This is a genomic window from Flavobacterium rhamnosiphilum (genome assembly GCF_004349195.1).
GTDB lineage: Bacteria > Bacteroidota > Bacteroidia > Flavobacteriales > Flavobacteriaceae > Flavobacterium > Flavobacterium rhamnosiphilum.
In genome coordinates, this window is record NZ_SMLG01000003.1 from 115,343 (window position 1) to 230,685 (window position 115,343).

The window sequence follows — 115,343 nt, forward strand, 5'->3', positions numbered from 1 at the left end:
ATTGACATCGAAAATTCCGGAACCTGACTTTCGTCAAAACGTATGTAGGCTACTTTTTTGCTGTCAGCGCTCCAATCAAAAGCTTTCACAAAAGCAAATTCTTCTTCGTAAACCCAATCCGTAATACCGTTAATAATACTGTTTTTTTGTCCGTCTGTAGTTATTGGAGTCGATTTATTAGAAGCTAAATCATATACATACAGATTATTTTCTTTGGCGTACGCTATCTTTTTTCCATCAGGTGAAAAAGTGGGTTCCTGAACCTGAAAATCAAATAACTTTTTTAATTTTTTACTGGCTATATCGTACAAATAATAATCAGCAGTAAACGAGTGACGGAAGATTTGGTTGGTGTTACAAGCCAATAAAATCATTTTTTCTGAAGCATCAAACGTATAACTGTCAATCCCGTTTGATAAATCCTTGTGGGATTTTGTATCTATAAGTGTAGCTGTTTTTTTCAAAGTTGCAAAATCATACAAATCGATTTGCACACTTCTGGACTGGCTGTCTAAATTCAATACCGTGTATTGGTTTGTATTTTTCATGGACTGTAATTCATCCATTCCTTGAGCACCAAATGTGCCGTTATAAATTTCATCAATTGTGATTTTTTGCTGGCCGACAACAGTAAAACATAGGAATAAAAATAATGCAATAATTTTTTTCGAATACATGATGTTTATTTAAATGTAAAAACTGTCAATTTTAGTGAAAAATTTACAATAATTTTACATTTGATGTGTTAAATGTTAAAAACAATATTTTTAATGCCCATTTATTGAGGATAATATGATTGTTAACAAAACGGCTAAAAGCGTATATTTGCACGCATACATACTATAATCAATTGAGAATGAATAAGGCCATTAGCGGATTTTCTAAATTATCCAAAGAAGAAAAAATTAAATGGATTGCCAATCAATATTTTTCAACACCTACAGAAGCCATCGCCTTGCTGAAAAACTACTGGAATTCTGATGAAAAAATACAGAAATTACATGATGAATTCATCGAAAACACGATAACTAATTTCTACATTCCGCTGGGAGTTGCTCCTAATTTTCTAATTAATGGAAAATACAGCACCATTCCCATGGCCATTGAAGAAAGTTCTGTTGTTGCCGCTGCCGCAAAAGCTGCTAAATTTTGGTCCACGCGTGGCGGGTTTAAAACAACCGTAATCAACACCGAAAAAATTGGTCAGGTTCATTTTATCTACAAAGGAGATGTTTCAAAACTGAATTTGTTTTTTGCCCAAAACAAAAGCAAATTTTTCTCAGAAACAGAATCGATTACAACAAATATGCAAAAACGCGGTGGCGGAATTTTAGACATTACTCTAAAGGACAAAACCGATTTATTGCCCAATTATTTTCAGCTGCATGCCACTTTTGAAACCAAAGACAGCATGGGAGCTAATTTCATTAATTCTTGTCTGGAACAGTTTGCCAAAACGTTGAAAGAAGAAGTGCTCGTTTATGATTTATTCACCGAATCAGAAAAAGACATTGAAGTGGTGATGAGTATTCTCTCTAATTATGTCCCAAATTGCATCGTAAGAGCCGAAGTTTCTTGTCCGATTACTGACTTGGAAGAAAAACACATTCCGAATCCTCAAGAATTTGCCGAGAAATTCGTGCAAGCCGTTCAAATCGCCGAAGTCGAGCCGTATCGAGCCGTAACGCACAACAAAGGAATCATGAACGGAGTGGATGCCGTAGTTTTGGCAACCGGAAATGATTTTCGTGCCGTCGAAGCCGGAATTCACGCGTATGCCTCCCGAAACGGAAAATATTCCAGTCTTTCCCATGCCAAAATCGAAAATGGTATTTTTAGTTTTTGGTTGGAAATCCCTTTAGCATTAGGAACTGTTGGTGGTTTAACTTCCCTGCATCCGTTGGTGAAATTATCATTGGAAATGCTGGAAAAACCATCTGCCAAGGAATTAATGCAATTTGTAGCCGTAGCCGGTTTGTCCCAAAACTTTGCCGCTTTGCGTTCTTTAACTACAACAGGAATTCAGGAAGGACACATGAAAATGCATTTGAACAACATCATCAACCAGTTTGAAGCCAATGATGAAGAACGCATTTTAATCCAGAAACATTTCAAAAAAAATACCGTTTCGCATAGCGCTGTGGTTACCTATATTGAAAGTTTAAGAAAATAACATTGATTTTCGACATCCCTATCAGATTTTAGAACCCTGACAGGATTAAAATAAGAATAATGAAGAAAACATTCTACAGTAACGGAAAACTTTTAATCACAGGAGAATATCTGGTTCTTGATGGCGCAAAAGCCTTTGCATTACCCACAAAAAAAGGACAAAACCTCATTATAGAAGAAGGAAACAACAAGGAAATCATCTGGAAGAGTTATGATGCGGACGGGAGCATTTGGTTTGAAGACACCATTTTATTTTCTGATATCACAAAGGAAGCCACTACTGAAAACGAATCGATTAAAGCTACACTTACGACCATTTTACACGAAGCTTTTCTGTTAAATCCTGATTTTATTTCAAATTCAGACGGATACCGCATTACGACAGAACTTGGATTCCCTAAAAGCTGGGGTTTGGGAACATCATCGACTCTGATAAACAATATTGCCCAATGGTTGCAAATCGATGCCTTTATACTGCTTAAAAACAGTTTTGGAGGCAGTGGCTACGATATCGCCTGTGCACAAAATGACACTCCTATTGTATATCATCTGAAACAAGGCAATCCTATCGTTGAAAAAGTACTCTTTAATCCTGAATTCACACAACACTTATACTTTGTATATCTAAATAAAAAGCAAAGCAGCAAAACTGCAATAGCAGCGTACAACATAAATAAAAAAAACAATCTGGCGAAGAACATTGCATTAAATGATCAGATAACTTCTGAAGTTTTGAATGCCACTACGCTTCAATCTTTTGCTACAGCAATACAAAAACACGAAGTACAAATGAGTATTATTCTGGAAACACAAACTATAAAAGAATCCTTATTTCCTGATTTTAATGGCGTGATAAAAAGTCTTGGTGCTTGGGGAGGCGATTTTGTAATGGTAATTGCAAAAGACAATCCTACTGATTACTTTAATAAAAAAGGATATGATGTTGTTATTGGATATAAAGATATGATACTGGAGGGGTGACAAAACACCTGCAAGATTATAATTATTTTTTATCTTCCCGTGCCTTTTTCTTTAATTCCTTTTCTAATTTTTTCTTATTCGTTTCTATAGCAATATCTGCAATTTTTGTTTTTAATTTAATAATATCATTTTCGATTTCGTCAATTTTGGTATTTGTATTTTCAATTTGTTGATTTGCAGAAACAACTTTTTTTTCTGCACTTTCGATTTCTTTTGGATTTCCTTGATTTGTTTTTAATAAATCTAATTCTTGCTCTCTTTTGCTAAGATTATTTTTCCCTTTTTCTAATTTACTATTGTGTTTTTCTAATTTTTGCGTTGCAGCATTCAATTTACTTTCATATGTGATTGTTCTTCTCATTCCCATTTCCATCATACGTTGCGTTTGATGTCGTTGCGCATCCCATCTTGCAACAGTATTCATGTGATTTTGCATTGCGGATTGCGCATACGAAGAAGAACTTAAAACAAACATCATCACGATAATAATTCTTTTAAACACCATTTTTATTATAGTTATATTCAACACGTTAACATTCGAACTCAAGCGTAAAAATAAAATAAAAAACCCGATACATTCTGAATGTATCGGGTTTTTTTATTTTGATTAATTACTTCTTAGAGAATTAGTAATTAAAATCTTTTCTGTTATCTTCAATTTTAGCGTTCGCTTTCAATGCAGGAACAACTCTATTTGCATCTGAAGCGGTTTGTGCTTTTAATTTAGTTACATAAGCAGCGTGGCTTTTTAAAACTGGTGCTTTTACTGTGCTCATGTTTTTCACCACATAAACTCCTGTATTTCCTTCAATTGGAGCAGACAATTTGTTCGCCGCTAATGCAAATGCATTTCCAACTACTTTTGGCTCTTGACCAACACCCGGCAACATGGTGTTTTCCATAGTAAGACCAGTTGCTTGTTGTACTGTTGCTCCTACTGCTTTTCCAATTGCTTCAAGAGAAGAACCTGACATTTTTGCTTTGATAAGTTCTGCTTTTTTCTTGTTTTTAAGAATTGGCTCCACATAAGGTCTAACTACTGAAACGGCTACTAAACCAGAATCGTCAATACTTTTCAATTTTGCAATTACGTGACCTACATTAGCTACTTCAAATCTTTTTACAGCTCCTACTTTAACTCCATCTTCAAAAGCCCATCTTACGATTGTTCTTTGATTTCCTAATGTTCCAAAGTTCTCGTCCATTCCTTTTACAGAAACAGCCGGAGCAACTTTAAGTCCCATATCTTTTGCCACTTTATTAAAATCTTTATCTGCAGCATCCATTTCTAATTTAGTTGCCTGAGTAAATATTTTATCAGAAGTTGCTTCTGAAGCTTCAATTTTTTGAGCTACAGTAGCCAAACGAATTCCGTCTTGCTTGTCCGTAATTTTAATGATATGAAAACCAAAATCAGTTTCTACTAAACCAACTTTACCGATACCATTATTAAAAACAAAATCATTAAAAGGTTTTACCATTTGGTTTGGACCAAAATAACCTAAATCACCACCTTGTTGTGCTGATGAATCATCAGAACTTGTGAAAGCCAACATCATGAAACTATCCGGATTAGCATTTACTTGTGCCAAAATACTTTCTGCTTTTGCTTTTGCTTGTTCTTTTGTTCTTTTTTCTTTTTGGTTAGGAACTTGTGTCCCTTCGTAACCAATTAAAATATGACTTGCTTTAGCATTAACTCCTGATTTCATTCCCATAGATTTTGAAATACAGTAGTATTTTCCAAACATATATGGTCCATAAACTGCACCTGGAGCAAGGTTAAACAATTTATCAGCATCTACAGCCGGTAAATCTTTTTTAGCAATGTAGGTTGAGTCATAAGGAACATCTGAATTTGAATTCACAAATTCAACTGTGTTTGTAGTTGTTCTAAATCCTGGCAATGTATCGTTTTTACCTGTAGCTTGGTTGTAAACCACACTTCCGGTTAACAATGCATTTATTTTTGATTTTACTTCCGTTTCATCCGCAGCAGAAGCTTTGTCTTCAATCAAAACATATTCTACTTCACGAGACTCGTCAGCTTTGTATTTTTTTTCATTTTTCTTCATGAAATCAACAATTTCAGCATCAGTAACTTTTACTTCACTGTCTTTAATTGTAGAATATAAACCCGCAACGTAAGCAAAATTAACTTTGTTCGCTTCCATTTCATATTTCAACTTTCCTTCGCTTTCAGTTGTATAAACTGCTGCTTTAATCAAAGTAGTATACATTTGATATTTAGCGTTCAAATCAGCATCTTTCTCTCTATCTTTCAAGAATTGAGCTTGTGCAGGATTTGCTTTGAAGTATTCTTTGAATTTTACAACATCAAAAACTCCGGCAGAATTTAAAAACAATGGGTTTCCACCAATATTTTGATCCGCTTTCAAAACTTCCAATAAGTGTTTTTCACCTACTCTAAGTCCTAATTTATCAAATTCAGAAGTTAGTAAAGCTATAGAAACTTCTTGTTCCCAAACTCTGTTAGCTGCTGCTGTTGCAGTAATCCCTTGACCACTTTTTTCAACATTACTTACTTTAACTCTAAAATCTTCAAATGAAATATCTTTTCCATCGATGCTTCCTACATCTTTTGATGTACTACTAAAACCACCGCTATTGAATATATCACCTATGATAAATGCTAATAAACAAAACCCGATAACAAGTATCAGAAGAAGTGAACGTTGTCTAATTTTTTGTAAAACTGCCATTTTATTGTTGTTAATTTTTATATTCAGTTTGCGAAAATACAATTATCTAATTAATAATTATACTAGTAGCGTTTTATTTTGCAAGAAATTTTATTTTCCTAAAAAAAATCACTCTTGTACGGTCATTTTTACTAATTCTATTTTCTTATTTGTAGCTTCTTCAATTATAAAATGATAGCTGCCTATGGTAATTGTCTCGCCTTTTTGAGGAATTTCTTTTGTAAAATCTACTATAAAACCACCAAGTGTTCCATAAGAATCACTTTCAGGAATAGCCAATTTATAGGTATCATTCAAATATTCAACATCAAAACGAGTTGAAAAAACAAAAACTCCTTCTCCCAATTCTTTTTCTATCAATTCTTCGTCTGAATCGTGCTCGTCTTCAATTTCACCAAAAAGCTCTTCTACAATATCTTCTATGGTAATAATTCCAGACGTTCCTCCGTATTCATCTAATACTACCGCAACACTTTTTCGCTTTTTAGTAAGCAAATTCATGGCGTCTTTTATGAATATTGTTTCCGGAACAAACTCAACCGAAATTACAATTTCCTTGATGTTATTTGGTTTTTTAAACAAATCAAATGAATGAACATAACCGATAATGTCATCCAGAGAATTTTGATATACCACAATTTTAGAGTAACCTGTTTCTATGAATAATTCTTTTAGATTCTCTATTGAATCGAATACATCAACCGCAATAATTTCCGTTCGGGGACTCATCACATCTCTGGCTTTCACACCCGAAAACTCTAATGCATTTTGAAACATCTGTATTTCAGAATCTACCGTTTCATTATCCTCAACACTGCTCATTTGTTCCGTAATATAATTTCCCAGTTCTATTTTACTGAAATAAAAAGCAACATTATCCCTTTGTGTTTTAAAAACCTTCCTTAAAATAAAATCGGAAATCCCAATAAAAAAAGCAGAAATGAAATAGAAAAATTTATAAAAAACATACGCCGGAACTGCAAAAATCTTAATTAATGAGTTCGCATAAATTTGAAAAAAAACTTTAGGAAGAAACTCGGCAGTAATCAAGATCACTAGTGTCGAAACCAGGATTTGAAGCATCAAACTTAACCAATCCGACAAATGATATCCTAAAGCAGCAAACCACCGCATCAACAATTCGCCCATAAAAAAACCATAGACCACCATCGCTATAGTATTCCCAATAAGCATGGTTACTATAAAATTAGTCGGTTTTTCCGTAAGTTTAGTAAGTATTTTTGAAACGAAATTATCTTGTTTTTTTTCAATTTCAAGATAAATTTTATTTGAAGAGACAAAGGCTATCTCCATTCCTGAAAAAAAAGCACTTAGTATTAGACACAATATGATAATACTAATTTCCATTAATTAGGATTTTTTGTTTCGATCATCAAATTTTTTGGCAAATTTTCTTCTGAAGAAAAACATGAAAATAGCCAATCCTGCAATCATGAAACTCAACCAAGGCGTTCCTGCAGGATCATTTAATTTAGTGACACCATCATAAATGAAATAGGCTCCAAAAACAAGGTAAACGTATTGTGTATATTTTAGGTAATTCATAATTATTGTATTAATCGGCGGATTCTATTTCGCCTGTTATTTTTTGAGAATTAATCACTTTGAAATCTTTGCTAAAATCGATTCCTTGTCCATTTGAAGTTCCTTTTGGATCCGTAAATTTAAACTTTCTTTCCGTAAAGAACCATTCATTTTTTTGATCAAAATACAACTGCTCTGTTTCCAGCGTCTGACCGTCTTCCGTGAATATTTTTACTTTTCCTTGTAAATCAATAATACTTGTGCCTTTATAAGAAATAGCATAATTGGATTTAATAAATGTTTTCTTCGCTTTTTTATCGAATAAAGTAACGTCAATTCCTTTTGGAAATTCCGTGAAAGGGAAATCAACACTGGAATAATCCAACATTTTAGGACTTACCAAAATTGCAGTAATTCGCCCTGAATCAGTATATTTCACATTTACTAAATCAGTGTCACTACTAGGAATAAATTCCGAAAAATTAATCTTCTGAATTTCCTTAAAATTACTTTCGCAACCAAAAAACAGTGTCACAGCAAAAACTGTGACAACTGATTTAATATACTTTTTTTTGACTAAAGTCATACGCTGAACTTGGCGAATAAATTTGGCAATAGTACCAATTCTTGTTTTTAGTTGAATTTTCGTTTTACAAACCATTGATCATTAAGTGAAAAGCTCACACTTAAGTTTGCATAGTTCTCCTGAACAAGATTTGCTTTTGTAGTTCCTTTTTTTCCTAATTCAAAACCAAAATTTACATTTGAGAAACTACCCGTTATCGGAAATCCTAAACCTAAAGTCAATCCCATATCGTTTATAGATTCAGAATTGATAACCAATCCTGTTTTTTCATATTTAAGACCGGCTCTGTAAACAATTCTTTTCGCATAACTTGTAAACGAATTGTAATTAGGAATATAATACCCTCCTAAACTAACGCTTCCATATTTTCCATAACCTATATTGGCTTCGTCATTATAATCATTTGACTGACCTGAAGTTTTACCATACGAAATCTTACCACCGACAATCCATTTTCTAGCCTCTCCAATTCCTGCGCTTAATGCTATTTTACTTGGCATTGTCATTTTTACCTCAGTTTTAATATCATCCAGTGGATCAACAACAACTAAATCAAAATCTGAATCAAAAATTACCGTGGAAATATTTCTAGTGTTTTTAGACATCAAAGTACTTTCTAAGGAATACGTTAAACTACTGAAAACAGATATTTTTTTGTTAATCTTGGTTTGATACATCATTCCAAGATTAAAATTCACTCCTGATAAATCTGCTGAATTCAATTCTCGTGTCCCAATAGGAACTCCTGTAATAAACTCAAGATTATTCGTTTCAATTTTTCCAAAATTATAATTCACATCGGCACCAACGCTAAAATTTGGCGCAATTTTATATCCTACACCAAAAAAAGCTTTATTCAAACCACCTGTACCGTTAAAACGTTTGTTATTTTCTGTTGCGTTTTCTGAAATAGATTCAATTTTATACCCAACAGAAGAATACGGAATCAATCCAAAACCCAATCCAAACTTACCCAAAGGCAAACCAACTGCGAGATAATCCAAAGTAGTTCTTCTGGCATTCGCTGATTCAGTATTGTTTTTCAAAGTGGTAGTACCATAAGTCCCGCCTAAAGTAAAAGTAGTCCATTTAAGACTCGCGTAACTGGCTGGATTTTGTAAGTTCATGTGTATACTATCCTGTTCAACAGCTACTCCTGCCATAGAGCGGTTTTCAAGCGTTCCTTTGAATCTTACATCCCCTATTCCGTAAAAAGAATATGGAGAAGATGTTCCCTCTTGAGCAAAAGACACTAATGATAAAAGCAAGCATGCGCTTATTATAATTTTTTTAATCATTTTTGATTTTATATTGAAATGTTTGATTCAAACTTTCCAGAAGAAAATTTGAATTGGCAAATATGGTATTTTTTAATCGTTTAGCCAAAAAATCTGTGTCCCCACCCGTTAAAATTATTATAAAATTTGAATACCTTGCTTTATACTCATCGATAAAACCGTCAATCTCATAGACAAAACCGTTAACCACACCAGAATGAATCGATTCTGAAGTGGATGTTCCGATGAAATCTTTCGGACTTTCTAATGATAATAAAGGAAGTTTGGCCGTAAAATTATGCAACGCTTCGTACCGCAATCGCAGTCCTGGCGCAATAGCACCTCCCAGATAATTATTTTCCTGATCTATAAAATCATACGTAACACAAGTTCCGGCATCAATAACCAATCGATTCTGATTTGGAAACTCCAGCGTTGCTCCTGCAGCAAGAACCATCCTGTCAATTCCCAAAGTTTTTGGAGTGGCATAACAATTATAGAACGGAAATGGATCTTCATGAGACAGAAAATGCACATTTAGCACTTTATTATACGCTGAAAAAGACTGTTTTTCGACATCCCCAACAGACGAAACGACCAAATCAGTTATTTTTTCAAATTTTTTTAAAATATTTTCAATATTTTTTTGAAGTTCCATTTTAGAAAAAACAAAGATTTCAAAAAGTATAGCATCCTCAAATACAGCGCCTTTAATTCTGGTATTTCCAACATCGACAACTAAAATCATAATTTGGTTTTTGATGTTGCGAAGGTACGAATTGATTTTTTTTAAAAAATGTTTTGGATAAACTAAAAATCATTCTATATTTGCACCCGCAATAGCGAGGTACCTTAGCTCAGATGGTAGAGCAATGGACTGAAAATCCATGTGTCCCTGGTTCGATCCCTGGAGGTACCACAAAACCCGAATAGAAATATTCGGGTTTTTTGTTTTTTATACTTTGGTCAGAACATCTAAAACAAAGCGGAAACAATTCAGTGTTTTTCTGAGTAAGCAAATCTAATCATGTGACATTATTTTTTTTTCATAAAAAAAGCAAGTAAATACTCCCGATCCTAAAGCACACGCAAAACCACTCCCCCAAAACATAAATCAACTCCAAAACGGATTACCGACACAATCCCTTCTTCCATTTAAACATAAAGGAAATAGGCATTCTCTACCGTTGCATCAACTATTTTAAAATAAATCAATTTCACAAAACACAAAAACACTGTGAAAAGCACATGATTTTTTCAAAAAAAATACACCTTTCGTAAATTTAAAACGATTTTATTAGATAATTCTCTTTTGCATAATTGCTAAATTACTATATTTATGCAAAATTTATATATATGGAGATTTTATCCTGCCCAAAATGCCAGAATACCCACATCATAAAAAGCGGGATAATTAACAGTAAACAAAGGTACTTATGCAAAAAATGTAACTATTTTTTTACGGTAAATAAAATTGGCAAAAAGATCGATGATTACTATGTTACCAAAGCATTGCAACTCTATCTCGAAGGATTGAGTTTTCGTGAAATAGAGCGAATTATAGGGGTTTCCCATGTCACGGTAAGCAACTGGGTAAAGACCTTCAACATAAAAAAACCTTCTCATGCCAACTACCACCCTACTTATAAGATTTTTAACCACTTAGAACTGGTAGAATATCTAAAAAACAAACAATTACTCTCTGGCGCAGGTATGATAATAACCGAACTTGGAGACAAGTTTATGCTCATAAAATGGGAACGATTCAAAGATTAACTATATATGTTTACACATAAATATACCTAACTTTTTTTTCAGAATAAAATAATAGAATTTGGCACTTTATTAACCAACCATTTAACAACCAAATCTTATTTATGAAAAAAATATTTTTTATAGCGGCAGTACTCTTATTGTCTCTAAAAGGTTTTTCACAAGGCTCCGTTGATTACGGCAGCGGAATGAAATTCAACCTGAACGAAGATGGTTCAAAATACATGCGGTTTATAGCATGGAATCAAATATGGTTTCGTTCCAGCCAAATGAACCCCGGAACAATGATTGGAGGAGAAGCAGCCACAACCGGAACCGATATTGGAAACAGACGTTTGCGTTTCCTTGCCTACTCTCAATTATCCAAAAGATACATGATTGTAACACATTTTGGTATCAACAATCAAACCTTTACTAACGGTGGCGCAGCAGGTACTTCTGGAACTGGCGGATACGGTGCCGGAAAAAAACCAGGCTTGTTTTTTCACGATGCATGGAATGAATACGCATTAGTTTTACCTGAAAAAGACAAAAAATTCAGCTTATCTCTTGGTGGAGGATTGCATTATTACATGGGATTATCCAGAGCAACAATGGCCTCTACATTGAATTTCCTGACAATTGACGCGCCAATCTTCAACTGGCCGTTAATTGAAAACTCAGATCAGTTTGCCAGACAAATGGGGTTATTCGCCAAAGGAAAATATGGTAAATTAGAATACCGTTTGAGTTATAACAAACCATACGCAACTAATTTAGTTCCTACTAATGTAACTTCAGCCGATAACGCCGTAGCCGTTGACAACAGCGGAAATACAAAATGGTCAAAAGCAGGTTATTTTGAATATCAATTTTTAGATCAGGAAGCTAATTTATTGCCTTATAAAGTAGGAAGCTATTTAGGGACAAAAAAAGTATTCAATATTGGCGCTGGTTTTTACACGGCACCAGATGCCACTAAATCTTCTGTGAACAACACTATTGAGAAACACAACATCAATCTATTTGCAGCGGATGTTTTCCTTGATTTACCTGTTGGAAAAAAAGAAAATAAAATGGCCGTAACTGCATACAGTGTTTATTACGACTATGATTTTGGTCCAAATTATTTACGTAACGTATCTATTATGAATATTGGTTCAGTTGACCCAAATTTTACAGGAAACAGAGCATTGGCCGGAGCCGGAAACTTACAAGCTTCAATTGGATCAGGGAATATCTGGTACACACAAGCCGGAATTTTATTGCCAAGCAAAGCAGACAAACCTAAAGTACGCATCCAACCATTTGGGGCTTTTACCTATAAAAACTTTGACGCTTTAGACAAGTCCAGTACGCAATTTGATCTTGGAACCAACTTTTTCTTGGATGGACAACACGCCAAAATCACCGCACAATATTCAACAAGACCCGTTTACACTACTCCATCCAATATCTCTGGATCAAAAGGGGAATTCATAGTGCAACTACAAATCTATCTATAAACTAATTTAAAAGTATAATTTATGAGTACTAAATCAACAAAAGGAATTTGGAAAGTCATTTCCGCATCCTCAATGGGTACAATGATCGAATGGTATGATTTCTACATCTTTGGAAGTTTAGCCGTTGTAATTTCAACTAAATTTTTCCCTTCAGACAATCCTACAGCAGCCTTCCTGTCTACATTGGCAACATTTGCAGCAGGATTCGTAGTTCGTCCTTTTGGAGCCCTTTTCTTCGGAAGACTAGGCGATTTAATTGGAAGAAAATACACTTTCATGGTTACTTTACTTTTAATGGGTGGCGCCACGTTCTTAATAGGTTGTATCCCGAGTTATGAGACTATTGGCTTTATGGCTCCTTTATTAGTATTAATTCTTCGTTTGCTTCAAGGTCTTGCTTTAGGTGGTGAATATGGCGGAGCCGCAACGTATGTGGCCGAACATGCTCCCGTCGGACAAAGAGGATATTGGACTTCTTGGATTCAAACTACTGCAACGGTTGGATTATTCATCTCTTTGATGGTAATTTTAGCCACCCGAAATATCCTTACACCAGAACAATTTGACGCATGGGGATGGAGAGTTCCGTTTTGGGTTTCTATTATCATGGTATTTGTTTCTTATTTGATTCGAAAAAACATGGACGAGTCTCCAGTTTTTGCTAAAGCAAAAGCGGAAGGAAAAACAAGTACAAATCCATTGAAAGAAAGTTTTGGAAACCGTTACAATTTGAAATTTGTCTTGTTAGCTTTATTCGGAGCAACGATGGGACAAGGGGTTGTTTGGTACACTGGTCAATTTTACGCCATGAATTTCATGAAAACCGTAATGTCTATTGATTCTTCTCAAGTAGATACATTACTTGGAATTGCATTAATTCTTGGCACGCCATTTTTCATCTTTTTTGGTTGGTTAAGTGATAAAGTAGGTCGAAAATACATTATGATGGGTGGGATGTTACTAGCTATCCTATTATACAGACCTATTTACAAAAGCATGTACGAAACTACATCGGTAGCAAATAAAACTGAAATGGTAGAAAAAACAACGCTAATTGCTGAGTTGAAAGAAAACAAAAAGCAAACGATGGACTCTATCTATACTACCAATAAAGAGTATGTGGATGGAACTACTTTTCAAGAAATAAAAACCGTACATTTAGAAAACGGAATGGCTATGGTTGTAGATGGTAAAGCAAAAGTAGACACCAAAACAACCATTAAGATCAACACTGCCGATGAATGGGCTTTAATATTTTTAGTATTTGTGCAAGTCATATTTGTTACTATGGTTTATGGTCCAATTGCGGCTTTCCTTGTAGAAATGTTCCCAGTTAAAATTAGATATACTTCCATGTCATTACCCTATCACGTAGGAAATGGAATTTTTGGAGGTTTACTTCCTGCAATTTCCACCTATTTTGTTATAAATGCAAAAGAAGCAGGAAATCCGGAATTTTATCTCGAAGGACTTTGGTATCCAATTGTTATTGCTGCTGTCAGCTTTGTAGTTGGAATGGTTTATATTAAAAATAAAGACAAAAACGCTCACATTTAAAAAACACAGCTATGAATCAAATAAAAAGAATTTTAGGATTAGTTTGGATCGCATTAGCAGCTGCTGCAGCCTATTTTTGCATCTTTACTTTTGGATTGCCAAAATTTATGTCAGGCAAACAAGAAGATTTAGTATTTGGAATTATCATCCTTTTTATACTTACACCCTTAATCGTTTTAGGGTTAGGCACCTTTGGGTATTATGCCTTAATGGGCGATTACGATGAAAAAAATAATTAATTAAATCCATTTACAATAGACGGTCTCTGCATTCATTTGCAGAGATTGTCTATTTTTACCCTATAAATCGGAATGATTCAAGAATAGAAATACACCGTAAAATAGCGATTCTATATTCCGCTGAAAAGCAAATTTTATCTTCACATGAAAAAAAGACATGAACAAAAGTTGGTTGTGCTTTCAATGCTAGTATTATTGGCTTTGAACGTGCCACTTTTGCTTTTATTTGACAGTTCAAAACCTCTTTTTGGGTTCCCAATTATATACATTTATATCTTTTCGGCATGGTTATTCTCAATTGCTACCTCTTACTTAATCATAAAAAGATATTATGAATAGCATTGGACTTTTGATAATACTGGTACTTTATTTATCTCTTCTTTTTTACATTGCCTATTGGTCAGAAAAAAGAAGTCATTCAAAATGGACCAATAATCCCTACATCTATTCCTTTTCATTAGCCGTATACTGCACCGCTTGGACGTATTATGGAAGTATTGGTGTCGCGGCAGAATCAGGATTAGGCTACTTACCCATTTATTTAGGGCCAATATTAATTATCCCTACATGGATGATTATCTTAAAGAGAATTATCCGAATTTCGAGAGTAAATAAAATTTCCAGCATTGCAGATTTTATTTCTTTACGATACGGGAACAGTAGATTTCTTGGCGCATTGGTCACTATGATTTGTGTTTTTGGGATTGTACCCTACATTTCTTTACAGCTAAAATCAATTTCAGATACATTCCATATTGTGACAAAAACCCAGTCGAGTGACAATATTTTTACGGACACCACGACTTATGTTTGTCTTGCTTTGGCTTTATTTGCCTCTTATTATGGTACAAAATACGTAGATGCCTCCGAAAAAAGACGCGGTATTGTAACCGCTGTGGCAATGGAATCCATCTTGAAATTAATTTTCTTTTTAATTGTTGGTATTTATGTTACCTACTTTGTTTTTGATGGATTTGATGACATTTACCAAAAAGCGTCAGTTCTTAAAGATTTCGACAAAAAAAATACAATCGGTGGTATTACAAACGGAATCAATTGGTTTTTCCTTTGTGTTTTATCTATGTTTGCCATTTTTCTTTTGCCAAGACAATTTCATACGGCAATTGTAGAAAACAATAAGGAAACCCATATTCGAACGGCGATTTGGCTTTTTCCATTGTATCTGTTACTTTTTAATATTTTCGTATTTCCAATAGCTTGGGGCGGAAACATCCTTTTTGAAGGCAAAGGACTCAATTCAGATACCTATTCCTTATTGATTCCACAGTTTTTTGACAATAATTTATTGACCATTTTAGTATTTCTTGGAGGATTCTCAGCAGCCATATCCATGATTATTGTCTCTTCAATTGCATTGGCAACCATGCTGAGCAACAACTTATTGATTCCATATGGATTCATTGGTTCGTTGCTGAATACATCTCAAGAGAAAAACAGCAAACGAATTGTAAACAGCCGAAAAATAGGAATTTTTTCACTTATTATTTTGGCGTATGCCATCTATAGAATTTTCATTCTCGACTATTCTTTGGTTTCCATCGGATTAGTAGCTTTTGTAGTTATAGCGCAATTGGCTCCTTCTTTTTTTGGTGCCATATTCTGGAAAAGAGGGTCTAAAAATGGCGCTGTAACCGGAATTATTCTTGGTTTTTTAACTTGTTTTTATACGCTTTTAATTCCTTACGCCATTGGAATTACAGAATCAACAAGCCTATTTATTCAAGAGGGACCAGGGGGAATTGAATTATTAAAACCATTTCAACTTTTTGGATTGGATTATTTAGAACCCATACCACATGCTGTTTTTTGGAGTTTATTAATCAATTTGATGAGTTATTTGGCCGTTTCCGTAAGTTTCAAAGGAAATTATAGAGAACGCAATTATGCCGAAATGTTTGTGGATATTGACAAATACATTACCAATCACGAAAATGCTTTTGTATGGAAAGGAACCGCTTACATCTCTGATATTCAAAAAGTGCTGCAGCGATTTCTGGGCGAAGAAAGAACAAAACGAGCGCTTACTATTTTCAATTTAAAATACAATATTGATAAAAATATCACAACAGCAGATGCCCGATTTATAAAATTTGCCGAGAATTTATTGACGGGGCATATTGGTACAGCTTCCGCCAAAATATTAATATCAAGCGTAGTCAAAGAAGATAAAATCAGCTTGCCCGAAGTGTTGCGAATTTTGGAGGAATCCAAAGAAAACATCATTATCAACAAGAAGTTGACGGACACTTCGAATGAATTAAAAAAAATATCCGAACAGTTAAAAAATGCCAATCAGGAACTGGTCAACAAAGACATTCAAAAAGATGAATTTCTGGATACGGTTACCCATGAATTGAGAACACCAATAACGGCTATTCGTGCCGCAAGCGAAATTCTTCACGACGATGATGACATTCCGGAAGAGTTGAGAAAACAGTTTTTACAAAACATCATATCCGAGTCGGATCGTTTGAACCGTTTGATTGATAAAATTCTGGATTTAGAAAAATTCGAAACCGGAAAACAAAAGATTTATTTGTCCAGAAACAACATTACAAAGACCATTAAAAACACGTTAGATTCCCTGAATCAATTAATTAAAAACAAAAATATAAGTATTGAATTCGATGGTTCAAACAAAGAAATAAGAGCTTTTTATGATGAAGAACGAATTATACAAGTGATTCATAATTTATTGTCGAATGCGATAAAATTTTGTTCGGAAACAAATGGAAAAATAGTCCTTTCGATCCTTGAAAACGAAACCAATATAGAAGTCAAAATTCACAACAACGGTAAAATAATTAAAAAAGAAGATGCCGAAGCCATTTTTGATAAATTCTATCAATCCAGAAACCAAAACATTAAAAAACCAATGGGAAGCGGCTTAGGTTTAGCCATTTGTAAACAAATTATAGAACACCATAAAGGAAGTATTTGGAGTGAAAATAATGTAACTGACGGAGCCACTTTCATCTTTACATTACCCAATTACAATACAACAGAAAATAGTTGAAAAATGAAGAAGATTTTAATTGTAGATGACGAGCCAAACATTGTTATGGCACTGGAATATACCTTCAAAAAGAACAATTTTGAAGTTTTTATAGCACGCGATGGCCAAGAGGCTTTAGACATTTTAGAAGTACAACTCCCGGATGTGATTATTCTGGATGTGATGATGCCCATGGTTGATGGTTTTGCCACATTGGAACAAATAAAAAAAGACGAGCGATTGCGGCATTGCAAAGTCATTTTCCTTTCGGCAAAAAACAAAGAAAAAGATATTGAAAAAGGACTTTCATTAGGTGCCAATTTATATGTGGTCAAACCCTTTTCAATCAAAAAATTAGTAGAACAAGTACAGGATTTAATTCAATAAGGAACAAATTCAACACCATGAAATACGAAGAAATTTATGCCCGAAGCATCGACCAACCGGAAGCATTTTGGGCAGCGCAGGCAGATGAAATTGAGTGGTATAGTAAACCGGAAACGATTTTGTCGAAAGACGAGAATGGATATCCGCTTTGGTACAAAGATGGCGAATTAAATATTTGTTATCTCGCATTAGACAAGCATATTCAGGATGGTTATGGCGATCAAACCGCTTTTATTTATGATTCCCCAGTAACACAAACTGTAAAAAAATATACGTATTCAGAAGTAAAAACGGAAGTGGCAAAATTAGCCGGAGGCATGCAATCACTAGGATTAAAAAAAGGAGATACTGCCATAATTTATATGCCCATGATTCCTCAAACTGCATTTGCCATGTTGGCCTGTGCGAGAATTGGGGTGATTCATTCGGTTGTTTTTGGAGGTTTTGCGCCGCATGAATTGGCCATCAGAATTGATGATTGCAAACCCAGAGCAATCATAACGGCATCCTCCGGAATAGAGATTGACCGATTAATTGCCTACAAACCTTTAGTCGACGAAGCCATTGCACTCGCTTCACACCGACCAAAAAAAGTAATTGTTTTCAATAGAAAATTAGGTGCCCGAATTCCGTTTAAGAAGTATGATGTGGATTACGATGCATTGGTTTATGGGTCTGAAGAAACGCCTTGTGTTCCTTTGCATTCGAATCATCCGCTGTATATTTTATACACTTCCGGCACTACGGGTAAACCAAAAGGGATTGTAAGAGATACTGGTGGTTATGCCGTGGCATTGAAATTTTCCATGAAATACATCTATAATGTAAAGGAAGACGAGACTTTTTGGGCGGCTTCAGATATGGGCTGGGCAGTGGGTCACAGCTATATTCTTTACGGACCGTTATTGAATCGAAATACCACTATAATTTTTGAAGGGAAACCCATAAAAACTCCTGATGCGAGTACGTTTTGGAGAATAATTTCAGAGCATAAAGTAGGCACCATGTTTACGGCCCCAACTGCCATCAGAGCCATCAAGAAAGAAGATCCAGACGGAGAATTCATCAAACAATATGATTTAAGCGCTCTAAAAAATCAATTTTTGGCGGGAGAACGTTGTGACAATGCCACATTAGAATGGTACCAACAGCACATTCCTATTCCTGTAATTGACCATTGGTGGCAAACAGAATCGGGCTGGCCAATGATTGCCAATTCTCTTGGTATTGAAAAAATGCCGGTAAAATCCGGTTCAGCAACTAAAGCAGTTTGTGGGTATGATATTCGGATTTTTAATGAAAACGGCGAAGAATTAAGCGCCAATGAAGAAGGTTTGGTAGTCATAAAACTACCTTTGCCTCCTGGAAATATGTTGGGAATTTGGGAGAACGAAGCACGTTTTAAAGCCAGTTATTTCAGTAAATTTGATGGTTATTATCTCTCCGGAGACGGTGGTTACAAGGATGAAGACGGTTATATTTTCATCACCGGAAGAACGGATGATGTCATTAATGTAGCTGGACATCGTTTATCGACCGCGGAAATGGAGGAAGTTGTTGCTTCCCACCAATCGGTTGCTGAATGTGCCGTTATCGGAATTCATGACGAATTAAAAGGGCAAATTCCTTTGGCTTTGGTGGTAACCAAATTAGGAGCCGAAATTGAGCATTATCAATTGGAACAAGAAACCATTAAACTGGTTCGGCAGCAAATTGGAGCAGTAGCTTCTTTACGAAATGTTGTCATTGTACAACGATTACCAAAAACGCGCTCGGGGAAAATCCTCCGAAAACTAATGCGCAGTATTACAGATGGCGATGAATTCCAGATTCCGTCAACTATCGATGACGAATCCATTGTGGAAGAAATCATTGCAACATTAAAAAAATATAAAATAGGGGTTTATAATTTATAAAATTTATCAATAATCATGAGTTACTATAAAATTAACAACTTAGAAGAATACTTCAAACACTACAAAAAATCAATTCGAGAGCCTAGAAAATTTTGGGATAAAATTGCTTCCGAAAACTTTACTTGGTACCAACAATGGGACAAAGTAGTTGATTTTAATATGGCTGAAGCCGAAATAAAATGGTTTACTGAAGCCAAAGTAAACATTACAAAAAACTGTATCGACAGACATCTTGCCAAAAAAGGGGATAAAACGGCTATCATTTTTGAGCCGAATGATCCAAATGAAGAAGCATTGCACATTTCATACAATGAATTATACGAGCGCGTTTGTAAAATGGCAAACGTATTGAAAGAACAAGGCATCCAAAAAGGAGATCGTGTTTGTATTTATTTACCAATGATTCCTGAATTAGCCATTACCACTTTGGCTTGCGCCAGAATTGGAGCCATTCACTCGGTTGTTTTTGCAGGATTTTCCGCTTCGGCAGTGACTGCGAGAATAAATGACAGCGAATGTAAAATGGTCATCACCTCAGATGGTGGATATCGCGGGAACAAAACGATCGATTTAAAAAGTATTGTTGATGAAGCGTTGGTAAATTGTCCTTGTGTGGAGAACGTTTTGGTTGCCAAAAGAATCAACTCAGAGATCAATATGAAAGAAGGTCGTGACCAATGGCTACAACCTCTTTTAGACAAAGCTTCTGATAATAATGTAGCTGAAATCATGGATGCGGAAGATCCATTATTCATCCTTTACACTTCTGGTTCAACCGGAAAACCAAAAGGAATGGTGCATACTACAGCGGGTTATATGGTGTATACCGCTTATACGTTTAAGAACGTTTTTAATTATGAGGACAATGATATTTTCTGGTGTACCGCAGATATCGGTTGGATTACCGGACATTCCTACATTCTTTACGGACCTTTATTGAATGGAGCCACGACTGTAATTTTCGAAGGCGTTCCGTCTTATCCTGATTTCAGTCGTTTTTGGCAAACGATCGAAAAGCATAAAGTTACACAATTTTACACCGCACCAACAGCTATTAGAGCCTTGGCAAAAGAAAGCATCGAATACGTACAACGCTACCAATTAACTTCTTTGAAAGTGATTGGATCCGTGGGAGAGCCTATCAATGAAGAAGCTTGGCATTGGTATAACAACCACGTAGGAGATAAAAAATGTCCTGTGGTAGATACGTGGTGGCAAACAGAAACAGGAGGAATTATGATTTCGCCAATTGCTTTTGTAACCCCAACAAAACCAACATACGCTTCTTTACCGTTACCGGGAATCCAACCCGTTTTGATGGACGAAAAGCGCAACGAAATTGAAGGCAATCAAGTTACCGGAAGTTTGTGTATTAAATTTCCTTGGCCGGGAATTGCCAGAACCATTTGGGGCGATCACCAGCGTTATAAAGACACGTATTTTTCTACCTTTCCAGGTAAATATTTTACTGGCGACGGCGCTTTGCGTGACGAAGTTGGGTATTACAGAATTACAGGCCGTGTAGATGATGTGGTTATTGTTTCAGGACACAATCTGGGCACTGCACCGATAGAAGATGCCATCAATGAGCATCCCGCAGTTGCCGAAAGTGCCATTGTAGGTTTCCCACATGACATTAAAGGGAATGCTTTGTATGGTTTTGTAATTCTAAAAGAAACAGGAGAATATCGCGACAGAGAAAATCTAAGTAAAGAGATCAATCAACACGTATCCGATCACATAGGACCGATTGCCAAGCTAGATAAAATTCAGTTTGTTTCCGGTTTACCCAAAACCCGTTCCGGAAAAATCATGCGTAGGATTTTGCGTAAGATTGCCGAAGGGGATTACTCTAGTTTTGGCGATACCTCAACCTTGTTGAATCCTGAAATTGTGGAAGAAATTAAAGACGGTAAAATTTAGATTTTAGTTTTAATTGTTATTGGAAACTGCTTCATTTATGGAGCAGTTTTTTTATGTAAAAAAGGCTGCCTTTTTACAGACAGCCTTTCAAACATTAAAACAAACAAACCGTATTATTTCTTAATGAACTTCATCACCTGAATTCCGTTATTCTCATCATACGCTTTTACTATATAAAGACCTTGATTCAAATCACTAATCATAAATTGATGCCCTTCGGATTGATTTGCATCAAACGTTTTTACCAATTGTCCCGTTATAGAAAAAATTTGAACTTTAGAAGTCGCAGCATTTAAAGTAAAATAACTGGAAGCCGGATTTGGATACAATAAAACAGTTGGTGTTTTTTCATAATCAACTATTGCCAAAGAGGCCGTTTTGTTTCCATAGATTCGGTATTCACCAGCCGGAATTGTTATTGGATCATTTACATTCATCACCGTAATTGTCGTATTATCCATCAAATTGTACCACTCTCCAGTGTAAGGAAATCCAGTTGCTACATTTTGTGCGGTTACATTAAAATTAGCCAAGATCAAAACATCTTTAAGTTGGCTTGACGCCAAAGCGCTATTGGTAATTTTGATGTTTGGATACAACGAACTGGTATTCGACATGGTTGCAGTTCCAGAAAAAACAGGCTCTACAGTTTTCATCGTAATCATTTTGGCCCAATCGTTGTAAATTTTATTTCTGTTGGTATTTTCAAGCCAATTATTCACCCATTGCGGTTGCTGTTTGGTATCTAATTTACAATCCCCAGATGTTGCATCTGACGAAGTGTTTACCGTTCCATTATTACAAGCAAAAATAGAATTTTCCCAACCTAGCTCACCAAAATGCCAAATCATCTTTGGTCCCGGGACCAATAAAGAAACGGCTCCAATTGCTGACATTCTAGACAAAGCTACATTTAGTATTTTTACATTATGGGCCATATTTGAACTATTCCCGAATTGTAAATTTTTATACATCAAGCGTTCTTCATCATGACTTTCGGCATAACCCATCAATCTATTTGCGGTGAAGCCTCTGCTCGTACTATTCATACGAGAAATATTTCCGGAATACCCCATAGACAATTCATTGTATTGACCGGTCATTATTCCCCACATCATAATTCCTTTACTTGGCGTTTCATTAATTCTGTAATTCGCCCAAAGTTGCTCTTCATCATCATTCCCTAAGTGTTCAAAAATAGTATAATGAGTCGGGTCTAAATACCAAGAATAATCGGCATATTTTTTCAAAACATCAACACGATCTTGTTGTTTAACCCCGGTACAGGCATCCTGACCACCAGCAACATTAGACGGACAATTTTGGGTAAATCCTTTGGTTAAATCCCAACGCAACCCGTCAATTTTATATTCTTCTACCCATTGTTTAATCACACGTTGCACATAGTTCTGCGTTCTTGCCTGTTGATGATTAAAATCCTCCCCTACACTATAACTATGCATTGCCGTTGCATTGAAATACGGATTCTCCGTTGAAGGAGAACCCCAACCGTCACCATCAGCATCGTTCATCCACATACGAACCATTGGATTTCTTCCAAAAGCATGGTTCAACGCCACATCAAGAATAACGGCAATTCCGTTTTGATGGCATAAATCCACAAACTCTTTTAATTTATCTGAAGTACCATAAAATTTATCCAAAGCCATGTGAAAAGAGGTATTATATCCCCAACTCTCATTGCCTTCAAATTCCATCACGGGCATTAATTCAATCGCATTTATTTTCAAATTTTTGAAATAATCGATTTTATTAATCAAGTCCTGATAGCTTCTGTTGGCATCAAAGTCGCGAACCAACAATTCATAAACTACTAGTTTTTCTTTAGCGGGTTTAACAAAATTTGTAGTGGCACTACTCCAAACATAAGGCGTTTGCCCCGTTTGTAATACCGTCACTTCACGTTCCTGACCTGGAGGATACACTGGAGGATTTGGATAGGTCGAAGCCGGAATAAAAGGATCATCATAAGGAGACAAAACAAGTGTCGAATACGGATCGGCAGTTTTCACTAAAGAAGGCGTTCCTGCAAGAGGTGTTGCATCAACTACCCAATACTGATACGTATAATTTGTACCTGAAACCAATCCGGTTAATTCTAACCAAAACTTGCCAGAGACAGGATCTTTTTTCATTGCATAAGAAGCCGTAGGTTGCCAGTTATTGAAACTTCCCGCTACATAAATAAAATCTTTGAATGGCGCATCCAAAACTAAAGTTGCTTTTGTGGCATCGGCAGTGTTGTAATTGATTCCATCCAACAAACCTGCCGGCATAGACTCACTAACTACATTCGGATTAACTATAGCACTGAACTTTTTAGTGATTACAGTTGTTCCTTGAGTAACCTGCAATTCATAATTTTGATTACCTGTAATGTTTGTATGATTATATGAATAAGTTGAAGTGGCGGCATTGGTATTTAAATTTGTGCCATTTGCTTTCAATACATAACTGGCATTTCCACCGGTATTAGTGGCTGCAATAGTCAAACTTCCGCCTGAAGCAATAATGGTAGAACTATTCTCAGCTGGAGTAGTTAGTGTAACCTGATAAATTCCAACTTCGACAAAATTATCTTGCGATTTTTTATCTCCAGTTCCATCCTTTGCTTTAACCAAAAAACCTATTTTCCCAATTCCTGTTCTGTTATAAAAGGTATTTGGCGTGAAGGTTTTAGTATACGTATCGGTAATTGAATTATAGGCAAACCTGTTCGCCTCGTTAGATGCTGTCCACGAACCATTAGTAGGACAATCAACACTGTTCGCATCATTGCTGTCAAAAGACCAGGTCCACATGTATAATGCATTTCCGGTAACTCCCCAAGTCGCTTCATTTATACTACTTCCATTGATGGTAATGGTAATAGCAGTTGTCTCCTCAAAAGTGGCTGGATTTATAGAATAAGGTACCGTTTGTTTCTGGGCAGAAGCGACAATTGAAAGGAAAAATAATAATAAAAGTATCGTTTTTTTCATAGTATGGTTTATTGGTTCGTTTTATAAAAAAAGGGCTATCCGTAGATAGCCCTTTTATAAATTATATTATATACTAGTTCAATGTAATCGTTTTAGCAATGGTATTGATTTTAAAAATCCTAAGACCTGTTGCTCCAGTATATTTAAAATTACTGTCTCCATCCAAAGCATTTTCTAACTCTGAAGAAATGGCGTATCCTTCTCCTGAATAATAGAGGTAGTTTTTACCCGTACCCCAATTTCCATTTTCGGTTCCATCATTACCAAAAAATACTCTAAAAGATTCTCCCGATTTTAACACCAATGGTACTTCAAAAATACCATCTGATATTAATGACAATTCTGTTTCCTTATCATCAGTCCAAGACCAACCACCAGGAGTAGCAGCTCCTACTAACCAAATTGAATTTGCAGCAGTTTCCCCTTGTGCAACAGTTATTGTTTTTGCAACTTGATCAACTTTAACACGATATTTTCCTGGTGTTCCAGTAAATTTGAAATTTGAATCCCCATCATTAGCATTCACTAAAGAGGAACTGATTTTATATCCTTCTGTTATATACCAAAGGTAATTTCTGCCAGAACCCCAATCTCCATTAGTGGTAAAAAATCTAAAGCTATCATTAATTAAATCAGCTGTAGAAACTAAAATATTATCATTACAAACCAACGTTAAGGGGCTATTCCAACCCCAACCTGCAGTTGAAATTCCCGCACCTACAGCATATTGATTTGGGCAGTTATTCGCTACGGCATCATTATAAGGAGTAACAGCAATTGTAATACTCTTCTCGGAAAGCATAACAACAGCCCCTGAAACACTTGACATTACTTTAAGATCATAAAAACCTTCCGTTCCAGCTACGCCTTCTAATTGTTTAACTGTGTAATTTAAATCTTTTACCAAAATGCTAAGTTGATTTAGATTCTTGATTGTACCAAGAATTTTCGCTGTACTAAAATCACCTCCTTTTTTATCAATTAATAAAGTATAAGAAACGACTACAGTTGTAGAATATTTGGCAACTGACCATTCAAATTTACTTGCCTCTACTGAAGCATTATCTTCATTTAAAACAAACTGTTTCCCTGTTATAGGCGCAGTTAGTTCAGGAGTCGAAAGCGCTTCAATTATTGGCCTATTATCAACATCATCCGCATTACATGAAACCGCTAATACACCAATAAATGCGATTAAAATTATATATATATTTTTCATTTTACTGTTTTATAAGACGTTAGTTGTATCCGGGATTTTGTTTAAACGTAGGATTCGCTTGAATAACCCTTGCTGGAATAGGCATCAAATCTCTATAAGCCTCAGTTGCATTACCGTTTATAGAACCACCTTTCCATTGCCAAATTTTATCTCCGCCTGTAAATTTTCCAAAACGAATTAAATCCGTTCTTCTATGGCATTCCCAAAACAATTCTCTTCCTCTTTCATCTAAAATAAAGTTAAGATTCATATTTGCCGCTGTAATTGTGGCAGCATTTGCTCTTGTTCTTAATTTATTGATATATCCAACTGCTTTTGCCATGTCAGTATCAGCAGCACCTCTTACAGCACATTCTGCATACATCAAATACACATCTGATAACCTGAACATAGGAAAGTCAATATCTGGAATGTCATTTCTTTGCGCAGCAGTACCGTCAGAATTTTTATTAATGTATTTTGTAACAGCATAACCATTTGTAAAAGTTCCAACATTGACAATATCTAACGTTTGACCATCAGTATAAAATGTTCCTCTTTTATCTGCTGTAGCGGTTTCGTCTGGGAAAAGTGCTACAAACTCTCTACGAGTTCTAATTCCCTGCCATCCACCATCCATACCTCTAGAAGCGGCATCCATACTACCTCCGATAGAAGCGTGCATAATAAAACTCATCCCTCCACCTGTAGCTCTAATAGCATTACCATCACCTATAATTGGAAAAATGACTTCGTTTTGAGCTCCGTTTCTGTTATTATCTGCAGAAAATAAATAGCTGTAAGGAACATTAGCAAAAGTATACCCTGATGCTGTTATGATTTCATTACATAATGTCGCCGCTTCCTTAAATTTATCGGTACCTGTATATATTTTAGCATTCAAATACACTTGTGCTAATAAAAATTTAGCCGCAGTTTTATCAATTCTACCATATTCATTTGTTTTTGAAGCAGCCAAACTATTGTCTAAATCTTTTAATTCAGATTCAACAAAAGCAAAAACTTCTGCTCTTGATTTTTGTACTGGATAAAATAACCCTACAGGATCATTTTCTGTAGTAATAGGCACATTCCCAAACAAATCCATTAAGTTGTAATAGGAAAATGCTCTTAAGAAACGAGCCTCAGCTCTAAAAGTAGCAATCTCTGCTTTTAAAGTAGCATCAACACCTCTAGCATCTAATTTTGCCTCTGTAGTTTGTCTTAAAAATTCATTGGCGACACTAATTTCATAAAATGCTCTTGAAAATGTCCCGGCCAAAAACTCATTAGCAGGCGACCAGGTTTGAGCATTTAATGTTGGCAAAGTACCATCAGCCCAAGCAATAATTGCTTCATCTGTTGTAAATTCTTGCGTTACGAAAAGCAATCTCAAATAACTGCTAAAATCGCCTCCTATTCCTGCAATATCTGCTGCCCCATCTCCATCATTACCTCCTACATACAAACCGGCATATAATTTTGCCAATACTTGTTTATACGATGCCGGATCTTGAAAAAAGGTTTCAGAAAGAAACTCATCATCATCTTTTGGAGTCACATCCAAGTCGCTCGTACATGAAATAAGCGTTAAATTCAATCCTAAAATGAATAGGAGAAAATAAGATATATATTTAAATGATATTTTCATTTTGTTTATTTTTAAAAATTTTATTTTTTAATGTCCTATTAGAAATTTGCATTTACTCCGAACAAGAAAGTTCTGGCTCTTGGATATACATTCCCATCGATTCCGTTGAATTTCTCTGGATCTAAACCGTCATATTTTGTTAATATCAAAACGTTTTGAACACCAACTGTAAATCGTAACGAAGCTGCTTTTAATAATGCTTTATCTAAAGTATAGCCAACAGTTACATTATCAAGTTTAATAAAAGAAGCATCTTTTACAAAATAATTAGACAAATAGCGCTGTGTTCCGTTATCTTCAAAAGTAAAACCTGTATTATTGTAATCAGAGCTAACATTAGACAAATCCGTTTGTCTTCTTAAACCAGCATCTGAGTATCCTTTATCAGAACTTACGTTGTCAAAAATATAATTTCCTAGACTGGCTCTCCAGTTCATCGTGAAATCGAATTTTTTATAATTTAATGTAGAAAACAATCCAAAAGTACAATCTGGTGCCGCTTTATGGTATCTGTAACGATCGCCGTCATCAATCTTGCCATCTGCATTTCTATCTACATAAGCTCCTTGAATAGGTCTCTTATTCGCATCATACAATTGCTCATATACAAAAAATGAGTTTGGAGCATATCCTACTGAATTAATCTGAATATTATTATTTGCTCCTCCCGATATAGCTCCTGTCGTATAACCCTGGAATCCTGGAACGGTAACTCCTAACTCCGAAATTTTTTGATCAATATAAGTCGCATTAAAAGCTACATTCCAAGTCAAATTATCATTTTTAATAATATCTGATTGAATACTAAATTCAACTCCTTTTGTTCTCACACTACCAATATTAAAGAAACCTTGATTTCTAATATTTGCACCATCTGGAACCGCTATATCTGCTAATAAATCACTTGATTCTTTATCAAAATAGTTAATAGATCCTGTAATTCTATCATTAAGGAATCCGTAATCTATACCTAAGTTCATCTCTGCTAATTCTTCCCATTTGATATTCTCGTTATATCCTTCAGGTCTAGCTGTTGTATAAACTGTATTCCCAAAAATATACTGTGAATTAATAGTCCCTAAAGTTACTCTTCTTAAATAATCATACTGAGCAGAAATATCTTGCTGACCTGTCGTCCCGTATCCGAATCTTAATTTTAAACCGGAAAGAGTAGCATTATCTTTTAAAAAGGCCTCTTCAGCCACATTCCATGCTAAAGCTGCTCCTGCAAAATTACCCCATCTGTTTTCTTTAGAAAAACGTGAAGTTCCATCTCTTCTGTAATTTAAAGTCACTAAATACCTGCTATCGTACCCTAAATTCAAACGTCCAAAATACGATTGTAAGTTGATCATTGGATCTGTTATAACATCTTCTTTAGGAGTTGGCTGTCTAAGCTCACCAGACTCATATTTTTCTTTTTGAAATAACTGATAGTTGTAACCCGCCGTAGCATCAATTTTAAATTTCCCTAAATCTTTAGTATAATTAAAATACGTATTTAAGTTTTTGTTTTGAAGCGCATCTGTATACGTAGAATAATTTCCTAAATTTACCCAATTACCAGAACTAAACGCATTTGGCTGATACCCTAAAGCACTTTGCGTGCTTACTTCTGTATATCCACTGCTATCAAATCTATCAATACCTGCCTCTGTAACTATTCTTAAATCTTCAAAGAAATGAAATTTATAATCTAATCGAATATTTCCCCATTTTCTGGTAGAAGTAGCTCTTCTTTCATCTTGATTTAATCGAGCCACTGGGTTTCTTGCTGGTAATAATGGTAAATTACCGTTAGCCTCTAACCATTCGAAATAGCCTCCATAACGAGAACTTGAATCAAAAACAGGTTGTGTAGGATCAAATCCAATTGCACTTCCTATAATAGCGCCTTCATCTTGAAATCTATTTTTACCAAAGGATAGATTTCCGTTGATATCAATTTTTAAATGATTATCAAATAAAACAGGATTTAATGATACTGATGTCGTAGTTCTTTCAAAAGAAGTGTTTTTTAAGATTCCAGGATTATTCACATTCCCAACAGATAATCTTACAGGTAATTTATCAAACAAAGCTCCGCTAACCGAAATATTGTTGTTTGTTGTTAACGCTGTTTGAAAAATTTCATCCTGCCAGTTTGTATTGGCAGTACCCAATAGCGCTTTTTGTGCGTTAGATCCTTTTTCATTTACCAATGCACGAAATTGGTCAGTACTTAATACATCTACCGTATTAGCGACAGTATTTACACCAACTTGAGAACTAAAATTAACTTTCACTCCACCTTTTGTTCCCTTTTTAGTTGTAATAACAATAACTCCATTTGCCGCTCTAGATCCGTAGATTGCAGCTGCAGAAGCATCTTTTAAAACGGTAAAAGACTCGATATCATTAGGGTCAATTGTAGATAAAATACTTGTAGCACCACTCGGTGTTGTATTGCTTAAAGGAAGTCCATCTAAAACGATTAACGGCTCATTAGAAGCATTTAAAGAAGATCCTCCACGGATTCTAATATCCGCTTTAGCCCCTGGTGCTCCGCCACCTGTAACATTAACACCTGAAATACGGCCACTAATCAAACTTTCAGGAGTTACATTAATCCCTTTATTAAACTCTTTAGCAGAAATTTGAGAAACTGATCCCGTAGCATCTTTCTTCTTAACGGTGCCGTAACCCACTTGGATTACAACTTCTTTTAATTGATTTGAATCTTCTTCTAAAGATACATTTAGTGATTTTTGAGAATCGTAGTTAACAACCGTATTTTTGTATCCAATATAAGAAAACACGATATTATCGCCTTTCTTAACATTAGATAACTGATATTTACCGTCAAAATCAGTAGAAACTCCATTAGCGGTACCTTGTACTTTTATATTTACTCCCGGAATAGGCTGTCCTGATACTTTATCGAGAACAGTTCCGCCAATAGTATTCTGAGCCAGAATATTAAGAGGGAGTAGCAGTACTAAAATTAACAACTTTTTATAAATTGTTTTCATACTTTTTGTTTAAATTAATTTAATTTTTTTCTTGAATTTTTATGCTTAACTATTACTTCGAATGTTAAATTTATGTAAAATTTGTCACCTCCGACATGACCTCTTTTTATTTGAGTTACGAAAACGTAATAGTGTTGAAAACTTTCTGATTTACATAAAATTTTATCAGTTTAATTACCATTTATAAAATTTAATTTTATCTTTATTAAGAAATAAATTATTACCACATCTTCATCATGAAAAGGAAAATAACGCTCAAACAAATTGCAAAAGAATTAGATGTATCAATCTCTACTGTTTCAAAGTCCCTGAGAAACAGTCTTGAAATAGGCGAAGAAACCAGACTAAAAGTACAGGCCTTTGCTAAATTCTATAATTACAAGCCCAATAATATAGCCCTTAGCCTAAAAAACAGAAAAACTAAAACTATTGGGATCATTATTCCTGAAATTGTTCACCATTTCTTCTCCACGGTTATTAACGGAATAGAACAGGTAGCCAATGAAAACGGCTATAGTGTAATCATTTGCCTATCGGACGACTCCTTTGACAAAGAGGTCTTAAACATGGAAATGCTTGCTAATGGCAGCATTGACGGTTTCATTATGTCACTTTCAAAAGAAACCCAATTCAGAGGCGACTTTCATCACATTACAGAAGTAATCAATCAAGGAATGCCTGTTGTGATGTTTGACAGAGTTACAAATGATATCCTTTGCGACAAAGTAATCATAGACGATCAATCTGCGGCTTATGAAGCGGTTCAAAGCTTGATTGACAAAGGAAGAAAAAAAATTGCCTTGGTAACTACCGTTGACTATGTTAGCGTAGGCAAACTAAGGACTGACGGTTATATTAAAGCACTTCTGGATAACGGAATACCTTTTGATGAGAACCTAATTATCAAAATTGAAGATATTGACACCTGCGAAATCACCATTGGAAAACTGCTGGAAGACAAAGCCATTGATGCTGTTTTTGCAGTAAATGAGCTTTTTGCAGTAACCATAATTAAAACCGCAAGCAAAATAGGATTAAACGTCCCTAAAGATTTAGCGGTTATTGCCTTTACCGATGGCATAATCTCAAAATATTCTACACCTACTATTACAACCGTAAGCCAGAGTGGAATAAAAATGGGAAATAAAGCGGCAAAAATGCTAATAGAAAGACTCGAATCTGAGGAAAATGAAGAAGATGAAAACTATAAAACCGAAGTAATTGAAACTCATTTGATAGAAAGAGAATCAACTAATTAGTCTTTATTTGTTAATTTATTCATTACTACAACCTTGTAGTTGAAATTCTTTACTTTTATTCGTTTCTAAAAAATAAAAGTCTGAAATATATTTTTATATTTACCCCATCAAAGCTTCAACTTTTACTTCGAAAATAAGATAAGTTTTGATAAGCATAGCGCTTATCGTATTAATTTTTTAAATTACGATAATGGAAAAGCGTAGATTAAGTTTCTGGGAAATTTGGAACATGAGTTTCGGTTTCTTAGGAATACAGATGGGTTTTGCCCTTCAAAATGCTAATGCCAGCAGAATTCTTCAAATTTTTGGTGCTGATGTCCACGAACTTTCCTGGTTTTGGATCATTGCCCCTTTAATGGGACTTATTGTTCAACCTATAATTGGACACTACAGTGACAAAACTTGGGGGAAATTTGGAAGAAGAAAACCTTTCTTTTTAGTCGGTGCTTTATTAGCCTCAATTGGTTTAATATTAATGCCACAAGCCGAAATTTTTATTGCGTTTCTACCTGCCTTATGGGTTGGTGCAGGAATGCTGATGATTATGGATGCTTCCTTCAATATTGCTATGGAGCCTTTCAGAGCATTAGTAGGAGACAATTTAAGAACGGATCAGAGAACTTTAGGATTTAGTGTGCAAACGGCCTTAATTGGTTTTGGTGCCGTTATTGGCTCTTTGTTACCCTATGTTTTGACGAATTGGTTTGGCGTTTCAAATAAAAATGAAGATAGTGGCGTTCCTATGCACTTAATTTTATCTTTTGTCATTGGAGCAGTCATTCTTGTCGCTTCAATTCTTGTTTCCATTTTTACTACCAAAGAATATTCTCCGGAAGAATTAGCTCAATTTGAAGACGAAATGGCGCATCAGGAAACCAGAGTTTCTGATACCAATCAAAAAGAATCGAGTTTATTAGACATTTTTGACGATTTTAGAAAAATGCCCACTACAATGAGACAATTGAGTTGGGTACAATTTTTCTCTTGGTTTGGCCTTTTCGGAATGTGGGTTTTTACTACTCCTGCCATTGCCCATCATATTTACGACTTACCTATTACGGATAGCAAAAGTACCGCCTATCAAAATGCAGGCGACTGGGTTGGCGTACTGTTTGGCATTTACAATTTGGTTTCCGCGTTCTATGCTTTTGCTTTACCCTATATCGCAAAAAAATTCGGTAGAAAATTGACGCATTCTATTTCGCTAATTGTTGGTGGTCTTGGATTGATTTCCATTTATTTTGTACCCAATGAAGACTGGCTAGTCCTGTCTATGATAGGTGTTGGTATCGCTTGGGCCAGTATTTTATCCATGCCTTATGCCATATTAGCCGGATCAATATCTCCAATGAAAATGGGAGTTTACATGGGAATTTTCAACTTCTTTATCGTTATCCCTCAAATTATCAACGCCTTAATTGGCGGACCATTAGTAAAATATTTATACAATGACAATGCCATATTTGCATTAGTCACTAGTGGAGTCAGCTTCTTGATTGCTGCTGTTTTAGTAGTTAAAGTACAGGATGTTGATGACGTAATAAAACAATAATCGATGAATAAAAAAGCATTTATATTCGACTTGGACGGAGTGATTGTTGACACGGCTAAATACCATTATTTAGCGTGGCAAAAAATCGCAAATGAATTAAATATTGAATTTACACTGGAGCATAATGAATTATTAAAAGGAGTGAGCCGCGTGCGCTCTTTGGATATTATATTAGAACTAGGAAAAGTAGAAGCTGCACAAGAAGATAAAGACCGATGGTTGGTTCAAAAAAATGAGGACTATTTATCCTATTTAGTTGATATGGACGAAAGTGAAATTCTTCCGGGAGTTTTCACCATTTTAAAATTTCTGAAAGAAAACAAACAACCAATCGCTTTAGGTTCAGCCAGCAAAAATGCCAGACCCATTCTGGAAAAAACAGGATTACTACCCTATTTTGACGCTATTGTCGATGGAAATGATGTGTCAAATGCAAAACCGGATCCTGAAGTTTTCCTGATTGCGGCTAAATTATTAAACACAAAACCAGAAGACGCCATTGTTTTTGAAGATTCAGTTGCAGGAGTTCAAGCTGCCAATATTGGAAACATGACCAGTGTAGGAATTGGTGAAGCAGCGATTTTGCATGAAGCAAAATACATATTTGAAGATTTCACTGAAATTGACACCAACTTTATTAAGGAATTAATAAACAACTGAAAATTAAAAGATTAAAAAACTAGAATCAAAAATTATTTGAGATTAAGAATAGCATTACAATCTTTAAATTTTAAAATTTTTGAATCTTTAAATTAGAAAAAATGAATCAAGATTATATAAAACCAGATAATTGGTCTATCATAGAAGAAGGATTTGATGCAGAGAGCGTGAAATCATCTGAGAGTTTGTTCAGCATTGGAAACGGGGCAATGGGGCAACGTGCTAATTTTGAAGAAAATTATACTGGAGAAACATTCCAAGGAAGTTATATTGCCGGAATATATTATCCCGACAAAACCAAAGTGGGCTGGTGGAAAAACGGTTATCCGGAATATTTTGCCAAAGTTTTAAATGCACCCAATTGGATTGGAATCGACATCGAAATCAACGGAGAAAAACTGGATTTGAATACCTGTTCAGAAGTCAAAAACTTTCGTCGTGAGCTGAATATGAAAGAAGGTTGGTACAATCGTTCTTTTGAAGCGACTTTAAAAAACGGAACTGAAATCGCAGTTACTATTCGTCGTTTTCTTTCTATCGTTTTAGATGAAGTTGGGGTAATTAATTACGAAATCATCCCTTTAAACAAAGATTCAAAAATAATTTACAAACCGTATATCGACGCTGGTGTAACCAATGAAGATGCCAACTGGGAAGAAAAATTCTGGGAGCCGCTTGACGTAAAAAAATCTGGAAATGAAGCTTTTGTAACGGCTCAAACGTTCAAAACACATTTCAAAGTAACTACTTTCATGCAGAATAGCATTTTGACTAATGGTGAAAAAACAGCTATTTCTCCTTCCAATATTGATGCAACATCCGATAAAATTCAATTTAGTTACGATGTAATTGTTGCTCAAGGCCAAAAGTCATCCATCCAAAAAATTGGTGGTTACACGGTTTCTTTAAACCATGAAAATACAAATACTGCTGCGGAAAAAGTAATTCAGTCTGCATTAACATTAGGATACGACCAAATGTTGCAAGACCAGATTGATGCTTGGGCAAAAATTTGGGAAATGTCAGACATTACCATTGATGGCGATGTAAAAGCACAGCAAGGGATTCGTTTCAATATTTTTCAGTTAAACCAAACCTATTTAGGAAAAGATTCCCGTTTGAATATTGGACCAAAAGGATTCACGGGCGAAAAATACGGAGGTTCTACCTATTGGGACACTGAAGCGTATTGCATTCCGTTTTACATGGCGACCAAAGATCAAGAAGTGGCTCGAAATTTATTGACCTACCGTTACAATCAATTGGACAAAGCCATTGAAAATGCTGCCAAATTAGGATTTACTAACGGCGCCGCTTTGTATCCAATGGTAACGATGAACGGTGAAGAATGTCATAATGAATGGGAAATTACTTTTGAAGAAATTCATAGAAATGGAGCCATCGCATTTGCCATTTACAATTTTTACAGATACACAGGCGATTACAGTTATATTCCTGAAAAAGGATTGGAAGTATTAATAGGAATTGCTCGTTTTTGGCACCAAAGAGCCAACTTTTCGACTAATTTAAACCAATACGTAATTCTTGGAGTTACCGGTCCAAACGAATACGAGAACAATGTAAACAATAATTTCTACACCAATTATATTGCCAAATGGTGTCTGGAATATACGTACGAACAGATTCAAAAAGTATCATTGGAATATCCTTCGGATCACAAAAGAATTACCGAAAAAGTAAAAATCACGGATGCTGAATTACAATCTTGGAAAAAAGTTTCGGATAATATGTACTTCCCTTTTTCCGAAGAACATAACGTGTATTTGCAACAAGACGGTTTCTTGGACAAAGAATTAGTTCGCGTAGCCGATTTAGACAAAAGCCAAAGACCAATCAACCAAAAATGGTCTTGGGACAGAATTTTACGTTCGCCATACATTAAACAAGCCGATGTTTTACAGTGTTTCTATTTCTTCGAAGATCATTTTTCGAAAGAAGAACTAAAAAACAATTTTGAATTTTACGAATCCTTTACGGTTCATGAAAGTTCACTTTCTCCTTGTGTACATTCGATTCAGGCTGCTTTATTAGACAAAATGGATATGGCGTATACCTTCTATTTGAGAACTTCTCGTCTGGATTTAGATGATTATAACAAAGAAGTGGAAGAAGGTTGTCATATCACTTCTATGGCCGGAACCTGGATGAGTATTGTGGAAGGTTTTGGCGGAATGAGAATTAAAGAAGACCAACTTCATTTTTCTCCAAAAATTCCAAAAGAATGGAATGGCTATTCGTTTAAAATCAATTTCAGAAATCAGATTCTGAAAGTAGCTATTAATCATAAGGAAACCACTTTTTCTGTGGATGGAGATACCGATTTAGCCATTGTGGTAAATGGACAAACTGTAATCGCTACAAAATTTGAAATGGTCTAAAATAATAGTTTCAATAATTTATTGACTATTAAAAAGTTAAGGAGTCCTGCAAGGTTTCAAAAACCTTGTAGGTATGTTGAGATTAATTTGTCATACCTACAAGGTCAAAAAAGACCTTGCAGGATAGAGACGTAAATTATATCTAGCACATTAACGGCAGTTTAAAAACAGAATAATAATCGAACTCAGGTTTATAACTTTTTTAATTTAAAAACATGAAGAATTTCATTTTCTCCGCTTTCATCTTGCTTACATTTTGTAACATAACCAGAGCACAACAATTAAAATCCCCCGAAGGAAAATTTGTGATGGAATTTTCGCTGCAAAGCGATGGCACTCCAACTTACAACCTTAAATACAAAAACAAAGAGGTTGTTAAATCCAGTAAATTGGGTCTTGAACTAAAAAATGACACGAAATCATTACTGAATGATTTTACTGTTATGGATACTAAAACAACCACTTTTGATGAAACCTGGAAACCGGTTTGGGGAGAAGTGGCAAAAATCCGTAATCATTATAACGAACTTGCGGTAACCTTAAACCAAAAAGGAACCGACAGACAGTTAATAATTCGTTTCCGTTTGTTTGACGATGGTCTTGGGTTTCGCTATGAATTCCCTTCTCAAAAAAACCTTACGTATTTTGTAATCAAAGAAGAAAGAACCCAATTTGCCATGACGGGTGACCACACCGCTTTTTGGATTCCGGGAGATTATGACACACAGGAATACGATTATACAAAATCGAAATTATCTGAAATCCGTAGATTATCTGAAGCTGCCTACACTGCAAACGTTTCACAAAAGAATTTTTCTCCAACCGGAGTTCAGACATCGCTTATGCTAAAAACTAAAGACGGATTGTATATTAATCTGCATGAAGCGGCGTTAATCAATTATTCTTGCATGCATTTGAATCTGGATGATAAAAACATGGTTTTTGAATCATGGCTTACACCAGATGCCAAAGGCGACAAAGGATACATTCAAGCACCGAGTGTTTCACCTTGGAGAACGATAATTGTTAGCGATGATGCCAAAGACATTTTGGGTTCAAAAATGACATTGAATCTGAATGATCCATGTAAAATTGAGGATACCTCTTGGATAAAACCAGTTAAGTATATTGGTGTTTGGTGGGAAATGATTACAGGAAAAAGCTCTTGGGCATATACTGATGAATATCCTTCGGTACAACTTGGTGTTACTGATTTTTCAAAAGCAAAACCCAATGGCAAACATGGTGCAAATAATACCAATGTAAAGAAATATATCGATTTTGCAGCCCAAAATGGTTTTGATGGTGTTCTGGTTGAAGGTTGGAACGAAGGTTGGGAAGACTGGTTTGGGCACTCCAAAGATTACGTTTTTGATTTTGTGACGCCTTACCCGGATTTTGATGTGAAAGGTTTACACGAGTATGCAAAATCAAAAGGAGTTAAAATGATTATGCATCACGAAACGTCTAGTTCGGTACGTAATTACGAGCGTCATATGGATAAAGCGTATCAGTTCATGAAAGACAACGGATATGATGCGGTGAAGAGTGGCTATGTAGGTGATATTTTGCCTCGTGGAGAAAATCATTACAACCAATGGATTGTAAATCATTACCAATATGCCCTTGAAAAAGCAGCCGATTATAAAATTATGGTCAATGCGCATGAAGCCGTTCGTCCAACAGGAATTTGCAGAACCTATCCAAATTTAATTGGTAACGAAGCAGCCAGAGGAACGGAATATCAGTCTTTTGGAGGTTCTAAACCGAATCACGTAACGGTATTACCTTTTACCCGTTTAATCGGCGGACCAATGGATTATACGCCTGGTATTTTCGAAATGGATTTAAGCAAATTGAATCCTGATAACAAATCGCATGTAAACAGCACTTTGGCAAATCAATTGGCTTTGTATGTAACCATGTACAGCCCGTTACAAATGGCGGCGGATCTTCCTGAGCATTACACTAAATTTGCTGATGCATTTCAGTTCATTAAAGATGTAGCAATCGATTGGGATGAAAGCAACTATTTAGAAGCAGAACCTGGCGATTATGTAACTGTAGCCCGTAAAGCAAAAGGAACCAATAACTGGTTCGTTGGAAATGTAAACGGGGATACAAGCCGTACATCAAACATCAATTTCAGCTTCCTTGAAAAAGGCAAAAAATACACGGCAACCATTTATGCAGATGCCAAGGATGCTCATTACAAAACAAATCCGCAAGCGTACACTATCAAAAAAGTGGCTGTAACAAATAAATCAAAATTATCGCAGCTTTCTGTGCAAGGTGGCGGTTACGCGATTAGTATAATTGAAAATAAATAAATATTTTAGTTAACCATATAAGAAATATAAGTTCCTTTAAGTTGATACTTCGATAGATTTCTCTTAGATGTCCTTATATTTCTTATATGGTTTAAATTTTATTTTGATGTTTCACAATATTTCCAGTAGAACCTTAATTCAACAAAATAATTATGAGTACTCAAAAAATACAGTTCAACATAAATACCTTTTTATTCAATAAAATAATGGCTATCGTTTTATTGATATCCGTTTCAGTAAATGCTCAAATTCAGAAAACCGAGCCTCCGTTTTGGTACGCTGGCATGCAAAATCCGGAGCTTCAGATTATGTTTTACGGAAAAAATATTGCTCAAAATGAAGTTTCTGTTTCCAATAATATTGTTATAAAAGACATTAAAAAAACTGAAAATCCGAACTACGTTTTTGTAACCATCGACACCAAAAATAGTCCTGCATCGGAATTGGTTTTCTCCTTTTCTAAAAACAAAAAAGTTGCTTTCACAAAAAAATATGCTTTAAAACAAAGGAGACCGAATTCCGCTCAACGCAAAAGTTTCGATTCTTCGGATATGATGTATCTGCTTATGCCGGATCGTTTCGCTAACGGAAATCCAAACAACGACAATGACAAATCGGTTACTGAAAAAGCTAACAGAAGCTTACCCGGAGGACGCCACGGTGGCGATATTAAAGGAATGATACAACATCTGGATTATCTGCAAGAATTGGGAGTTACTGCACTTTGGAGCACGCCACTCTGCGAAGACAACGACAAAGCGTATTCCTACCATACATACGGACAATCGGATGTGTACAAAATAGATCCGCGCTATGGAACCAATGAAGAGTATGTTCGCCTTTCGGCAGCATTGAAAAAGCGAAATATGAAATTGGTCAAAGATTATGTGACGAATCACTGGGGTGCCGAACATTGGATGTACAAAGATTTGCCAACCTATGACTGGGTGCATCAATTCCCAGGATTTTCGCAATCGAACTACAGAATGACAACTCAATTTGATACCAATACTTCGGCAATTGATGCCAAAAACTGTATGGATGGATGGTTCGTTCCTTCAATGCCTGACTTGAATCAATCCAATCCTTTGGTTCTAAATTATCTTACCCAAAATGCCATTTGGTGGATTGAATACGCCGATTTAGACGGATTCAGAGTCGATACATACTCTTATAATGACAAAGTTGGAATTGCAAAATGGACCAAAGCAATTACAGACGAATACCCGAATTTCAACATCGTCGGAGAAGTTTGGATGCACGACCAAGCACAAATGTCCTACTGGCAAAAAGACAGTCCGATTAGCGCTATTCAAAGCTACAATTCCTATTTGCCAAGCGTAATGGATTTCACGTTGCACGATGCTTTCGGTAATGTTTTCAACGAAGACAAGGCTTCTTGGAGCGACGGAATGATTAAGGTTTACGACAATTTCACGAATGATTTTTTATATGCAAATACGAATAACCTGTTGACTTTCGTCGAAAATCACGACACTGGAAGATTCAACCATATTTATAAAAATGATTTCAAAAAATACCAAATGGCAATGACTCTGATTGCTACAGTTCGTGGAATTCCGCAGACGTATTACGGTTCAGAAATCGGGATGGCCGGTGACAAAGGCAAAGGCGATGCAGACATCCGTCAAGATTTTCCGGGAGGTTGGGCTGGCGATACAAACAATGCATTCACAAAAGCAGGGAGAACCGAAGAACAGAATAAATTCTTTGATTTTACATCGAAATTGTTTCAATGGAGAAAAGGAAAATCGGTAATCCATTTCGGAAAAATGACGCATTACATTCCTGAAAATAATGTCTATGTTTATTTTAGATATAACGAGAAGGAAACCGTTATGGTGGTCATCAACAATACTGCGGAAGCAAAAACATTCAAAACAAATCGTTTTCAGGAAAACATCAAAAATTTCAAATCCGGAAAAGATGTTTTGACAGGAAAAGCATTCGATTTGAAAGACGAGATTTCATTGGATGGAAAATCGGTTCTGATTTTAGAATTGAATTAAAACCTAAATTCCAGAACAGAACTGAAAAGAGATTAAATTTAATTTTCATCAAAACGCCTTTAGAAATGAAGGCGTTTTTTTTATGTTTACCTTTACCAGAAAATAGACAACAATGCTCAAAATTGGACATCGTGGCGCAAAAGGATATGAACCGGAGAACACCTTTATTTCGTTCCAAAAAGCATTAGACATGCAAGTGGACGGGATTGAACTCGATGTACATTTGAGCGCCGATGGCGAAATAATTGTTATTCACGACGAAACCATTGACAGAACAACCAATGGAAAAGGCTTTATAAATACATTATCTTTGCGAGAATTGAACGTTTTTCGAATAAATGGAGTACATAAAATTCCAACGCTGAAGGAAGTTTTTGATTTGGTAAACCAAGATTGTTTTATCAATATTGAACTTAAAAGTTATGAAGCGGCAGATAAAGTGGTTTCTCTCATTGAGAAATATGTTGCTAAAAAAGGGTGGAAATACGATTCTTTTTTAATTTCCAGTTTCGATTGGAATGCGCTGCAACAAGTGGCGTTTTTGAATGATAAAATTCCAATTGGCGTTTTAACAGAAACCGATTTAGACTTGGCGTTGGCTTTCGCCAAATTCATTCAGGCAAAGTCCATTCATCCGCATTTTCATTTATTAACAAAAGAAAATACGGCTCAAATGCAACAAAAAGGATTGCAGGTTTTCCCTTGGACCATAAATGAATTAGAAGATATTCAAAAAATAAAAACATTCAACATAAACGGAATCATCACTGATTTCCCAAATAGAATATGAATCAAAATTTTGACATTATAATAGTAGGTGGCGGCGCTGCAGGATTTTTTACAGCAATCAACATTGTGGAAAAAAATCCAAAACTAAAAGTAGCCATTCTGGAACGCGGTACAGAAGTACTGAATAAAGTTCGCATTTCCGGTGGTGGAAGATGCAACGTGACACACGCTTGTTTCGAACCGAACGAATTGGTGAAGTTTTATCCGCGTGGCGAAAAAGAATTACGAGGACCTTTTCATCAGTTTTGTTCTGGCGACACCATTGAATGGTTCGAGAAACATGACGTAGAACTCAAAATTGAAGCTGACGGACGCATGTTTCCGGTTTCGAATTCGTCTCAAACGATTATTGATTGTTTCCTGAAAGCTACACAAAAACTGGGAATTGCAGTACTTACAGGAGAAAGTGTGCAATCTATTTTCAAAAAAGATAATCTATGGAAAATAGAAACCCAAAATGAAAATTATCTTGTCGAAAAACTAATTTTAGCTACAGGCAGTAATCCTAAAGTATGGGAAATGCTACAAACTTTTGGTCATGCGGTGGTCAGTCCGGTTCCTTCCCTATTTACTTTCAACATCAAAGATGCCAGAATAAAAGAATTACCCGGCGTAGCAGCACAAGTTACCGTAAAGGTAAAAGACACCAAACTCACCTCTACAGGACCTTTGTTAATTACCCATTGGGGAATGAGCGGTCCTGCAATTTTAAAACTCTCCGCTTGGGGAGCCCGAATTTTATTCGATAAAAATTATCAGTTTACCATTTTTGTAAATTGGTTGAATGATGCCGACACAGCGGATGTCGAGAAAAAGCTGAAAGAATTAAAACAAGAACACGCGAAAAAATCGGTTTCAAAAAAATCCCCATTCCAATTAACCAATAGATTATGGGAAAGTTTAGTACTCGCTTCAGGAATTGAAGGTGAAACTAAATGGGCCGATTTGTCAAAAATACAATTGCAAAATCTAACCAATCAATTAACGAATAGTACTTTTCAGGTCAACGGAAAAAGCACTTTCAAGGAAGAGTTTGTGACTGCCGGCGGAATTGATTTAAAAGAAATCAACTTCAAAACGATGGAAAGCAAACTGCACGAAAACCTTTATTTTGCAGGTGAAATCGTGAATATTGATGCGATTACGGGCGGATTCAATTTCCAGAATGCGTGGACAGGCGGGTTTATTTTGGCGAATGCTATTGCCAATACTTAGATAAGAAGTTGCAAAATCCAATCCTAATTTGAAAATACGATTTAAAAAAGGGTTTGATTTTTATTTAAAATCAAACCCTTTTTTAAACTTCTGAAAAAAACACATTTATAAAAGATTTAAAACATACTTATCCAACGTTTCCGTAATTATGTGAATCAAGGCTTAAAGGGCTCTTTTTCCGCTAAAAGTACCTTTATCGCCATCTGTGTTTTCCCAAGTTCCATTTATATTTTCGTCCGTTATGGTACCTTTAAAAGAACCATTTCCTGCCGTTCCCATAAATGTATTTAGCAATACACTTCCTGTCATTGACACCGGTTCCTCATTAGACACTGGTCTTGCAGCTAAACCAATAAGCTTATCTTTTGACAAACTCATGTTGAATGGCTCATAATTTTTTTTATCTAAACCAGTATAGGTCCCAATGTAACATTTTACAATTTTATCTGAATATTCCTTCTGTATTTCAATACCAGCTAATGGATGTCCAATAATTATAATGTTCGTAATATTTGGTTCTTCACCCGAAGCACTAACATTGAAATCAAATGAAGAAGCTCCATTTGTAAAAGTTAATCCAATAGTAACCTGACCGTTGGCACTGGTTTCTGTAGCTGTGTAAGTATACGCTTTCCCGTCAATAGTTAAAACTGCAGATTTGGTATTGTCATCATTAAGATTGATTACTATTGTTCCGGTAGAACCCGTAAACACTCCTTTGTAGGTGCCAAAATTGCTTCCGTCGAATTTTGCAAGCGCAGTTGGAGTTTCTGAAAATTTAGGTTGAGACGAATCATCATTAGAACACGAAAATGTCAATGTACTAATTAATAGTAGTGCCAAAAAAGTTTTTAGAATAGCTTTCATGCTGTTTTTCATAATTTCTATAATTTAATTTGCCTACTCTATAAAACCCTTTTCGGCTAACGGGCTTATTTATCAATCCCTTATCTTTACTTAGTTTCTAATATATTTACAAATCTCAACATATCGTCAAGGGTAAACAATACCTAAGAGTAGGTATATTTACACAAACTATTTATGATACATTTGCGTATGCCAAAAAACACCGTAATTCTGCTTATGTACTTTGCTTTCAGCACAATGTTTGCCCAAAACAACTTGGATACGCTCAAAGTAAACGGTGCTAATACAATTCTTTTGGGGAATTATTATCACTCGTTTGAAGATGTCTCCAACGCTATGACGGCAGATCAATTAGTGAACAAATTGACCAATAATGAGTTTAAACCCGTACACAAAGATTCCAGAATATTTAACGGAGGCTTCACCAAAAGCACCTTCTGGCTCGCTTTGAAAGTAACCAATACCGCTTTGACAGATCAATCGTATGCTTGGAATTTTTATAATGACGGGATTTCTTTTGATTTTTTTGAAATAAAAAACAAAAAATCACAGTTTATTGAAAGCATTTCGGCACATAAACCATTAGAAGAAAGGAAATTTAAAGTACTGTTCCCTTGTTTGAAAATCGACTTTAAACCCACCGAAACAAAACTTTTATTGGTAAAAATAAAGCCCACAATTAAAAATAACATTTACACCACTTCGGACTTTACAACAGTCGAAGATTATTTCTTCTTCAACCAATTTGAAGGCTTATTTTTCGGTCTTTTTTTAGGCTTTTTAGCACTTGCTTTACTGACTAATGTCTTCTTATTTATCCTTTTGAGAAATAAAATTTATGTATACCTCGTTTTTTACTTGACCTTCTTATTATTCTTTTTTATTAGAGAACATCTTTATGATGCGGTACTGCTTCCAAAAACGATATTGAAATATGAGGTTTTAATTTCCAAGAATTTTTTTTCGAGTATGGCACTGTTCTTTTTTATTAAAGTGTTCTTACTTTTTACAAATTACAAAACAAAGTACCCTAAAATATATCCTTTTATAAATTACATCAATTTAGCCATGTTAGCAATGAGCATAGTATTGCTTATTAGTAGTCTAATGTTTGCTTCTCAAAATGAAGTCCTGAGACAAATTAGAAGTTGCTCCTACAACCTATTTTATCTGTCTTTAACGGTATATTTACTGGCTCTAATCTATGCTTTAGTTAAAAAGAACAAAACAGCTTATGCTTTTTTAGTTTCAAACCTATTCATGTTTTTATCCGTTGTTTTTTTAATTTTACATAAATTTGGAATAGCTACTTTCGGAGAAATCAGACATTTAAACGGAATTAAAATTTCTTTCTTAATAGAGATAACGCTGCTTACAGCCTTTTTTGTTTATGGACACAAAAAAGAAAGAGATAATTTTATAGCACTTCAATTAGAGGGAATCAAGGTTAATGCAGATTTAACGTCTAAAATTTTAAAAGTACAAGAAGACGAAAGAGAATCAATCGCACGAGATTTACACGATGAAGTTGGCAGCGGATTAACCGTTCTACGATTAATGATTGAGAATTATTTCAATGATTCACAAAAAAATGACAACAATGGCGCCAAACAAAAAATCATTTCCAATCTAAAAACGATTTATGAAGAAGTTCGAGACATTAGCCAATTAATGATGCCAGAATGTTTTGATTATTCTGATCTAAAAGAAATTGTAGAAGAAAAAATACAAATTTATCAGAGTAGTTATCCAACCATTTTATTTTCTTTTAACCACACCGGCGATTTTGAAACTCTCGAAAAAAGCAAACAAACACATCTCTATAGAATCATTATCGAAATCATACACAATGCCATCAAACATGCCATTGCAACCAAAATAGACATTCAAATCTACATCGAAAACAATGAAATAGAAATTATAATAGAAGACAACGGGATTGGATTCAAAAAAGACAAAATCAATAACGGGATTGGATTATCAAATGTTCAAACCCGAATAAAATACCTCAAAGGAACTTACTCTTGTGATACAAATACAGATGGAACTATTTTTATTATTCAAATACCATTATAATGGAAAAATCATACAATATTTTCATCGTAGACGACCACACCCTTTTTTGTGATGGATTACAAAACATTATAGACAGAAACCAAATAGGAGTCGTAACTGCAATACTCAACAACGGTAAGTCTCTATTAAGTCATTTGAATTTATCTATTCCAGATTTAATTATTTTAGATTTAAACATGCCTGAATTAAATGGTTTTGAAGCCACTAAAAAGATTAGAAAAAACTACCCAGGCATAAAAATTTTAGTTGTTTCAATGAAAGAAGAAATAAAATTAATTAAAGAACTAAAAACAATGGGAATCTCTGGTTATTTAACCAAATTCATTGGAGAATCCGATTTAATTGAAGCTGTTGAAAACATCAAAAATGGTAATCCCCATTTTCCTATTCTGGACCATTTTGACAAAACGTTATTAGAAAAAAAGAAGGACAATATCAACATCACAGAAAGTGAAATCCGAATAATGAGGCTCGTAATTGAGGGCTTCTCATCAAAGGAGATTGCTGGCCAACTCCATCTAAGTGTTCACACGGTTAATACACATAGAAAAAATATTATTAGAAAAACATCATTAAAAAACACTGCTGCAATGATGAATTTTGTAAAAAAAAATGGATTATAATCTTCAGTATTCCTTCAAAACCATGAAAATAAAGTTCTACTAAAACCTTCATTCTGCTGGTGAAATTGTCAATATTGATACGATTACAGGCGGATTCAATTTCCAGAATGCGTGGACAAGCGGGTTTATTGTGGCGAATGCTATTTAGACCAAAATCGTTGTACTGCAAAACTTTAATTAAGAGAACTTTAGTTTTTGATTAACAGGAATTTATTATTTTGTTTTGATTTTCATAGAATGATTTCAATATGTTTGTAATTAAAATATTACGAATGATTAAAAACTACTTTTTTGTTTCCTTACTGATTTTTGTATTTCAATCTGGTTTTTCACAAACCGAAAAAACACTCAAAGGCAAAGTCATGTTCGACAATTTCTTACTGCAAAATGTCGATGTAATCAATAAAACAACCCAAAAAAGTACTACTACCGATATCAAAGGTGAGTTTGTATTATCAGCCAAAGTCAATGACAGTATTATTTTTTACAGAAAAGAATATTATTTAAAAGGGATCCAATTAAGTCCAAACGATATTGCGACCAACAAAATATCAGTTTCAATGGTAAAAAAACCCGAAGAACTGGAAGAAATTATAATTAGACAAATTCCAAATATTGATTGGAAATTAGATACAAAATGGGAACAAGTAAAAAGAGATGAGATTACTGCCGAAAGAACTGAAAACAGATTAAAAAACACAAGGATTGACGACCTTTCCATTGATAAAGGACTGAATTTAGCTCGAATTGGAAAAACAATATTTAAACTTTTGGTAAAAGAAACATCTGGTGACAAAGCACCTCAAATTGAATTCAAACAATTGGCAAGAAGCAGCTGTGACGAAAAGTTTTATCTTGAAAACTTAAAATTAAAACCAGATGAAATAGACCTGTTTCTTCAATTTTGTGATGCAGATCCAAAATCGAAAACACTATTAGAGAACAATAATATCTTATCGATGATGGATTTTTTATATGCCAAGAACATTGAATTCAAAAAACTATAAAGACTTTAAAAAAAGAAAATTGTTTTCATTTACAATTTTCTACTACAAACTGAACTAAAAATGAAAGACTAAAGCAATTATCCTACAAGACTTTAATTAAGAGAACTTTAGTTTTTGATTAACAGGAATTTATTATTCTGTTTTGATTTTCATTGAATGATTTCAATATGTTTGTAATTAAAATATTACGAATGATTAAAAACTACTTTTTTGTTTCCTTATTGGTTTTTGTGTTTCAATCTGGTTTTTCACAATCAGAAAAACTAATTAGCGGCAAAGTTTTACACGAACAATTTCCTGTCGGAAAAGTCGAAGTTGCTAATTTCAGTTCTAAAAAAACTACTATTACAAATGCCTCTGGAGAATTTTCTATGTTAGTAAAAGCGGGTGATGAACTCATTTTTATTTCAAAAGACCATGATATTAAAAAAATTGCATTGGATCAAAAGACCATTAACAAAAGTAATCTTATAATTTTGTTAATCCTAAAACCAGAACAATTAGAAGAAGTTGTGGTTACAAAAATGCCTTCCATTAAATTAAGTACCGATAAAGCGTATGAACAAGGAAAGTTGGATAAATTGGCTTTAGAGAAAGCTGCAAAAAGGCTAAAAACGGGTGTTTACGATGGAACTATTGAAAATGGAATGGATTTTATTCGAATTGGTAAAATGATTTATAATTTATTCAAAAAAGAAAAAGAGAAAGTTAAAAAAACTGTTCCTCAAATTGAGTTTAAAGCATTAGCGACAACTACCTGCGATCAAAAATTTTATATTGAAACTTTAAAATTAAAACCAGAGGAAATATCCCTTTTTCTTCAATTTTGTGATGCAGATCCAAAATCGAAAACACTATTAGAGAACAGTAATATCTTATCGATGATGGATTTTTTATCGACCAAGAATATTGAATTTAAGAAGCTATAAAGACTTTGAAAAAAAATACAGCTTTTTTATACAGCATGACAAACTGATTACTAATCCCGAAGCGTCTGGACCGAACACTATACCCTGTTCAACCACCAAATAGTACCATTTAAAACGGCGGCAAAACTTACCCAAGCCAAATACGGAAGCATTAAATAACCTGCAATTTTATTGATTTTGGCAAATTGAATATACGTTTCAAATATCATCAACCATAACACAATAATTTCTAAACCGGCTAACATTGGGTTGTGCAATCCAAAAAACAAATACGACCACAGCGCATTTAATGCCAATTGTATTGCAAAGAAAACCAACGCTTTTTTTACGACTTCTTTCTCCGCTTCTATTCGGTCCCAAACTAATCCTGCAGCAACTCCCATCATTACATACAGCATACTCCAAACAGGCGCGAAAATCCAATTGGGTGGATTAAAACTTGGTTTTATCAGCGTTGGATACCAAGTTTCAATGCTTGATTTAGTCACCATTCCAGAGAAATAACCAATAGCAAGACAGGTGACAACAACAGCTAATATTCGGGTAATTTTATTCATTTTAATGTTTTAAATTTTTGAAATAGACTATCTTTTCAAACCGTATAAGCCATTTAAGAAAATATAAGTTTAAAAAAAGAGTATTAAATAAACCCTTAGATGGACTTATATAACTTATATGGTTATTTTTTTATTTGCCAAATTTACTTAAATCTTTCTACCGATTAACCACATAAACGAATAAACAAATAAATCAAAAAAAGTATCTTTGCGTAAATTTTTAAATTCATGATTTCAGCAAAGGATTTTATTCCATCAAAATATACACATTCGGTTGAAGAAGGAAATTTCCAGTGGAGCGCACCCAGTAACATTGCATTGGTAAAATATTGGGGCAAAAAAGACAATCAAATCCCTGCAAATCCTTCGGTGAGTTTTACGTTGAATAATTGTAAAACCATTACCAAATTGGCTTTCGCCAAAAAAGACATTTCGACTGCGCTCAATGTGACGAGTAATAGTTTCTCATTCGATTTGCTTTTTGAAGGACAACCAAAAGAAGATTTCAAACCAAAAATCCAAAAATTCCTGGAGCGAATTGAAATCTATTTACCGTTTTTAGCAGCTTATCATTTTACGATTGATACCCAAAACACCTTTCCGCACAGTTCCGGAATTGCTTCATCAGCATCAGGAATGGCGGCTTTGGCAATGAACTTGATGAGTTTAGAAAAAGCATTAAACCCAGAAATGACAGATGATTATTTCTTTCAAAAAGCGTCTTTCTTAGCACGTTTGGGTTCTGGTAGTGCTTGCAGAAGTGTAAAAGGAAGTGTGGTAGTTTGGGGAAATCACGCCAATATTGAAGGAAGTTCCGATTTATTTGGCATTGAATTTCCAAATGCAATTCATGATAATTTTAAGAATTTTCAAGACACCATTTTATTGGTTGACAAAGGTGAAAAACAAGTTTCGAGTACCCTGGGTCATGATTTAATGTACAACCATCCTTTTGCCGAAAGGCGATTTGCACAAGCGCATGAAAATTTAGACCAACTGATTTCTATTTTCGAAAACGGTAATCTGGAAGAATTCATCAAAATTGTGGAGAGTGAAGCCTTGACTTTGCATGCCATGATGATGACCTCGATGCCTTATTTTATATTGATGAAACCGAACACATTACAAATCATAAATGCGATTTGGAAATTTAGAACTGAAACTAAAATTCCGGTTTGCTTCACGCTGGATGCCGGTGCAAATGTGCATGTTTTGTATCCTGAAAATGTAGCGGTTACTGTTTTACAATTTATTAAGAACGAATTAGTTGGCTATTGTCAAAATGGTCAGTACATTTGTGACGAAATTGGAAATGGAGCTTTGTTGAATTAATTTGTTTTTTTCCTATCTTTAATTTTTAAAGAGCTGAAAATATGGACATTCAATACGAGAAATTAGAATTGATCAAAATGTTGTTAGAAACTGACGACAAGACTATAATCGAGGCTATAAAAAATATTTTCAAAGCACAAAAAAAAGATGTTTGGAAAGAATTATCTCCTGAACAACAGGAAGAAATTGATCTTGAAATTCAAGAGGCAAATCGTGGAGACCAAGTTGATTTATAAAAAAATTATTTGTTACAATATATAATTACCAACCCCAAATTGTTAATTTACAATCTAATATGAAAGGACCTTTATTTTACTCAAAAATATTACTCTTTGGAGAATACGGAATCATTCGTGACTCAAAAGGGTTGTCTATTCCTTATAATTTTTACAACGGTGCGCTTAAAAGAGATGAAAATCCATCTGAAGAAGCCATCAAATCAAATGGAAATTTGAGACGTTTTGTTATCTATTTGGAAACATTACAAAACGAACAGCCTGATTTAGTTACTTTCGATCTAGATACGTTAAAAAATGATGTTGAAACCGGAATGTATTTTGATTCCAGCATTCCTCAAGGCTATGGTGTAGGCAGCAGTGGCGCACTTGTAGCAGCTATTTACGATAAATATGCACAAAATAAAATCACGGTTCTGGAAAATTTAACTCGTGAAAAATTATTGCAATTAAAAAACATATTTTCTCAAATGGAGAGTTTTTTCCACGGAAAAAGTTCTGGTTTAGATCCTTTAAACAGTTATTTGAGCATTCCAATACTGATCAATTCTAAAGACAATATTCAAGCAACAGGAATTCCGAATCAAAGTTTTGACGGGAAAGGTGCCGTATTTTTGTTGGATTCCGGTATTGTGGGCGAAACCGCTCCGATGGTCAACATTTTCATGGAAAACCTGAAAGACAAAGGTTTCCGTACTATGTTGAAAAATCAATTTGTGAAATACACGGACGCTTGTGTGGAAAATTTCCTTGGTGGTGACATGAAATCATTGTTCATGAACACCAAGAAATTATCAAAAGTGGTTTTAAATAACTTCAAACCAATGATTCCGGAACAATTTCACGGAATCTGGCAACAAGGAATTGACAGCAATGATTACTATTTAAAATTATGTGGTTCTGGTGGTGGCGGTTACATCCTAGGCTTCACCGAAGATTTAGAAAAAGCCAAAGCTTCCCTGAAGGATTATAAACTAGAAGTAGTATATCAATTTTAAAAACTTCTAACTTTAAACTACTACAAATTTAAGCAGGTAGCACAAGCTTCTTACACTAAAAATTGTCCGTTTGTTATCCTTATTATAGGCATATATCAGGCAAACGTATGAGTTTGAAAAGTTGTCTATTTGATGAGAATTATCGAGCCAATAGATTTAATTCAACTTTTTTTGACACAAATTCCACAAATTTACACAGATTAATTTGTGCTAATTTATGGAATTTGTGTCAAATCTTTAACTGTATTCACTCATGCGTTTACCTTGATGCATATATCCCATTTGCTTTTTAGACACAATTCTATTTCTCATTCGAAAATCATGAATTTACTGGGCTAAAGTTGTCTTGTAACATTCGTATTTCTTCATGGTTCTGTGGCAATACCATATATTGAGAAGCATGTTTTTTTTTCGACAAAAAACTTTGAAATAAAAATCAAATTATTCTACATAAAAAAAATTGAAATAAATTTAAACAAAATCTTACATTTCAATAAAAAAACATCCTATCTTTAAGCATCTGATTTTTTTGCCTTCTACCTACAAAAAAAAACTATATGCCTGAAAGTAAAATCATTGAAAATTTTAAGCTACGCAATATTTTCATTCCCCTTATTATAGTAATTCTATCTTGCTCTTCGTTGATTATCATCAACTACCTGACTATTAAAATCTTGTCAGCATCCAGAGCGTATGTAAATGGAGAATCCCATTATTCTAAAGGGCAAAAAGATGCAACCCGCCACCTTATCACCTACCTTTATACTAAAGATCCCACTCAATGGGAGTTATTCAACGAAGAATTAAGTGTTCCTAAAGGAGATAAAATTGCACGAATCGGCCTAACCAATAATGGTGACATTAAAACAATTAAAGATGGATTAAGGACTGGCAGAAATCATGAGAAAGATTTGGATGATATGGTTTGGCTATTTAGACATTTCCACGCTGTTCCTTTCTTGGCAAAGGCTATTAATGAATGGAGAAAAGCGGACTATTTAATTGACCAACTGGCATCGATTGGAAATGAAGCCTACGAAAAAATAAACGCTAATACTTTAAAACCGGACGACAAGCAAAAGATTTTCCAACGGATAAACATCATTACTGATAAATTAACAATAAATGAGCGTAATTTTTCTGATGCACTCGGAGAAGGCACTCGTTTGATTAAGAACTATCTTCTTTTTACCAATATCTTTTTTACTTTGATGATCATCGGAAGTGTAAGCCTTTATTACTCCGTAATGGTTAACAGACTAAGACGCTCGAAACAGGAAACAGATGATAAAAACAGGAATTTAATAATTGCCAATAAGGAGCTTGACAAGTTTGTTTACAGTGCTTCACATGATCTAAGATCCCCTATCTCTTCTTTAAAAGGATTAATTGAAATTGTGAAATTAGAAGATGATCTGGATCAAATTAGGGATTATTTAGACCTAATGCATCAAAGCCTTGATAAGCAAGATCAATTTATAAGAGAGATAATCGATTATTCGAGAAATAAGAGAAAAAAAATAACCGTTGCTTCCGTTAGTTTAAATAAAGTTATAGATGAGATCATTGCTCAACATCTTTATATTAAAGGGACGAATGAAATTGCTATCAAAAAAGAATTATCAGTTGATGAAGTTTATAGTGACGGTTTGAGACTGAAAATTATTTTAAATAATTTATTGTCAAATGCCATCAAGTATACTGACGAAAGCAAAGAAAAAAAATACATTTCAATTAAAACGTATGTCAAAGGGGAATTTTACAAAATAGAAATTGAAGACAATGGCATCGGAATTAATAATGAATACCATGTCAAAATTTTTGAAATGTTTTTTGTGACTAATAACAACAAGAAAGGCTCCGGTTTAGGTCTCTATTTAGTAAAAGAAGCTGTTGAAAATCTTAATGGAAACATAACCGTAGATTCTAAAATGAATATTGGAAGTAAATTTATAGTAACGATACCGAAACAATATGAGGCCCAATTATAAAATTTTGATAATTGACGACAATACAATTGATCAAATTGTCACCAAACAATTACTAAAAAAAACACTTGACATAACTGATGTAAGTACTGCCAATAATGGTAAAGAAGGAATTCAATGGCTTATTGATCACGGAAAGAGTTTTGAAGAATCTCTGATTATTCTATTAGACATTAAAATGCCAGAAATGGATGGATTCGAATTCCTTTTGGAATATGAAACGCTACCCGAAGAATTGAAAAAGGAAACTCAAATTTTCATGCTTTCCTCTACATTAGACCCTAATGATATTACACAAGCAAAAAATAATAAATATGTAAAAACGCTTTTAAGCAAACCTTTACCAATTAAAGAATTTGGAGAAATGATTTATCCTGATTCTTCTCCAAAATAGTACAATCATTTTTGAATCAAATGAAATCAGAATTATTACTACTATATTTTCCATAAATAATGGTACTATTTCACAATATCCTCTTAAAAGAATTCTCATGAGTGTGTTTTTGTAAAGAAATCAAGTTGATTTTAAAAACAAAATCCTAAATTTGAGCATAAATAGGCAAGTTTGCTATACCATTGTAAAAACTTGACAAAAAACTACTACTAAAAAATGTTAAGCAGGCAACATAAGCTTTTAGTGATGAAAATCATCAGTTTATTTTCTGTTGTCAGAGGGTATAACATTCCAATAATAATTTTGGCGCAATACCTTTCGGCAATATTTATTCTGGCTCCCGAAAAAAGAGCGCTGGACATCCTACTCGATTTCAATTTATTTATACTTGTTTTTGCCTCTTCACTCACGATAGCCTCAGGATATATCATCAATAACTTTTATGACAGTCGAAAAGATTTAATCAATCGCCCTAATAAGTCGATGCTGGATCGATTAGTGAGTCAAAAAACCAAACTGAGCGTCTATTTTACACTCAATTTTATTGTGGCTTTAATGGCTTTGTTTGTTTCCTGGCGCGTATTTTTATTCTTTTCAGGGTATATATTTTCTATTTGGTTTTATTCCCATAAAATAAAAAAATATCCGATAATAGGGAATTTGACTGCTGCATTACTGGCTGTTTTACCTTTTTTTGCGATACTGTTGTATTTTTACAATCAGATTCCGTTTGAAGAAATCGAAAATTACAAAAGACAACTTGGAGTAATTTTTTCTCATGCTTCTTTTTTGTTTCTACTACTGTTGATTCGAGAAATGATTAAGGATTTAGAAAACCTAAAAGGCGATTTAGCCAATGATTACAAAACGATTCCAATTGTTTATGGCGAAGAAATATCCAAAAAAATAATTACTGTTTTGACAATTCTAACTGTATTCCCAGTTTACGCTTTAATCGAAATTTACGATGTGGGTTATATGGATATTTATTTTTATTCCTGTCTCATCAGTCTGATTTTTTTCTTGACTTACTTGTGGAAATCAAACACAAAAGCACAATTCCTGTTACTGCATAATGTCCTCAAATTCCTTATCGTAGCTGGTGTTTTTTGTATTGTATTGATTAATCCGAGTGTTTTGTGGCACGGAAAAAGATTGTTGATGACGGTTTAGATTATTTCTTCTTCGGGATTATAAAAGGTTGAAAACAATTTTCTCAAAAACACTAAATACCTCCATTTGGTTAGCCCCGATAGTAGTGGAAATCCTTTTATTTTTTTCTTTAAAAAATAAAAGATTGAAACGATAGCGGGAAATAGCTCCAAAAAACGAAACTAAAACGTATTAATTAGCTTATTAACTAGATAGTTAGCGTTTTTATAATTGGCTGTTATTGATTGTCAACTATATAAATAGTATCTTTGCACAAATTATTGGAATATTATGAATAACAAGGAAGGCAATAATAAGAAAAGTGGTCCAAGAGCAACTAGCTCAAGACCAAGTTCGAATAAGCCAAAACCTGCCATGCAGAAGCGCGCTCAAGGGCCGAAAAAAGTTAAAGTAAATACTAAAGTTGCCGATATCGCTACTGATAAAGTAGAGAAAAAACCAAATCAAGCACCAAAGAGACCGAAAGTAAAAGACGAAATTCGTTTGAATAAATACATTGCTAATTCAGGTGCCTGCTCGCGTCGTGATGCTGATATTTATATTCAATCCGGGACTGTGAAAGTAAACGGCATTCCTGTTACCGAAATGGGATACATGGTAAAACCGGGAGATGTTGTGAATTTTGACGGTGCCACTTTGACTCCGGAGAAAAAAGTATACATCTTGCTGAACAAACCAAAAAACTTTACGACAGCTATGGACGAAGGTCAGGAATATCGTAATGTATTGGAATTAGTTAAAGGTTCTACGACTGCAAAAATTGGCGCAGTGGGAAGAATGGACAAGAATACAACTGGTTTGTTATTGTTCACAAACGATACGGATATGATTCGTAAGTTTACGTTACCTAGCCAAAAATCATCTAAAATCTACCAAGTTTCACTAGACAAAAACTTGAAATTTGAGGATTTAGAAAAAATAAACAAAGGTTTGACTCTTGACGGACACCGCGTTTTTGTGGAAGATGTAAGTTACATTGATGGTGAAGCAAAAAGCGAAATTGGCTTGCAATTAAGATCGGCTAACGTGAAAGTGGTACGTTCTATTTTCGAACACTTTAGTTATGATGTGTTGCGAATTGACAGGGTTGCTTTTGCTGGTTTAACCAAAAAGAATTTGCCAAGAGGAAACTGGAGATTACTGACCGAACAAGAAATCATCAATTTGAAGAACGTTTAATATTTCTTTGAAATTATAGCAATAAAATCCCTTTCGCATAAAGCGAAAAGGGATTTTTTAATTAAAAACAAACCCTAATTATCATGACACCAGAAAAATTACAATCAATTGCTTTTAAATGGTTTGAAACTTTCAACAATAAAGAATTAGAAAAACTATTGTCTTTATATGATGAAGATGCTGTCCATTTCAGTCCAAAACTAAAAATGTACAAACCCGAGACTAACGGTTTTGTTACTGGTAAAGAGGCGCTGCGAGAATGGTGGCAAGATGCTTTTGAACGTTTACCCAGTTTAAATTATAAAGTAAAATCACTGACCGCAAATGGCGACCGTGTTTTTATGGAATATATTCGAACGGTTGTTGGTGAAGAAGACTTACTGGTTGCAGAAGTTTTAGACATCAAAGAAAATAAAATAATTGCGTCCCGAGTATATCACGGATAAAATCACCTTTTTATTTCAATTCAGTTTTTAATCCAATTTAGAAAACAGAACATCAAAATCGCATTCGCTTTAAACCGAATTGGTTTTTTTTGGCAGACAAGCATTGGAAACAGAAAAAGTCCCTATTTAGGGATAACAATATATTTGGTCAATAATTCATTTTTTTTGGTAAATTAGCTACAATTATTTAACAATCCATCATTATGAGAAAAATAACCATTGTTTTTATTACTTCAATTATTTCATTAGTACTGGTAAACTGTAAATCCAAAGACAAAAAAGAAGATTTTAGTACCTTGACCAAAAACTATTTTGACGACAGAAATGCGATGAGTCCTTTGGACGCCACACAAAATGGTCAATATGAGTATAACGATCAGTTGCAATTTGAAATGACGGACAGTTATAGAAAGTCGCAAGAAGCTTTTTTTGATAAATATCAAACTGCCCTAAAAACTATTGATAAAGAAAGTTTATCCGAAGAAGAAAAAAACAGCTACGAAATCATCAAATGGGAAGTTGAGATTGGTAAAGATTTACTAAAACAACCTACAAACCTCATGCCTGTACATCAATTTTGGGGAACACACTTGACGATGGGACAATTTGCGGGAGGAACCAGCGCACAACCTTTTAAAACCGAAAAAGACTACACTAATTTCCTGAAAAGAATGGACAAGTATTCCGTTTGGATTGATTCGGCAATGGTGTATATGAAAAAAGGAATGGCAAAAGGAATTGTGCTGCCAAAATCATTAACAACCAAGTTAATTCCACAATTTGCTGAAATGGCCACGCCAAAAATTGAAGATAATTTATTTTACTCGTCGATAAAATTAATGCCTGCTTCTTTTTCTGATACCGTAAAAAAAGACTTAACCACAAAATATACAGCCACCATCAATGATAAATTGATTCCGCAATACAAAAAAATGGCTGATTTCCTGACCAATGAATACCTTCCTGCTTCCAGAACAACCAGCGGAATAGGAAGTTTCGCTTTTGGAAAGGATTTGTATGCAACGCATGTAAAACAATGGACTACAACCGAAATGACTCCGGAGGAAATCCATGAATTGGGATTAAAAGAAGTAGCCCGATTAAATGCCGAAATGGAAAAGGTAAAAACTCAAGTGGGTTTCAAAGGAACTTTAGTACAATTTTTCGAAGAAGTTAGAAACAAAAAAGAGCTAAAACCTTTCAAGAAACCAGAAGAGGTTATTGCTAATTTTCAAAGTATTTATACCCGAATAAAACCGAATGTAGACAAATTATTCGCACTGCAACCCAAAACAAAATTTGAAATCAGAAGAACGGAAGCTTTCAGAGAAAAAACGGCAAGTGCCGAATACATGCAAGGAACGGCAGACGGTTCGCGTCCCGGTATTTTTTATGTTCCAATCCCTGATGTAGCCAATTATAATCTTTACGGAGATGAAGATTTATTTTTACACGAAGCCATTCCAGGACATCACTTCCAAATTTCATTGCAACAAGAAAATGCCAGTCTTCCAGATTTTAGAAAATTCAATTGGTTTGGTGCTTATGGTGAAGGCTGGGCTTTATACACCGAAAGTTTAGGTAAAGAGCTTGGATTGTATCAAGATCCGTATCAATATTTTGGCATGTTAGGCAATGAAATGCACAGAGCGGTTCGATTAGTCGTGGACACTGGATTACACTCCAAAGGTTGGACAAGAGAGCAGGCTATCAAATATTCGCTAGCAAACGAAGCCGAAAGTGAAGCGAGTATCATTCCGGAAATAGAGCGCTATATGGCTATTCCAGGACAAGCTTTGTCTTATAAAATAGGACAATTAAAGATTATAGAACTTCGTAAAAAAGCGGAAGTTAAAATGGGTGCGAAATTTGACATTAAGAAATTCCACGAGAAAGTATTGGAATCCGGAGTAATGCCATTAGCATTACTGGAAAACAAAATTAATGCTTGGATAAATGAATCTAGATAAATTAAAGACTATGAAAAAACTATTGATTAACACACTATTGCTGTTTTTCGCAGTATTTAATGGCAACGCACAAGGAATTCTAGACGTAATTGACCCTACCTTCTCAGGTGCTTTACTTAGGAATTCTGTTTTAAACAAGAAAGACTTGACTAAAACAGAAGGCTCTAAATACTTTGTTGAAGAATTTAGATTAGCCGAAGTTTCAGGTATTTCACAAAAAATAATGGTTCGCTACAATGCGTTGACAGATATTATAGAAGTTCAGAATGATAAAAAAGAGCTTTTCTCACTAACGAAAAAGGATCCTTTCAACACCATAACTATTATTCCTTTCACCGATAAAATCAAGCTTTTAAATTATAAAACTAAAGAGGGAGAAGCAAATGGATATTTAGTAGAATTATTTAATCAAAACGAAGTTGCATTATACAGAAGAGATAGAATTAGCCTTCAAAAGGAAAAAGAAGCTATTAATTCATATACAGTTGCCACACCCGCAAGATATGTTAAAACAAATGACGAATACTTTTTGAGTTTAAAAAATGAAAACGCTATAGTAATGCCAAAAAACAAGAAAGAACTTCAAGATCTCTTTCCAATAAAAAAAGAAGAAATTGCAATTTACTTTAAGGATAACAAATTCTCTTTAAAAGATAAAAAGAGTATTATTGAAATTGCAAAATTCATATCTAAATTTTAATTCTCTAGTATAAAAAAAGCTTCTCAATTGAGAAGCTTTTTTTGTGCGGATAATAGGACTCGAACCTACACGCCTTGCGGCACCAGATCCTAAGTCTGGCATGTCTACCAATTTCACCATATCCGCGCAATTGTGGGTGCAAAGATAAACATAACTTCCAATTTTCAAAGTAAATTTGACAAAAAATATTCATACTCTTTTTTGTACTTTTGAAATATAAACAAAATTCAAATAATGGAAAATATTAAAGCATACGTTCAAGAACACAAAGACCGCTTTATCAATGAGTTAATCGAATTATTAAAAATCCCATCCGTAAGTGCTGACACCGCTTATTCACATGATGTTTTTGAAACAGCTGATGCCGTAAAAGCCAGTTTAGAAAAAGCAGGCTGTGATTTTGTTGAAATTTGTGATACTCCGGGTTATCCAATCGTTTATGGAGAAAAAATCATAGACAAATCATTACCAACCGTTTTGGTTTATGGTCATTATGATGTTCAACCTCCAGACCCAATGGAATTATGGACATCTCCACCCTTTGAACCCGTAATCAAGAAAACCGAAATTCATCCCGAAGGCGCTATTTTTGCCCGTGGATCTTGTGATGACAAAGGCCAAATGTACATGCACGTAAAAGCATTGGAATACATGGTTCAATCGAAAACTTTGCCTTGTAACGTGAAATTCATGATTGAAGGTGAAGAGGAAATCGGTTCTAAAAGCTTGAGTTGGTTTGTGGAACGCAATCAGGAAAAACTAAAGAATGACGTGATTTTAATTTCGGACACCGGAATGATTTCTAATCAGCAACCGTCAATTACAACAGGATTACGTGGATTAAGCTATGTAGAAGTGGAAGTTACGGGGCCAAACCGTGATTTACATTCTGGATTATATGGTGGTGCTGTTGCCAACCCGATAAACGTTTTAGCCAAAATGATTGCTTCACTTCATGATGAAAACAATCACATTACCATTCCCGGTTTCTATGATAATGTAGAAGAACTATCGCTGGAAGAAAGAGCTGAAATGGCCAAAGCACCTTTCAATTTAGACAATTACAAAAAAGCATTGGACTTAAATGACGTTTATGGCGAAAAAGGCTATGTAACTAACGAAAGAAACTCTATTCGTCCTACGTTAGATGTCAACGGAATCTGGGGTGGATACACCGGAGAAGGTGCTAAAACTGTGATTTCGAGCAAAGCTTTCGCTAAAATATCCATGCGTTTGGTTCCAAATCAAGATTGGGAGCAAATCACCGAATTATTCACCAAACATTTCACAAGCCTTGCCCCTGCCGGCGTTACCGTAAAAGTAAAACCGCATCATGGCGGTCAGGGATATGTAACCCCAATAGACAGCATTGGCTATAAAGCCGCAAACATGGCTTATACCGAAACCTTTGGCGTTCCCGCAATTCCCGTGCGTTCCGGCGGAAGTATTCCTATCGTAGCGTTATTCGAAAAAGAACTGAAAAGCAAAACCATTTTGATGGGATTCGGATTGGACAGCGATGCGATTCACTCACCAAACGAACACTTCGGAATCTTCAATTACCTGAAAGGAATTGAAACCATCCCATTGTTTTACAAATATTTTGTGGAGTTGTCGAAATAATATTTTTTAGATACCGTCAGTTCGTCCCGACGCTTCGGGATTTTGTAAAGAGAAACGAAACAAAAAAGTATCGAGAACCTTTTATAACAATTAATCCGTTCAGTAATGAACGGATTTTTTTGGGCGTTCCCCGCCGAAAAAAGACGGGTCAGGCTTTCCGTTGCAATCTTTTTATTTTTTAAAGAAAAAAATAAAAAGGATTTTCACTTCACTCCTTAACGCAAACCCCTGACAACCAAAATATTTTTTATTTAAAATTTGTTTATTTGGTTTTATATTCTACATTTGTAGAGCAAACTCTATTTTCGTAGAACAAAATCATTTTATGCGACAAACAATTATTGTATTCGGCTTGCTATTTTTAGTTATTGGTTGCAAAACCAATCAAATGAAGAATAAACACAGAGAAGGACTTTGGATTGAACAATACACACAGGATAGTTCCCATTATAAATCGGTTGGAAAATACCGAAAAGGAGATCCCGTAAAAAAATGGAGCTATTACTTGAATGATAAAATCATCAAAAGAGAAAAATACAAACGCAACATTTGCAACACTACTTTTTATCATGAAAATGGAAAAATACAGTCCAAAGGAAAAACAAAAATGGAAACCAGCGGCAAGTACGTACATTGGTTTTATTTTGGCGACTGGAACTTCTTTAATGAAGATGGAAAACTAATAACGATAAAGAAATACAATAACGGAGAATCACTTTCCGAAATAGAAATTAAATAAAAAATCATGCAACTATCCAATTCAGAAGAACAATTAATGGAACACCTTTGGAAACTTGAAAAAGCCTTCATGAAAGACTTGCTTGAAGCCTATCCAAAACCAAAACCTGCTACCACAACGGTGGCTACTTTATTGAAAAGAATGATTGACAAACAATTTGTAGCCTACACTGAATTTGGAAACTCCCGGGAATATTATCCTTTGGTCAAAAAAACCGACTATTTCTCGAAACACGTCAACGGATTGATCAGTAATTTCTTCAACAATTCGGCATCGCAATTTGCTTCTTTCTTTACCACCGAAACCAATTTATCACAATCGGAACTGGAAGAACTCAAGAAAATAATAGACAGTGAAATTCAAAAAAAGAAAAAATGAGCGACTTTTTAATCAAATCGACAATTACTTTATTCGTGTTATTAACAGTGTATTATTTGTTTTTAGAAAAAGAAAAAATACATCTATTCAATAGGTTCTACTTGCTGTTCAGCCTTGCTTTTTCGATGGTAATTCCATTTATAACTATTGAAGTCATAGAGGAAATAGCACAACCTGCAATCGAAACCGGAAACATCCAAATACTGCAAGGAAGCGCAATAGTATTAGAAGAAACAAACTATTTAGAAATTGGATTGTGGAGTTTATATGCTGTAGTAACGCTCATTTTGGCGATACGTTTTATCAATAATATCATCAAGATTTCATCTAAAATGAAATCGAATAACACTATTGATTATAAAAATGCCAAATTGATTTTGGTACCCGAAAAAACACTGCCACATACTTTCCTGAATACTATTTTCATCAACGAAACAGAATACAATGACCGTGAAATTGAAGCCGAATTGTACACGCATGAACTCACACATGTATCCCAAAAACACACTTTGGATATTTTATTCATTGAAATATTAAAAACCGTTTTTTGGTTCAACCCAATTTTTATTTTTTATAAAAAAGCCATACAACTCAATCACGAATTTCTTGCCGACGAGAAAGTTGTGACATCCTATAATAACGTTCCGTTCTACCAATCTTTATTACTATCGAAAGCTAACGAGAACCAAACTTTTTACTTGGCCAGTAATTTGAATTATTTAATAACTAAAAAAAGACTACTCATGATGACAAAAACCACATCAAGAACAAAATCAATTGTAAAGAAAATCGTTTTGATTCCGCTTTTTACTGGACTAATAGGCTTTTTATGTGTCCAAACAGTTGCGCAACCCATCAATAACAAAAACGAGACTTCTCTATCTGAAGATAAAAAGAGGGATGACTATTACAAAGGTGTTCGATTAATTGTGAAAGACAACCGTAAAAAAGTCTTAATTGATAAAAAATATGAAGACCTTACTTTAAGTGAAAAGAGATTGTATATTGGAAATGCTCCTGCACCAATCAAAAAGAAAAGTCCAACGCAAAAAGAATTTGAAAGCTGGATAAACGATACTAAATTTTCAGGATTATTAGATGGTAAAAAAATTAACAATATCGATTTAAAAAAATATAACGCCAATTATATTGCATATTACTCAAGATATTACAACCCTACTAAAAATGGAAAACCTTATGAAACTGATCTAAACCATTACCTGTTATTAAGCAATCCCCATTTTGAAAAAAAAATAAAAAACAAAGACAAAAAATTTTCTTTTAAAGTAATAGAGAAAACAATAAAAGAAGGTACCGTTGCAAAACCAGTAATCACAAGAGATGTACAAAAAAACAAAACAACGAGCATTTACTACAATCCAAAACCTAAATACCCAGGAGGGATGGAAAAATTCTACAAATTTGTGGGAAAAAATTTCAATATCCCTGAAGAAGTTGAAAAAAATAAGATAAAAGGAAAAGTGTATTTAACTTTTATAGTTGAAATGGACGGAACACTTTCTGACATTAAAATCATAAAAGATATGGGTTATGGAACTGGAGACGAAGCGGTTCGTGTTTTAAAATTATCCCCAAAATGGATTCCTGCAAAAATCAACAACAAACCCGTTAGAGTCGAATATAGCCTACCTATAACAATTCGTTCTAGTAAAGCATAATAGTAAAAAACAAATCCGCTTCAAAAGGAGCGGATTTATCAAACTAAAAATCTAAAAAACTACTAACTAAGCTCTTTATCAGGATTATATCCTAAATACGACATGGATTGTTCCTTGAAAACAACGCCATATTCTTCTAATTCTTTCAAAATAGGTACATACACTTCTTTACGGATAGGCAATTGAACTCCCGGAGTCGTAATGGTACCATTCAGTATTAATAAAGTCGCCATTGCAACCGGCAAACCTACAGTTTTAGCCATGGCTGTATACGTTTGATCGTCGCCAATACAAACCATTTTTGAATCTATTTGTTCTTTTTTGCCATTTAATTCGTATCCAAACTTGTGATACATGACAATCATATCTTTATCTTTAGGTTGAAGTGTCCAACTGTCATTGAGGATTTTCTCCAATATTTGAGCCGGAGTAGCATTCTTCAAGCCTACTATTTTAGTACGATTGAACAAGTCCAATTCTAAAAGTTTGTCCCACATGATGTCATCTTGGTCAATCTTCAGAATCAAACGCGTTTTAATTTCTACTGAATCCGTTGGGTGATACGGCAAAAATGAATTCACAAATTCTCTGTAACTCATGGTCTCTGAATCTTCCATGATGTAACTGTCATCCGTCATTCCTAATTGCACAAACATATTCCAAGCTTTGGAAAAACCAACTCTCCGAATTGTTCCTCTATATAAAGTAAGCACATTATCTAAACCATACACACTTTTGTATTTTAGGGAATCCCGATTCGAATACGCTTCAAATCGTCCATACCCTTCCACTTCCAGAAACTCCGTCCTGCGGAATAAATTACAATACGGAATGTACTTGTATGTTCCTTCCTGAATAAATTTGGCTGCTCCACCCTGACCGGCAAGAACTACATTACGAGGTGCCCAGGTAAATTTATAATTCCAAAGATTCGTATCTGATTCCGGAGCAACAAGTCCACCACAAAAAGATTCAAAAAGAAGCAATTCTCCGCCTTTTTCTTTTATTTCATCAATCACTTTCATCGCACTCATGTGGTCAATCCCAGGATCAAGCCCAATTTCATTCATGAAAATCAGATTATTCTCTTTGGCCGCAGCATCTAATTCCTGCATGGCATCACTCACGTAAGAAGCGGTAACCAAATGTTTTTTGTAAACAATACAATCCCTAGCCACTTCGATATGTAAATGAGCCGGCAACATTGAAATAACAATATTAGCTTTTTGAATCGCTTCTTTTCTTTGATTTTCATCAAAAATATCTAAGGCAATCGCCGTTGCATTGGGATGGTTATTTGTCTTTTTTTGAGCTAATGCCAATGACAAATCACCAATAACAACATGCAGATTCTCTTTTTCAGATTTATTTAGAAGATACTGTATCAAAGACGAAGCTGACCTTCCTGCTCCAATGATTAAAATTGTTCTCATTTTTTATAATTATAACACAAACATACAAAATTGTTGTATTTATAACAAATAGCGTTGTTAAAATTTTCCATAAATAGCAAAAAATTCAACACCTGCTAAATCAATCCCTATTAAAAGTATCTCATAAAACACTTTTAATTTAAATACAGATGAGATACTTTTGTATTAAAACAAGAAAAAATGGATAGAAAGATAATTTCAACAGGTGCTGTTTTAGGGATGATTGCTATAATTCTTGGTGCTTTTGGCGCACATGCCCTAAAAAAAGTACTACCTATGGAACAATTAGCTACTTTTGAAACCGGTGTGCGCTACCAAATGTACCATGCCTTGTTTTTATTGTTTATTGGACTAATGAAAGACATTCCTCAAAAAGCAAAAAAAGCAATCTATTTTTTGGTTCTTTTTGGTGTAATTTTATTCTCTGGATCAATTTATCTATTAGCGACAAACAATCTTACTTCTTTTGATTTTAAAATTATAGGATTCGTGACTCCTATTGGCGGACTCCTATTAATACTGGCCTGGGGCGTTTTATTGATGAATATTATGAATAAAAAATCACAAAATTAGAAGAATCAAAGGCTATCTGAAATATAATTTCTACTTTTGCAGTCTATAAAAAAGAAACTACACAACAATAAATTTATGGACAACAACACGCTTTTCTCGCAATCGATTTCGTTAAAAGAATTAGGAATTGAAAATGCAAAAATTCATTACCAGTTATCCCCTGAAGAATTACACGACATAACAATAAAATCAGGTCAAGGAATTGAAAGTTCTACTGGAGCATTAGCCGTAAATACAGGAGAATACACAGGCCGTTCACCGCAAGACCGATATATAGTAAAAGACAGCATCAGTGAAAATCAAGTTTGGTGGGGGAAAGTAAACATTCCTTTTGAGCCAACTGCTTTTGAAGTGCTATACAATAAAGTCACTTCTTATTTATCCAACAAAGAAATTTTCGTTAGAGACTCTTATGTGTGCTCTGATCCAAATTATAGATTGAATGTTCGCGTAATTACAGAAACACCTTGGGCAAATTTATTTTGTTACAATATGTTTTTAAGACCTGAACAGGAAGAATTAGCAAAATTTAGCCCAGAATGGACTTTACTTTGCGTGCCTAGCTTTATGGCAGACCCTGCAGTTGACGGAACTCGTCAAAGCAATTTTGCGATTCTAGACTTTACAAGAAAAGTAGTTTTGATAGGCGGAACCGGGTATACAGGAGAAATGAAAAAAGGTATATTTTCTGCTTTGAATTTCATTTTACCAGTTTTCAAAAACACGTTGCCAATGCACTGTAGTGCCAATGTTGGAAAAGACGGTGATACGGCCATTTTCTTTGGATTATCAGGAACCGGAAAAACAACGTTATCAGCAGATCCAAACAGAAAATTAATTGGTGATGATGAGCATGGCTGGACCAATGAAAACACTGTTTTTAATTTTGAAGGCGGTTGTTATGCAAAAGTCATAAACCTTTCTGAAGAGAATGAACCGGATATTTTTAGAGCTATAAAAAAAGGAGCCATTTTAGAAAATGTGGTATTCAAAAAAGGAACTAATGAAGTAGATTTTCAAGATGTTTCCATAACACAAAACACTAGAGTAAGTTATCCGATTGATCATATCGATAATATTCAACCGGGATCTATTGGAAAAAACCCTAAAAATATTTTCTTCCTAACTGCCGATGCTTATGGTATTTTGCCTCCTATCTCAAAACTGACTCCTGGACAGGCTGCGTACCATTTTATTTCTGGTTACACAGCAAAAGTTGCGGGTACAGAAGCTGGAATTACAGAACCTCAGCCTAATTTTTCTGCTTGTTTTGGTGCGCCTTTTATGCCATTGCACCCAACAAAATATGCTGAAATGTTGAGTAAAAAAATGAAAGATGCAAATGTAAAAGTTTGGTTAATCAATACTGGTTGGACTGGCGGTCCTTATGGAATAGGAAGCAGAATGAAATTAAAATACACGCGTGCCATGATTACCGCTGCTTTAAACGGAGAATTGGACAATGTAGCGTATGAGAATCACAAAGTATTTGGGATTGCAAAACCGCAAACCTGTCCAAATGTTCCTAATGAAATATTAAATCCTAGAAACACGTGGGAAGATCCCGAATTATACGATAAAAAAGCGGTGGAATTAGCTCAAAAATTTAAAGCTAACTTCGCCAAGTTTGAAGAATTTGCCAATGCCGAAATTATGGCAGGAGCACCATTAGCTTAAGTTAATATTAATTCAAAAACCAATAGAGCCGTTCGTAAAGAGCGGCTCTTTTTTTATACACAAAAGGCTAAATAAAAACATATCAACTATTTATACCAATATTCATTTTTTGGCGTTAAATTTGCAACCATCAATCAATCAAAAAAATCAATCATGTTAAAACAATTTTTTATCCTTTGTTCCGGAGCTGACAAAGACCTTCTAGAAGGCTGCTCCGAAGGCGAACAAACCAAATATGTTGGTATTGGCGCCACCGTTTTCTTCACCGCCGTCATGGCTTTTATTGCCAGTGCTTATGCACTGTTTACCGTTTTTGACAGTGTTTATCCTGCAATCGCGTTTGGTATCGTTTGGAGTTTACTTATTTTCAATTTGGATCGTTTTATTGTTTCCACTATTCGAAAAAGAGACCAATTTGGAAGTGAATTTCTGCAGGCAACTCCCCGAATTATTTTAGCGGTAATCATTGCAATCGTAATTTCGAAACCATTGGAAATTAAAATCTTCGAAAAAGAAATCAATACGGTTTTATTGAAAGAAAAAAATGCCATGGCTTTGAGTAACAAAAAGGAAGTGGCGAATTATTTCAAATCGGATTTAGACAAGAACAAAGCCGAAATAGCCAATTTGAAATCGGAAATTACCAAGAAAGAAAAAGAAGTCAATACACTCTATGAAACTTATATCACAGAGGCAGAAGGAACTGCTGGAACCAAAAAACTAGGTAAAGGTCCTGTTTTTAAAGAAAAAATTGCCAAACATGATTTGGTAAAGAAAGAACTGGACACCTTACAAAAAACTAACTTGGCTAAAATTGCTGAAATGGAGAAAAATTCCAAAACCCTCCAAACCGATTTAGACAAAAAAATTACCGAAACCCAACCTATTATTGACGGATTTGACGGTTTAATGGCACGGATCAATGCGTTGAATAAATTGCCTTGGCTGCCTTCATTTTTCATCATGTTGTTATTTTTAGCCATAGAAACGTCTCCAATTATTGCCAAACTATTGTCTCCAAAAGGCGAATACGATTATAAATTGGAGGATTTAGAAACGGCACTAAAAGCAACAATCGAACAAGACAAATACCAACGTGGTTTGTTAGTAAAAACAAGTGCCGCTATGCACGACAAAGTCTATGGAGATATTGCGGGCGATAAGAGATTGTATGATTTGCAACGAAAAAATGCAACCGATTTATTAGAATTACAATCCAATAATTTTATAGAAAAGCAAAAGAGAACATTATAATAAAAACAAAACCCGACAACTATCAAGTGTCGGGTTTTCTATTATTTATTTCCTTAGCGTTCTTTGCGGTTAAAACTACATATGACTCAAAATTTCTTTTTTGAAAGCATCATATTCGCCTTGTAAAATCAATCCGTTATCAAGGAGTTTTTTATAATTCTGTAATTTTTCAAAAAGTTCATCTTGCGATAAATCGCTTAAAGATTTATCTTTTGATGGTATTGCAATTTCTTCGAATTCTTGATTTTCAGCAGTGAAATTTGGTTGTGAAATAGTCATTATTTCAGCGAAACTAGTTACTTCTTCCGTTTCCATTTCTTCAATGACTTCAACTTCTTCCATTGAAACAACCGGAACTTCATCCATCATGGTTGCGTTTAATACAGACCCAACTTTCAATATATCCAATTGTTCTTTGGCGTAAGTGAAAATTTTTCGCGCTTGGATTTTAGGAATATAATCAATGGAAACTTCCATGTTGGTTCTGGTTGTAAAAGAAAACTCTGAACCCAGAATATTTTCTTTTACAAAAGTTCCTTCAATCTCGTCCCAAGTATAATCAATAAAATTCATTGAAAGTCCCAGATTTTTTGGTTGACAAATGATAATTCTCTTATTCGTCATCACGATACTATCCGGCAAAACAGTAATCGCTGGTTTTTTTTGAACAGCAATATATCCGATTTCTTCATTCTTCATCAATAAATCACTCAATTTTGAAGCGATTTTTTCAATAGCTTTTGGGTCTTGTTCTTCGTTTAAAAACTTCTTAAATTGTTCTTTCATATGATATGCTGAATTTATTTCAGTATGTGTTTATAATTTTTATTCTGAATTTCTTCGCAAAAGTAATGCCTAATTTTCTAATTCTTGAATTTCGCTCTGCAATTTCTTTGTTAAACTTTTGAAAACCAATTCGTAGGAATGATCGATCAACTCTTTGACAAGGGCATCCGAAACTGATGTATTCATCGCAATTGTATTCCAATGAATTTTACTCATGTGAAAACCCGGCTGAATAGCATCGTATTCAGCACGTAATTCCTGAGCACGCTCCGGATCACATTTTAAATTGACTGATGGCTGTCCTTTTTCCCATTGGCTTAAAGACGATAATGCAAACATTTTTCCGCCCACTTTAAATACCAATGTATCTTCATCAAAAGGAAAATGTTCCGTCACTCCTTTTTTAGACAAGCAATATTTGTAATACGTTTCTAAGTTCATAAAATGATTTTTGATTTAAGAATAGTGATTCTTGATTTTTTAGAAATCTGTAATTGTTACTCTGCATTCAAAAATCTTAAATCATAAAGAATGGGTTTACTGGGACTCGCATCATTCTCAAAAGATGCAATTTGTAAATTCAGTAAATAACAGCCATCTTTCACCTCATCTGCAACAAAAATTAATTCCGTAATCGTGCAATCCAATCGTGCATCAGCATTCAGATTGTTGACATCGGTTACATTCCAAAATGCTTTGTGCGCCAATAATTTCCCATCATCTTTTTCTTTATCGACACTAGGCAAATCAATCAGTAAATGCTTAATCCCGCTTTCGCGAATGAATAACGCAGCATCTTTATCCAGATAAGGCGGATTCGTATTCGAATATTTTAAAGATTTTTTTATTTTAAAATTAGGAAGAGTTCTAATAATTATTGCTTCAGGAGTTTTTCCCTCCAAACTGTTTTCAATTTGATTTTTAGTTATCACCAAATCTTCTCCTTGTATTTCCGGTACAACCGAAATCAATTCTGCCAAAAAGAAAAACTGTTTCAACGATTGATTAATACTGTAAAACTCTCGTGTAATATGACCCAGGCATTCGGTGTGGGTTCCGTGTCCGTGTGGATTGAAGAAAATATTATTAAAATTGGTAGATGACTTTCCTTCCGAAACTTTGCCTATCCAATCCCCAAAAACCACGGGTTCAATTACCGGTTTATCGATATACCAAGCAATTGGATTCTCATCCGTATTCGTTAACGGAATCGAAATATCAATGGGTTTTGACAAATCGACTTTGAAGTTATCAATAGTTGCAATCATAATTATTTAACCACAAAGGGCACTAAGATTAACACCAAGATCACAAAGCATAGTGGACTTTGCGCCATCTTTGTGTTCTTAGTGGTTATATGTTATTCCAAATTTAAGTAAAATAAATCTGATGCAATTCCATCTGTCAAAAATTTTCCTTTTGGAGTTGGTTTCAAGATATTGTTTTCGATAAAAACTAAATCGTCATCAAGGAATTTCCATACTTGTTTATTCAAATATTCCAAATATTCACTTCCAAATTCGGTTTCAATTCTATCCAAAGAAACACCCCAAATCGTTCGCAAACCCGTCATAATATATTCATTGTATCGATCTGTAATCGAAAGGATTTCTATTTCGTTTGGCAGTTTATTTTCTTGAATAGATTTCAAATAAATGGAATTATTCGAAACATTCCAACTTCTCGAAACACCATCATAACTGTGTGCCGAAGGACCAATTCCAATGTATTTTTTCCCTAACCAATATGCCGAATTATTCTTAGAAAAATAATTTTCCTTACCAAAATTCGATAATTCATAATGAATAAAATCATTGGCTTCGAGTGTTTCCACCAAAATAGCAAAATGCTCTTGCGCGACTTCATCTTTAGGAGCCTCAATTTTTCCCGTTTGAATCAATTTATTCAAAGCGGTTTTAGGCTCCACCGTCAAAGCGTAGCTCGAAATATGAGGAATCCCAAAACTCAAAGCTGTTTCAATATTTTGTTTCCATTTCTCGTTGCTCATTCCTGGAATTCCGTAAATCAAATCAAGGGAAATATTATCGAAATACTTGGTGGCTTCTTCCAAACATTTTTTGGCTTCAGCCGAATTATGAGCACGATTCATCAGTTGTAAATCTTCTTCGAAGAAAGACTGAATTCCGATACTTAATCGGTTGATTTTACTTTTAGACAATTCAATTATTCGTTCGCTTGATAAATCATCAGGATTGGCTTCCAGTGTAATTTCGGGATTTTCTGAAACAGAATAATTTTTATATATTTCGCTTATCAAAAAATTAATTTCTTCAGAAGTTAAAACACTTGGCGTTCCACCACCAAAATAAATGGTCTCGATTTCTTCATTTTCAAACTCACTTTTGCGCATTTGAATTTCTTTGGCAATAGCCAAAACCATTTCTTCTTTCTTCTTCATCGAAGTCGAAAAATGGAAGTCGCAGTAATGACACGCCTGTTTGCAAAAAGGGATATGAATATAGATTCCGCTCATGGTTTAATTTTTCCAAAAGCTGCAAGATATAATTCTTGTTCTTTTAATTCTTGTTCTTTTTTATACCAATAAATAAATTGCTTAATATTGAATTCTAATGTTGATTCATCATAATTATCAAATTCAAATTTACTAATGTCAACAGTTTCAATCATTTTGTTATCAAATTCTTGAATTTTAGAAAAAAGAAAATCTGAATTGATAATTTCTCCCATATAATCATACTTCTCTTTTGACAAAGCCCCAAACTTCTTGCCATTAAATATTACTGAAAAGTTTCTTATTAAATGTTTTATATTATCGATATTAGTAAGGCTTTTGTCAATATAGTCTTTAAACACTTCAGGCTCATATTTATGCCAAAAATCCAAAAACCATCTATTCAATATTTTTTCAGAATCTTTGTAGAAAGCAATTTCGTCACCTAATCGCTCTTTTGATTTTTTAAGAAAAAGAAGTTCTATATTTTTTTTAAATGATTTTTTTTCATCAAAAGAAATTATAAAATTTAAAAGCTGATCTAAATCGGATAAATTATTAGCTAATTCAATAGTGATTTTTTCATTATTGTTTTCTTTATCATCATTTAATTGTCTGCCTATTAATTTTATTATTCTTGACCTATAATCCTGTTCAAACATATCTTTTTGAGCTTCTGGAATTACATCAATATTTTTGAATAAAAAATCAAATAAAAAATTTCTATTTTCAATTATGTTCATTGATTTTATAACATTCTCAAGGCTATATAAAGACTTTTGATTTTCAATTTTTTTTGAAAATAATTCTTTAATACTTATTAATAAATCAGAAGATTTTTTATTAATTATTTGCTCTTTGAGTTTTAAAAGGTTTGTGTTTTTCACCTTCCTCTCAGTATGATATGAAAAATATTTGTCAAAATGCAAAGTAGAATTAATATTTAGATTCGTATCATAAACAAATTTCATTCCTTGTCCTATATTATTTTGATTTGGAAATAGCAAATCGACAATCCACTTATATTCTTCAAATTCCTTTACTAACTTTTCCCTTGTTCCTTTCAAATACTCACCGCGATTAACAGTTTTACCAGCGTCCATATCAAACTTATCATTAAAATCAATAATTTCATTTTGACCAGTAAAAAAACTTTCTGAATCAGATGAATTATACGATTTTATTTTATCATATAGTTTCACGTTTTTAATTTTAAGCCACTCTATCCAAAATAAATCTCTTAAATTTATTTCATCTCCCAATGAAAATGCACCTATAAAAAAACCGTTTAACACTCTTATGATTTCTCTAGGCGATTTGAAAAATTGTGCTGAAAAACCTTGTTTAATTTCATCAACTTCATTTTTTCTGCTTTCAAAATCATTAAAAACAAGCAGGTTAATCAACTTGCTAAATTTTGTTTCAAAGAAAAATTGTAAATCTTCATTCTCAATCTTTGGTAAATTAATAGGTATATTAATGATTTTTTCCAAAAACAACTTTCCATCTAAAATTTCGTCACCATACCTATGTTTTATCGCCTTTGCTACTTGTTCACTATCTAGATTAACTATAAAAATAAAATTATCAAAGTTAGCGTTTAACTTAATTAATTTTAAAATAGTATAAATCTCTTCTTTATCCAACCTATCTAAATCATCGATAAAAACGACAACTTTAAAATTGACTTTCTTTATTGCTTCATTTACTTTATCTTTTAATGAATCAAGTGTTAATTTATCACCTTCCAAATCCTCTCCTAAAGCTTGAAAAATCTCATTAACATCAAACGAAACTTTGCTATTAAAAATTTTTGGAATTCCAACAGTCGCAGAAATTTTTATAGCTTTTAAGTATTTACTATACTTTGAAATCCATTTACCAACTTCTTGAAGATTTGTATTTTCCTTTACATAAAAATTTTTTGATAGTGAGTCAAAAAAATCAAATAACATCTCATCTTCACTGGAATATCTCCAAGGATTGAAATGAAATTTTAAATATTCTTTATCTCCTTCTTTTTTTTCAAAGTGATCAATTTTATTTTCGATTAAATTTAAAAATGAAGTTTTACCTTCTCCCCATTTCCCATAAATACCTATAGTAATAGGTTCTGTATTACCAGAATTTAATTGAATTAATTTTTGAACTTTTTCAGCATAATGTTTAAAATTAAACAAATCTTCTTCAGGTTTATTTATCGCATTATCCCCCAAAAAATGTATACTATCTGACATAAATTCTACTTTTTAATTCTATTTTCATTATTCTTCACAAAAGCATCCCAACCAGTATAACTTTTTTCCCCAACCACTTTTCCGGAATTGAAAAAATGACAAACTGCAGCTGCCAATCCATCGGTACTGTCAAGATTTTTAGGCAACTCTTTCAAACCTAAAAGTTGCTGAAGCATTTTGGCGACTTGCTCTTTACTGGCGTTTCCGTTGCCGGTAATTGCCATTTTTATTTTCTTGGGCTCGTATTCAGTAATCGGAATATCCCTCGAAAGTCCCGCTGCCATAGCCACGCCTTGCGCTCGTCCTAACTTCAGCATCGATTGCACGTTTTTACCAAAGAAAGGCGCTTCGATTGCAATTTCATCTGGATTATGTGTATCGATTAATTCAATCGTGCGTTCAAAAATGATTTTCAGTTTTTGATAATGATTGTCATATTTGGATAATTGCAGTTCATTCAATTGCAAAAACTCCATTTTTTTATTGACAATTTTTATCAATCCAAAACCCATAATCGTCGTTCCTGGGTCAATTCCTAATATGATGCGTTCGTTTGCCAATTTTAATTTGTTATTTTGCAGTAATGATTACAATTCCACACAAAACTAAGCAATTCCTCGTACTTCTAATCAAACTTTTGATTGTAGGTGGGGCCTTTTATTTTATTTACGATCAATTGGCCAACAACGACAAACTGGATTGGCAGAAATTCATCATTTTATTCCAGAAAAACCAATCCATTGGCGGAATCGCCTTTATTTTGTTATTGAGTGTTTTGAATCGGTTTTTTGAAATCTTAAAATGGCAAAACTTAGTCGAATTTATCCATAAAATATCTTTGGGAGAAGCAACAAAACAAGTTCTTGGCGCATTAACCGCGGGACTTTTTACGCCGAATGGAGTTGGAGAATATGCCGGAAAAGCATTATTTTTCGATAAATCAAACACTAAAAAAGTGATTTTCTTGAACCTGATTTGCAACGGAATCCAAATGATATTGACCGTTATTTTTGGAATTTTAGGGTTGTTGTATTTCAATGCGCAATACAATGTGATTACCACAAAAACGGTAGCGCTACTTTTTGGAATTCTAATACTCCTTTTCATTGTTTTATTTTCGGTCAAAAAAATTACCGTCAAAGGCTATTCCATAGAAAGACTGATTCATAAGATTAACGAAATCCCAAAACCCATTCATCAAAAAAATATCTTTTTGGCGATTTGTCGTTTTCTGGTTTTCTCGCACCAATACTACTTTCTATTTCTGGCTTTTGATGTTGACTTGCCTTATTTAACGGCCATTGCCACGATTACAAGTGTATATTTTTTAGCTTCGTCCTTACCAACTTTTCAGTTTTTGGACTTTGCTGTAAAAGGAAGTGTGGCTGTATATTTCTTCGGAATTCTTGGCGTAAACGAATGGATTGTGATTTTTATAACCACACTTATGTGGTTTCTGAATGTCGTCTTACCGGTAATGGTTGGCAGTTATTATGTGTTGAATTTTAAAACTAAAAATCCAATATGATTTTTGTTTTGTACTTCGTTATAATCCTGTATTACCTGGCGATTGCCTTCCTGATTTATGGCTTCACCAAAGTGAATACAATTGAATATACTGGGGTAACGCCAAAAACAAAATTCTCAATTATTGTTCCTTTCCGGAATGAAGCCGAAAATCTGCCTGTTTTATTAGAAAATTTGTCGAAGCTGAATTATCCGATGGAATTGTTCGAAGTGATTTTAGTCGATGATGAATCCGAAGAAGAGTTCACTTTTCCATTGTCATCTCGAGCGCAGTCGAGAGACAACGTTCAAATAATAAAGAACATTCGAATTTCAAATTCACCCAAAAAAGATGCGATTGTAACTGCGATGCAAATCGTAAATACGGACTGGATTATTACTACAGATGCAGATTGTGTGGTCAATGAAAACTGGTTATTGACCCTAGATAATTACATTCAGCTTCATGATGTTGCTATGATTGCAGGCGCGGTAACGTATGATTACAAGGATTCGTTTTTGCATCATTTTCAGCAATTGGATTTGGCGAGTTTACAAGGCGCAACCATTGGGAGTTTTGGCATCAACAAAGGATTCATGTGCAATGGCGCCAACTTTGCGTATACCAAATCCTTTTTTCAAGAGCTGAATGGTTTCGAAGGAAATGATGGAATTGCCAGCGGCGATGATGTTTTCCTATTGCAAAAAGCAATTGTCCGTTTTCCTGAGAAAGTACATTATCTAAAATCTCAAAACAATATTGTCATCACAAAACCACTGGATGATTGGAAGTCGCTATTTTATCAGCGCGTTCGTTGGGCATCCAAAACAAGCTCGTATCAAAGCACTTTTGGGAAAGGATTGGGATTGTTAGTATTTGCGGGAAATTTGGGTTTGGTTATAGGTGCCGGGTGCTGGGTGTTAGGCGTTACTCCGTTTCAAAATATAGTTTTGCTGTTCCTTTTAAAATTTCTTGTTGATGCCATTTTGATTTACAAAACCAATTGTTTTTTAACCAAAACCAAAATGCAGTATTTGATTTTGAGCAGTTTGTTCTATCCTTTTTTTAGTACGAGCGTGGCTTTGTATTCGTTGTTTGGAAAATACGAATGGAAAGGGAGAAAATTTTGATTGCAGATTTTTTATTAACGATTTTTGACCCGAGCGATAGCGAACTGGCGAAGCATTTCAGATGTACGGACAACTACACTTATAGTTTTACACTAAACCCTAGCCCAGATGGAAACGGCATCCTTTTTCTTTTTTCTTTAAAAAGAAAAAGATACAGTGAACAGCTGGAAATAGCTCCAAAAACTACTCCACTTTTAAAATCACCGGAAGAATAAATTGTGTTTTTACCGGAATTCCGCGTTTGATGGCGGGGTTAATTTTTGGAAAATCAACCAAACGGACTTTAAGAATACTGTCAATTTTGATTTTATCGTAGGCAACGGAATCTTTTGGAAATTGAGGCTCGAATTGCATCGTTGCATTTGGAAAAACAGTAACCTTTACTTCAATCGTATCCAGTTCAGGATAGAGGATAGAAAGGGTGTCAACGCTCAATTTCTCCTGAATCAGCTGCGTTAAAACTTCGAAAAAACATTGTTGGCGTTGTTTTTTATCTTCTATTTTTTCACAATCTACTACCGATGGGTATTCATCGACTTCTTTCCAGTTGATGGATTTCAGTTCCTTTTGCAACAATTCCTTTTCCGAAGGGATTTGCTTGTCAAAGTATTGACAGGAATTAAAAAATATAAATACTAAAAAGAGGTAATACTGCTTCAAGGTTTTGTTTTTGAATTAGACTAATATTCTATAAAAATACAATTATTTTTTTTGAGAGGCTTTCGAAAGCAAATAATCTTCGTAGTTTTCAGCAAACCATTTCTTTTTGTTTTCGGCTGCGATTTCTTTTTGATCTGGATACAAAGTCGCCAATCTGTCTGAAAAAATAGCAATCTGAATCGTATAGTTATAGAATTCCTCCTTTGTCAATACTAAATTGGGATTTGATTTTTTATCGGAAAACTCAAAAAAAAGCGCATCAAACTCTTTCAAAGAAAAATTTAATACTTTTACTCTATTCTCGTTGTAGATAGCCTCCTTTAAAAAGACATCATTGCTATTTGCAATTTTTTCCTGGGCATTTACAGTCCAAGAAGAAAAAGCGAAAAAGAACATAATCGAAAATAAAATGATTAATTTAATCCTTTTCATAAGCTGGTTAAGTGTTGCTTTTGTGTTTTCAAAATTACTAAAAATAAATTTATGGATGTACTGCTTTTGGTTCTTGGTTTTATGTGTGTGATTTTAGGCATTTTTGGTAGTTTTTTACCGGTTTTACCCGGACCTGGCATCAGTTGGGTCGGATTGGCATTACTGTATTTTACGAATGCTGTTCCGGCTAATTATTGGATTTTAGGAATTGCGTTATTGATCACTGTAATCATATCGATTTTAGATTATGTGATTCCGGCTAAAGGAACCAGGAGATTTGGTGGAAGCTCGTATGGTATTTGGGGAACAAACATCGGTTTGATTGTTGGAATTCTTGCTCCTGTCCCTTTTGGCTTCATTATCGGCCCTTTTGTTGGTGCGCTAATAGGAGAACTTATTTATGATTTTAAAGACCATAATCGGGCTTTGAAAGCAGCCGCAGGTTCCTTTGTAGGTTTTCTGGCTTCCAGCTTTATGAAGTTTGTGGTTTGTGTAATGTATTTGGGATTGTTTGTCTGGATTGTATGGCAAAATAGATCCGGATTGTTTTAATTTACAAATACCCTAAAATAAAAAAGCCTTTCCGTTACAGAAAGGCTTTCTTCTCCCGATAGCTGTCGGGATTAGCGGTCTGGACGGGACTCGAACCCGCGACCCCATGCGTGACAGGCATGTATTCTAACCAACTGAACTACCAAACCTGCTATTTAATCAAAAAAGCTATCCACAAAAGTGGAAAGCTTTTCATTGGTCTAACTACTAAACCCGGTCAGCTTACAAGGCCGACCAAACAACACAACTAGCTTTCGATACCGTAATTGGGCAAAAAAGCCTTTCTGTTACGAAAGGCTTTTCCCAATATTGCGGTCTGGACGGGACTCGAACCCGCGACCCCATGCGTGACAGGCATGTATTCTAACCAACTGAACTACCAAACCTCTGCGTTATTGCGGTGGCAAAGATACAATAGATTTCCGTTTGCGCAAGCCTTTTTCGAAAAAATATTCAATAAAATTCTACCCTGTTATCCAAAGTTTTGTTTCTCAACCAAGTAAGTCATTAAAATTTTTTCAAAACTTTCCCCAACGCTTACCGGAATGTACTTTATTCGGTTTTGAGAACAGGTCAGCGCCAATTTCTTAAAGTAACTTTCTACCTGTTTTTCGTATTCTTCTTTGACATTATCGGCAAAAACAGCTATTTCTTCTCCCGTTTCCACATCAACAAACTTCCTTGGAGCGTTATCAAAGTCAAAATTTAACTCCGTTTTGTTATCAACAACATGAAACAAGACCACTTTATGCTTATTGTGTTTTAAATGTTGCAGCGCATTAAACAGCGCTTCTTCATTACCGGATTGAAACATATCCGTAAATAAGATAATCATCGAACGGCGGTGGATTTTCTCGGCTATTTGATGCAAAAATGTAATTGTATCGGTACTTTTTTTGACCACAGGTTTCTCTAAAAGTCCTTCAAGTGTATTTAAGATCATTCGATGATGGCGATCACTGCCTTTTTCAGGCGCGTAGTACTCGTATGTATCCGAAAACACACTTATTCCCACAGCATCGCGTTGCTTCTTTAAAAGATTCATTAAAACCGCCGAAGCCAAAACCGAAAACCCAATCTTATTCTCAAAAAAATGCTGACTGTCTTTTAGTTTCGGATAATGCATCGATGAGGAATTATCGATAATAATATGACACCGCAAATTAGTCTCTTCCTCGAAGCGTTTGGTATACAAACGATCCGTTTTAGCAAATAACTTCCAATCAATGTGCTTTGTGCTTTCCCCTACGTTATAGACTTTATGTTCAGCAAATTCAGCCGAAAATCCATGAAAAGGACTTTTATGCATGCCTGAAATAAAACCTTCCACCACCTGATTGGCCAGCAACTCCAGATGCTGAAAACTGGAAATTTTCTCTATTTGCGATTCGATCTTCATATTCCAAATATATTAAAAGATTGAACGATTTAAAAATTTAAAGATTGAAAAGAAAATAGTACAACCGCTAATTCACTCTAAATCTCTAAATCTCATTGTTGATGAACGAATATATTTTTTAAAACTAAGAGACATAGAGATAGGACTTTAAAACTTGATGACTTGCTGCTTTAGGCTTTAAACCAAAAAAAAGGCTTGACTTTCGCCAAACCTTTTATTTGAATCTTTTCAGATTCTATATAAATCATAATCTACCGATTACAACAAAGCGTCTAAACTATCAGCGTAAGTTTGTTTCGGAGCAACCCCTACTTGTTTCCCTACTACTTCACCGTTATGAAAAACCAACACTGTTGGGATATTTCTCACTCCGTATTTAGCAGCAAATTCTTGGTTTGCATCTACATCTACTTTTCCTATCACTACTTTCCCTGCGTACTCGTTGCTTAGTTCGTCAATGATTGGCCCAACCATTCTACAAGGTCCACACCATGCTGCCCAAAAATCCACCATTACTGGTTGTGTTGATTTCAAAACTACTTCTTCAAAAGTAGCGTCTGTTATTGCTAATGCCATAATTTTATATTTAAAGTTTATCGTTTGAATATTTAAAGTCTCAAACTCGATTACAAATTTAGAAATTAAAAACAAACCAAACACTATTCGTAAATTAGTTTTGACTATTAATACATTGTCAATTCTTATCACCCTGTTTCAATCCATTCAAAATTACAACAATTAGGAGCTACTTCCTGCTGTACGCTGTATCTTTTCCTTTTTAAAGAAAAAAGAAAAAGGATGCCGCTTCCATCAGGGCTATGACATTTGGGGATTTCAAAACGTTTAGACCACAAAAAAAGACCCTCTTTTCAGAAGGTCTTCATTCTATTTCAATTGTACTTGATTATAGACTATATTTCAAACCAAGAGTTAATCCCAACCCACTGATTCCAACATAAGAACTCAATTCATCCATTGGTTTCGTTGAGTCTACAGTATTAAATTGAGCGTTATTAGAATTACTGTCTAAACGATCTGTATAATTAGAATGCACCTGAGAAGTGTTACGCGTACTTAATCGATCCGTTCCATTAACAGTAAATTCAGTAGTTTCTTTATCTTTTCCATGTACCGTAAAATTGCGGTATTCCAATTCTGCAAAAGCTGATAGATTTTTAGCTAATTTATAAGATGTACCTAATGCTGCTTGAAAACCTACGGTTGGTTTTGGTCTGATAACATCTTTACTAAAAACATTTACTCCCGGAGCAGCAACTGCATTCGTTTCGATTGTTAAATCTCCATGAATTGGAACAATCACTCCTACTTTAGAATAGGTCTCAAATCCTTTTACTTCACCCAAAAACAACACAATAGCCGGAGCCAAATCAAAAGCCGTTATTTGACCAACAGATTTTAAGGTAGTCACTCCATCATCTACTCTCTTAACCATTGTTTTATCATTACTGTTATAGTAATTGATTCCCATTTCTAGACCCAAACGATCTGTAAAACGGTACCCAACTGTACCACCAGTACGAAAACCTTCTCCAAAAGAACCTGTAACGCTTTCTTCCGAAACTAATTCACCTCCAACATAAACTTTACTTAATGCAGCGTTACCTCCTACAGTAGGAAATTCAGTAGCAGCAGTTTGAACAAAATAAGATCCGCCTAATTTAAAATACCAACTTTCTTTTTTTTCAGTTTGCGCTACCATAGTCATGGTACAAGCCATAAATCCCAATAAAAACAGGTTCTTTTTCATAATTTTATTCTTAATTAATTTATACAAACATAAATAATTTAAGACAAATTTCACAGATGCTTTAGCATCACAAAAGAACAATCATTATTATACTCGGAATTTAAGCTAAAAGTATGCGTGCATAGTAAATATTTAACTAAAAAATAAAAGTTACAATTAAAATTTAACTGTTAAAAAATTCAATTCAACTTAAAGTTAATCTGCATTTTCTCCAGTTCCACTAACAATTCATTCGAAATTTTGATTTTTAATTTTCTGCTGGCCATGCTTAGTTTGGTCACCACTTTTATTTCTTCGACTTCTGTAGTACTATTTATTTCAGGAACTTCAAGCACCGATACTTCAACATCATCACTTTCATCAACAAAAACAGCTTCTTCATTGGCTTCTAATAAAACTGGGGCAACCTCAACCAAACGCCTGGTTTTTTCCAATTCCATAATTTCGAAACTAACGGTATTATCGCCTTAATTTTCTTAAAAAAGTCGATTCAATTTTATAATTTATAAAAACGAATATTATTCAAATAGATTAGGATTCTTCAAAATTTGATTATTTTCATTCAAAGAAAGTACATATCTCAACATTTTTTCATCTTGGTGATTTTCAATTCCTTTAAAAATCAACACCCCACATTCAATAAGCGGCTCGACGATTTCATATCTTTTGAAGGTATCATTAAATAAAAACCGTCCTGTCTTAGGTTGAAACCAAACAGAATCTAAATACAAAGAAGGTTTATAAATTTTACTCTTTAATGATAATTCGTTCTTAATTGAAGTAACTAAGTCTTCTTGTTGTTTTTTGATATCCATAATTAATAAAATACTACTGCCAATAATATGTGAAGAAAATAGTCACAGGCAGCGTTTGTGCTATTGTCGAGTATTGAATAAAACCTTAATTTAATTCAACTTAAAGTTAATCTGCATTTTCTCCAGTTCCACTAACAACTCATTCGAAATTTTGATTTTTAATTTCCTGCTGGCCATGGTTAGTTTGGTTACCACTTTTATTTCTTCGACTTCTGTAGTACTATTTATTTCAGGAACTTCAAGCACCGATGCTTCAACATCATCACTTTCATCAACAAAAACAGCCTCTTCATTTTCTACCACAACAGGCTCATTCTCCACAATTCGTTTAATTTTTTCCAATTCCATGATTTCAAATGTCACGGTGTTTTCTCCTTTATTCTCTTGAAAAAGATGACTCAATCTATGGATAAAATCAGCTTCTAAATCTGCAATATTCAACAGCACAACTAATTTTCTAGCGAAGGTCTCTAACACATCTTGCAATTGCTTTACCTCCACAAATTGCAGTCTTGGCTCACCTTTTTTCCCGGTATCGCGGTCTGTCCAGCCTTCTTTCACCAACACTTTCATGAACGTAAAATTATTTTGAATAAAGAAATGGCGGAACTTTAAATACTCTTCTCCAAAAATTCTAAACTCATAACTTTCATCATACCCTTCTAATGTAAACATACCCCAACCTTTTCCATTTTTAGCCACACGATGTTGTACGTTATTGATAATCCCTCCAAAAGTCAAGTTTTTACTAACATGGAGTTCCATGTTTTTAAGCGCCTCAAGTCTGGCATTACAAAAATATTTCATTTCAAATTTGTAATCATCCAGCGGATGTCCCGAGATATAAATCCCAACAACTTCCTTCTCTTTAGCCAATTTTTCCATCGTACTCCAATCCTCGCATGGCGGCACAATAGGCTCTTCAATTTGCACTTCGCTGGTATCCCCAAACAAACTTACTTGAGAGGAATTCTCATTTTCCTGAAACTTAGACCCATATCGTATGGATTTTTCGTAAAAGGTAATTCCATCGCCATCATCATGAAAATATTGTGCTCTTGTTGTCCCTAAAAACGAATCGAATCCACCTGCTAAAATTAAATTCTCAAGCGCCTTTTTATTTGCTGCGCGTAAATCGATGCGTTTAGTCAAATCAAAAACCGATTTGTATTTTCCGTCTTTTCTATTTTCGACTATCGTTGCCACAGCTCCAGAACCCACACCTTTTATGGCGCCCATTCCAAAACGAACCGCATAATCATCGTTTACGGTAAACTTGTAAAACGACTCATTTACATCAGGCCCTAAAACTTGTAATCCCATGCGCTTGCATTCCTCCATAAAGAAAGAAACCTGCTTGATGTCACTCATATTATTAGACAAAACCGCAGCCATATATTCGGCAGGATAATTCGCTTTCAAAAATGCCGTTTGATACGCAATCCAGGCATAACAAGTCGAGTGCGATTTATTAAAGGCATATTCCGCAAAAGCTTCCCAGTCTTTCCATATTTTCTCCAGTTTATCTTCGGCATGACCTTTGGCGGCAGCCTGACTGATAAATTTAGGCTTCATTTTATCCAGAACGTCCTTTTGCTTTTTTCCCATCGCTTTACGCAAAACGTCGGCATCACCCTTGGAAAAATCCGCCAGTTTTTGGGACAAAAGCATTACCTGTTCTTGGTAAACGGTAATTCCGTACGTGTCTTTTAGTAATTCTTCGCAAGCTTCAAGGTCATAAATAATTTCCTCCTCGCCGTTTTTTCTTTTTACAAAACTCGGAATATAAGCAATCGGTCCCGGACGATACAAAGCATTCATGGCAATTAAATCGGGAAAAACCGTCGGCTTCAATTCCTTCATGTATTTTTGCATCCCCGGACTCTCATACTGGAAAATCCCTACTGTTTCTCCGCGTTGAAAAAGCTCATACGTCTTCAAATCATCAATTGGGAATTCATCGGGATTTAAGTCAATTCCCGTTCTGTATTTTACCAATTTAACGGTATCTTTTATCAGGGTCAGGGTTTTCAAACCCAAGAAGTCCATCTTCAACAAACCGGCACTTTCCACCACCGAGTTATCAAACTGAGTCACGTACAAATCAGAATCTTTGGCGGTAGCCACAGGAACAAAATTGGTAATGTCGCTTGGCGTAATAATTACTCCACAAGCATGAATCCCAGTATTTCTTAAATTCCCCTCTAAAACTTTGGCTTGCTGAATGGTTTCTCCACCCAAATCGCTTTCACTTGCAAGACCTATTAATTCTTTTATTTTATCGTATTCTTCCGGACGAACCGCTTTCTTAATTACATCTTCTTTTTCATTCAGGAAACGCGCTAAATTCCATTTAGACGGCATCATGCCCGGAATCAACTTGGCAATTTTATCCGCTTCGAACAAAGGTAAATCCAATACACGAGCCGTATCCCGAATCGCTGATTTTGTTGCCATTTTACCATACGTGATAATTTGCGCCACTTGTTTCGAACCGTATTTTCGAATCACATAATCCATTACACTGCTTCGTCCTTCATCATCAAAATCGATATCAATATCGGGTAGTGACACACGATCGGGATTCAGGAAACGCTCAAAAAGCAGGTTGTACATCAATGGGTCGATATTGGTTATTTTCAAACAATATGCCACCACGGATCCTGCCGCAGATCCCCTTCCCGGCCCTACCGAAACACCCATACTTCTCGCCTCGGCAATTAAATCCTGTACAATCAGAAAATAACCCGGATATCCAGAATTGGATATCGTCAACAATTCAAAATCCAATCGTTCCTGAATTTCTTCGGTGATTACAGGATATCTCCGATTGGCTCCTTCAAAAGTAAGATGCCTTAAATACGCATTTTCACCTCGTACTCCGCCATCTTTTTCATCTTCGGGATTATTAAATTCAACTGGGATTTCAAATTTTGGCAATAAAACTTCCCGCGCTAAATCGAAAATTTCAATTTTATCCACAATCTCCGAAAGATTCGAAATCGCTTCCGGTAAATCCGCAAAAAGCTGTTTCATCTCCTCTCCCGACTTGAAATAGTATTCCTGATTGGGCAAACCATAACGATAGCCACGACCACGACCTATTGGCGTAGTTTGCTTTTCACCGTCACGCACACAAAGCAAAATATCGTGTGCATTCGAATTCTCCTTGTCTATATAAAAGGTATTGTTTGTCGCAATAATTTTGACCTCATGCTTTCTTGCCAATGAAATCAAAGACGCATTCACCCGATTTTCATCTTCTTGATTGTGACGCATCACCTCAATGTAAAAATCTTCCTTGAATTCGTTCTTCCACCAAAGCAACGCTTCTTCGGCTTGGTTTTCACCAATATTTAAAATCTTATTTGGGATTTCACCATAAAGATTTCCAGACAAAACAATAATATCTTCTTTGAATTCCTGAATGACTTTCCTGTCGATTCTTGGCACATAATAAAATCCTTCGGTATACGCGATGGAAGACATTTTAGCCAAATTATGATAGCCTTTTTTGGTCTTCGCCAAAAGTACTATTTGGTAGCCATTGTCTTTTACTGACTTGTTTTTATGATCATCACAAACAAAAAATTCGCAACCTACAATTGGTTTCATTGGAACTTCGGTAGGTTCTTCACCATTTTCTATTGCCGCTTTATTCTTGGCTTCAGCCGCCTTATTATGATATAAAATATCGCGGACAAAATGAAAAGCACCCATCAAATTCGCATGATCCGTCATGGCAACCGCAGGCATTTTTTGTTGTGCCGCTGCTTTTACCAATGCCGCAATACTAATGGTCGATTGCAACACCGAGAACTGCGTGTGATTGTGCAAATGCACAAAAGGTGCATCAATAAGTACCTTTTTATTCTCAGAAAGTTCTTCTCTTGAAACGGCTGGCGCTTGTTTTTCACCAAACTGCTGACGGATTTTATCGGACGCTTCCTTGAGATTGATATGTTTTAACCCAATGAGTTTAATCTCACTTGGATTCTTACTTTGAAAGTCTTGAAAATAACTGGCTGGAACATCCAGTTCCTCTTTTGTGAAAACATCACGACGAATTAACTCCAAGAAACAACGCGTAGTTGCCTCGACATCGGCAGTCGCGTTGTGCGCTTCACCAAAAGGTTTATTAAAAAGATAAGAGTGTAATTCAGTTAACGTAGGCAACTTGAATTTACCACCACGACCACCCGGCAATTTCAATAAAGAAGCGGTTACTTCAGTACAGGTATCCAGAATTGGCATGGAACTCATTTGGCTTTCTACACCCATTCTATAAAACTCGCAACCCATAATATTGATATCAAAACCTAAATTCTGACCTACAATGAATTTGGCTTTACCTAATGCAATATTGAATTTTTCTAAAACTTCCGCCAACGAAATACCATCGGCTTCTGCCAGTTCCGTAGAAATACCGTGAATTCGTTCCGCATCATACGGAATATTAAAACCTTCGGGCTTGACCAAATAATCTTGATGCTCGATGAGTTTTCCCATATCATCGTGCAACTGCCAAGCGATTTGAATACAACGCGGCCAGTTATCCGTATCTGAAATGGGAGCGCCCCAACGCTTTGGTAATCCTGTAGTTTCGGTATCGAATATTAAGTACATATCTGGAGTTGAAGTGTTTGTGATTTAAAAAAATCGCAAAAAATGAATTTCAAATTTAGTTTTTTTTAGAGTAGAATAGAAGTAAGTTATCAACAAAAAATAAATTTATTTTCCAGAACTATTCTCCTGTTAAAACTACAATCACTTTCAACAAATCATCTTGATAGTACCTTGTTAAAAAGATAAAAAGAGTACGTATTGATTTTTTGGATGTCGTAGTATTTCATCAAAAAAAAATACTGAAATACAGCTAAAAAATATGCCATTTACTAAGAAAATCAGGTTTAAAAACAACTTCAACAAAATTCAAATAGTCAATTTAAAATTAAAAAAAAGTTGATTTTTATTCTATTTAATTAAATATTCACAACTATAACAGCTTTTTAGAAGCTTATTTTAGCGATTCGATAAATATCAAAAAACTCAAAAAATTAATTTTTTATTGTATCCAAATAAAAAACTGCCCTACTAAAAAAGAAGCTTAAAAGATAAAAATCAGCAAAGAAATACCCTAATACGGTTTTGGGTATCGTATATAATGAAATATTAAAAAATAAAGACTTGATTCTTTTTTTAGTTTTGCTTTCATTGTTATCATCTTAGCCAACTTGGCTATAAAAAAATACATTAAAAACATATTAAAATGAGTACTACATTATTTGACAAAGTATGGGATTCGCACGTGGTGCGTAAAATTGAAGATGGACCAGACGTGTTTTTTATTGACCGTCATTTCATCCATGAAGTTACTAGTCCTGTAGCTTTTTTAGGTTTGAAAGAAAGAGGAATTTCAGTATTATATCCAGAGCGCACTTTTGCTACTGCGGATCACAACACACCAACTATAAATCAACATTTACCGGTTCAAGATGCATTATCTGCTAATCAACTTAAGGCATTAGAAGACAACGCAGCAGAATATGGTATTTCTCACTGGGGATTAGGTCACCAAAAAAATGGAATTGTACACGTTGTAGGTCCTGAAAACGGAATTACATTGCCGGGTGCCACTATTGTTTGTGGAGATTCCCATACTTCAACGCATGGTGCCTTTGGCGCTATTGCTTTTGGTATCGGAACTTCTGAGGTTGAAATGGTGATGGCTACACAATGTATCATGCAGCCAAAACCAAAGAAAATGCGTATCAACGTAAATGGTGAATTAAGTAAAGGTGTTGGTCCAAAAGACGTTGCATTGTATATTATTTCTCAATTAACCACTTCTGGAGGTACAGGATATTTTGCCGAATATGCCGGAGATGTTTTTGAAAACATGTCTATGGAAGGCCGTATGACGGTTTGCAACCTGAGTATCGAAATGGGTGCTCGTGGTGGCATGATTGCTCCGGATCAAAAAACATTCGATTTCTTAGAAGGAAGATTATACGCTCCAAAAGGTGAAGCTTGGACAAAAGCAGTTGAATATTGGAAAACGTTGAAAACGGATGCAGATGCTGTTTTTGATGCTGAATTGAACATCAACGCTTCAGATATTGAACCGATGATTACATATGGTACAAATCCTGGAATGGGAATTGGTATTTCCAAAAACATTCCAAACGCTAACCAAGTGGAAGGTGGTACCGAAACATACAAAAAATCTTTAGCCTATATGGGTTTTGAAGAAAATGACGTAATGATTGGCAAGCCAATTGATTTTGTTTTCTTGGGAAGTTGTACCAATGGTAGAATTGAAGATTTCAGAGCTTTTACAGAAATTGTAAAAGGGCGACAAAAAGCAGATAACGTAACAGCTTGGTTAGTTCCAGGGTCACACGTTGTAGAAGCTCAAATTAAAGAAGAAGGCCTTTTGGACATTCTTACGGAAGCTGGTTTTGTATTGCGTCAGCCAGGTTGTTCCGCTTGTTTAGCAATGAATGATGATAAAGTACCCGCAGGAAAATATGCAGTAAGTACTTCAAACAGAAACTTCGAGGGCCGTCAAGGTCCAGGTTCAAGAACATTATTGGCAAGTCCAATTATGGCTGCTGCTGCTGCAGTTACTGGAAAACTAACAGATCCAAGAGATTTATTCTAGTTGAAAGTCGATTGCAATAACAATATCAAAAATTAATAAAATGTTTTAGTTTTTACGATTCTGTTTTCTAAACAAGGAACCTGAAATCTGAAACCTAAAACCTGAAACCTAAAAAAATGGCATACGATAAATTTAATATCCTTACCAGTAGTGCAGTGCCACTACCAATAGAAAATGTAGATACCGATCAAATTATCCCAGCACGTTTCTTGAAAGCTACCAAACGTGAAGCTTTTGGAGACAATCTTTTCAGAGACTGGAGATACAACGGAGATGACACTCCAAAAGCAGATTTCGTATTGAATGACCCAACTTACAGTGGAAAAATATTAGTAGGCGGGAAAAACTTTGGTTCGGGTTCTTCTAGAGAGCACGCGGCTTGGGCAGTTTACGATTACGGATTTCGTGCCGTTGTGTCTAGTTTTTTTGCAGACATCTTTAAAGGAAATTGCTTAAACATTGGTGTTTTACCAGTACAAGTGAGTCCTGAATTTGCTGAAACTATTTTCAATGCCATTGAAGCTGATCCAAAAACAGAATTGGAAATAAATCTTCCAGAACAAACCATTACGCTAAAAGCAACTGGTCAAAAAGAATCTTTTGATATTTCCGGATACAAAAAAGACAATATGGTTAACGGTTTTGATGATATTGATTATTTGCAAAACATCAAAGAAGAAATTGTTGGGTTTGCCAATCAACTTCCTTATTAAAAACAAACAATAAAAATGCAGTTATCGTATGCTCAATAGTATTGTTAAGCCAGATAACTGCTTACCTTTTTATAAAACACAACAACAAGATTTCAAATTACCGAAGTCAAAACCGCTTTTAGCATCAAATTTATAATGAAAAAAAGAAAAATTGAAATAATGGATACGACACTCCGTGATGGTGAACAAACCTCGGGAGTATCATTTTCTGCTGCAGAAAAATTAACCATTGCGCAATTATTGCTGGAAGAATTAAATATTGATAGAATTGAAATTGCTTCGGCACGTGTTAGCGAAGGAGAGTTTCAAGGTGTAAAAGGGATTATGACTTGGGCTAACGAAAAAAATTACTCCAATAGAATCGAAGTCTTAACCTTTGTAGATGGCGGACTTTCCATAGATTGGATGAAAAAAACGGGTGCTAAAGTCCAGAATTTATTGACCAAAGGATCTCTTAACCATTTAACACATCAGTTAAAGAAAACGCCCCAACAGCATTTTACAGAAATTGCTGAAGCCATTGCTTTGGCTCAGGAAAACAATATTGACACAAATGTTTATCTGGAAGACTGGAGTAACGGAATGCGCAATTCACCTGAATATGTGTTTGAATATTTAGACTTTTTGACCAAACAACCGATTAAAAGAGTCTTACTACCGGACACTTTAGGTGTTTTAATCCCTTCTGAAACTTTTGAATTTATTTCTAAAATTATAGCAAGATACCCTGAAACTCATTTTGATTTTCATGCACACAACGACTACGATCTAAGTATTGCTAATGTAATGGAAGCTGTTAAAGCAGGTATTCAGGGACTTCACGTAACCGTAAATGGGATGGGAGAACGCGCAGGAAATGCACCGCTTGAAAGTACTGTTGCTGTAATCAATGACTTTTTTCCACAAATAGCAATCAGTGTAAAAGAATCATCATTATACTCCGTAAGTAAATTAGTAGAGACTTTTACCGGTTATAGAATTCCTGCCAACAAGCCTATCGTTGGCGACAATGTATTTACACAAACTGCTGGCATTCACGCCGATGGTGACAATAAAAACAACTTATATTTTAATGATTTACTTCCAGAACGCTTTGGAAGAAAACGAAAATACGCCCTAGGAAAAACATCCGGAAAAGCTAATATTGAAAAAAACCTTCAGGAATTAGGCCTACAATTAAACCCTGAGGATCTAAAGTTAGTTACCCAAAGGATTATCGAATTAGGCGACAAAAAAGAAACGGTTACCAAAGAAGATTTACCTTATATCATCTCTGATGTATTAGACAGTCAAACTTATCAAGAAAAAATTGTTGTTGAATCCTATATATTATCTCATGCAAAAGGCATGCGTCCATCGACCACTTTATCTTTAAAAATAGACGGAGAAATAATTGAAGAACACGCGCAAGGTGATGGACAATTTGATGCTTTCATGAATGCATTGGCAAAAATATATAAGAGCAAAAATTTAGAATTGCCCAAGTTGATTGATTATGCTGTACGAATTCCTCCAGGAAGTAGTTCTGATGCATTATGCGAAACCATAATTACCTGGACAAATAATGAAAAAGAATTTAAAACAAGAGGATTAGATTCAGACCAAACAGTTGCCGCTATTATAGCAACCCAGAAAATGTTGAATGTGGTTGCAGCCCAATAATAAATAGAAATACATTAATATAAAATAGACCTAATGAAATTTAACATAGCCCTTTTAGCCGGAGACGGAATTGGACCAGAAGTAATCAATGAAGCTGTAAAAGTTTCGGATGCTATTGCAAAAAAATTCAACCATGAAATTACTTGGACACCTGCACTTACAGGAGCTTGTGCCATTGACGCCGTTGGAGTTCCTTATCCGGACGAAACTCATGAAATTTGTATGGCTGCTGATGCTGTTTTATTCGGAGCCATTGGACATCCAAAATATGATAATGACCCAAGTGCTCCCGTTCGTCCAGAGCAAGGTTTATTATTGATGCGTAAAAAATTAGGTTTATTTGCCAATGTGCGTCCAACATTTACATTCCCTTCTTTGATTGACAACTCTCCTTTAAAAAGAGAACGTATCGAAGGAACTGATTTAGTTTTCTTAAGAGAACTTACCGGAGGAATCTATTTTGGAGAAAAAGGAAGAAAAGACGATGGTGAAACTGCTTTTGACACGTGTACCTACACAAGAGCTGAAGTACAACGTTTAGCTAAAAAAGGCTTTGAACTCGCGATGACACGTAGTAAAAAATTATGTTGTGTGGACAAAGCAAACGTAATGGAAACTTCTCGTTTATGGAGAGAAACAGTACAAGCTATGGAAAAAGAGTATCCTGAAGTAACTGTGAGCTATGAATTTGTTGATGCTGTAGCGATGCGTTTAGTACAATGGCCAAACTCTTATGATGTCCTAATTACTGAAAACTTATTTGGAGATATATTAACAGACGAAGCTTCTGTAATTTCTGGTTCTATGGGATTAATGCCATCAGCATCTGTAGGAGAGCATACCTCTTTGTACGAACCTATTCATGGTTCTTATCCTCAGGCTACAGGATTAAATATTGCTAATCCATTAGCGACAGTATTATCTGCGGCGATGATGTTTGAAGATGCTTTTGGATTAAAAGAAGAAGCAGAAGCTATTAGAACGGTAGTTAACAAATCATTAGAACAAGGAATCGTAACAGAGGATTTAGCTTCTAAAGACTCAAAAGCATACAAAACCAGTGAGGTTGGTGACTGGTTAGTTGCTAATCTATAAATTCTTAAAGTTTTTTGTTTAAAAATTGAGTAATAGCTAAGATTACAACCTAAAAAACAACACTCATTTTAGCTTTTACTCAGCTTTAGACAAAATAATAAACAACAAAAAAGGTGTCAATAAATTGACACCTTTTTTTATATTGTAGAAAAAAATATTAATATCCTCCTCTGTTTCCACCACCACGGTTATCTCCACCACGGCTGTTTCCACCACCATAACCACCGCGTGAATCTCCACCACGACTGTTATTGTTAAAACTTCTTCTTTCACCTTCTGGTTTAGGCTCAGATTTGTTTACTACAATTGCACGTCCTTGAACAGTAGCTCCGTTCAATTCATCAATCGCTTTTTGAGCTTCGTCATCATTTGGCATCTCAACAAAACCAAATCCTTTACTTCTTCCAGTAAATTTATCAGTAATAATTTTAACTGAATCAACTGCTCCGTAAGCCTCGAAAGACTCTCTTAAATCTGCTTCCTCAATACTGAATGGAAGGCTTCCAACAAAAATATTCATATGTACTTATTTAAATAATAGAACAAATGTACTCTAATTTTTTTCTAATCTACTATATATTAGCTTATTTATGTTTTTATTTTAATTTCAAAAAAATTAAAACGAAAATTCTAAAGCAGATAATTAAAGTGTTATGAAAAACTAACCCCTCGTAGATTACTGACTCAGAGAACGAACTACAGGAACCTTATAAAAAACTCCGTGCTGAAAATTAACAACTGGGCTGGCTAACGAGTTGCTATTTGCATTTTCGGCATTAAACTTAAAAGTACCAGTGATAGTATTATTAATAGCGTCATATTCGGTTATCACAATTTGCCCTTCTCCTATCCCAAAACCGGTAGAAAAAGTAACCAACCCATTGGTAGCATCAGTGACAGTATAAATTGCTTTTTTAGACTCACTGGTTCCTAAAAAATAAGTTTGAGCAGTAGTAGAAGTAGTTTTTAAAGATAGTGTTTCATTTGCTGTAAAGGATTCTATAAGCAAAGATCCATCAGTGGCTAGTGTTGCTCTAGATTGCACGCCTCTCCAAAACACATTATCCTTCATGCCTTGTAGTGAAGGATTATTAAAACTAATATCTTCTTCACAAGAGATTAAAGAAAAAAGTACGACAATAAACAAAAAATATTTTTTCATAAAATGCATCTTTTAGAGAAACAAAAGTATGACATTAGACCTTAAAAAAATAAAATTGAACTAAAAAATAAAAACAATAGCCATACCTAAAACATTACCATTCATTAAAACACCAATCGAATTAGTATTTATCGATAAAAAATGTATCTTTGCACCCTTAATTAATCGAGGTCGAGTACCTCAAAATTTAATCTCAAGATTATGTCAGTAAAAATTAGATTACAAAGACACGGTAAAAAACAAAAACCTTTTTACTGGGTTGTAGCAGCAGATGCTCGCTCAAAAAGAGATGGTAAATACTTAGAGAAAATCGGTACTTACAATCCAAACACTAACCCAGCAACTATCGAATTAAACCTTGATAGCGCAGTAAAATGGTTGCACAATGGTGCTCAACCTACTGATACTGCTAAAGCAATTCTTTCTTACAAAGGTGCTTTATTGAAACACCACCTTGATGGAGGTATTCGTAAAGGAGCTTTAACTCAAGAACAAGCTGATGCAAAATTAGCTACTTGGTTAGAAGCTAAAGCTGGAAAAGTTGATGCTAAAAAAGAAGGTTTGACTAAAGCTCAAGCTGCTGATAAAGCAAAAGCTTTCAAAGCAGAACAAGAAGTAAACGCAAAACGTTTAGCTGCTGCTGCACAAGCAGAAGCTGATGCTATTGCTGCTGCAACTCCTGCTGTTGAAGAAGAAGTTGCTGAAGTTGAAGCTGAAGAAGCTCCAGCTGCAGAAGAAAATAACGAAACAACTGAAGCATAATTTTAGAAGGCGAAGATGCGTAAAGAAGATTGTTTCTACTTAGGTAAAATCGCTAAAAAATTTAGTTTCAAAGGGGAAGTTCTTGCCTATTTAGACACGGACGAACCTGAGTTATACGAAAACTTGGAATCAGTGTTTGTTGAATGCAACAAACACTTGGTTCCTTTTTTTATTGAAAGCAGTTCACTGCACAAAAACGACTTTCTTAGAATTCGTTTTGAAGATATGAATACCGAAGAAGATGCAGATGCTGTTATAGGCAACGCCATTTATCTTCCTTTAAATATGTTGCCAAAACTTACCGGCAACAAATTTTACTTCCATGAAGTAATTGGTTTTGAAGTTGAAGACAAACGCCTTGGCGTTGTTGGAAAAATCCAATCCATAAATGATACTACTGCCCAACCTCTATTTGAAGTTCTAAACGGTGAAGTAGAAATTCTTATTCCAATGATTGACCATTTTCTTGTAAAAATTGATAGGGAAAACAAAAAAGTCATCATGGATTTACCAGAAGGACTTATTGAAATGTACCTTTAAAAGGGAAATTCCAATATTTTAAATTCCAAATTCCAACTTAGGAAAGGAAATTCCAATAACAGAAAAGAAAAATCCAATACTGAAATTCCAATATAAAGAAGGGAATTCCAAAATTTTAAATCAAAAATTCCAAAATTGAGAAGGAAAACCCAATAATTGTGATTAAAATCAATAATTTAAAACCAATTTAAGCTAAATTTGGAATTTCAGTATTGACATTTAATATTTTCAATTGGAATTTGGAATTTGAGCATTGGAATTTGAAATTTTTTATATTGAAATTTAATTTTTGTTTATGGAAAAGCCTTATGACTTAGAAGAGAGAACTTTTTTATTCGCGAAAGACTGTAGAATTTATATTCGAACTTTATCTAAAATAACATCAAATATTGAAGACGGCAAACAACTCGTAAGATCTTCCGGTTCTGTTGGCGCCAACTATATTGAGGCGAATGAAAAACTGGGAGATAAAGATTTTAAATTTCGATTAAAAATATCCAGAAAAGAAGCTAAAGAATCAAAATATTGGTTACGCCTATTGCATGATTTAAACCCTGAATTTTCCAGCCATTCTAATCCGTTATTAGTTGAAGTGGAAGAGCTTCGCAAAATATTATCTTCAATAATTTGTAAAGCCCCATAAATTTCTATAAAAAAATCCCAAATCCCAAATTCCAAAACTGGAAATGGAATTCCAGTTTCAAATTGGAATTTAAAAATTTTAATTTCGGAATTTAAAGTTTAATTTAGCGCCCTCACAGATTTGAATTTCGGTCATAAAAATTGGAATTTGGAATTTAAAATATTGGAATTTACTTTTCTCTTTATACCCTAAATTATGTTTTCATTCAAAAAATTCGTTGTAAAACAGAACCGTTGTGCCATGAAAATTGGGACCGACGGCGTTTTACTTGGCGCTTGGACACCAATTGAAAACAATCCATTTAGCATTTTAGATATTGGAGCCGGAACAGGTATAATCGCTTTGATGTTGGCACAAAGAAGCAACGCCGAACAAATTGATGCCTTAGAAATAGACGAAGAAGCCTACGAACAATCCGTAGATAATTTTGAAAACTCCCCTTGGAGTGATCGCTTATTTTGTTTTCATGCCGGTTTGGACGAGTTTGTGGAAGAACCTGAAGACGAATATGATTTAATTGTTTCCAATCCTCCTTTTTATACCGATGATTTTAAATCAGCAACTGAACAAAGAGATTTAGCACGTTTTGCTGACGCAATGCCTTTTGAAGATTTAATTGAAGCGGCCGACTTATTACTTTCGGAAAACGGGATTTTTTCCGTAATCATTCCTTTTAAAGAAGAAGAAATTTTTTTGGCTCTAGCCAAAGAATATGAATTATATCCTTTAAAAATAACCAGGGTAAAAGGCACTCCAACTACCGAAATCAAGCGGAGTTTATTGGCTTTCAGCCGAAATGAAAGTGTGAATTTTCCAATTAATGAATTAATTATCGAAACTTCAAGACATCAATACACCCCAGAATACATTGAATTGACAAAAGATTTTTATTTAAAGATGTAGTTGTTTACCTTTTTACATTATCGACCATACTTTTCAGACCGATGCTTCTCCTATTACGGTTTACTTTTGTAAGATCTGAAAAATTAAAAAGGTATTCACCATAAAGGATTTCCCGCTTATTTTCATGTTCATGACGGTCTATCATTGTTGCATATTCCCTGGGAGAACACTCTCCAGATTTTACATACTTCAATAATGTATCTTTCAAATAGGGATAATATTCTGGTACGCCACCCCCCATGTGACTCAAAAATGTCAGCATAGGCATAAACACACCATTATTTCCTGTCATACCAATTTTTTGTGGTGACGGATAACCATAATTTTCTATCGTCCATTTAAGAAGTCTTGCATTTATTCTATCATTTTTCACTATAGTCAAAGAATCTGAACGTCCTAGTTTTTGGTCACGAACAAAAGCAACAGAAAAAGAATCGATTAGTCTTTTATTCCTGTTTTTTTTACTACTCGCTATTTTTTGCTCAACACTTAAGCTATCTATTCCGTATTTTTCGCAAAGCGGAAACAATGTCTTATAATGTTCGTTATAAGGAGCCACTAAATCAAGTAATTTATACAAGCTCTTTTTTTCTCCAAAGTTTTTGCTGTACTTGTCAGCAAAAACAATATAGGTTTCGTATTTGACAAAGGTTCCGTAGCTCTTGGGCGGATTGTATTTTTTAAATAGTTTTTTGTATCGTTTTATAAAAGCAATGGTATCACGATTAAGCTTATAAACACTATCAATGGAGTTCGATTTATTGTAATAAGTAATGTAATTTCTGCTTTTACAGGAGAAAACAGAAAAACTAACTAACGCAATGAAAGCAGCAGTAAAAAGAAATGATCTCATAATTTTATGTTTTTTTCTAAAAATACAATTATTAACCGTAAGTAAATATAACGATGTTTTTATACCAAAAGTACTTAGCAAGTATATCATAATCTCAAGGTTTGACTTCTCTCTTGGATTCTGAAATACTTGTTTACATTCTCCTTGTCTAGTTGTCTATGATTTATTAGATTCTTGAACAGCAATACTGCAACCTTGACCACCCAGGACATTTTTTAATTCTTCTCTTGAAAGTTTTTTAAAATTTATCATGATTTTAATTTAAAATGATAAATATATTGTACAAATCAAATACAAACCACTTTTGATTATTTCCCGTGCACTGACTTTTTCAAAAAAGTATGTATTGTTTTATATTTACAAACATATAGTATTATATAATAAGAAATTAATTATAAAATAAATTTCCTAGGAAAATTTAATATTCACACGTTTACTTTTCCTAATTCAAGATACACTATTAGCTAAAGCGGAGTAACATTTTAATTGTTTCAGCCGTACTAAAACTTTTAATTGGAACAACCCCGTATTTACCATTGAAACCGTAGGCATATTTATACTCCAGAATACATTGCCTTGACTAAGGATTTTTATTTGAAGATGTAAAAAACTTCCTTTAAACCAATCCCAAAATTTCATAGTTTCCTATTTAATTGAAACTTTAGTTGTACTTTAGAAACTCAATTTGATAGTAAAATAAACCAAGTACATAAAAATATAACAATTGTTTATGCTTTTGTTATATTTCTTTATGTAAATTTGTCACATATAAAAATTACCAAACCATGAAACCAGACTTATTTCAAGCTCCAGATTATTATAACTTAGACGATTTACTAACAGAAGAGCACAAACTAGTACGTGATTCTGCCCGTGCATGGGTAAAACGTGAAGTGTCTCCTATTATAGAAGAATATGCTCAAAAAGCGGAATTTCCAAAACAAATCATAAAAGGTTTGGGTGAAATTGGTGGTTTTGGTCCTTATATTCCAGAAGAATACGGTGGTGCAGGTTTAGACCAGATTTCATACGGCTTAATCATGCAAGAAATTGAGCGTGGTGATTCTGGCGTTCGTTCTACCTCATCTGTACAATCTTCTTTGGTGATGTATCCAATTTGGAAATACGGAAATGAAGAGCAACGCGTAAAATACTTGCCAAAGTTAGCCACAGGAGAATTTATGGGATGCTTCGGATTAACTGAACCTAATTACGGTTCAGATCCAGGAAGCATGATTACCAACTTTAAAGACATGGGAGACCATTATTTATTGAATGGTGCCAAAATGTGGATTTCAAATGCACCGTTTGCTGATATTGCTATTGTTTGGGCAAAAAATGAAGAAGGAAGAATTCACGGTTTAATTGTAGAACGCGGAATGGAAGGTTTTTCTACTCCGGAAACGCACAACAAATGGTCGCTTCGTGCGTCATCAACTGGGGAGTTAATTTTTGACAATGTAAAAGTGCCAAAAGAAAACTTATTGCCAAATAAATCTGGATTAGGAGCACCACTTGGTTGTCTTGATTCAGCACGTTACGGAATTGCCTGGGGCGCTATTGGCGCAGCAATGGACTGCTACGATACGGCATTGCGTTATGCTAAAGAAAGAATCCAGTTTGACAAACCTATTGCAGGAACTCAATTGCAACAAAAGAAATTGGCCGAAATGATTACTGAAATCACTAAAGCACAATTATTGACTTGGAGATTAGGCGTTTTGAGAAATGAAGGCAAAGCAACAACAGCTCAAATCTCAATGGCCAAAAGAAATAATGTAGATATGGCAATCCATATTGCTCGTGAAGCCAGACAAATGTTAGGCGGAATGGGAATTACCGGAGAGTATTCTATCATGCGTCACATGATGAATCTTGAATCAGTAATTACTTATGAAGGAACCCATGACATTCACTTGTTGATTACTGGAATGGATATTACTGGAATTCCAGCTTTTAAATAGTAATAAAGAACTATTAAAGTGTTTATAAAATTGATAGAAAAAGCTTCTTGGAAACAAGAAGCTTTTTTATATTTACATAAAAATACCACTTATGAATATTGAAACAATCAACAATAGCATTCAGTCCCAAAAAGAACTATTGTTACAACATTCTTTATATAAAAAAGTAAAAACTATTGAGGACTTACAGTGTTTTCAAGAAAACCACGTATATGCAGTTTGGGACTTCATGTCCTTATTAAAAGCATTACAATCCAAATTAACTTGTACAACAACTCCTTGGTTCGCTACAGAAAATCCTGAAACTAGGTATTTGATAAACGAAATAGTCCTTGCAGAAGAATCAGATTTGACAATTGATGGCCGTCGCCAAAGTCATTATGAAATGTACATTGAAGCGATGGAAGCCTGTGGAGCAAACACCGCTGGAATTGAGCATTTTTTATCCGAAGTAAATTCGCTTAAAAACATATTTGTTGCTATTAAAAAAAGCAATTTACACCCTAACATCAAAGCTTTCTTAGACTTTACTTTCAGAGTTATTGACGAAGGAAAATCGCATGAAATTGCAGCTGCTTTCACTTTTGGAAGAGAAGATCTAATTCCAGGCATGTTTACCGCTATTTTGAAAAACTTTCAAGAAAATTTCCCCAAAACTGATTTGAGTAAACTCATTTATTATTTCGAAAGACATATCGAATTGGATACTGACGACCATGGCCCAATGGCAATGAAAATGATAACAGAACTTTGTGGAACTGATCCTCAAAAATGGTCTGATGTAGAAGAAATTTCAATTTTAGCCTTAGAGAAACGCATTGGTCTTTGGGACGCTATCGAAGAGAATATACTTCATAAAGAAGTGTGTATTTAAAAACAGCTATGCAAACCGTTTTTATTTATCTTTATTTTTTTAAAAATAAATAAATGTCTTCCCAAGAACGATTAACAAGAGCCTACAAAGAAGCCAAAAGAATTCCTTTTGACGATCACTCTAAATTTATCATTTTTAGTGACTGCCACAGAAGTGACAACAGTTTTGCTGATGATTTTGCAAGCAACCGAAATGTCTATTTTCATGCCATGACCCAATATTATAATGATGGTTTTGCGTATTGTGAGTTGGGTGACGGGGATGAATTATGGGAGAATATTTTCTTTAAAACTATTTTCGAAGCACACAAAAACGTGTATCTTTTACTAAAGAAATTCCACGATTCCAATAGATACCATAAAATCTGGGGCAATCACGAAATGACTTTTCGAGATAAAGATCATGTAGAGAAAACGCTTACTACGTATACAAACACACAAAATGACAGAATTGAACCTTTGTTTACCGGTATAAAATGTCATGAAGCCATCGTTTTAGTTCATCAGGAAACGAAACAGGAACTGTTTTTAACCCACGGTCATCAAGCCGATTTTATGAATTACATTGGTTGGAAAATCAACAGGTTTATGGTGCGTGTCTTATGGAAACCGCTACAAATTTGGGGAATATCAGACCCTACGAGTCCCGCCAAAAATTATGTGGAACGGATAAAAATAGAACTGCGCATAAAAAAATGGATTGAGGACAACAATCGTAAAATTACCATTGTAGGTCATACGCATCGTCCCAGTTTTTCGTATCCAAGTCAAAATACAACCCCATATTTCAATGACGGAAGCTGCGTGCATCCCAGAAGCATCACCGGAATTGAAATTGTAAATGGAACGATAACACTTATAAAATGGTTTATCGATACTAAAGAGAATGGCATTCTTCAGGTTGTAAGAGAAGTGCTTGAAGGCCCTACAAATCTAAAAGATTACAGATAAAAAAAGCGTTTGCCTCGGCAAACGCTTTTTCATTAATTTTCAGGAGCCAACTCCAGTTCTAATCCTTCGAGGCTTTCCGTGATTGGGATTTACAAACTAAACTCTCTATTTTGATTTCCATATAAATCCATCCAGAAGATAATGGGTAAACTGTGGTATCGTCAACAAAGGAACAAGGAAAAAATGGTAATTCGAAAAATCAGATTCGCTCCATGAAAATTGCTCATTCCAAACGAAAACTTCCCAAACATACTCTTCAAAAAAAGCAATCGCTAATAAAAAAATTATAAAAAACAATATTCCTCCGCCTCCTTTTGCATAATTCAAAACTCCTAAATCAACATCTGATTTTTTATCTATTTCATTGAGATAAATCAACGCAATATAAGGTATGCCGTGAGAAACAACATTAAGTAACGTAAAAACTAAATCATTATTAAAATACACAATACCAAAATACCATGACAGGAAAGTTCCTATAATAATTGCATTTTTAGGAATATTAAAATACCTTTCTTTACTACTTATATAAACTGTTCTTACAATATAAAAAACTACAATCAGTCCATAAATCCAGCCAAGGATTTCCAGTACTAATTGATTTTCAAATCGAATAAAATCTTTTTCAGTAAACCAATTGAATGTCCGAGGTGAAGAAAAAGACCAATACAACATTGGGTAAACTGTTGCCGTGTAAATAATCAAATTATCAATAGCTACACTCCAATTTGTTTTAACTTCTTTTCGAGAATAAAGACGCATAAAACCGTATTGCTGTCTTATAAAATGAAAAACCGCTATGTATGCCAAAACTGACCAAAAAACAACACTGCCGAAACTGAAAAGAATTATCCCGATAACAAAACAAACTACAGGCAGGGCAATCAATAATTTTCTTCTTTTCTTAAACTCTTCGCGAACGAAATAGGTTTTAAATAACGTAGCGTAAACATGTGCTACATCTATAAAAACGATCAAAAAAAGCCAGGTATAAAAAGAATGTTTAGTCTCAATAACTTTCAAAGCATCATGGAACAAAAACACAATAGCAATGACAACAAATGAAGGTGCCAAAATAAAAAAACCATCCGTTTTTGGTTTATCAATCCAAGGTTGAGCCATCTATTATTTGATTTACAATATTAATACCTTGATGAAATGCTTCTTCGAAAATTGAAATTCCAGACAAATCTGAATGCGCAAAGAAAATTTTGTTGTCAATATTTTGTGATGCTTCTTTCTTGGCTGCGCCAAAAATAAAACCAGGAACAGGACTAATCATTCCGTGTCCTAAAAGACGAATATTTATTTCTTCCGTAATGCTTTCAATATTGGGATGTGCAATTTTCAAATCATCAAAAACCAGTTGTTTCCAATGCGCACTTTTCTTATGATACAAATCCCTCCTGCTTTTCTTTACATCTGAAGATGAAAAGCTATAATAGTATGTAATTACTTTTTTAGACTGTACCTGTTGCAAGGATTGGTGTTGGTCATAAATATAACCTAACCCTTTTGCTCCATATACAACATTATCCCAACACAAAGGATAACTACCATTATCTGCCAAATCAGAAACAACCAAAGTTGCCAAAAGCCATGGAGCATAATGAAAATTTTGTGCCAACATCTTTCTGTTTTTAATTATATACTGATTCACAAATTGAGGTGTAGCCATAATCACTTTATCAGCAATTATCTCTATTGTTAATTTTTTCTCCGCGTCAAAAACAGTGGCGACAACTTTTCCATCTATACTTTTCACATCATAAACCAAATGATTTTTCAGCGTTTTATTTTCAGCATATTTTTGCAAATGATGTGCTAATCTGGCATTACCTTCCGGCCAGGTAAGTACATTGTCTTTATTACCTTGTGTACTATCTTGCTTTCTTGCTGCGAAATAATGTATTCCCGCCCAAGCAGAAACGTAACTAATTCCCAAACCAAAATCATCCCTGCAGCAATAATCAATGTAATCGAATAGTGGCTTCGAATCGAATCCTTCCTCCTCACACCATTGTTGCATTGTAATTGTATCAAATCCCCGAATAGTAGCATCACTGGAAGATAATGATAGCGGAATATTGAAGAAATACTTGCCATCTACGCCTTTTCCTGCACGGAAAGCATCCATTTTTAAAAAGAATTTTTTGAATTGAATATCCTCTTCTAAAGAGTTTCCGATTTTAGGAATTAATCCTTCTTGCCAATTATTTTTATAAAACAAACGCTCGTTAGGTGCAAACGTAAGTTGCTCCTCATCAAATTTTGGAAATCCTTCTGAATCATAACCTATGATTATTTGCTCTTCTTCAAGAAACTGAAGCAATGCTGCATCCTGCTTATTGGGTAGCGGCAAATAATGTGCTCCCAATGGAAATTTAGAGTATTTATTTTCTCCATTTGAGGAATTCCCTCCCAAATGATTTTCTAATTCTATCAATAAAAAATCATCAATTCCTTTTTTAGAAAATTGACGTGCGGCACTCAAGCCCGAAATTCCTCCTCCAACAATTAAGTAGGAAATATGGATTTGACCGGAAGGTTTTGGAAAATTTTTAACCCGTAACCGATGTCCTAAAATATGATTTGTCCCTGACAAACGTATCAGTAAAGTAATTACTTTTTCCTGACAGGATTGCAAAAAAGGAATCACAAGTAAGGAAGCAGCTATCCCTTTTAGAAAAAAACGCCTGGAATAACTATAATTTTCCCCACTCTTCATCGAAATAACGTACTAGAATTTGATTGTCCAAACGATTAATCTCAATGTCTTTTGAAATCATATCTTTGGAAAAATAATTGAATTTATCAAACTGATAATTATAAAAGCGCAATCCTTCCACTTCTCTGTTTATTTTGTTAAAATTGGTTTTAAAACCATTCATTGCGATGGAGAAACCCCATTCTCCAAATGACGGAACATAAGCGTGATAAGCATCGACTTGAGGAAAAACCTCCATTAAAGTTTTATTAATACACCAAAAAGATTTTGGTGCAAAATAAGGAGAAGTAGTCTGCACCACCACTACTGCATCCGCAGTAAGAAGACTTTTTAAAGTACTGTAAAAATTCAAGGAATATAGTTTTCCTAAGCTATAATTTGATGGATCTGGAAAATCGATAATTACTACATCAAACTTAGACTTATTGTTTTTAGCCCATATAAAAGCATCCTGATTATAGACTTTTACTTTCGGATTATTGAGAGAGTTATGATTAAAATCGGTTAAAATTTTGTTTGTTTTAAACAACTTTGTCATGCCTTCGTCTAAATCTACAATGGTAACATTTTTAACATCAGTATATTTTAATATCTCACGAACTGCCAATCCATCACCTCCGCCTAGAACTAAGACATTGTCTACTTGCTTTGCCATTGACATGGCAGGATGTACTAATGCCTCATGGTAACGGTATTCATCTGTAGAACTGAACTGAAGATTATTATTCAAATACAACCGATAATCACTTTTATTATGTGTTAAAACAATGCGTTGGTATTGAGTGGAATTTGAATAAATAATATTTTCACCGTACATTTTTCCTTCTGAATAGGATAAAATAGTATTTGAAAACAGGTAAACTACAAACAATAAAAGGAAAGACGCGATGGCTTTTGCTCTAAGCAAATAGACTTTTTTGAGCTCTGATTTTAACAGAAAGCACAAAGCGATAGCAATACTGATATTAATCATACCAAAGAACAACGAAGTTCCCATAATCCCTAATTGAGGAACCAAAACTAACGGAAACAATATGGATGCCAATAATGCTCCAATGTAATCGAAGGTAAATACATTAGAAACCAAATCTCTGAATTCGACTTTATCTTTTAGGATATTCATTAACAACGGGATTTCCAGTCCTACCAAACAACCGGTCACAAAAACCAATAGGTAAAGGATAAACTGAAAGGAATACACACTTTCGAACAACATAAAAAGCACTACTGAACTCAATCCTCCAATTAAACCAACCAGAATTTCAATTTCAACAAAAGTGTTGAGCATGTTCTTTGTGAGAAATTTTGAAAAATAAGAACCCACACCCATCGAAAAGAGGTATACTCCAATGATAAATGAAAATTGTTTTACAGAATCCCCAAGAAGATAACTTGCTAAAGTACCCGCTACTAATTCATAGACTAATCCACAGGTTGCAATAGTAAATACGGCGAAAAGAAGTAAATATTCAAATTTTAAAAACTTCTTACCCATGAATAGCTGCGCTAATAATCATTGAAATCCCAATGATAAAGGCTCCAAAAACAATGGCTACAGCAATATTGTTTTTCTGTGTCACTTCTTTCCAAGTGTTCTCTGGAGTCAATTTTTCAATAATAAAATAAGCAATCAATAAAATAACGATTCCCAAAAGAGAAAAAATAATAGAATTTAAGATTGGTTTTAATGTAAGAACATCCATGATTAGGTAGTTTTAAATTGTTATTTGTGGTAAAATGTATTTATTGGTCTTCGACCCATAGTTTGACCGGAACTATAATTTTCTGTTGTTTCACAATCGCAGATTCTATTTCCTGAATATGTAAAAAACAAATATGCCGAATAGACAAACAACCCTATCACGATTGAAAACACATTGTTTTTCAAAAATTTTAATGCTTCATCCATAGTTTTAATTATAAGGGGAATGATCGGAATCTTCCCATCTTTTTCGTTCAAAATTAACATTGAGATAGTAGAGAGCGACTAGTAAAACTGCCATAAAAATAATGGTCAACCAACGGTTTCTACCTGAAGGTTGATCCCAAACTGCTTTTATTGTCAGAGAATTATTTTGCAAATCCTCGGGAGCTTTTTGTGGTGTAATAACCAAATGGTATTTCCCGGCAGCAACGCCGCAGATATTAAACTCCTCTGAAGGATTTCCTTCAGTCCAGCTTTCGCCATCTGTATAGCCGTGATAATACTCGATATCTTTGCTGGCATAAACCGCATCATTTGTTTTCTCATTTAATAATGCAATCTGTACATTTGCCCAAGAATTATTCACTCCTGAGTTAACCGCAATTGTCATAGGTGCTGAACCGCCTTCTAATACAAATGAAGGACTTACAATTTCTTTATTATTAAAAGCATCAAAAGTCAGGTCTTTATAAAACACCTGCTTTTCTAATTTGTCTTTATAAATGAACCAGTGAGATAATAGAATCAAAATAGAAGCTACACAAAAAACAATAGCAGTATTTCTTATATTAAAAAAAAAGGGTTGCACTAATCCTGTTCCTACTTTTGATGGTAGTGCAAAAAATGGAAAGCCCTTTCGGATTTCCTTTGTAGTGATATGTTCTCCAAAATAAGTCGTCTCTGTATCCCCATCTTTTTCAATAGAGATCATATTAGGTGCACTTATATATTCTATTGAGTGTATCTTTTTCTTTGGTAGTGTAAAATCAAAGAAACCTTGGGCAGAAACAATTTCAACATCCGTATAATCATACAGATTCATCACAATTCCTTCGTAAGTTAGGAACTTAGGACGATTCGAAACTTCAAATTTATCTTCGATTTCTTTTAAAAAAATCCAATGTCCATCTGACTCAGAGAGATAAACAAAATGGTTCGATTTATCATTCAGGATATACTCATTCCAATAATAAGCTCCATACACTTTCTTTGTAAGGATTCCAGTTACGGTATATTCAATCCCCTTAAGAATTCCTTTTTGACCAATTTGTAAACCAACATGAGCAATTTTGTGATTGAATAATCTTTCGCGACGTAATTCTTTATTTGCGTCTGAGATATAAACACTCTGGCAATTGGGACAAACAAAATTTTTGACCTCAAAACCAATTTCTATAGTAGTAACCGTATTGCATTGATAACAAGAAACATCCATATTTATCTGTTTATCTCAAAATCTTTAATTATGACAGCATCAAAATAGTCCATATACTCTTGCGTTACTGCTCTTACTTTTGCGGAATTATCTTGCAAATAATTACATAAGTAAACGTCTAAAGTAAGCTGATTGAATTCTGGCCAAGTGTGGATACAAATATGTGATTCTTTTAGACAAACTGCAATAGTAAAACTGTTATTATCGAAATTATGTACTATAACACCTACCTGTTCTAATCCGTATTTATCTAAAATTTGATTAGTAACAGCAATATATCCATTGCTATCAGTGAGTTTTTTAACGGTATCAACCTGAAGAGTAACTAGTTTATGTAAACCAGGGGAGTAAGAATTTGAATTCATTTAAAAACGTCAATTGATTTACTTAATACTACAACACGAATATATGGCATTTATATTCCAAAAAAAATCCCTATTAAGGGACTTTTTCATTAATTTTCAGGAGCCAACTCCAGTTCTAATCCTTCGAGGCTTTCCGTGATTGGGATTTGACAGCCCAAACGACTGTTTGATTTTACGTAAAATGCTTCTGACAGCATCGCTTCTTCATCATCACCCATTTCCGGCAAAGGCACGTCATTAAGAACATAACATTGACAAGAAGCACACATGGCCATTCCGCCACAAGTTCCTTCTACTGGAAGCTCATAGGCTTTACATAATTCCATGATGTTCATGGCCATATCTGTTGGAGCCTGTAATTCATGCACTACTCCTTCTCTATCTTTAATTTTTATTAATACATCCATAAATCAGTTATGAGTTATAAGTTATGAGTTGTGGGTTTGCAAATTTGCGTGAGATTTGCTTCGCCTGTTCGCTATCGCTCGGGTGAGATTAAGAGGAGGACAACCAGTGGCTGTCAGGTATTTTAATAGTACAAAAAAATACCACCTACACAAAACTCTCAAAAAAACGACGCTTTAAAAAAAAAAGGCTACTACCCATTATATTTAGTAGCCTTTTTCTTAAAATGGCCACGTCCTCCTTCTTCCGATAGCCATCGGAATGCGCTCAGGATGACAATTTTATAGAATATTTACAACAGTTTCTATTTGTGGTGCAAACTTTTTGATAGTGGTTTCCACGCCGGCTCTGAGTGTCATTTGGTTTACGCTGCAACTGGTGCATGCTCCCTCGAGACGTACCTTTACGTGTTTGTCGTCCTCGATGGAAATCAATGTGATGTCACCGCCGTCAGAATTCAAAAAAGGTCTGATTTCTTCGAGTGCTTTTTGAACTTCTACTAATAATTCTTCTGTTGTCATAATTAGATTATTGGATTTTTAGACCTTTTAGCTTTTTAGATTTCTTAGTCTGTCTAAGTAGTCTAAAAATCTAAGTAGTCTATTTTTTTACTGCTGAACAACCGGCCATAGTTGTTATTTTAACAGCCTCAGTCGCAGGTAAATTTTCGTTTCTACTTATTACTTCCCGCACTACATTTCTAGTGATTTCTTTGAAAACAGTTTCGATAACTGAACCTGTTTGCATCGCTGCCGGACGACCGTAATCTCCAGCTTCACGAATAGATTGAACGATTGGCACTTCGCCAAGGAATGGAACTTCTAAATCTTCAGCAAGATTTTTTGCTCCTTCTTTTCCAAAGATATAGTATTTATTTTCAGGTAATTCTTCTGGTGTGAAGTACGCCATGTTTTCAATAATTCCTAAAACAGGAACATTGATAGCTTCTGACATGAACATAGAAACTCCTTTTTTAGCATCAGCCAAAGCTACTGCTTGTGGAGTACTTACTATTACAACACCCGTAATTGGCAATGATTGCACGATAGAAAGGTGAATATCTCCTGTTCCCGGTGGCAAATCGACTAACATGAAATCCAATTCTCCCCAGTCAGCATCAAAAATCATTTGGTTCAACGCTTTAGAAGCCATTGGTCCTCTCCAGATTACCGCTTGACTTGGTGCCGTAAAAAATCCAATAGACAGGATTTTTACTTCATAACTTTCAACAGGCTTCATTTTTGATTTCCCATCGACTGTTACAGAAACTGGTTTTTCATTTTCTACGTCAAACATGATTGGCATAGACGGACCGTAAATATCGGCATCAAGGATTCCAACTGAAAAACCCATTTTAGCCAGTGATACCGCTAGATTTGCAGTCACAGTAGATTTTCCTACTCCTCCTTTACCAGACGCTACACCTATAATATTTTTGATTCCCGGTATTGATTTCCCTTTGATTTCCGGTTTGTCCGAAACCTCAACTTTACTATTGATTTTGATTTTAGCATCCGGAGACACTAATTCAAGAATTGTTTTTTTGATATCGTCTTCTGCACGTTTTTTAATGTGCATCGCCGGTGTGTGCAATACTAAATCTACTACCACCTCATCGCCAAAAGTAATCACATTTTTTATTGCGCCGCTTTCAACCATATTTTTCCCTTCTCCAGCTATAGTAATCGTTTCTAAAGCTTTAAGAATGTCTTTTCTGTCTAATTTCATTTTTAGTTTACTGTTTTCTATTGGCTTTTTAATGCCAGAATATTATCTTTATTTAAACTGATTTCAGATTGCAAAGATAACAGATTAAGTTCTTATTATAAAGGATTTGTATTGCATTTATTGATGAAGAAATTGAGTGCGATTATTACAGAAAATATCGCTTTTTGATGACCAAAAGCCCAATGCATTGCACTTTTATTGACTACTCAATCCTGACTTCCGGTTGCCAGAAATGTTTCTCGAAATCCATAATTTGGTTATCAATAACCGTTATGCCTTCGTTTTCCAATAATTGTTGCATCAGATTGGTTCCGTCAAAATGAAGCTTTCCTGTGAGCAATCCTTTTCGATTCACCACACGATGCGCAGGAACATCTTCGAGATTATGCGAAGCATTCATTGCCCAACCCACCATTCGAGCAGAACGAGCTGTCCCCAAAGCCTTTGCAATAGCGCCATAAGAAGTAACTTTCCCGTAAGGGATTTGTCTGGCGATGGCGTACACACGTTCAAAAAAGTTGTCGTTTGACATATCTGTAAATCGGATAAAACGGTATTTTATTCTATCTTTTGTAAAAAAACTATCCCAAGTAATATCTAATAATGTTGATTAAAGTGATTACAGCTATTAATCCTGTTATACTTCCTATGATGGTATTCATGTTTTTCATCATATAATCCGTTTTGTTTTCAATTTTCTGGAAGAAAGTGATGTATAAATAAAAAACTAAAAAAGAACCCAATACCACACCGGTCACAAAAATGAAAACATAAGAAAGATCAAAAACAAACAATTTATAAGAAGCCAAAGTGATACTTACAAAAACATAATATGGAATGGGGAAAAAATTAAGTGCAGAAAGCAGCATCCCAAGAAAAAAACGAGTGGATATACTCTTTTTTTTAATTTTCTCTTTCTTAGCTTTTGGTTTTTTGGCAATCAACAGGAAATAAATGGTTAATACCGAAAATATAACAAATCCCGCTTCTCGCAGTAAAACAATCACATCTGGCCGGCCTTCAATGTAGCGCGCAAATAATATTGCCAGTGTCGCTTGGAAAAAAATTACAATTACCGCTCCTAAAACAAACCAATACGCACTTATCTTCCCTTCTTTCAGATTCACTTTGGCGGCTGTCATATTGATTAATCCCGGAGGTGTAATCCCTACAAAGGCAGTAACGAAACCCAAAAACAAGGAAGTAATTAAATTCATAGGCAAGGTACAAGAATCAAAAAAGTAAAACTATTCTTTAATTTTAAATCGAATATACGTAATTGCTTTGTTAACTTCCAAATATTGTTTTTCATAAAAAGTTTGAAATGCAGTCACTTCCTCCGGACTTCCCTCGTTTACGTATACATTATGATTTGCATATAAAACTTCATGTCCTTCGCCGTGTAACAACCCAAGGGTGTATCCGTGCATGAATTCACTGTCGGTTTTTAAGTTTACGACACCGTCTTTTTTAAGGATTTTTTTATACAATTGCAAAAACTCCGAATTCGTCATTCTATGTTTCGTACGTTTGTATTTGATTTGTGGATCCGGAAAAGTAATCCAGATTTCGTCCACTTCATTTTCAGCAAAAATGTGGTTGATTAATTCGATTTGGGTTCTGATAAAAGCCACGTTATGCAATCCGGTTTCAACAGCAGTTTTGGCACCACGCCAGAAACGCGCTCCTTTGATATCGATTCCTACAAAATTTTTATTTGGATATCTTTCGGCAAGACCTACTGAATACTCTCCTTTTCCACAGCCTAATTCCAGCACTAATGGATTTTCGTTTTTGAAGAATTCCGAATTCCATTTGCCTTTAAGCGGAAATAAATCCCCTACTACTTCTTCTCTCGTTGGTTGAAAAACGTTATTGAATGTTTCGTTTTCCTTGAACCTTTTTAATTTATTTTTGCTTCCCACTTTTTCAAAATATTTCGGCAAAATTAAGGAAATATATAAGACCGAATGGTTTACCGGAGAAAAAATGAAGAAAATCATTCCGAAAACCTTCGCTATTGCAAAATTATTTTTTCGCCTGGTTCGTATTTATAAGAAAGTCCTCCATAAGCGTAGCTCTTTTTTCATCATTTCTTCAATTTGCCTGAAACAAATAAAATCAGAAAATTAACATAATACGCTACAAATAAGCATTTTAACAGCAAACACATTGTTAATTCACTTTATACCAAGAATATATTTCTTTACCTTTATATAAATAATTATGCCATGAGAAAATATGTTTTATCCATAGCAGTTATATTATTTGGCTTTTCGCTTGTCACTGTTTACCATAACAGAAATGAAAATCTGACGGCTAAGATGATTGCTTTTGCCCTGTATGTCTTTCAGGAATCTACTGCCGATAAATCCATTGACAGCGTTGATGTTGTCCGTTTTTTCAAAAAATATCCCAATTTAAAAAAATACCAGTCGGACGTTACTGCTTTGTACAAAAAACGAAACTACAACGCTATTTGGCATGATGACAAAGGACTTATCGAGTCTGCCAATTTATTATATGCTAAAATAAATCTATTGGAGGAAGAAGGACTACAATCCACTTTAGCTTATAAAGATAAAATTGACGGGATTTTTAGCGAGAAATCCGCAGAAAATTTATCACAAACCGATACCGAACTCATGCTGTCCTCGATGTATGTTTTTTATGCTAAAAAAGTCTTTCAGGGAATCGACACGGAGAAAACCAAGGAAACGGGATGGCTTTTGCCAAGGAAAAACCTCTCTTATCAAGACTTACTGGACTCTTTATTAGTTAATCCTAAACTACTAAGCAATAATGAAAACCTGTTATTTGGACAATATTACAAACTGCGCGATGTCTTGAAAAAATACCGTCAGATAGAGAAAAATGGCGATTGGAAACCCATAGCAATAGATTCTTTGGAAAAAATATACAAACCAAACGACAGCTCTAGAACCATTGGCCAAATCAGACAACGTCTGGCGGTCACCGGAGATTTAAAACAGGATTCTAAAAGTAATGTATACGATGAAGAATTAATGGTCGGCGTATTGAATTATAAAAAAAGACATGGTTATAAAGCGGATTATCTCATTGCATCAAAGCACATTCAACGCATGAACATCCCAATTGAAAAATACATTCAAAGCATTATTGTGAACATGGAACGTTGCCGGTGGATTGCCCCAGAGTTCGCAAAATCCGATGAACATATCATTATAAACATTCCATCCTATGAACTTTTTTATAAAAAAGATGGAATAAATATATTAGAATCGAAAGTGTTTGTAGGTAAAAACATGACCAAAACGGTTGTTCTCAGCAGCAATATAACCAAAATAGTGTTTAGCCCTTATTGGAACATTCCTAAAAGCATCATTGAAAATGAATTAAAGGACTTAATGACTTTGAACGAAAATTATATGACAACCCATAATATAGAATGGTACAATGGGAATGCCAGACAAAAACCGGGCCCCAGAAACTCCTTGGGACTCGTTAAGTTTGTCTTCCCAAACTCTGATGATATTTATTTACACGATACCCCGTCTAAAGATTTATTTCAATACGAGTACCGAGCCTATAGCCACGGTTGTATCAATACGAACAAGGCCAAAGAACTGGCGTTTTTGATTTTAAAAGACGATCCGGACTGGCCAGTAGAACGCATCAATGAGGCCATGAAAGGCGAGGTCGAAACGACTTGCATATTGAAAAAGAAAATTCCGATTCACATTGGGTATTTCACCGCTTGGGTAAACGATTCCGGGGAAATCAGTTTTTATAACGATATCTACATCAGGGACGATCGTCTAGCCGAGTTTATTTTTCTCTGATGATTCCAAATAAATTTATTGTTTGGACTGTAGCTTTTTTATCATCGCATCTTCCAGGGAAGCCTTCACTTTTATAACCTCATTGGAATTCTCATTTGGAATCGTCATGGACAAAACGTAGTGTTTTATTTTCCACTCCTTGCCTATTTTGACCAAAACACCTGAGCCACGGCAAATCTTCATTTGAGTGTTCAACAATTCGTCAAACCAAGCCGTTTTACCCGTTTTATCAAAATAAATATGGCGTTCCAAAGCGGTAAAACTCCATGCTCTTCCTTTATCGAAATGCGGTTTTGCATACGCTTGAAAAGCCGTTTTATTCCAATTTTCAGTCGCATCGGTACCAATGAAAACAGCGTCATCCGTCATCAAATTAAAATAGGAATTATAGTTTGCCTCCGAAGCGGCTTTATGCCAAGCATCAAGTACCGAATTGATTTTTACTTTTTCTTTAGTATTGTCTTGATCTGCTGAGATAAAGGATGAAAATAGTAAAATACTTAAAGAGAACAGCATTATTTTTTTCATAATTTTTGGATTTTCAGGAATTTATTGGATAAAAAAATTTGATTTAAAAACAAAATAAAAAATTCAAACAACTAATTTACAGATACTTAACACCTGTTTGAATTTGAATTTTACACTAAAAGTAAAGATACGATTTTAACTTCAAAAAACACAGCCAGACCAACTCTAGTATAATAGTCCTCGATTTGGCGTATTTTTGTAATGCCTTAAATGAATTCTTTTACGCATTAAAATTCGACCTATGAGAACATTATGCTCCCCAATACTAATTATAGTTTTTACACTATTGCTCACCACCGTTTCCTGTAAAAAGAAAAATAACACCAATTCCATTAAGCAGCAAACGAGTTTAAATACCGTTGAAATTGCTTTTGACAGTACCCAGATTAACACTTTCTTTGAAAAATATCCAAAACTGAAAAGTTATCAAGGTGATGTAGAACAATTATACCGCAAACATCAATTTCATTACATCTGGTTTGACAAGGATGGACTCAATGAATTTGCGGGTGTATTGTACAACAAAGTGAATAATTTGAGTCAGGAAGGAATTGAAACCGTGATTCCGTACAAGGAAAAATTAGATGACATTTATGATAATCCCGAAGACAATCAAAAAGCAACTATTGACACTGAATTACTAAGCTCCGCGTTATACTTCTTTTATGCGGATAAAGTATATGATGGCATCGATACTCAAAAATCAAAAGATTTAGGGTGGTTTTTGCCTCGAAAAAGACAATCGTATGTCAATTATTTAGATTCGTTGTTAATCAACCCATCGTTAATCAACAAAGAAGAAAAAGGTGTATTAAAGCAATATTACCTGCTTAAAGATGTCTTGCAGGAATACCGTAAAATAGAAAAAAAGGGCGGATGGAAAACCATCGCTATTGACACAACGGTCAAATGGTATAAACCCGGAGACAGTGCCGCTACAATTGCACAAATCAGAACCCGTCTATTGATTACAGGTGATCTTTCCAAGGATTCCAAAAGCGCCGTGTATGATGCCGAATTAGCGAAAGGAATTTTGAAATTTAAAAAGAGAAGCGGCAATACCCTCAACAAAACGATTCTGCCGGAACACATCAACTACATGAATGTGTCCGTTGCGGATCGCATCAAAACCATTATGGTCAACATGGAACGTTGCCGATGGATTTCGAATGATATTACCAAATCCAAGGAATTGATTGTGGTCAATATTCCGGCGTATGAATTACTATTTCTTAGAGACGGAAAACCGGAATTACGCTCCAAGGTTGTTGTGGGGAAAGCCATGCACAAAACGGTCATTTTTAGTGCGCCAATGAAGTTCATCGTGTTCAGACCGTATTGGAATGTGCCCACCAGTATTTTAAAGAAAGAGATTCTTCCAGCAATTGAAAAGAATCCAAATTACTTGGCCGAGCATGACATGGAATGGAAAGATGATTATGTAAGGCAAAGACCCGGCCCTGAAAATTCATTGGGATTAGTGAAGTTTTTATTCCCCAATTCGAATGCGATTTATTTGCATGATACGCCATCCAAAAGTTTATTCGGTCAAGAAGACCGCGCTTTTAGCCACGG

General features: G+C 34.6%; 101 protein-coding genes, 4 tRNA genes and 1 pseudogene (2 of these 106 running past the window's edge). 57 read left to right on the top strand and 49 right to left on the bottom strand.

Annotated features, from left to right (window positions below):
* Positions 1 to 677 carry the 5' end (the start) of a S9 family peptidase gene (locus tag E0I26_RS05555; protein ID WP_131915508.1) on the bottom strand. 1,495 nt of this gene lie to the left of the window's left edge, so 677 of the gene's 2,172 nt are visible here — the first part of the coding sequence; its start codon is at positions 675 to 677; its stop codon lies beyond the left edge, outside the window.
* A gap of 179 nt (positions 678 to 856) precedes the next feature.
* Between E0I26_RS05555 and E0I26_RS05560 the strand changes: the two genes are divergently transcribed.
* Both E0I26_RS05560 and E0I26_RS05565 read left to right on the top strand, forming a co-directional pair.
* The gene (locus E0I26_RS05560; RefSeq protein WP_131915509.1) at positions 857 to 2,173 is read left to right on the top strand and encodes a hydroxymethylglutaryl-CoA reductase, degradative; all 1,317 of its coding nucleotides are present in this window, start codon (positions 857 to 859) and stop codon (positions 2,171 to 2,173) included.
* A gap of 59 nt (positions 2,174 to 2,232) precedes the next feature.
* On the top strand, positions 2,233 to 3,153 hold the full coding sequence (locus tag E0I26_RS05565) for a GYDIA family GHMP kinase (RefSeq protein ID WP_131915510.1): 921 nt from the start codon (positions 2,233 to 2,235) through the stop codon (positions 3,151 to 3,153).
* A gap of 22 nt (positions 3,154 to 3,175) precedes the next feature.
* On the opposite strand, the gene E0I26_RS05570 is transcribed toward E0I26_RS05565, so the two are convergent.
* From E0I26_RS05570 to E0I26_RS05600, 7 genes are all read right to left on the bottom strand, one after another.
* Positions 3,176 to 3,658: a coiled-coil domain-containing protein gene (locus E0I26_RS05570; RefSeq protein WP_131915511.1), complete on the bottom strand. Its 483-nt coding sequence runs from the start codon at positions 3,656 to 3,658 to the stop codon at positions 3,176 to 3,178.
* Positions 3,659 to 3,779: 121 nt separating this feature from the next.
* Positions 3,780 to 5,876, bottom strand: a complete 2,097-nt coding sequence (locus tag E0I26_RS05575) for a peptidylprolyl isomerase (RefSeq protein WP_131915512.1) — start codon at positions 5,874 to 5,876, stop codon at positions 3,780 to 3,782.
* 108 nt (positions 5,877 to 5,984) lie between these two features.
* Positions 5,985 to 7,244 carry a hemolysin family protein gene (locus E0I26_RS05580; protein WP_131915513.1) on the bottom strand — a complete coding sequence of 420 codons (1,260 nt, stop codon included), beginning with the start codon at positions 7,242 to 7,244 and terminating at the stop codon, positions 5,985 to 5,987.
* 3 nt (positions 7,245 to 7,247) lie between these two features.
* On the bottom strand, positions 7,248 to 7,442 hold the full coding sequence (locus tag E0I26_RS05585) for a hypothetical protein (RefSeq protein ID WP_131915514.1): 195 nt from the start codon (positions 7,440 to 7,442) through the stop codon (positions 7,248 to 7,250).
* Between the two features lie 10 nt (positions 7,443 to 7,452).
* Positions 7,453 to 8,007 carry an LPS export ABC transporter periplasmic protein LptC gene (lptC, locus tag E0I26_RS05590; RefSeq protein ID WP_131915515.1) on the bottom strand — a complete coding sequence of 185 codons (555 nt, stop codon included), beginning with the start codon at positions 8,005 to 8,007 and terminating at the stop codon, positions 7,453 to 7,455.
* Positions 8,008 to 8,054: 47 nt separating this feature from the next.
* Positions 8,055 to 9,305, bottom strand: coding sequence for a hypothetical protein (locus tag E0I26_RS05595; RefSeq protein ID WP_131915516.1), 1,251 nt, complete (start codon positions 9,303 to 9,305; stop codon positions 8,055 to 8,057).
* A complete protein-coding gene (locus E0I26_RS05600) occupies positions 9,298 to 10,032 on the bottom strand; it encodes a type III pantothenate kinase (RefSeq protein WP_131915517.1) in 735 nt (244 codons plus the stop codon). Before E0I26_RS05600 ends, E0I26_RS05595 begins: the two co-directional genes overlap by 8 nt.
* A 98-nt stretch (positions 10,033 to 10,130) precedes the next feature.
* On the opposite strand from E0I26_RS05600, the gene E0I26_RS05605 reads away from it, so the two are divergent.
* The 9 genes from E0I26_RS05605 to acs all read left to right on the top strand — a co-directional run bounded on the left by E0I26_RS05605 (position 10,131) and on the right by acs (position 21,579).
* Positions 10,131 to 10,203, top strand: a tRNA-Phe gene (locus tag E0I26_RS05605).
* A gap of 437 nt (positions 10,204 to 10,640) precedes the next feature.
* On the top strand, positions 10,641 to 11,060 hold the full coding sequence (locus E0I26_RS05610; protein WP_131915518.1) for an IS1/IS1595 family N-terminal zinc-binding domain-containing protein: 420 nt from the start codon (positions 10,641 to 10,643) through the stop codon (positions 11,058 to 11,060).
* A gap of 101 nt (positions 11,061 to 11,161) precedes the next feature.
* Positions 11,162 to 12,541, top strand: coding sequence for a porin (locus tag E0I26_RS05615; RefSeq protein WP_131915519.1), 1,380 nt, complete (start codon positions 11,162 to 11,164; stop codon positions 12,539 to 12,541).
* A 21-nt stretch (positions 12,542 to 12,562) separates the two neighbouring features.
* A complete protein-coding gene (locus E0I26_RS05620; RefSeq protein WP_131915520.1) occupies positions 12,563 to 14,098 on the top strand; it encodes an MFS transporter in 1,536 nt (511 codons plus the stop codon).
* An 11-nt stretch (positions 14,099 to 14,109) separates the two neighbouring features.
* Complete coding sequence (locus E0I26_RS05625; RefSeq protein ID WP_131915521.1) at positions 14,110 to 14,337, top strand: DUF6814 family protein; 228 nt, start codon at positions 14,110 to 14,112, stop codon at positions 14,335 to 14,337.
* A 331-nt stretch (positions 14,338 to 14,668) separates the two neighbouring features.
* Positions 14,669 to 17,374, top strand: coding sequence for a sensor histidine kinase (locus E0I26_RS05635; RefSeq protein ID WP_131915523.1), 2,706 nt, complete (start codon positions 14,669 to 14,671; stop codon positions 17,372 to 17,374).
* A 3-nt stretch (positions 17,375 to 17,377) separates the two neighbouring features.
* Complete coding sequence (locus E0I26_RS05640) at positions 17,378 to 17,740, top strand: response regulator transcription factor (RefSeq protein ID WP_131915524.1); 363 nt, start codon at positions 17,378 to 17,380, stop codon at positions 17,738 to 17,740.
* Positions 17,737 to 19,656 (top strand): propionyl-CoA synthetase, encoded by a 1,920-nt coding sequence (locus tag E0I26_RS05645; RefSeq protein ID WP_262712048.1) that lies wholly within the window; start codon positions 17,737 to 17,739, stop codon positions 19,654 to 19,656. The genes E0I26_RS05640 and E0I26_RS05645 overlap by 4 nt, the downstream gene beginning before the upstream one ends.
* A 15-nt stretch (positions 19,657 to 19,671) precedes the next feature.
* A complete protein-coding gene (gene acs / locus E0I26_RS05650; protein WP_131915526.1) occupies positions 19,672 to 21,579 on the top strand; it encodes an acetate--CoA ligase in 1,908 nt (635 codons plus the stop codon).
* 113 nt (positions 21,580 to 21,692) lie between these two features.
* Here acs and E0I26_RS05655 read toward each other — a convergent pair whose 3' ends face one another.
* The 4 genes from E0I26_RS05655 to E0I26_RS05670 form a co-directional block, all read right to left on the bottom strand.
* Positions 21,693 to 24,581, bottom strand: a complete 2,889-nt coding sequence (locus E0I26_RS05655) for an alpha-amylase family glycosyl hydrolase (RefSeq protein WP_131915527.1) — start codon at positions 24,579 to 24,581, stop codon at positions 21,693 to 21,695.
* Between the two features lie 73 nt (positions 24,582 to 24,654).
* Complete coding sequence (locus tag E0I26_RS05660; protein ID WP_131915528.1) at positions 24,655 to 25,800, bottom strand: SusE domain-containing protein; 1,146 nt, start codon at positions 25,798 to 25,800, stop codon at positions 24,655 to 24,657.
* A gap of 19 nt (positions 25,801 to 25,819) precedes the next feature.
* Positions 25,820 to 27,430, bottom strand: a complete 1,611-nt coding sequence (locus E0I26_RS05665) for a RagB/SusD family nutrient uptake outer membrane protein (RefSeq protein ID WP_131915529.1) — start codon at positions 27,428 to 27,430, stop codon at positions 25,820 to 25,822.
* A 38-nt stretch (positions 27,431 to 27,468) separates the two neighbouring features.
* On the bottom strand, positions 27,469 to 30,441 hold the full coding sequence (locus E0I26_RS05670) for a SusC/RagA family TonB-linked outer membrane protein (RefSeq protein ID WP_131915530.1): 2,973 nt from the start codon (positions 30,439 to 30,441) through the stop codon (positions 27,469 to 27,471).
* Between the two features lie 236 nt (positions 30,442 to 30,677).
* Here E0I26_RS05670 and E0I26_RS05675 point away from each other — a divergent pair, with 236 nt between their 5' ends.
* The 8 genes from E0I26_RS05675 (at position 30,678) to E0I26_RS05710 (ending at position 42,675) form a co-directional block, all read left to right on the top strand.
* Complete coding sequence (locus tag E0I26_RS05675; RefSeq protein WP_131915531.1) at positions 30,678 to 31,700, top strand: LacI family DNA-binding transcriptional regulator; 1,023 nt, start codon at positions 30,678 to 30,680, stop codon at positions 31,698 to 31,700.
* A gap of 190 nt (positions 31,701 to 31,890) precedes the next feature.
* The gene (locus tag E0I26_RS05680) at positions 31,891 to 33,252 is read left to right on the top strand and encodes an MFS transporter (RefSeq protein WP_131915532.1); all 1,362 of its coding nucleotides are present in this window, start codon (positions 31,891 to 31,893) and stop codon (positions 33,250 to 33,252) included.
* A gap of 3 nt (positions 33,253 to 33,255) precedes the next feature.
* A complete protein-coding gene (gene pgmB / locus E0I26_RS05685; RefSeq protein ID WP_131915533.1) occupies positions 33,256 to 33,912 on the top strand; it encodes a beta-phosphoglucomutase in 657 nt (218 codons plus the stop codon).
* A 101-nt stretch (positions 33,913 to 34,013) separates the two neighbouring features.
* Positions 34,014 to 36,311 (top strand): glycoside hydrolase family 65 protein, encoded by a 2,298-nt coding sequence (locus tag E0I26_RS05690; protein WP_131915534.1) that lies wholly within the window; start codon positions 34,014 to 34,016, stop codon positions 36,309 to 36,311.
* Positions 36,312 to 36,526: 215 nt separating this feature from the next.
* Positions 36,527 to 38,641 carry a glycoside hydrolase family 97 protein gene (locus E0I26_RS05695; protein WP_131915535.1) on the top strand — a complete coding sequence of 705 codons (2,115 nt, stop codon included), beginning with the start codon at positions 36,527 to 36,529 and terminating at the stop codon, positions 38,639 to 38,641.
* A 206-nt stretch (positions 38,642 to 38,847) separates the two neighbouring features.
* Positions 38,848 to 40,671 (top strand): glycoside hydrolase family 13 protein, encoded by a 1,824-nt coding sequence (locus E0I26_RS05700; RefSeq protein WP_394346097.1) that lies wholly within the window; start codon positions 38,848 to 38,850, stop codon positions 40,669 to 40,671.
* A 112-nt stretch (positions 40,672 to 40,783) separates the two neighbouring features.
* Positions 40,784 to 41,461: a glycerophosphodiester phosphodiesterase gene (locus tag E0I26_RS05705; RefSeq protein ID WP_131915537.1), complete on the top strand. Its 678-nt coding sequence runs from the start codon at positions 40,784 to 40,786 to the stop codon at positions 41,459 to 41,461.
* Positions 41,458 to 42,675, top strand: a complete 1,218-nt coding sequence (locus tag E0I26_RS05710; protein WP_131915538.1) for a BaiN/RdsA family NAD(P)/FAD-dependent oxidoreductase — start codon at positions 41,458 to 41,460, stop codon at positions 42,673 to 42,675. The genes E0I26_RS05705 and E0I26_RS05710 overlap by 4 nt, the downstream gene beginning before the upstream one ends.
* Positions 42,676 to 42,837: 162 nt before the next feature.
* Here the strand turns inward: E0I26_RS05710 and E0I26_RS05715 are convergent, their stop codons facing one another.
* Positions 42,838 to 43,554 (bottom strand): hypothetical protein, encoded by a 717-nt coding sequence (locus E0I26_RS05715; RefSeq protein ID WP_131915539.1) that lies wholly within the window; start codon positions 43,552 to 43,554, stop codon positions 42,838 to 42,840.
* A gap of 162 nt (positions 43,555 to 43,716) precedes the next feature.
* On the opposite strand from E0I26_RS05715, the gene E0I26_RS05720 reads away from it, so the two are divergent.
* The 5 genes and pseudogenes from E0I26_RS05720 to E0I26_RS05740 all read left to right on the top strand — a co-directional run bounded on the left by E0I26_RS05720 (position 43,717) and on the right by E0I26_RS05740 (position 48,177).
* Positions 43,717 to 45,618 (top strand): sensor histidine kinase, encoded by a 1,902-nt coding sequence (locus E0I26_RS05720; protein WP_131915540.1) that lies wholly within the window; start codon positions 43,717 to 43,719, stop codon positions 45,616 to 45,618.
* The gene (locus tag E0I26_RS05725; RefSeq protein ID WP_131915541.1) at positions 45,618 to 46,241 is read left to right on the top strand and encodes a response regulator transcription factor; all 624 of its coding nucleotides are present in this window, start codon (positions 45,618 to 45,620) and stop codon (positions 46,239 to 46,241) included. The genes E0I26_RS05720 and E0I26_RS05725 overlap by 1 nt, the downstream gene beginning before the upstream one ends.
* Before the next feature lie 4 nt (positions 46,242 to 46,245).
* Positions 46,246 to 46,389, top strand: a pseudogene (locus E0I26_RS05730) (aminoacetone oxidase family FAD-binding enzyme); the annotation flags it as partial.
* 124 nt (positions 46,390 to 46,513) lie between these two features.
* Positions 46,514 to 47,248, top strand: a complete 735-nt coding sequence (locus E0I26_RS05735) for a hypothetical protein (RefSeq protein ID WP_131915542.1) — start codon at positions 46,514 to 46,516, stop codon at positions 47,246 to 47,248.
* Positions 47,249 to 47,439: 191 nt separating this feature from the next.
* A complete protein-coding gene (locus E0I26_RS05740) occupies positions 47,440 to 48,177 on the top strand; it encodes a hypothetical protein (protein ID WP_131915543.1) in 738 nt (245 codons plus the stop codon).
* 77 nt (positions 48,178 to 48,254) lie between these two features.
* On the opposite strand, the gene E0I26_RS05745 is transcribed toward E0I26_RS05740, so the two are convergent.
* A complete protein-coding gene (locus E0I26_RS05745; RefSeq protein WP_131915544.1) occupies positions 48,255 to 48,734 on the bottom strand; it encodes a TspO/MBR family protein in 480 nt (159 codons plus the stop codon).
* 228 nt (positions 48,735 to 48,962) lie between these two features.
* Between E0I26_RS05745 and E0I26_RS05750 the strand changes: the two genes are divergently transcribed.
* From E0I26_RS05750 to E0I26_RS05795, 10 genes are all read left to right on the top strand, one after another.
* Positions 48,963 to 50,066, top strand: coding sequence for a diphosphomevalonate/mevalonate 3,5-bisphosphate decarboxylase family protein (locus tag E0I26_RS05750; RefSeq protein ID WP_131915545.1), 1,104 nt, complete (start codon positions 48,963 to 48,965; stop codon positions 50,064 to 50,066).
* A 41-nt stretch (positions 50,067 to 50,107) separates the two neighbouring features.
* The gene (locus E0I26_RS05755; protein ID WP_131915546.1) at positions 50,108 to 50,302 is read left to right on the top strand and encodes a hypothetical protein; all 195 of its coding nucleotides are present in this window, start codon (positions 50,108 to 50,110) and stop codon (positions 50,300 to 50,302) included.
* A 59-nt stretch (positions 50,303 to 50,361) separates the two neighbouring features.
* On the top strand, positions 50,362 to 51,300 hold the full coding sequence (locus E0I26_RS05760) for a mevalonate kinase family protein (RefSeq protein ID WP_131915547.1): 939 nt from the start codon (positions 50,362 to 50,364) through the stop codon (positions 51,298 to 51,300).
* 674 nt (positions 51,301 to 51,974) lie between these two features.
* Entirely contained in the window at positions 51,975 to 53,291 is a 1,317-nt protein-coding gene (locus tag E0I26_RS05765) for a sensor histidine kinase (protein ID WP_235831717.1), read from the top strand.
* Between the two features lie 4 nt (positions 53,292 to 53,295).
* A complete protein-coding gene (locus E0I26_RS05770; RefSeq protein WP_235831718.1) occupies positions 53,296 to 53,682 on the top strand; it encodes a response regulator in 387 nt (128 codons plus the stop codon).
* 216 nt (positions 53,683 to 53,898) lie between these two features.
* Entirely contained in the window at positions 53,899 to 54,855 is a 957-nt protein-coding gene (locus tag E0I26_RS05775; RefSeq protein ID WP_131915550.1) for a geranylgeranylglycerol-phosphate geranylgeranyltransferase, read from the top strand.
* A gap of 270 nt (positions 54,856 to 55,125) precedes the next feature.
* Positions 55,126 to 56,034 carry a pseudouridine synthase gene (locus E0I26_RS05780; RefSeq protein WP_131915551.1) on the top strand — a complete coding sequence of 303 codons (909 nt, stop codon included), beginning with the start codon at positions 55,126 to 55,128 and terminating at the stop codon, positions 56,032 to 56,034.
* A gap of 83 nt (positions 56,035 to 56,117) precedes the next feature.
* The gene (locus E0I26_RS05785) at positions 56,118 to 56,480 is read left to right on the top strand and encodes a nuclear transport factor 2 family protein (protein ID WP_131915552.1); all 363 of its coding nucleotides are present in this window, start codon (positions 56,118 to 56,120) and stop codon (positions 56,478 to 56,480) included.
* A 203-nt stretch (positions 56,481 to 56,683) separates the two neighbouring features.
* Positions 56,684 to 58,450 (top strand): DUF885 domain-containing protein, encoded by a 1,767-nt coding sequence (locus E0I26_RS05790; RefSeq protein ID WP_131915553.1) that lies wholly within the window; start codon positions 56,684 to 56,686, stop codon positions 58,448 to 58,450.
* Positions 58,437 to 59,150 (top strand): hypothetical protein, encoded by a 714-nt coding sequence (locus tag E0I26_RS05795; protein WP_165929412.1) that lies wholly within the window; start codon positions 58,437 to 58,439, stop codon positions 59,148 to 59,150. The genes E0I26_RS05790 and E0I26_RS05795 overlap by 14 nt, the downstream gene beginning before the upstream one ends.
* A gap of 44 nt (positions 59,151 to 59,194) precedes the next feature.
* Here the strand turns inward: E0I26_RS05795 and E0I26_RS05800 are convergent.
* A tRNA-Leu gene (locus E0I26_RS05800) sits at positions 59,195 to 59,276 on the bottom strand.
* Positions 59,277 to 59,384: 108 nt separating this feature from the next.
* Between E0I26_RS05800 and E0I26_RS05805 the strand changes: the two genes are divergently transcribed.
* The 4 genes from E0I26_RS05805 to E0I26_RS16600 all read left to right on the top strand — a co-directional run bounded on the left by E0I26_RS05805 (position 59,385) and on the right by E0I26_RS16600 (position 63,569).
* Positions 59,385 to 60,773: a dipeptidase gene (locus E0I26_RS05805; RefSeq protein WP_131915555.1), complete on the top strand. Its 1,389-nt coding sequence runs from the start codon at positions 59,385 to 59,387 to the stop codon at positions 60,771 to 60,773.
* 388 nt (positions 60,774 to 61,161) lie between these two features.
* Positions 61,162 to 61,512, top strand: coding sequence for a hypothetical protein (locus tag E0I26_RS05810; protein WP_235831719.1), 351 nt, complete (start codon positions 61,162 to 61,164; stop codon positions 61,510 to 61,512).
* Positions 61,513 to 61,518: 6 nt separating this feature from the next.
* A complete protein-coding gene (locus tag E0I26_RS05815) occupies positions 61,519 to 61,890 on the top strand; it encodes a BlaI/MecI/CopY family transcriptional regulator (protein ID WP_205728773.1) in 372 nt (123 codons plus the stop codon).
* Entirely contained in the window at positions 61,887 to 63,569 is a 1,683-nt protein-coding gene (locus tag E0I26_RS16600) for an energy transducer TonB (protein ID WP_235831720.1), read from the top strand. Before E0I26_RS05815 ends, E0I26_RS16600 begins: the two co-directional genes overlap by 4 nt.
* Before the next feature lie 62 nt (positions 63,570 to 63,631).
* On the opposite strand, the gene E0I26_RS05830 is transcribed toward E0I26_RS16600, so the two are convergent.
* Positions 63,632 to 65,002 (bottom strand): saccharopine dehydrogenase family protein, encoded by a 1,371-nt coding sequence (locus E0I26_RS05830; RefSeq protein ID WP_131915558.1) that lies wholly within the window; start codon positions 65,000 to 65,002, stop codon positions 63,632 to 63,634.
* 180 nt (positions 65,003 to 65,182) lie between these two features.
* Between E0I26_RS05830 and E0I26_RS05835 the strand changes: the two genes are divergently transcribed.
* The 3 genes from E0I26_RS05835 to E0I26_RS05845 all read left to right on the top strand — a co-directional run bounded on the left by E0I26_RS05835 (position 65,183) and on the right by E0I26_RS05845 (position 68,506).
* Positions 65,183 to 65,575: a DUF423 domain-containing protein gene (locus E0I26_RS05835; protein ID WP_131915559.1), complete on the top strand. Its 393-nt coding sequence runs from the start codon at positions 65,183 to 65,185 to the stop codon at positions 65,573 to 65,575.
* A 75-nt stretch (positions 65,576 to 65,650) separates the two neighbouring features.
* On the top strand, positions 65,651 to 67,252 hold the full coding sequence (pckA, locus tag E0I26_RS05840; RefSeq protein ID WP_131915560.1) for a phosphoenolpyruvate carboxykinase (ATP): 1,602 nt from the start codon (positions 65,651 to 65,653) through the stop codon (positions 67,250 to 67,252).
* A 153-nt stretch (positions 67,253 to 67,405) separates the two neighbouring features.
* Positions 67,406 to 68,506: a DUF4407 domain-containing protein gene (locus E0I26_RS05845; RefSeq protein WP_131915561.1), complete on the top strand. Its 1,101-nt coding sequence runs from the start codon at positions 67,406 to 67,408 to the stop codon at positions 68,504 to 68,506.
* Between the two features lie 75 nt (positions 68,507 to 68,581).
* On the opposite strand, the gene E0I26_RS05850 is transcribed toward E0I26_RS05845, so the two are convergent.
* From E0I26_RS05850 to ruvC, 6 genes are all read right to left on the bottom strand, one after another.
* Complete coding sequence (locus E0I26_RS05850; RefSeq protein ID WP_131915562.1) at positions 68,582 to 69,292, bottom strand: PH domain-containing protein; 711 nt, start codon at positions 69,290 to 69,292, stop codon at positions 68,582 to 68,584.
* 69 nt (positions 69,293 to 69,361) lie between these two features.
* Positions 69,362 to 69,733, bottom strand: a complete 372-nt coding sequence (locus tag E0I26_RS05855; RefSeq protein WP_131915563.1) for an MmcQ/YjbR family DNA-binding protein — start codon at positions 69,731 to 69,733, stop codon at positions 69,362 to 69,364.
* A 56-nt stretch (positions 69,734 to 69,789) separates the two neighbouring features.
* Positions 69,790 to 70,560 (bottom strand): cyclase family protein, encoded by a 771-nt coding sequence (locus E0I26_RS05860; RefSeq protein ID WP_131915564.1) that lies wholly within the window; start codon positions 70,558 to 70,560, stop codon positions 69,790 to 69,792.
* A 92-nt stretch (positions 70,561 to 70,652) separates the two neighbouring features.
* On the bottom strand, positions 70,653 to 71,786 hold the full coding sequence (hemW, locus tag E0I26_RS05865; protein WP_131915565.1) for a radical SAM family heme chaperone HemW: 1,134 nt from the start codon (positions 71,784 to 71,786) through the stop codon (positions 70,653 to 70,655).
* Positions 71,783 to 74,002: a KAP family P-loop NTPase fold protein gene (locus tag E0I26_RS05870; RefSeq protein WP_131915566.1), complete on the bottom strand. Its 2,220-nt coding sequence runs from the start codon at positions 74,000 to 74,002 to the stop codon at positions 71,783 to 71,785. The genes hemW and E0I26_RS05870 overlap by 4 nt, the downstream gene beginning before the upstream one ends.
* A gap of 5 nt (positions 74,003 to 74,007) precedes the next feature.
* Entirely contained in the window at positions 74,008 to 74,562 is a 555-nt protein-coding gene (ruvC, locus tag E0I26_RS05875) for a crossover junction endodeoxyribonuclease RuvC (RefSeq protein WP_131915567.1), read from the bottom strand.
* 23 nt (positions 74,563 to 74,585) lie between these two features.
* Between ruvC and E0I26_RS05880 the strand changes: the two genes are divergently transcribed.
* Together E0I26_RS05880 and E0I26_RS05885 are read left to right on the top strand one after the other, a co-directional pair.
* Positions 74,586 to 75,530 (top strand): lysylphosphatidylglycerol synthase domain-containing protein, encoded by a 945-nt coding sequence (locus E0I26_RS05880; RefSeq protein WP_131915568.1) that lies wholly within the window; start codon positions 74,586 to 74,588, stop codon positions 75,528 to 75,530.
* Positions 75,527 to 76,639, top strand: a complete 1,113-nt coding sequence (locus E0I26_RS05885; RefSeq protein ID WP_131915569.1) for a glycosyltransferase family 2 protein — start codon at positions 75,527 to 75,529, stop codon at positions 76,637 to 76,639. The genes E0I26_RS05880 and E0I26_RS05885 overlap by 4 nt, the downstream gene beginning before the upstream one ends.
* Positions 76,640 to 76,822: 183 nt before the next feature.
* On the opposite strand, the gene E0I26_RS05890 is transcribed toward E0I26_RS05885, so the two are convergent.
* Positions 76,823 to 77,299, bottom strand: coding sequence for a hypothetical protein (locus E0I26_RS05890; RefSeq protein WP_131915570.1), 477 nt, complete (start codon positions 77,297 to 77,299; stop codon positions 76,823 to 76,825).
* A gap of 42 nt (positions 77,300 to 77,341) precedes the next feature.
* Entirely contained in the window at positions 77,342 to 77,731 is a 390-nt protein-coding gene (locus tag E0I26_RS05895; protein WP_131915571.1) for a hypothetical protein, read from the bottom strand.
* 51 nt (positions 77,732 to 77,782) lie between these two features.
* On the opposite strand from E0I26_RS05895, the gene E0I26_RS05900 reads away from it, so the two are divergent.
* On the top strand, positions 77,783 to 78,283 hold the full coding sequence (locus E0I26_RS05900) for a DUF456 domain-containing protein (protein ID WP_131915572.1): 501 nt from the start codon (positions 77,783 to 77,785) through the stop codon (positions 78,281 to 78,283).
* Positions 78,284 to 78,358: 75 nt separating this feature from the next.
* On the opposite strand, the gene E0I26_RS05905 is transcribed toward E0I26_RS05900, so the two are convergent.
* The 8 genes from E0I26_RS05905 to dnaE form a co-directional block, all read right to left on the bottom strand.
* A tRNA-Asp gene (locus tag E0I26_RS05905) sits at positions 78,359 to 78,432 on the bottom strand.
* A 163-nt stretch (positions 78,433 to 78,595) separates the two neighbouring features.
* Positions 78,596 to 78,669: transfer RNA gene (locus E0I26_RS05910), tRNA-Asp, on the bottom strand.
* An 86-nt stretch (positions 78,670 to 78,755) separates the two neighbouring features.
* A complete protein-coding gene (locus E0I26_RS05915) occupies positions 78,756 to 79,682 on the bottom strand; it encodes a DUF58 domain-containing protein (protein WP_131915573.1) in 927 nt (308 codons plus the stop codon).
* Positions 79,683 to 79,940: 258 nt separating this feature from the next.
* Positions 79,941 to 80,258 (bottom strand): thioredoxin, encoded by a 318-nt coding sequence (trxA, locus tag E0I26_RS05920; RefSeq protein ID WP_131915574.1) that lies wholly within the window; start codon positions 80,256 to 80,258, stop codon positions 79,941 to 79,943.
* 328 nt (positions 80,259 to 80,586) lie between these two features.
* Positions 80,587 to 81,450: an outer membrane beta-barrel protein gene (locus E0I26_RS05925; protein WP_131915575.1), complete on the bottom strand. Its 864-nt coding sequence runs from the start codon at positions 81,448 to 81,450 to the stop codon at positions 80,587 to 80,589.
* A gap of 179 nt (positions 81,451 to 81,629) precedes the next feature.
* Positions 81,630 to 81,890 carry a hypothetical protein gene (locus E0I26_RS05930; RefSeq protein ID WP_131915576.1) on the bottom strand — a complete coding sequence of 87 codons (261 nt, stop codon included), beginning with the start codon at positions 81,888 to 81,890 and terminating at the stop codon, positions 81,630 to 81,632.
* Between the two features lie 78 nt (positions 81,891 to 81,968).
* Positions 81,969 to 82,265 carry a hypothetical protein gene (locus E0I26_RS05935; protein ID WP_131915577.1) on the bottom strand — a complete coding sequence of 99 codons (297 nt, stop codon included), beginning with the start codon at positions 82,263 to 82,265 and terminating at the stop codon, positions 81,969 to 81,971.
* A gap of 90 nt (positions 82,266 to 82,355) precedes the next feature.
* On the bottom strand, positions 82,356 to 86,891 hold the full coding sequence (gene dnaE / locus E0I26_RS05940) for a DNA polymerase III subunit alpha (protein ID WP_131915578.1): 4,536 nt from the start codon (positions 86,889 to 86,891) through the stop codon (positions 82,356 to 82,358).
* 643 nt (positions 86,892 to 87,534) lie between these two features.
* Between dnaE and leuC the strand changes: the two genes are divergently transcribed.
* From leuC to leuB, 4 genes are all read left to right on the top strand, one after another.
* Positions 87,535 to 88,929 carry a 3-isopropylmalate dehydratase large subunit gene (gene leuC / locus E0I26_RS05945; protein WP_131915579.1) on the top strand — a complete coding sequence of 465 codons (1,395 nt, stop codon included), beginning with the start codon at positions 87,535 to 87,537 and terminating at the stop codon, positions 88,927 to 88,929.
* A 116-nt stretch (positions 88,930 to 89,045) separates the two neighbouring features.
* Positions 89,046 to 89,642 carry a 3-isopropylmalate dehydratase small subunit gene (gene leuD, locus E0I26_RS05950; protein WP_131915580.1) on the top strand — a complete coding sequence of 199 codons (597 nt, stop codon included), beginning with the start codon at positions 89,046 to 89,048 and terminating at the stop codon, positions 89,640 to 89,642.
* A 135-nt stretch (positions 89,643 to 89,777) separates the two neighbouring features.
* On the top strand, positions 89,778 to 91,304 hold the full coding sequence (locus tag E0I26_RS05955) for an alpha-isopropylmalate synthase regulatory domain-containing protein (protein WP_131915581.1): 1,527 nt from the start codon (positions 89,778 to 89,780) through the stop codon (positions 91,302 to 91,304).
* Positions 91,305 to 91,337: 33 nt separating this feature from the next.
* Positions 91,338 to 92,399, top strand: coding sequence for a 3-isopropylmalate dehydrogenase (gene leuB, locus E0I26_RS05960; protein ID WP_131915582.1), 1,062 nt, complete (start codon positions 91,338 to 91,340; stop codon positions 92,397 to 92,399).
* A gap of 157 nt (positions 92,400 to 92,556) precedes the next feature.
* On the opposite strand, the gene E0I26_RS05965 is transcribed toward leuB, so the two are convergent.
* Together E0I26_RS05965 and E0I26_RS05970 are read right to left on the bottom strand one after the other, a co-directional pair.
* On the bottom strand, positions 92,557 to 92,919 hold the full coding sequence (locus tag E0I26_RS05965; RefSeq protein WP_099713722.1) for an RNA recognition motif domain-containing protein: 363 nt from the start codon (positions 92,917 to 92,919) through the stop codon (positions 92,557 to 92,559).
* A 156-nt stretch (positions 92,920 to 93,075) separates the two neighbouring features.
* Complete coding sequence (locus E0I26_RS05970) at positions 93,076 to 93,561, bottom strand: DUF6252 family protein (RefSeq protein WP_131915583.1); 486 nt, start codon at positions 93,559 to 93,561, stop codon at positions 93,076 to 93,078.
* 201 nt (positions 93,562 to 93,762) lie between these two features.
* Between E0I26_RS05970 and E0I26_RS05975 the strand changes: the two genes are divergently transcribed.
* From E0I26_RS05975 to E0I26_RS05990, 4 genes are all read left to right on the top strand, one after another.
* Positions 93,763 to 94,323, top strand: coding sequence for a 30S ribosomal protein S16 (locus E0I26_RS05975; protein ID WP_131915584.1), 561 nt, complete (start codon positions 93,763 to 93,765; stop codon positions 94,321 to 94,323).
* 15 nt (positions 94,324 to 94,338) lie between these two features.
* On the top strand, positions 94,339 to 94,863 hold the full coding sequence (rimM, locus tag E0I26_RS05980; protein WP_131915585.1) for a ribosome maturation factor RimM: 525 nt from the start codon (positions 94,339 to 94,341) through the stop codon (positions 94,861 to 94,863).
* Positions 94,864 to 95,158: 295 nt separating this feature from the next.
* Positions 95,159 to 95,506: a four helix bundle protein gene (locus tag E0I26_RS05985; protein WP_131915586.1), complete on the top strand. Its 348-nt coding sequence runs from the start codon at positions 95,159 to 95,161 to the stop codon at positions 95,504 to 95,506.
* A gap of 195 nt (positions 95,507 to 95,701) precedes the next feature.
* Positions 95,702 to 96,409 (top strand): tRNA1(Val) (adenine(37)-N6)-methyltransferase, encoded by a 708-nt coding sequence (locus tag E0I26_RS05990; protein ID WP_131915587.1) that lies wholly within the window; start codon positions 95,702 to 95,704, stop codon positions 96,407 to 96,409.
* A 4-nt stretch (positions 96,410 to 96,413) separates the two neighbouring features.
* On the opposite strand, the gene E0I26_RS05995 is transcribed toward E0I26_RS05990, so the two are convergent.
* Positions 96,414 to 97,262 carry a hypothetical protein gene (locus E0I26_RS05995; protein ID WP_131915588.1) on the bottom strand — a complete coding sequence of 283 codons (849 nt, stop codon included), beginning with the start codon at positions 97,260 to 97,262 and terminating at the stop codon, positions 96,414 to 96,416.
* Between the two features lie 156 nt (positions 97,263 to 97,418).
* On the bottom strand, positions 97,419 to 97,514 hold the full coding sequence (locus E0I26_RS16730) for a bacteriocin-like protein (RefSeq protein ID WP_131915589.1): 96 nt from the start codon (positions 97,512 to 97,514) through the stop codon (positions 97,419 to 97,421).
* A 533-nt stretch (positions 97,515 to 98,047) separates the two neighbouring features.
* Between E0I26_RS16730 and E0I26_RS06005 the strand changes: the two genes are divergently transcribed.
* The 3 genes from E0I26_RS06005 (at position 98,048) to E0I26_RS06015 (ending at position 101,050) form a co-directional block, all read left to right on the top strand.
* Positions 98,048 to 99,226 (top strand): acyl-CoA dehydrogenase family protein, encoded by a 1,179-nt coding sequence (locus E0I26_RS06005; RefSeq protein WP_131915590.1) that lies wholly within the window; start codon positions 98,048 to 98,050, stop codon positions 99,224 to 99,226.
* Positions 99,227 to 99,317: 91 nt separating this feature from the next.
* Positions 99,318 to 100,100 carry a DUF3050 domain-containing protein gene (locus E0I26_RS06010; RefSeq protein WP_131915591.1) on the top strand — a complete coding sequence of 261 codons (783 nt, stop codon included), beginning with the start codon at positions 99,318 to 99,320 and terminating at the stop codon, positions 100,098 to 100,100.
* Positions 100,101 to 100,153: 53 nt separating this feature from the next.
* Positions 100,154 to 101,050, top strand: coding sequence for a metallophosphoesterase family protein (locus E0I26_RS06015; protein ID WP_131915592.1), 897 nt, complete (start codon positions 100,154 to 100,156; stop codon positions 101,048 to 101,050).
* Between the two features lie 105 nt (positions 101,051 to 101,155).
* On the opposite strand, the gene E0I26_RS06020 is transcribed toward E0I26_RS06015, so the two are convergent.
* The 12 genes from E0I26_RS06020 to trmB all read right to left on the bottom strand — a co-directional run bounded on the left by E0I26_RS06020 (position 101,156) and on the right by trmB (position 111,341).
* Positions 101,156 to 102,172 (bottom strand): hypothetical protein, encoded by a 1,017-nt coding sequence (locus E0I26_RS06020; protein ID WP_131915593.1) that lies wholly within the window; start codon positions 102,170 to 102,172, stop codon positions 101,156 to 101,158.
* Positions 102,153 to 103,778: a flavin monoamine oxidase family protein gene (locus tag E0I26_RS06025; RefSeq protein ID WP_131915594.1), complete on the bottom strand. Its 1,626-nt coding sequence runs from the start codon at positions 103,776 to 103,778 to the stop codon at positions 102,153 to 102,155. Before E0I26_RS06025 ends, E0I26_RS06020 begins: the two co-directional genes overlap by 20 nt.
* Positions 103,756 to 105,273, bottom strand: a complete 1,518-nt coding sequence (locus E0I26_RS06030; protein WP_131915595.1) for a polyamine aminopropyltransferase — start codon at positions 105,271 to 105,273, stop codon at positions 103,756 to 103,758. Before E0I26_RS06030 ends, E0I26_RS06025 begins: the two co-directional genes overlap by 23 nt.
* On the bottom strand, positions 105,266 to 105,481 hold the full coding sequence (locus tag E0I26_RS06035; protein ID WP_131915596.1) for a DUF350 domain-containing protein: 216 nt from the start codon (positions 105,479 to 105,481) through the stop codon (positions 105,266 to 105,268). Before E0I26_RS06035 ends, E0I26_RS06030 begins: the two co-directional genes overlap by 8 nt.
* Positions 105,482 to 105,691: 210 nt before the next feature.
* Positions 105,692 to 106,918, bottom strand: coding sequence for a DUF4178 domain-containing protein (locus E0I26_RS06045; RefSeq protein ID WP_131915598.1), 1,227 nt, complete (start codon positions 106,916 to 106,918; stop codon positions 105,692 to 105,694).
* 2 nt (positions 106,919 to 106,920) lie between these two features.
* Positions 106,921 to 107,283 (bottom strand): S-adenosylmethionine decarboxylase family protein, encoded by a 363-nt coding sequence (locus E0I26_RS06050; RefSeq protein WP_131915599.1) that lies wholly within the window; start codon positions 107,281 to 107,283, stop codon positions 106,921 to 106,923.
* 89 nt (positions 107,284 to 107,372) lie between these two features.
* On the bottom strand, positions 107,373 to 107,690 hold the full coding sequence (locus tag E0I26_RS06055) for a 2Fe-2S iron-sulfur cluster-binding family protein (RefSeq protein ID WP_073205174.1): 318 nt from the start codon (positions 107,688 to 107,690) through the stop codon (positions 107,373 to 107,375).
* A gap of 279 nt (positions 107,691 to 107,969) precedes the next feature.
* Positions 107,970 to 108,209: a NifU family protein gene (locus E0I26_RS06060; protein WP_091172742.1), complete on the bottom strand. Its 240-nt coding sequence runs from the start codon at positions 108,207 to 108,209 to the stop codon at positions 107,970 to 107,972.
* Between the two features lie 79 nt (positions 108,210 to 108,288).
* On the bottom strand, positions 108,289 to 109,416 hold the full coding sequence (locus E0I26_RS06065; RefSeq protein WP_131915600.1) for an Mrp/NBP35 family ATP-binding protein: 1,128 nt from the start codon (positions 109,414 to 109,416) through the stop codon (positions 108,289 to 108,291).
* 202 nt (positions 109,417 to 109,618) lie between these two features.
* Entirely contained in the window at positions 109,619 to 109,948 is a 330-nt protein-coding gene (locus E0I26_RS06070) for an MGMT family protein (RefSeq protein WP_131915601.1), read from the bottom strand.
* Between the two features lie 49 nt (positions 109,949 to 109,997).
* Positions 109,998 to 110,633, bottom strand: a complete 636-nt coding sequence (locus tag E0I26_RS06075; RefSeq protein WP_131915602.1) for a LysE family transporter — start codon at positions 110,631 to 110,633, stop codon at positions 109,998 to 110,000.
* Positions 110,634 to 110,663: 30 nt separating this feature from the next.
* Positions 110,664 to 111,341, bottom strand: coding sequence for a tRNA (guanosine(46)-N7)-methyltransferase TrmB (gene trmB / locus E0I26_RS06080; protein WP_131915688.1), 678 nt, complete (start codon positions 111,339 to 111,341; stop codon positions 110,664 to 110,666).
* Between the two features lie 306 nt (positions 111,342 to 111,647).
* Between trmB and E0I26_RS06085 the strand changes: the two genes are divergently transcribed.
* Entirely contained in the window at positions 111,648 to 113,240 is a 1,593-nt protein-coding gene (locus tag E0I26_RS06085) for a L,D-transpeptidase family protein (RefSeq protein WP_131915603.1), read from the top strand.
* A gap of 15 nt (positions 113,241 to 113,255) precedes the next feature.
* Here the strand turns inward: E0I26_RS06085 and E0I26_RS06090 are convergent, their stop codons facing one another.
* On the bottom strand, positions 113,256 to 113,768 hold the full coding sequence (locus tag E0I26_RS06090; RefSeq protein WP_131915604.1) for a nuclear transport factor 2 family protein: 513 nt from the start codon (positions 113,766 to 113,768) through the stop codon (positions 113,256 to 113,258).
* A gap of 241 nt (positions 113,769 to 114,009) precedes the next feature.
* Here E0I26_RS06090 and E0I26_RS06095 point away from each other — a divergent pair, with 241 nt between their 5' ends.
* Positions 114,010 to 115,343, top strand: the 5' portion of a protein-coding gene (locus tag E0I26_RS06095) for a L,D-transpeptidase family protein (protein WP_131915605.1). The gene runs 247 nt beyond the window's last position; the window shows 1,334 of its 1,581 coding nt (coding positions 1-1,334); it begins with the start codon at positions 114,010 to 114,012; its stop codon lies off the right edge, out of view.

What these genes read in the sequence shown, in the direction of transcription:
- E0I26_RS05750 (WP_131915545.1), top strand. Translation starts at nt 48,963, where the DNA reads ATGATTTCAGCAAAGGATTTTATTCCATCAAAATATACACATTCGGTT.
- E0I26_RS05635 (WP_131915523.1), top strand. Translation starts at nt 14,669, where the DNA reads ATGAATAGCATTGGACTTTTGATAATACTGGTACTTTATTTATCTCTT.
- E0I26_RS16600 (WP_235831720.1), top strand. Translation starts at nt 61,887, where the DNA reads ATGAGCGACTTTTTAATCAAATCGACAATTACTTTATTCGTGTTATTA.
- E0I26_RS05715 (WP_131915539.1), bottom strand. Translation starts at nt 43,554, where the DNA reads ATGAAAAACAGCATGAAAGCTATTCTAAAAACTTTTTTGGCACTACTA.
- E0I26_RS05655 (WP_131915527.1), bottom strand. Translation starts at nt 24,581, where the DNA reads ATGAAAAAAACGATACTTTTATTATTATTTTTCCTTTCAATTGTCGCT.
- E0I26_RS05795 (WP_165929412.1), top strand. Translation starts at nt 58,437, where the DNA reads ATGAATCTAGATAAATTAAAGACTATGAAAAAACTATTGATTAACACA.
- E0I26_RS16730 (WP_131915589.1), bottom strand. Translation starts at nt 97,514, where the DNA reads ATGATAAATTTTAAAAAACTTTCAAGAGAAGAATTAAAAAATGTCCTG.
- E0I26_RS05700 (WP_394346097.1), top strand. Translation starts at nt 38,848, where the DNA reads ATGGCTATCGTTTTATTGATATCCGTTTCAGTAAATGCTCAAATTCAG.
- pgmB (WP_131915533.1), top strand. Translation starts at nt 33,256, where the DNA reads ATGAATAAAAAAGCATTTATATTCGACTTGGACGGAGTGATTGTTGAC.
- E0I26_RS05720 (WP_131915540.1), top strand. Translation starts at nt 43,717, where the DNA reads ATGATACATTTGCGTATGCCAAAAAACACCGTAATTCTGCTTATGTAC.
- E0I26_RS05710 (WP_131915538.1), top strand. Translation starts at nt 41,458, where the DNA reads ATGAATCAAAATTTTGACATTATAATAGTAGGTGGCGGCGCTGCAGGA.
- hemW (WP_131915565.1), bottom strand. Translation starts at nt 71,786, where the DNA reads ATGAGCGGAATCTATATTCATATCCCTTTTTGCAAACAGGCGTGTCAT.
- E0I26_RS05850 (WP_131915562.1), bottom strand. Translation starts at nt 69,292, where the DNA reads ATGAAAGAACAATTTAAGAAGTTTTTAAACGAAGAACAAGACCCAAAA.
- E0I26_RS05895 (WP_131915571.1), bottom strand. Translation starts at nt 77,731, where the DNA reads ATGAAAAGGATTAAATTAATCATTTTATTTTCGATTATGTTCTTTTTC.
- pckA (WP_131915560.1), top strand. Translation starts at nt 65,651, where the DNA reads ATGGACAACAACACGCTTTTCTCGCAATCGATTTCGTTAAAAGAATTA.
- E0I26_RS05790 (WP_131915553.1), top strand. Translation starts at nt 56,684, where the DNA reads ATGAGAAAAATAACCATTGTTTTTATTACTTCAATTATTTCATTAGTA.
- E0I26_RS06065 (WP_131915600.1), bottom strand. Translation starts at nt 109,416, where the DNA reads ATGAAATTAGACAGAAAAGACATTCTTAAAGCTTTAGAAACGATTACT.
- E0I26_RS05580 (WP_131915513.1), bottom strand. Translation starts at nt 7,244, where the DNA reads ATGGAAATTAGTATTATCATATTGTGTCTAATACTAAGTGCTTTTTTT.
- E0I26_RS05785 (WP_131915552.1), top strand. Translation starts at nt 56,118, where the DNA reads ATGACACCAGAAAAATTACAATCAATTGCTTTTAAATGGTTTGAAACT.
- E0I26_RS06060 (WP_091172742.1), bottom strand. Translation starts at nt 108,209, where the DNA reads ATGACAACAGAAGAATTATTAGTAGAAGTTCAAAAAGCACTCGAAGAA.
- E0I26_RS05955 (WP_131915581.1), top strand. Translation starts at nt 89,778, where the DNA reads ATGAAAAAAAGAAAAATTGAAATAATGGATACGACACTCCGTGATGGT.
- E0I26_RS05690 (WP_131915534.1), top strand. Translation starts at nt 34,014, where the DNA reads ATGAATCAAGATTATATAAAACCAGATAATTGGTCTATCATAGAAGAA.
- E0I26_RS06005 (WP_131915590.1), top strand. Translation starts at nt 98,048, where the DNA reads ATGAAACCAGACTTATTTCAAGCTCCAGATTATTATAACTTAGACGAT.
- E0I26_RS05610 (WP_131915518.1), top strand. Translation starts at nt 10,641, where the DNA reads ATGGAGATTTTATCCTGCCCAAAATGCCAGAATACCCACATCATAAAA.
- E0I26_RS06020 (WP_131915593.1), bottom strand. Translation starts at nt 102,172, where the DNA reads ATGGCTCAACCTTGGATTGATAAACCAAAAACGGATGGTTTTTTTATT.
- E0I26_RS06030 (WP_131915595.1), bottom strand. Translation starts at nt 105,273, where the DNA reads ATGGGTAAGAAGTTTTTAAAATTTGAATATTTACTTCTTTTCGCCGTA.
- E0I26_RS05660 (WP_131915528.1), bottom strand. Translation starts at nt 25,800, where the DNA reads ATGAAAAATATATATATAATTTTAATCGCATTTATTGGTGTATTAGCG.
- E0I26_RS05760 (WP_131915547.1), top strand. Translation starts at nt 50,362, where the DNA reads ATGAAAGGACCTTTATTTTACTCAAAAATATTACTCTTTGGAGAATAC.
- E0I26_RS06035 (WP_131915596.1), bottom strand. Translation starts at nt 105,481, where the DNA reads ATGGATGTTCTTACATTAAAACCAATCTTAAATTCTATTATTTTTTCT.
- E0I26_RS05835 (WP_131915559.1), top strand. Translation starts at nt 65,183, where the DNA reads ATGGATAGAAAGATAATTTCAACAGGTGCTGTTTTAGGGATGATTGCT.
- E0I26_RS05810 (WP_235831719.1), top strand. Translation starts at nt 61,162, where the DNA reads ATGAAGAATAAACACAGAGAAGGACTTTGGATTGAACAATACACACAG.
- E0I26_RS05560 (WP_131915509.1), top strand. Translation starts at nt 857, where the DNA reads ATGAATAAGGCCATTAGCGGATTTTCTAAATTATCCAAAGAAGAAAAA.
- E0I26_RS05975 (WP_131915584.1), top strand. Translation starts at nt 93,763, where the DNA reads ATGTCAGTAAAAATTAGATTACAAAGACACGGTAAAAAACAAAAACCT.
- E0I26_RS05675 (WP_131915531.1), top strand. Translation starts at nt 30,678, where the DNA reads ATGAAAAGGAAAATAACGCTCAAACAAATTGCAAAAGAATTAGATGTA.
- E0I26_RS05855 (WP_131915563.1), bottom strand. Translation starts at nt 69,733, where the DNA reads ATGAACTTAGAAACGTATTACAAATATTGCTTGTCTAAAAAAGGAGTG.
- E0I26_RS05870 (WP_131915566.1), bottom strand. Translation starts at nt 74,002, where the DNA reads ATGTCAGATAGTATACATTTTTTGGGGGATAATGCGATAAATAAACCT.
- leuB (WP_131915582.1), top strand. Translation starts at nt 91,338, where the DNA reads ATGAAATTTAACATAGCCCTTTTAGCCGGAGACGGAATTGGACCAGAA.
- E0I26_RS05970 (WP_131915583.1), bottom strand. Translation starts at nt 93,561, where the DNA reads ATGAAAAAATATTTTTTGTTTATTGTCGTACTTTTTTCTTTAATCTCT.
- E0I26_RS06090 (WP_131915604.1), bottom strand. Translation starts at nt 113,768, where the DNA reads ATGAAAAAAATAATGCTGTTCTCTTTAAGTATTTTACTATTTTCATCC.
- E0I26_RS05565 (WP_131915510.1), top strand. Translation starts at nt 2,233, where the DNA reads ATGAAGAAAACATTCTACAGTAACGGAAAACTTTTAATCACAGGAGAA.
- lptC (WP_131915515.1), bottom strand. Translation starts at nt 8,007, where the DNA reads ATGACTTTAGTCAAAAAAAAGTATATTAAATCAGTTGTCACAGTTTTT.
- E0I26_RS05745 (WP_131915544.1), bottom strand. Translation starts at nt 48,734, where the DNA reads ATGAATAAAATTACCCGAATATTAGCTGTTGTTGTCACCTGTCTTGCT.
- leuC (WP_131915579.1), top strand. Translation starts at nt 87,535, where the DNA reads ATGAGTACTACATTATTTGACAAAGTATGGGATTCGCACGTGGTGCGT.
- E0I26_RS05640 (WP_131915524.1), top strand. Translation starts at nt 17,378, where the DNA reads ATGAAGAAGATTTTAATTGTAGATGACGAGCCAAACATTGTTATGGCA.
- E0I26_RS05725 (WP_131915541.1), top strand. Translation starts at nt 45,618, where the DNA reads ATGGAAAAATCATACAATATTTTCATCGTAGACGACCACACCCTTTTT.
- E0I26_RS05570 (WP_131915511.1), bottom strand. Translation starts at nt 3,658, where the DNA reads ATGGTGTTTAAAAGAATTATTATCGTGATGATGTTTGTTTTAAGTTCT.
- E0I26_RS05575 (WP_131915512.1), bottom strand. Translation starts at nt 5,876, where the DNA reads ATGGCAGTTTTACAAAAAATTAGACAACGTTCACTTCTTCTGATACTT.
- E0I26_RS05670 (WP_131915530.1), bottom strand. Translation starts at nt 30,441, where the DNA reads ATGAAAACAATTTATAAAAAGTTGTTAATTTTAGTACTGCTACTCCCT.
- dnaE (WP_131915578.1), bottom strand. Translation starts at nt 86,891, where the DNA reads ATGTACTTAATATTCGATACCGAAACTACAGGATTACCAAAGCGTTGG.
- E0I26_RS05600 (WP_131915517.1), bottom strand. Translation starts at nt 10,032, where the DNA reads ATGATTTTAGTTGTCGATGTTGGAAATACCAGAATTAAAGGCGCTGTA.
- E0I26_RS05695 (WP_131915535.1), top strand. Translation starts at nt 36,527, where the DNA reads ATGAAGAATTTCATTTTCTCCGCTTTCATCTTGCTTACATTTTGTAAC.
- E0I26_RS05615 (WP_131915519.1), top strand. Translation starts at nt 11,162, where the DNA reads ATGAAAAAAATATTTTTTATAGCGGCAGTACTCTTATTGTCTCTAAAA.
- E0I26_RS06070 (WP_131915601.1), bottom strand. Translation starts at nt 109,948, where the DNA reads ATGTCAAACGACAACTTTTTTGAACGTGTGTACGCCATCGCCAGACAA.
- E0I26_RS05880 (WP_131915568.1), top strand. Translation starts at nt 74,586, where the DNA reads ATGATTACAATTCCACACAAAACTAAGCAATTCCTCGTACTTCTAATC.
- E0I26_RS05915 (WP_131915573.1), bottom strand. Translation starts at nt 79,682, where the DNA reads ATGAAGATCGAATCGCAAATAGAGAAAATTTCCAGTTTTCAGCATCTG.
- E0I26_RS05990 (WP_131915587.1), top strand. Translation starts at nt 95,702, where the DNA reads ATGTTTTCATTCAAAAAATTCGTTGTAAAACAGAACCGTTGTGCCATG.
- E0I26_RS05775 (WP_131915550.1), top strand. Translation starts at nt 53,899, where the DNA reads ATGTTAAGCAGGCAACATAAGCTTTTAGTGATGAAAATCATCAGTTTA.
- E0I26_RS05740 (WP_131915543.1), top strand. Translation starts at nt 47,440, where the DNA reads ATGATTAAAAACTACTTTTTTGTTTCCTTATTGGTTTTTGTGTTTCAA.
- E0I26_RS06085 (WP_131915603.1), top strand. Translation starts at nt 111,648, where the DNA reads ATGAGAAAATATGTTTTATCCATAGCAGTTATATTATTTGGCTTTTCG.
- E0I26_RS05900 (WP_131915572.1), top strand. Translation starts at nt 77,783, where the DNA reads ATGGATGTACTGCTTTTGGTTCTTGGTTTTATGTGTGTGATTTTAGGC.
- E0I26_RS06050 (WP_131915599.1), bottom strand. Translation starts at nt 107,283, where the DNA reads ATGAATTCAAATTCTTACTCCCCTGGTTTACATAAACTAGTTACTCTT.
- E0I26_RS05665 (WP_131915529.1), bottom strand. Translation starts at nt 27,430, where the DNA reads ATGAAAATATCATTTAAATATATATCTTATTTTCTCCTATTCATTTTA.
- E0I26_RS05860 (WP_131915564.1), bottom strand. Translation starts at nt 70,560, where the DNA reads ATGATTGCAACTATTGATAACTTCAAAGTCGATTTGTCAAAACCCATT.
- E0I26_RS05625 (WP_131915521.1), top strand. Translation starts at nt 14,110, where the DNA reads ATGAATCAAATAAAAAGAATTTTAGGATTAGTTTGGATCGCATTAGCA.
- E0I26_RS05885 (WP_131915569.1), top strand. Translation starts at nt 75,527, where the DNA reads ATGATTTTTGTTTTGTACTTCGTTATAATCCTGTATTACCTGGCGATT.
- E0I26_RS06045 (WP_131915598.1), bottom strand. Translation starts at nt 106,918, where the DNA reads ATGGATGTTTCTTGTTATCAATGCAATACGGTTACTACTATAGAAATT.
- E0I26_RS05845 (WP_131915561.1), top strand. Translation starts at nt 67,406, where the DNA reads ATGTTAAAACAATTTTTTATCCTTTGTTCCGGAGCTGACAAAGACCTT.
- E0I26_RS05680 (WP_131915532.1), top strand. Translation starts at nt 31,891, where the DNA reads ATGGAAAAGCGTAGATTAAGTTTCTGGGAAATTTGGAACATGAGTTTC.
- rimM (WP_131915585.1), top strand. Translation starts at nt 94,339, where the DNA reads ATGCGTAAAGAAGATTGTTTCTACTTAGGTAAAATCGCTAAAAAATTT.
- acs (WP_131915526.1), top strand. Translation starts at nt 19,672, where the DNA reads ATGAGTTACTATAAAATTAACAACTTAGAAGAATACTTCAAACACTAC.
- E0I26_RS05930 (WP_131915576.1), bottom strand. Translation starts at nt 81,890, where the DNA reads ATGGAATTGGAAAAAACCAGGCGTTTGGTTGAGGTTGCCCCAGTTTTA.
- E0I26_RS05805 (WP_131915555.1), top strand. Translation starts at nt 59,385, where the DNA reads ATGGAAAATATTAAAGCATACGTTCAAGAACACAAAGACCGCTTTATC.
- E0I26_RS06010 (WP_131915591.1), top strand. Translation starts at nt 99,318, where the DNA reads ATGAATATTGAAACAATCAACAATAGCATTCAGTCCCAAAAAGAACTA.
- E0I26_RS05995 (WP_131915588.1), bottom strand. Translation starts at nt 97,262, where the DNA reads ATGAGATCATTTCTTTTTACTGCTGCTTTCATTGCGTTAGTTAGTTTT.
- trxA (WP_131915574.1), bottom strand. Translation starts at nt 80,258, where the DNA reads ATGGCATTAGCAATAACAGACGCTACTTTTGAAGAAGTAGTTTTGAAA.
- E0I26_RS06055 (WP_073205174.1), bottom strand. Translation starts at nt 107,690, where the DNA reads ATGGATGTATTAATAAAAATTAAAGATAGAGAAGGAGTAGTGCATGAA.
- E0I26_RS05935 (WP_131915577.1), bottom strand. Translation starts at nt 82,265, where the DNA reads ATGGATATCAAAAAACAACAAGAAGACTTAGTTACTTCAATTAAGAAC.
- E0I26_RS05985 (WP_131915586.1), top strand. Translation starts at nt 95,159, where the DNA reads ATGGAAAAGCCTTATGACTTAGAAGAGAGAACTTTTTTATTCGCGAAA.
- E0I26_RS05705 (WP_131915537.1), top strand. Translation starts at nt 40,784, where the DNA reads ATGCTCAAAATTGGACATCGTGGCGCAAAAGGATATGAACCGGAGAAC.
- E0I26_RS05755 (WP_131915546.1), top strand. Translation starts at nt 50,108, where the DNA reads ATGGACATTCAATACGAGAAATTAGAATTGATCAAAATGTTGTTAGAA.
- E0I26_RS05620 (WP_131915520.1), top strand. Translation starts at nt 12,563, where the DNA reads ATGAGTACTAAATCAACAAAAGGAATTTGGAAAGTCATTTCCGCATCC.
- E0I26_RS05925 (WP_131915575.1), bottom strand. Translation starts at nt 81,450, where the DNA reads ATGAAAAAGAACCTGTTTTTATTGGGATTTATGGCTTGTACCATGACT.
- E0I26_RS05735 (WP_131915542.1), top strand. Translation starts at nt 46,514, where the DNA reads ATGATTAAAAACTACTTTTTTGTTTCCTTACTGATTTTTGTATTTCAA.
- E0I26_RS05585 (WP_131915514.1), bottom strand. Translation starts at nt 7,442, where the DNA reads ATGAATTACCTAAAATATACACAATACGTTTACCTTGTTTTTGGAGCC.
- E0I26_RS06025 (WP_131915594.1), bottom strand. Translation starts at nt 103,778, where the DNA reads ATGAAGAGTGGGGAAAATTATAGTTATTCCAGGCGTTTTTTTCTAAAA.
- E0I26_RS05780 (WP_131915551.1), top strand. Translation starts at nt 55,126, where the DNA reads ATGAATAACAAGGAAGGCAATAATAAGAAAAGTGGTCCAAGAGCAACT.
- E0I26_RS05595 (WP_131915516.1), bottom strand. Translation starts at nt 9,305, where the DNA reads ATGATTAAAAAAATTATAATAAGCGCATGCTTGCTTTTATCATTAGTG.
- E0I26_RS06075 (WP_131915602.1), bottom strand. Translation starts at nt 110,633, where the DNA reads ATGAATTTAATTACTTCCTTGTTTTTGGGTTTCGTTACTGCCTTTGTA.
- E0I26_RS05815 (WP_205728773.1), top strand. Translation starts at nt 61,519, where the DNA reads ATGCAACTATCCAATTCAGAAGAACAATTAATGGAACACCTTTGGAAA.
- E0I26_RS05965 (WP_099713722.1), bottom strand. Translation starts at nt 92,919, where the DNA reads ATGAATATTTTTGTTGGAAGCCTTCCATTCAGTATTGAGGAAGCAGAT.
- leuD (WP_131915580.1), top strand. Translation starts at nt 89,046, where the DNA reads ATGGCATACGATAAATTTAATATCCTTACCAGTAGTGCAGTGCCACTA.
- E0I26_RS06015 (WP_131915592.1), top strand. Translation starts at nt 100,154, where the DNA reads ATGTCTTCCCAAGAACGATTAACAAGAGCCTACAAAGAAGCCAAAAGA.
- E0I26_RS05830 (WP_131915558.1), bottom strand. Translation starts at nt 65,002, where the DNA reads ATGAGAACAATTTTAATCATTGGAGCAGGAAGGTCAGCTTCGTCTTTG.